Here is a 110,890-nt window from a genome sequence, read left to right as displayed (position 1 = left end):
CCCACTTCGACACCTTCGGCTGGACGATCACGAGGATCACGGCCAGCCCGACGAGCACCGGGACGACAGCTTCGAAGGCGTCCTTCGGCAGGGAGAGCAGCAGGATGGTGCCGCCGATGGCGCCGAGGAAGGAAGCGACGGCGAACTGGGCGACCCGCGGCCAGTAGCCCTTGAGCTCGTGCCGGTAGCCCCAGGCGCCGCTGAGCGTCCCGGGCGCGAGGCCGATCGCGTTGGACGTCGTCGCCGTCACCGGCGGATAGCCCAGCGCGACGAGCACGGGGAACGTCACCAGCGTTCCCGACCCGACGACGGCGTTGATGGTGCCCGCCCAGATGCCGGCGACCACGACGATCACCGCGTGCCACCACGTCATGAAGCATTCACGTGCGGAGCCTAAGCATCGTGGCGCGCTCCCGCGACGTGGATGTGTCTGGTCAGACACTCCGCCGAGCAGCTCGCGACCCTGGCGCGGGATCCGGGCCTGACCCTCTAGCCGGCGGCGCTCAGCCGGAATGTCATGAAGGGCACCCTCATGGCTTTTATGTCCATGAGGGTGCCCTTCATGACCGGGCTGGGAGGATGAGCCCGTGGACACCGAGCAGGTCTGGAGCGCGACCGTCGACCGGCTGCGGTCGCGGATCGACTCCGGCGACCTGCCGCCGGGCTCGCGGCTGCCCGCCGAACGCGTGCTCTGCGAAGAGCTCGGGATCAGCCGCGGCTCGCTTCGGCAGGCGCTGCGCGTGCTCGCCTCCATCGGATACGTGCAGATCCGCGCCGGCTCCGGTACCTACGTCCGTGAGCAGCAGGAACAGCCGCTGCGCTCCTGGTTCACCGAGCACGACCAGCTCGTCGAGAAGCTCTTCGACCTGCGTGCGACCGTCGAGCCGACGCTCGCCGAACGGCTGGCCCGGCACGCAGGAGCGAAAACCGTGAGCCGGCTCGAGGACAACGTCGCCGAGATGGCGCGGGCCGCCGAGGACGGGGACATGCTGCGCGTCATCGCCACCGACGCCGAGTTCCACTGGGTGATCGCGCAGAACGCCGGCAACGACGACGTCGCCGGGCTGCTGCGGTCCGTGCTCGCCCTCGTCGGCGAGGAGCGGCGGGCCGCGCTGCGGCTGCCCGGGCAGATCCGGAAGGCCGTCGACGACCACCGCGCCATCCTCGACGCCGTGCGCCGGTCCGACCCGGCCGCCGCCCGCGCGCTGACCCTCAAGCACCTGGTCGACGCCAAAACCTACGCCCACGACTTCGCCGCGCACCCCGAAGAGCGCTAGACTTTTCACAACATTGTGAAACTTCTGGGGGTTGTGATGGAGAAGGTCCACTTCACCGAAGAAAAGGCCACCAACCTGGCCACGCTGTACGGCCGCGCGCTCGACTACCGCAGTGCCCACCCGATCCTCGGCGACAAGGCCGCGGACGACGCCGTCCGCCGGATCGACTACGACTTCACCAAGATCGGCATCTCCCCCGACCGGGCGGTGTCGGTCGTCCTGCGGGCGAAGCCGATCGACGACTGGACCGCCGAGTACCTGCGCGAACACCCGGACGCGATCGTGCTGCACCTGGGCTGCGGCATGGACACGCGGTTCCAGCGCCTCGCGCCGCCGGAGACCGTCCACTGGTACGACGTCGACTACCCCGAAGTCATCGAGCTGCGCGAAAAGCTCTACGACCGGGCGCCGAACCAGACGCACATCGGCTCGTCGGTGACCGACTTCGGGTGGCTCGACCAGGTGCCGTCGGACCGGCCGGCGCTGATCGTCGCCGAAGGTCTCACGATGTACCTGAAACCCGAGACCGGCACCGAACTCTTCCGCCGGCTGGTCGAGAAGTTCCCGTCGGGCGGCCTGATCTGCGACCTCTTCAACCGGACCGCCATCAGGATCCAGAAGCTCAACGCGCCGGTGCGGAAGGCGGGCGCGACGCTGTACTGGGGCGTCGACGACCCGCGCGAGCTCGAGCGCTGCGGCCTCACCCTTGAGTCCTCATTGGACGCCGCCCACTGGGCGACACCGGAGGTGCTGGCCAGGCTGGGGCCCTTCACCCGGTTCCAGCTGCGCATGCTGAAGGTCTTCCCGGCCCTGGCCCGGACGGCGCACATCGTGCGGTACCGGTTCTAACGGGACTCCAGCACGCGTGCCACGAACTTGTGCAGCTTCTCCTCCATCCGCACGAGGCGGTCCGCCACGGTCAGCGTCTCGTGCGGCTGGGGCACGTCGGACTTCAGCTCACCGCGGACGTACTGGCAGCAGCCCAGGTTGCCGCAGGCGTAGGTGCCCAGCGTGTTGCCGTCGCGACCGGCCTTCCCGGCGCGCTTGCCGGAGAACAGCGTGATGTCGGCGAGCCCGTGGGTCGTCGTGCAGAAACCGCAGATGTTGCTGCGCAGCCGTGACTTCGGGGGCGCCGCCGCGCGCAGGGCGAGCCCGATCACCTCACCGCCGTAGGGCAGCACGAGATAGGCGCGCGCCGGCGCCTTCGGGTCACGCCAGCCGAGGAACTCCCGCCGGTCCCACGGGATTTCTTCGGGCCGGGCGGGCAGCGTCACGCCCTTGGCTTCGCCGCGGGTGCAGTTGACGAACGAGGCCCGGATTTCGTCCTGGCCGAGTGGCTCCATGATCGGCACGGTAACCACCGGCCACGGGCGGTGGCGACGCATTTTCGGCCGTACGATCAACGCCGTGCGCAGGATCGCCGTGGGGAACTTCCGGGTGGTGTTGCGCACCAGCCTGGGCTTCGCCGGGCTGGGCGTCGGCTCGAGCGTCGCCGGGTCCGGTGTGGTCGCCCTGCTGCTGGTGCTGCAGGGCCTGCCGAAGGACGTCGGCGACCACGGCTGGATGCTCGGGCTGACCGCGGCCGGCATCGTCGCCGCGGCCCTGCTCGCCGGGACACTGTGGACGGCGTGGCTGCAACGCCGCACCGCGATCTGGTTCGTGCTCGGCCGCCCGCCGTCGGAGAGCGAGGCGCGGCGCGCGCTGCGGCTGCCGGTCGACATGGCGGTGGTCAGCGGCACGCTCTGGCTGCTCGGCACCGTCGCCCTCAGCGTGCTCGCCGGGGTGCTGGGCTCGGCCGGCGACGCCCTCGGCCTGGTGACGGTGATCGGGCTGGGCGGCCTCACCACCGTCGGGCTCACCTACCTCGCCGCCGAGTGGGTGGCGCGGCCGGTGATGACGATCGCGCTGGACGTCCTGCCGCCGCGCCGTTCGCTGCCGGTCACCGTGCTCACCCGGCTGATCGTCACCTGGGCGCTGGCCAGCGGCGTCCCGTTCGTGGGCGTGCTGCTCATCGCCACGCCGCCGGACCTGGGCTCGGGCGACCACACCGCGACCCTGATCACGTTGTCGGTGACCGGCCTCGGCGTCGGCGCGATCGGGACGGCGCTACTGGCCAGAGCGGTCGCGGCGCCCCTGCACCGGCTGCGCGTGGCGCTCGACGAGATCGCCCGCGGCAACACCGAGGTCGCGGTCGACGTCGACGACTCCAGTGAGATCGGCCTGCTCCAGACGTCGGTGAACCAGCTCGCCGCCGGCCTGCGCGAGCAGGCGCGGATGCGGGACCTGTTCGGCAGGCACGTCGGTGCCGACGTCGCCCGGCACGCGCTGGAGTACGGCGCGTCGCTGTCGGGTGACGTCCGCGAGGTCACGGCGTTGTTCGTCGACGTCGTCGATTCGACCGCGCTGGCCTACCGGACGCCGCCCGAGGAGCTGGTCAGGAAGCTGAACCGGCTGTTCGCCGCGGTCGTCTCCGCGGTGAACGCCCGCGGCGGCCTGGTCAACAAGTTCCAGGGCGACGCCGCGTTGTGCATCTTCGGCGCCCCGACCCGGTTGGCGGACGCGCCGACCGCCGCACTGGCCGCGGCCCGCGCGATCCGGGACGCGGTCCGCGCGGACGGCGAGCTCGACCTCGGCGTCGGCGTCTCGAGCGGCCCGGTGTTCGCCGGGCAGCTCGGCGCCAGCAGCCGGCTCGAGTACACCGTGATCGGCGACGCGGTCAACGAGGCCGCGCGGCTGACCGAACTCGCCAAGACGGTCCCGTCACGGATTCTCGCCAGCGACGCCGTCGTCTCCGTGGCCCTGCCCGGCGAAGCCGCGCACTGGGAGAAGCACGGGGAGCTGGAGCTGCGCGGCCGCCAGGAGGCGACGCCGACCTGGACGACCGCCGCCGGACCTCAGGACGGCTGATCCAGGTCGGGCCAGCGCAACACCGTCGAGCCCCAGGTCAGGCCCGCCCCGAACGCGCTGAGCAGGACGCGGTGGCCGGGCACGAGGGTGCCGTCGGCGCGGGCGTCGGCCAGGGCGAGCGGGATGGACGCGGCGCTGGTGTTGCCGACCCGGTCGATGTTGGCGACGACGGCGTCGGCCGGCATGCCGAGCTGCTTCGCCGTCGCCTGGAGGATCCGGATGTTCGCCTGGTGCCCGACGAAGCGGTCGACGTCGCCGACCATCCAGCCCGCGCGCTCCAGGACCGTCCGCGACGACTCGGCCATCCGCGCGCAGGCGTGCCGGAAGACCGCGGTGCCCTGCATGGCGAGGAAGCGGTCGGCCGGGGTGTCCGAAAGCCGCTTCCGGGCGCCGCCGGCCTCGACCCACAGCAGTTCGGCGTGCTCCCCCTCGCTGTGCAGGTCGAACGGCCCCAACGCGCCCGGCTCGCCGGCGTCGCCCGCGCGCAGGACCACCGCGCCGGCGCCGTCGCCGAAGATCGGGACGGTGGTGCGGTCGGCGGGGTCGATGAGCGTCGTGAAGGTGTCGGCGCCGATCACGAGCACGCGCTCGGCCAGCCCGCCCGCGATGAAACCGGCGGCCGTGGCCAGCGCGTAGACGAACCCGCTGCACACGGCGTTGACGTCGAACGCGGCGGCCGTGCCGAGCCCGAGCCGGGCGGCGACCTGCGGGGCGCTGGCCGGACAGGGCTGGTCGGGGGTGGAGGTGGCGAGGACGACGGCGTCGGCGGAACCGCCCCCGAGGGCTTCGCGCCCGGCCCCGACCGCGAGGTCCACAGTGGACTCGCCGGGTCCGGCGACGCGGCGCTCGCGGATCCCGGTACGGGTCCGGATCCATTCGTCCGAGGTGTCGAGCCGGGCGGCGATTTCGTGGTTGTCCAGGACTTTCGTCGGCAACCACGAACCGAGGCCGGTCAGCACGGCGGCAGGTGCGAGCACGGGAGAGCCTCCCCACGCCGGCGGGTTGGCGGAGCGACCGGCTGGTCTTCCACTTCTATGGGCTACCCCCTGGTAGACCGGTCAGTTGTGTTCCAGCTCACTTAAAAAGTTGTTTCATCTTCATCCCGGACGGAGTAGTGAGCGCCGTCACGACCGGGGTGTGCCGGGAGTGATCACCAGCGGATTGCCGGGGGTCCCCGTTAGCCTGCTGAGGTGCAGACACCCGACCTCGACCAGCTCGACATCGCCATCCTCGCCTGCCTCCAAGCGGACGCCCGCACCATCGCCGAGACCATCGGCGCGAAGGTCGGGCTCTCGGCCGCGGCGGTGCAGCGGCGGATCAAGCGGCTGCGCGAAGCGGGCGTCATCGAACGCGAGGTGGCGGTGCTGTCGCCCGCCGCGCTCGGCCTGAGCATGACGTTCGTGGTCATGGTCGAGATGGAGCGGGAGAACCTCGAGGTCATCGACGGGTTCCGCCGCCAGGTCCTCGCCGACGACTGCGTGCAGCAGTGCTACTACGTCACCGGCAACGCGGACTTCGTGCTGATCGTGACGTGCCCGGACATGACGGTCTTCGAGGCGTTCACCCGGCGGATGTTCTTCGACAACCCGAACGTCCGGCACTTCACCACGAGCGTCGCGATGGATCGCGTAAAGGTGGGGCTGACCCTGCCGCTCGACCCGTAAGCTGGAGTGCTGCCCAACTGGGGGGAAGGCATGCTTCGGATCTTTCTGGCCGCAACGCTGATCGACGCGCTGGGGAGCGGGCTGTGGGTCCCGTTCGCCCTGTTGTTCCTGGTGCACGGGCAGGGCATGAGCCTGGTCGACGCGGGCGCGTCGCTGACCACCGGCGCCCTGCTGGCTCTCGTCACGGGCCCGGCCACCGGAGCGGCGATGGACCGCTTCGGCCCGCGCGCCCTGCTCATCGCGGGCAACCTGGTGCGGCTCGCCGCCTTCGCGGCCTACCCGCTGGCGCACACGAGCTGGCAGGTGGTCGTGGTGTCGGCGGTGGCCGGTTTCGGCGACCGGCTGTTCTGGACGTGCAACGCGCCGATGGTCGCCCGGCTGACCACCGGTGCCGACACGGATCGGGTCCTGGCGACCCAGACGACGGCCCGGTTCGCGGGGGCGGGCCTCGGGGCGGTGGCGATGGCCGTGCTGCCGACGATCACCAGCCCGTGGGCGTTCCACCTGCTGGCGTACGCCAACGCGGCGAGCTTCGCGGTGGCGGCGGTGCTGATCCGGCTGCTCCCGCCACTTTCACGTGAAAGCTACGTCCTCGCTCCAGGCCGAAGGCGCCACTTTCACGTGAAAGTGGCGCCCTCCGGGAGCTGGCGGGCCGTGCTCGGGGATCGGCCGTTCACCGGGTTCTGCGTCACCCACATGGCCTTCACCCTCGCCAGCGCCAGCAAGTTCTCCGTGCTGCCGATCGTCGTGCGGGACCTCCTGCATGGTCCACAGTGGATCGCCGGGACCGCGATCACGCTCGGCACGGTGGTCGTCGTCACCGCACAGCGCCCGATCGTCTCGCTGCTGGCGCGGCGCAGCAGGACGACGGGACTGATCGGCGCCGCGGCGCTGTTCGCGCTCTGCTTCGCGCTGCTGATCCCGCTGGCGGCCGTCTCGCTGCCGGTGGCCACGGTGGTGATCCTCTTGACCAGTCTCGGGTTCTCGGTCGCGGAGGCGATGTTCGGCCCGACGGCCACCGCGGCGGCGGCCGCGGCCGCTCCGCCCGGCGCCGAAGGCCGCGCCAGCGCGATCTTCCAGCTTTCCTGGGGCCTGCCCATCGCGCTCGCGCCGGGCCTGCTGGCCGTCCTGCTCAGCGCGAGCAACGCGCTGACCTGGTCGATCCTGGCGCTGACCTGCGCGTCCGCCGTCCCCGCGCTGCTCGTGCTGCGGAAGAAACTGCCGGCGGCCCTGCGGGAGCCGTCACCAGCTGTCGCCGCCTGAGCGCAAGGGGTATGTGCCCGGTGTTACACCACAATGGACGGATGCAACCGATCAAGTGAACGTGAGAGTTTCTCCGTCATGACCGAAGGCCCTGGTCATCTCCTTGCCGAACAGTTCGCGCCGCGCGAACCACCGCGAGACTCCAGGAGGGGCCGTGCACACCGACGCCGTACACCAGAGCCAGTTCGTGCTGCTGAACGAGAGCACCACGCCCGTCCTGTCGCGCCTGTCCTACCACTCCGACGAGCCCTTCGCGGTGACCGTGGCCTTCCGGACCGAGCGCGGCCGGTGGATCGAGTGGACCTTCGCGCGTGACCTCCTCGTGTCCGGCCTCGACGAGCCGGCCGGTCTCGGTGACGTCCGGATCCGCCCGGACCTGTCCGACGACGAAGACTTTCTCACCCTGGAAATCGAGTCACCGGACGGCTATGCGTCGTTCGAGCTGGAGATCGAGGACATCCGGACGTTCCTCGAGGCGTCCTACGAACTCGTGCCGCTCGGCGAAGAGAGCGCGCACTTCGACGTCGACGGGCTGATCGAGGAGATCAGCAACGTCTGACCCCTGAGCCTCCCATTCCCGCGGCGAGGAACGAAGGGCGGGTTTCGGACGCGCTGGAGGCGCCCGAAACCCGCCCTTCCGTCGTTTCAGTGTGAGTCAGCCGGAGCTCAGCTGGTCTTCAGCGTGGTGCCGGTGCCCGAAAGCGCGGCGCCGATCGGGAAGAAGTACGTCACGGACGTGTTGCCGCCGGACAGCAGGCCCTGCGCCGAGTTGCCGGCGATGAAGCCGCCGCCCGAGTCGCCCGCCGCCGAGCGGACGTTGGTCGCGGTCATCCCGTAGACCGTGCCCTCGGAGTAGCGGACGGTCTGGTTCTTGGCGCCGATGGTGCCGCAGGTCCAGCCGGTGGTCGAGCCGGCCTTGCAGACCGACGTGCCGGTCGCGGCGTTGGACGAGCCACGCACCGCGGTGCCGTTGTTCATCTGCGCGAGCGGGGTCCAGTTGCTGTTGGTCCGGACCGCCGAGTAGTCGTTGGTCGGGAAGCTGTACCGGCCCCACGAACCGAGCGAAGCGCCGTTCGACCCGGTCAGCGCGCCGGCGCCGGTCAGCGCCGCGCAGTGGCCGGCGCTGAGGAAGCCGGTGGTCGTGGAGAAGCCGACCGAGCAGCGGGCGTTCCCGCCGATGTAGTAGGCGTCGCCACCGCGGACGTTGGCGTACACGGACGGCTGGGCCGCCGTCTCGACGACCGTCACCGCCGATTTGTCCACACCGGACTTGCCGAGGAACGCGTCGGCGGCCCCGCGCTGGCCCTGCAGCACGGAAAGCGTGACGCGGTTGGTCGCGGAGTTCACGCCCCAGCCGGTGATCGCCGCGGGCGCGGCCTTCTCACTGGCGTTCAGGGCACCGACGGTGGAGTCGAGCTGGCGGGCGCTGAACTTCACGACCTCCGCTTCCGCGCCGGCTTCACGGATCTTGCCGGCGAGCGCGGCGTTCGTCGTCTCGACGTGCGCCTTGCCCGTGGCGGCGTTGTAGGTCGCGCCGCCGAACGCGTCGCCGAGCGCCGCGCCGAGGCCTTCGGCGACCTTGTTCGCGACGTCCTCGCTCTTCAGCCGCGTCAGCGCCTGGTCGTGGGTCAAACCGAGGTCCCGCTGCATGGCGGGCACCATGTCCGGGTTCAGCAGGTCCTGGCCCGACGCGGGGACGGCGGTCGCGGCGAGCGCGCCCGTCGCCATGACCGCGGTGGCAGCGGCACCGAGAAGTCTCGCGATCTTCATGCTTCTCCCTAGATGGTTACGCGCGGCTCCACACCGGCCACGCAGTGGTACTCCCCCGAGTGAGCGTCCCCGCAGTGGGCGTTACGGTGCAATCCGGGCGAGCGGCGAATGGGTATACGCATTCGCCGCGGACGAATCCCCTGCTCCAGCCGGACTCAGGCCGTGCTGTCACCCGGTCGGACAGGTCCGTAAGTAGGGTTTCTGTGAATTACTTTCAGTAGTCACGCAGAGCACACGGACGCGTTAAGCGACGTTCGATCGTGCGATCACCCGAAGTTTCGGACGCGGGGTCACCCTTCGCCGCCGGTTCCCGCGGCAACCCGGTGACGGCCGGTGAGCGGACGCGTGAGAACGGCATCGGCCACGTATTCGGTGAAAGGTTTACGGACGGATCGGCGCTGCTTAGGCTCCCGCGGACAAGTCCCGGTGCGTCGAGGAGGGTCAAATGTGGCTGACCGCCCCCCGCCCCACCTCGGTCTCCATCCGCTCCGGACCGGCGAAGCTCACGGGCCGCGACGCCGAGCTCGACGCGATCGTCGACGTGCTCCGGCGGCGGCCCGCCGCGGTGCTCGTCGAAGGCGAGGCGGGCATGGGCCGGACCCGCCTGCTCGCGGAGATCGGGCGGCGCAAGGAGTTCGACGGCGGCCGCGTGCTCACCGGCGCCTGTCAGCCACTGCGGGAACCCTTCCCGTACGGGCCCATCCTGGAAGCGCTTCGTTCGGTCGGCGACGCGCCGCTCGGCCCGCTCAGCCCGGTCGCCGGCGTGCTGCTCCCGTTGCTCCCGGAGCTTGCGGAAGCGCTTCCTCCGCGCCCGGATCCCCTCGCCGACCCGGTCGCCGAACGCCACCGCGTGTTCCGCGCGGTGCGGGAGCTGCTGCAGGCCTGCGGGCCGACGCTCGTGCTGATCGACGACCTCCAGTGGGCCGACGAGGACACCCGTGACCTCCTGCGGTTCCTCGCCGGCGCGATGCCGCCGGAACTGGCCGTGGTCGCCGCCTACCGCTCCACGGCCGAAGCCGGCTGCGCCACGCCGTTCAGGACCGCCCCGGCCGTCTGCTCGGCGCGCGTCGCGCTGGGCGCGCTCGACGTCTCCGCGGTGCGCGAGCTCGCGGTCGAAATCCTCGAACTTCCGCGCGTCACCGACGAATTCGCGGCGAAGCTGCACGAGTGCACGGCCGGGATCCCGTTCGTGGCCGAAGAAACCCTGCGGGCGCTGAAGGAAGCGGCCGAGCGGCTCCCGGTCGGCGAGGTCCTCTCCGACCGGCTGCTGGAGAACCTCGAAGTCCCCGCGTTGCTGCGGGACGCCGTCACCGAACGGCTTTCCGCGCTGCCCGAGCACGCCGTGCGCCTCGCCGGGGCGGCCGCGGTCCTCGGTGTCGGCGCCGAGGCCGCCGTCCTCGGCGAACTGGCCGGGCTGACCGGCGACGCCCTCCGCACCGCGCTGCTCGCGGCGTTGTCCGCCGGTGTGCTCGGCGAAGCCGGCGACGGCAAGTACGGCTTCCGGCACCCGCTGGCGCGCAAGGCGGTCTACGACACGGTGAGCGGGCCGGAACGCGCGTTGCTGCACGCGCAGGCGATCCGGGTGCTCGCCGCCCAGCCGTCACCGCCGCTCACGCTGCTGGCCCGGCACTCTCGTGCGGCCGGCCGCGTCGACCAGTGGCGGCACTACGCCGAAGCGGCCGCCGACGAGGCGATCACCCGCGGCGAGACGTCCCGCGCGATCGATCTCCTGCAGTCGGTGCTCGCCGAACCCGGTCCGTCGCAGCCGGACATCGGGCGCGTGGCCGGCAAGCTGAGCCAGGTCGCGCTGCGGGGGTTCCGCCCCGACGTCATCGGCACGCTGGAGCGCGTCCTCGAAGAGGTGACGCTGCCGCCGTCGGTCCGCGGCTCGATCCGGCTGAGCCTCGGCATGCTGCTGGTCCGGACCATCGGCGGGCTCGGCCGCGGCCGGCTGGAGGTCGAGCGCGCGGTCGGCGAGCTGACCGACCGCCCCGACCTCGCCGCGCGCGGGATCACGCTGCTCGCCCAGCCGATCGACGGGCTGACGCCGTTGTCGTGGCACGAATCCTGGCGTGCCCGCGCGGGCGAGGTGTACGAGCGGCTCGACGACCCCGAGCTGCGGCTCGCCCTGACCGCCGACCGCATCGCGGCCGCGTCGCACGTCGGCGACGGCTCGGCGTGGACGGAGTTCGAAGCGCTGTCGGACACCGTCGGCACGGTCGCCGAGCGCGTCCAGCTGGCCCGGCTGTGGTGCAACCTCGCCGACGGCCAGTCCTGGGCGGGCCACCTCGACCGGGCGGAGCGGCTGGTGACCGAGGGCGTCCGGCGCGCGACCGACGCCGGCGCGTTGTACGCGATCGGCCTGATCCAGGGCACCCGCGTCCGGCTGGACTGGGTGCGCGGCCGCTGGACCGGGCTCGCCGAAGCCGCCGAGCAGCTGCGGGACAGCTACCCGGAGCTCGGCCCGATCGTCATGGAGTCGTCGCTGGTCCTCGGCGGGCTCGCGGCCGTGCGCGGGGAGTTCGCCGCCGCGCGACGGCACCTGACCGCGGCGAGCGTGCACGCGCCGGACTGCGGTCCCATCCCGGTGGTGCTGTCGGCGGCCGGGGTCCTGATCTCCGTGCTGCTGGCGACCGACGACGTCGACGCCGCGTGCGCGGCGGCGGACACCGCGGTGGCCGCGGCCCGGCGCAAGGACGTCTGGATCTGGGCGGCCGCGCTCGTCCCGGCAGCGGCCCAGGCGTACGCCCGCGCCGGGCGCTGGCCGGAGGCCGACAGCGTGGTCGAGGCGTTCGCGCGCGGGATCGAGGGCCGTGACGCGCCGGTGGCCGCGGCCGCGGTGGTGGCCGGGCGGGCGGTGCTGCTGGAGGCCCGCGCGAAGCACCTGGCCGCGGCGACGCTGTTCGACGAAGCCGCGTCGGGGTACGCGGGCCTGCCGATGCCCTATCCGGCGACGGCGATGCGGGAGCGGGCCGCGATGTGCCGGCTCGCCGCGGGCAACCGCGAAGCCGTCGAAGAACTGACCGCGGCGGCCGAGGCGTACGAACGGCTCGGTGCCACCCGGGACGCCGGCCGGTGCCGTCACCAGCTGCGCGAGCACGGCGCGTGGGCACCTTCGCAACGCGGGCGGCGCGGGTACGGGAGCGAGCTGTCGCCGCGGGAACGCGAAGTGGCGCGGATGCTCGCGGAGGGAAGAACGAACCGGGAGATCGCGGACGGGCTGTTCCTCTCGCCGCGAACGGTGGAGCAGCACGTCGCGAAGGTGCTTCGCAAACTCGGAGCCCGCTCACGCACGGACGTCGCCCGCAAGCTCCCCGGCACGGTCACCACCGCCCCGGCCGGCTGACCGCCACGCCCCAAACGCCGTGAACGACTCTTTCCTGTCATCTGACGACAGGAAAGAGTCGTTCACGGCATCGGGCCGGGCGTGCGTTGGCGGGGTGAGCGGTGGCGACCTAACGTGAGCCGGTGACAGAAGAGGCTCTTCCCGCCTGGCGCCGGCGGACCACCGGCGAGACGCGCTGGCCCGCGATGGCTGTCGTGGTCGCCACCCTGGTGCTGCAGGTCGCCCTGCCCGAGGACATGGCGCTGCACCCGTGGTGGCTGCTGCCCGCCGTCTCGGGGCTGCTCGTCGTCGCGCTCCTGCTCGCCAACCCGGGCCGGATGACGCAGTTCAGTGCCGTCGAGCGGACCATCTCGCTGCTGCTGGTCGCCGCCGTGACCGCGGTGAACGGCGCGTCGGCGGGCCAGCTCGTCTACGGCATCGCCACCGGCTCGATCGGCGACCGCGCCGGCGCCGTCCTGGTCACCGGCGTGATCGTCTACTGGACGAACATCGTCGCCTTCTCGCTCTGGTACTGGGAGTTCGACCGCGGCGGCCCCGGCAAGCGGGCTGCAGGCCGGGCGCGGTACCCCGACCTGCAGTTCCCGCAGATGGCCGACCCGGGCCTGGCGGACCAGGACTGGGAACCGTCCTATTTGGACTACCTGTACTTCTCCTTCACCAACGCGGCCGCCTTCAGCCCCACCGACGTCATGCCCCTGCGGATCTGGGCGAAGATGACGATGATGCTGCAGGCCTTCGTCTCGCTGGTGCTGGCGGTGCTGGTGGTCGCCTGGGCGATCAACAACCTGAAGTAGCTCAGTGACGCGAAATGGTGAAGCTCTGGCCGTCCGAGCCGATGGCGCCCGGGATCCACGTGTTGGTGCCGCGGTCGTCGGCGTCGAGACCGGACGGGCTCGTCGAGGCCAGGTTCGTCCCGTTGAACTTGACGCCGGTGAACTTGACCCCGCCCGAAATGCTCGGGTAGGAGTCCGTCGGCGACTCGATGATCGCCTCGGCCGACGCGTGCTTCGACGTCAGCGACTTCGTGGTGGACTTCGACCAGCCCTTGGTGGTGTCGGACAGGTCCAGCCGGTAGGTGTTGGTGGCGGTGCGCGTCACCGTCGCGGTGATGTGGTCGCCCGCGCTGACCGACACGCTGTAGTACACCGGCGCGGCCGGGTACATCTCGTACCAGGCCGAGTACACCGCCCGCCCGCTGGAGCAGTCGGTCTCGACGCCGGTCTGTTCCACTGTGGACGATCCGTCGCCGTCGATGCCGACCCACGGCGCGAACAGGTCGTCGGTGGAGTTGCAGGTCACCGAGGGTTCGGTCCAGCTCGCCGTCGCCGTGGTGAAGCTGCCGAAACTGACGTAACCACCCCAGTTGCCACCCGCGAACTGGTGACCGTGGAAGTGAGCACCGTACTGGACCGCAGCGTGGGCCGTGCCCGAGACGGCGAGGCCGGCGGCGGCAGCCGCGGCCGCCGTGAGCACGCGGACAGTGCGCGACGAGAGGAATTTGGACATTCGGGGACTCCGTTCACCGAGGGGGACCGGGAAAGCCGTGTGTCCAAGTGTTGGATTCGCGCCGCCGGGAAGGTAGCTACTTTCGAAGGGTCTTCACATTCCGGGAAAGACTCACCATTTGCCGGATTTACGTCGTATTGAACGAAAAGACCCGTGAAGGCCTCCGCGGGGGAGAGACCTTCACGGGTCCATGTCGCTCACCTACCGCCCGGTCAGGTGAGCGGGGCTTCAGCCTTGTTTCGCGGCCGCGTCGACGAACTCCGTCGTGTAGGTCTTCGACAGGTCGATCGAGTCCTTCTTCGGCTTCACGTTCTTCGAGAAGCTCGAAAGCACCTCGAGCACGTTCTTCGCACCGTCGGCGTCCATCTTGCCGTCACCGTTGAACATCCCGATGCTGTCCTTGATGGACTTGACGTACAGCGCCTTGTCACCGCCGCTGTAGGACGGCGGCATCTTCGCCGCGATCTCCTCGGGGCTGTGCTGATCGATCCACTTCAGCGTGGCGACGAAGGCGTTGGCCAGCTTCTGCACCGCGTCCTTGTTCCGGTCGACGAAGTCACAGCTCATGTACAGCGACGACGCCGGGTACAGCCCGCCCAGCGCGGCCTTCGTGCCTTCGACCGTCCGCAGGTCGTAGAGCACCTTCGCCTTGCCGGTGTTGGTCAGCTGCGCGATGGTCGGGTCGGTGGTCATGCCGCCGTCGATGCCGCCGTTGTCCAGGCTCGCGATGAACGTCTGCCCGGCGCCGACCTTGACCGGCGTGTACTGGTCGGCCCCGACGCCCGCCTTGGCCGCCAGCGCCTTCGTGAGGAAGTCGGTGGACGACCCGAGCGACGTCACGCCCAGCTTCTTGCCCTTGAAGTCGGCCGAGCTCTTGATCTGATCGGCCTGCTTGGTGCCGACGACCTCGGCCTCACCGGGGATGTTGGCCAGCTGCACCACGCTCTTGATGCACTGGTCCTTGGCCTGCAGGTCGATCGTGTGGTCGTAGAACCCGACCACGCCCTGCACCTGACCGGCGACTAGCGCGGTCTCGGCGTTGGCGCCCGACTGCTCGCTCTGCAGCTCGACGTCGATGCCCTGGGCGGCGAAGTTCCCCAGCTGCTGGGTGAGCATGGCGGGCAGGTAGATGACCTTTTCCAGGCCGCCGACCATGATCGTGACCTTGGGCTTGCCGCCCTCCCCCGTCGCGGCGACGCGGGAGTCCTGGCAGGCGGTGGTCAGCGCCGCCACCACGGTCAGCGCGGTCACCGCGCCGGCGATTCGGCGAATCCTCATCGATTCGTTCCTTTCAGATGACGGTCTGGCTGGAGGCGGACATCGAGGGCCGCCACCGCAGCAGCCGGTTCTCGAGGTTCCCGATGCCCCACTCGGCGACGAGGGCGACGACGGTGATGATGATCATCGCGGCGTAGATGCCCGCGGAGTCGAACGTGCCTTGTGCGTTCGAAATCAGGAAGCCGATGCCCGCCTTGGACCCGGCGTACTCGCCGACGACCGCGCCGATCAGCGCGAAGCCGAACGCGGTGTGCAGCGAGGACAGGATCCACGACGTCGCGCTCGGCAGCACGATCGCCTTGATCACCTGCATCCGGCCCGCGCCGAGGATGCGCGCGTTGTCGATCAGGTTGCGGTCCACCTCGCGGGCGCCGGTGAAGGCGTTGAAGAACACGACGAAGAACACCAGCACGACGACCGTGGCGACCTTGGACGCCAGCCCCAGCCCGAACCAGATGACGAACAGCGACGCGAGCACGATGCGCGGCACCGCGTTGGCGGCCTTGATGAACGGCGCGAGCACGTCGGCCAGGTACTGGCTGCGGCCCAGGATCACGCCGAAGATGACGCCGGCCACCGCACCGATCGCGAAGCCGACCAGTGCCTCTTCGACGGTGACCCACAGCTGGTACCAGAGCGAGCCGAAGTCGGTGCCGCTGGTGATCCACTCGACCAGCCGCAGCCAGATGCGGGACGGCTTCGAGTAGAAGAACGGGTCGATCCAGTAGGTCGCGGTCAGTTCCCAGCTGCCGAGCCACACGACGACCAGTGCCAGCCGCAGCAGCCAGGTGTTGCGCTTGCGCCGCGACGACGCGCGCTTCGCCTTCGTGAGGATGTCCTGCTCGGTTTCCAGCACCGGCAGGGTGGTGGCCGGAGCCGCGGGGGTCTCAAGCGACATTGGTCGCTCCCTTCTGGCGGGCCTTGTCGACCTCGCTGCGCAGCGATTCCCAGATGTCGGCGTAGAGCTTGCGGAAGTCTTCGGTGAGCCGCAGGTCCTCCACCTTTCGCGGCCGCTCCAGGGGAATCTCGAAGACGTCCTTCACGGTGGCCGGCGACGAGGTCAGCACGACGACCTTGTCCGACAGCGCGATCGCCTCGTCGAGGTCGTGCGTCACGAAGATGACCGCGGCACCCGAACCGGACCACAGCCGCAGCAGCTCGTCCTGCATCAGCGCCCGCGTCTGGACGTCCAGTGCCGAGAACGGCTCGTCCATCAGCATGATCTTCGGCTTGGTGACCAGCGTCTGGGCCAGCGCGACGCGCTTGCGCATCCCGCCGGAGAGCTGGTGCGGGTAGTACTTCTCGAACCCGGCGAGCCCGACCCGGCCGATCCAGTCGACGGCCTGGGCGCGGGCCTCGGCCTTCGGCACGCCGCGGAAGCGCGGGCCGGAGGCGACGTTGTCGAGCACCGAACGCCACGGCATCACGGCGTCGGTCTGGAACATGTAGCCGACGCCGTCCGGAATGGACGTCACGTCCTCGCCGTTCACCCGCACCCGGCCGGCGGACGGCGGCTGCAGCCCGGAGACCAGCGAGAGCGTCGTCGACTTGCCGCAGCCCGTCGGGCCGACGACCGCGACGAACTCGCCGGGCTGGACGGTCATGGTCAGATCGCGGACGGCCGTGTGCACGGAACCGGACCCGCTCGGGAACCTTTTGGTGGCTCCGGTGAGTTCGATCAGTGGGGGAACCATGGGGAGGTGACTCCTTTGTCACGTGGTGGGGGTCACGTTGGGGAACGACGTTAAGTACGTGTGGCGCCCGCGTGAAGCTTGTCGACGTTCTGCGTCGCAGCTGCGCGTTCTGAATGTTTTGCACATTTAGCGCACGGCCTTGACCTGGGGGTATGGTTCCGAGCCATGCCAAAGTGGGCGCTCTTCCCGCGCATGCGGTTCAGCAGGCAGGTGCTGCTGCTGCAGATCGGCGTGGTGCTCCTCGTCGTCGGGATCGGCGTCGCGCTGGTCAGCGTGCTGCTGAGCCACACGCTCACCGACCAGTACGGCCGCCGCGCGCTGGCCATCGCGAAGTCCGTCGCCGCGGATCCGGTCGTCGTCGCGAACGCCGCCGCGAAGCTCCCCGGCGGGCCCCTCGAAGAACGCGTCCTCGCCGTCACGAAGGTCAACGAGGCCTTGTTCGTCGTGATCACCGACGACAAGGGCATCCGGCTGGCCCACCCGACGGAGAGCCTGATCGGCCAGCGGGTGAGCACCCCTCCGGACGTGGCCCTCGCCGGCGGCGACGAGGTCAGCGCGGTGCAGAGCGGGACACTCGGCCTGTCCGTGCGCAGCAAGACGCCGATCTGGCAGGGCCCGCGCGTGGTCGGCGAGGTCAGCGTCGGCTTCGAGGTCGGCGACCCGACCGGCGACTTCAACCGGCTGCTGACGATCACGCTGTTGTTCGCCGGCGGCGCGTTGCTGCTCGGTGCGGGCGCGTCGGCGCTGCTGAACCGGCGGCTGCGGCGCGTCACCCACGGCCTCGAACCGCACGAACTGACCGAGCTGCTCTACGAACGGGAAGCCGTGCTGCACGGGATCGGCGAAGGCGTGCTCGCCGTCGACGAGGCGAACCGCGTGTCGGTGCGCAACGACGAAGCCGAACGCCTGCTCGGTACCGAACTGCCGATCGGCGCGTCGATGGCCGAGCTCGAGCTCAGCCCGCGGCTGCACAAGGCCGTCGCCGAAGGACGTCCGGTCGACAACCTCCTCGCGGTGGCCGGGAACCGCGTGCTGGTGATCAATTCCCGTGCTGTGCGGCTCGACGACCGCCCGATCGGCACCGTGCTCACCTTCCGCGACCGCACCGACCTCGACACGCTCACCCGCGAGCTCGACGGCATCCGTGCGCTGTCCGACGGCCTGCGCGCCCAGCGGCACGAGTTCGCCAACCGCCTGCACACGCTCTACGGGCTGCTCCAGCTCGGCCACCACGGCGAGGCCGTCGAGTACCTGCAGACGCTGACGGACTCGTCGTCGGCGCGGCCGAGCGAGCTGGGCGACGCGGTCGCCGACCCGTACCTGCAGGCGCTGCTCGTCGCGAAAACCGAGCAGGCGCAGGAAAAAGGCCTCAGCCTGAAGCTCGCCGAGGACAGCTGGGTGCCGGCGACGGTGACCGACCCGATCGCCGCCAACACCGTGATCGGCAACCTCGTCGACAACGCCCTGCACGCCGCGCGGATGGGTCCGCGGCGGCCGGCGGCCGTCGAGATCGGCCTGTTCGCCGACGGCACCACCCTGCACGTGTCCGTTGTGGACAGTGGGCCGGGTGTGCCCGCGGACCTGCGGCGGACGTTGTTCGACGAAGGCGTCTCGACGAAGATCGCACCCGGCCACGGCCTCGGCCTCGCGCTCGCCCGGCAGGCCGCCCGCGCCCACGGCGGCGACGTCTGGCTGGCCGACCCCGCCGAAGACGAGACGGGGGCCCTGTTCGTCGCCAAACTGCCCGGAATGCTGACGGAGGACGGATGATCCGCACGCTGATCGTCGACGACGACTTCCGGGTCGCCGGCGTGCACGCCGGGTTCGTCGAGGAGGTCGAAGGCTTCGCGGTGGTCGGCACCGCGCACACCGCCGCCGAGGCGCGCGCCCGCGTCCGGGAGCTCTCGCCGGACCTGATCCTGCTCGACGTCTACCTGCCCGACGAGTCCGGTCTCGCCGTGCTCCCGGAACTGCAGACCGACACGATCGTGCTGTCCGCGGCGACCGACAGCGCGTCGGTGGCCGCGGCGATCCGGGCCGGCGCGCTGAACTACCTGATCAAGCCGTTCACCACGCGCCAGCTCGCTGAACGGCTGACGTCCTACGCGCGCTTCCGCGCCCTGCTCGCCGAAGAGCGGGCCCTGGCCCAGGACGACGTCGACCGCGCCTACCGCGTGCTGCACGACCAGGACCGCACGTCCGCGCCGAAGGGCCAGTCGACGGCGACGTCGCGGCTGGTTTCGGAGCAGCTGCGCAAGGCGGGCCGACCGCTGTCGGCCGCGGAGGTCGCCGGGGAACTCGGCATGGCGCGGGCGACGGCGCAGCGGTACCTCACCGCGCTCGCGGAGTCCGGGACGGTCCAGATGCGCCTGCGCTACGGCGCCACCGGCCGCCCCGAGCACGAATACCGCTGGACCGGCGCCTGACTCAGCGTCCGCCGTAGCGCCGCACCATGCTCTGGGCGACGTCGAACCACACCTGGACGGGGTCGGTGGCAGGCGGCGGCTTGGCCGACGACGCCGGCAGGTCGACCCGGGCCTCGTCCTCCGCCGGCGTCGTCTTCTTCGGCTGCGGTTTCGCTTGTGCCTGCACCTGTTTCGGCGCCTGCTTCGCGGGCGCCGGCACGTACACGGTCTTCGGCGGCGGCGTGACGACGACCGGCGCCTGCGGGGCCGCCGGCTCCGGGACGGCTGCCGTGGCCACGGCCGGGCGCGGATCCACCTGCGCCACGTCATCGGATGTCGCGGGCGTGAAGAGGCCGCCGGTGAACAGCCCGCCACCCAGCCAGCCGGCCGCGACGAGCAGCACCGCGGCACCACCGCCGAGCCAGCCGCGGGCCCGGCGCCGGATCACCACCGACTTCGGGCGCAGGTCCCGGTCGCACACCGGCGGCCGGGTGAAGATCGGCTCAGCCGCGGTGACCTCGTCGTCGGTGCGGCGGCGCCGGGGCAGGCTCGCCGCGACGATGCCGGTGCGATCCAGCAACTCCCCCGCGGTGCGGTCGCTGGACGGACGGGTCGCACTGCGTTGTGCGGTGCGAAGCATCGGGGACCTCCGGTACGGGGCTCGCGGACCCCCCGCATTCTGGACCATTTCGGACGGTCCTGTCAGAAACGCAACTCCATTGAGTGACAAGACAGCCGGAAAAAGGATTCAGTTTTCGGACTACTTGAGCCCGAGCCGCGCGAGCGCCGCCAGCGGCCGCTGGTAGGCCGAGCCGAGGACGCGCGGGATGGCGTCGATCACGTAGGCGTCCGGTCCGATGAGGATCCGCGCCGACTTGCGCTCGATCCCGCGCAGGATCGTCTGCGCCGCCTTCTCCGGTGTCGTGCGGGCGATCCGCTCGAAACCCTGCGCGGCCTTCTCCTGGTCGTCGGCGCCGCCGCGGGAGTTGCGCACGATGTTGGTCTTGATCCCGCCGGGGTGCACGCAGCTCACCGCGACCGGGCGGCGCGCGAGCAGCATTTCCTCGCGCAGCGCTTCGGTGAACCCGCGCACCGCGAACTTGGCCGCGTTGTACGCGCTCTGCGTCGGCACGCCGACGAAGCCGAACACGCTGGAAATGTTGACGACGTGCCCTTCGCCGGAAGCGATCAGGTGCGGCAGGAACGCTTTCGTCCCGTTCACGACCCCACCGAGGTTGACGCCCATCAGCCAGTCGTAGTCCTCGAACGTCATTTCCTCGACGGTCGCGCCGAGCGCCACCCCGGCGTTGTTCACGATGACGTTGACACCGCCGAACTCGTCGGCGACGTCTTCGGCGTGCGCGAGCACGGCACTGCGGTCGGAAACGTCCAGTGTGTACGCGCGGGCGTCGCCGCCGGCCAGCTTCGCCGTCTCCTCCGCGTTCGCGGTGTCGACGTCGGAAAGCGCGACCCGCGCGCCGCGCCGGGCGAACTCGCACGCCAGGGCGCGGCCGATGCCCGAACCCGCCCCGGTGACCACCACGACCTTGTCCGTGAACTGCTTCATCGGCACTCCCGCCCGTCAGGTGTTACTCGCGAGTTACGGATACTAGCGCCTGTGAGCTTGCTGTGGGTGTGCTGATTGTGTCGGTGCGTCGTCCTAAAGTGGTGGGGTCGACAGGTACCGGACCGGACGGACGAGGGAGGCGATGCACTGTGCGGCGGCCAGCCGTCCTGTTCATCCTGGCTGCGGTCGCCCTGCTCGGCGCGGCTCTCGTGGTGATCGCCCGCGGTCAGCCGTTCGCCGGCGCGTCACCGGACGTCGGCACGATCGAAGCGGCACCGGCGACCTCCCCCGCCCTGCCCGCGGTGTCGAGTCCCGCGGTCGGCGCGCTGTTCCAGGAGGGGTCGCACTACTGCACGGCCAGCGTCGTGCACAGCGAGCAGGGCAACGTGCTGCTGACGGCGGCCCACTGCCTCCACGAAGGCGAGGGCGGCGGCTACCTGACCAACGTCACGTTCGCGCCCGCTTTCCACGACGGCATCGCGCCGTTCGGCTACTGGGCGGTGTCCGACGAGCTCGTCGCGCCCGGCTGGAGCGCGTCGTCGGACCCGGATCTCGACGTCGGCTTCGCGACCGCGCACCAGGTCGGCACGACCAAGACGCTGGAGAGCCTCGTCGGCGCGAACGTCCTCGCCACCGGCACCGCGTTCGAACAGGCCATCACGCTCACCGGCTACCCGGACGACTCCGAGATCGCCGCCGTCTGCCAGAACACCACCAGCCAGCAGGACACTTTCCAGCTGAAAGTGAACTGCGCGGGCTTCCCGACCGGCACCAGCGGCGGGCCGTGGGTCACCGGGCAGAACCCGCGGACCCGGCTCGGCACGGTGATCGGCGTCATCGGCGGGTTCGAGTACGGCGGCGACGACCCCGACACGTCTTACTCGAGCTACTTCGACAAGGACGTCCTGGCGCTCTACCGGCAGACGACCGCCCGCACCTGAGGCGGCATGATGCGGGTATGAGCGACCCCGTCGACGTACCCATCACCGGCGAGCCGATCCGGCTCGGCCAGTTCCTCAAGCTGGCCGGCCTCGCCGAGGACGGCTCCCACGCCAAAGACCTGATCGACGCCGAGGAGGTCACGGTCAACGGCGAGGTGGAGACCCGCCGCGGCCGCCAGCTGACCGACGGCGACGTCGTGGCGGTCGGCCCCGACCGCGGCAAGGTCATCCTGGTCCACTAGCCGACGCTGGTCAGTGGTGGGAGGCCGATCGACGCGGCGAGCGCGTCCAGCTCACGGCGCACCGGCCCGGCCAGTGGCACGCCGAGGGCCCGGCACTGCTCCAGGTGCTGGGCCTCGCGGCAGCCGGGGTAGCGGATCGGCGTGCTGCCGTCCCAGCCGAGCATGCTGCCGAAGAGCGCGCTCGCGGCGCGGTAGAAGCCGTCGGCGCTGCGCAGCGTCGTCGGTGCGATCGCCAGCACCAGCAGGCCGGTGTCGTGTTCGTGGTCGGCGACGCCGGAAAGCACCCCGGCGAGGACTTCGACCAGCAGCGTCAGCCCGGCGGCTTCCGAGCCCGGCCGGTCCAGGTCGAAGACGAACTCGGGGTACGCGCCGCCCGGGGCGGCCATGCCCAGCGGGTTCAGCGGCTGGCCGGGTTCGCCGCCCGCGGCGAGCACCAGCCCGATCATCGCGTGCGGCAGGGCGCGCGCGGCGTGGTGCCCGGCCCGCCCGAACGGCCCGGCGCCCCGCATCGACACGAGCCCGACGCCGAAGCGGCCGGCCCGGGTCACCGCCCGGTCCATCGCGTCGCCCACGGCCCAGAGCCCGGGCCCGCGGCGGTAGTCGATCAACGCGGCGGCGCCGCGGTCGGCGATCATCAGCGGCTCGGCGTGCGGCACGACGAGCCCGTCCTTCAGCAGCGGCAGGTGGACGCGGGTCAGGTCGGCGACGCCGGTTTCCGGCGAGCCGGTCAGGTCGCCGTGGCAGAGCGCCTCGGCCGCCATGCGGGCCCGCGCTTCGGGGAGGCCGTGGGCGGCGAAGACGTGTGCCACGAGGGTGACCAGTTCGTCGGCCCGCACGCGCGGCCAGGCCTGTTCCGGGATCGGGGTGTCCGGCGTTTCTTCTTCGGCGATCACGGGTCCGGGGCGGGCGGAGCGGAAGGGACGCGGTCTGAGAGGCACTTACCCGACATTGCCCAGCGCGGGTACGGGCGTCAACGAGGTGGGGCCGGGCCTACCCGACCGTGTGATCGATGGGTCCGGAGAGTCGTACCCTGGGCGGCATGTGCCGAAACATCACCACCCTCCGGGGGCTCCAGCCGGCCGCGACGGGCGAGGAGATCGAGGCCGCGGCCCGCCAGTACGTCCGCAAGGTGACCGGCGTCCAGTCGCTTTCGGACGCCACGCGCGAGCCGTTCGAGGCCGCGGTGGCCGAAATCGCCGAGATCACCACCCGGCTGCTGGAGCAGCTGCCCGAACGCCGTCAGCCCCCGGCGACCGTGCCACCGCTGCGGCGCCCCGAGGTGCAGGCACGGATCGCCGCGAAAGCCCTGCAACAGCCGTGAGTCAGCGCACGGGCCGCGCGTAGCCCCGCTCGCCGGTGTGGTCGACGCCGTCGTCGTCCGGGAACTCGTGAGTGACCTCGAGCCCCAGCGCGCGCTCGTACCACTCGCGGCTGCGCGCCAGGTCGCGCACGGGGAACTTGACGTGGTGGAAACCCTCGATCTTCGCGGTCATCGCCGCCCCTCTCGCCGAGCAGGAGGGTAAATCCCGGCGGGGAGTTTTCCCAGTCCCGATAGGGTGATCACCTGGGCGGACAGGGCGCGGCATTCACTTTGACCTGGGCTTGAGCGGCCAGGTCGGCACCAGCAGGCCGGCGATCCCGAGCAGCAGCCCGCCGCCCGCGACCGCGAAGATCCAGTTGCCGGGCAGCCGGACTTCGCCGGCGGTGTCGGTCGCGTCCTCGGACTTGCCGGGCCAGTAGCGCACCTCGATGCGGCTGCCCCGGAGGTAACCGCGACCGGTCCGGATCCTGGTGTGCCGGTCGTAGCTCGTAGGGGTCCGCACGTCCATCGACCGGCCGGCGGGTCCGTCCACCCGCGCGACGACCCGGTCCAGGTCGAGCACCCGCTCCACGGTCGCCGGAGCCACCACCGAGCCGGCCCGGTCCCGGAGGGTGACCCCGAGGAACATCAGGCCGACGAAGGACACCAGCGCGATCGCCAGGCAAGCCATCGAGAACGGCGTCACCGGCGCGCCCGGGGCGTCCGGCTGCCATCCGGGGCCGTCCGGATCCCACCGCGTCTTCATGTGGTGAGCACGCCGGAGGCACGCCCCGGGTTGCCCGGGACCGTCGGCTACCCTCGTGGAGCGAGGTAGCGTGTCCGAGCGGCCGAAGGAACATGTCTTGAAAACATGCGAGGGGGCAACCTCTCCGTGGGTTCGAATCCCACCGCTACCGCTCTGAGAACCCGGGCGCGGCCGCGCCCGGGTTCAGCTTTTCGGCCTCCGACAGGTGGTCCAGCACGCGCTCGAACGCCGCGGCGATCGTCGCCTGCTCCTCGGGGCTCAACAGATCGATGAGGTGCTCGCGCACGCCTTCCACGTGGGTCGGCGCCGCCGTCGTCAGCAGCGTCTGCCCGTCGGCGGTCAGCTCCGTGATCACCCCGCGCTTGTCGTCGGAGTCGCGGGCCCGGCGGACCAGGCCCGCCGCCTCCAGCCGGCCGACCTGGTGCGAAAGCTTGCTCTTCGTCGATCCCATGTAGACCGCCAGCTCCGACATCCGCATCCGGTGGCCGGGCGAGCTTTCCAAGCAGACGAGCACTTCGTAATCGGTCAGCGACACTTCGTGGCGGTCGGACAGCTCGCGGTGCAGCCGCTGCCGCAGCAGGAGGGTCGCCACGATGTAGGAGCGCCACGCCGCCATCTCGGCTTCGTTCAACCACCGCACAGGTCGCTCCTCGGTCATAAGGCAGCGTAGAACGTTGATCAAGGGACCGCGCGGTCCGAGTCCGATCCGGGTGCCGGTGAAAACACCGTCGCAACATCGCCCGAAGGTGGGGTTACGAAAAGGTTGAGACTCGGCCGGGAAAGGCGCATTCTGCTTGTGGCGGACGGTCGGCCAGGGTAAACGGCGCGACGACGGCGACGTGCCGGCCCGGCTCCACGCCAGGAGAGGTCAGGTGGTTGTGTGACGGGTGATTCTCGCGGTTGACCGCCAGCTGCGTCCCCACGACCGGCACGGAAATCTACCGATTCGGTCGTGATTGCGAACAGCATCAGAGCGGGTTTCCATGCGTTCACGCATACGGCGTCGGTCGGGCCTGGATCCGGTCACGGCCTCGGAAGCCGTGACGACAGCGCCTGAACGCCGGCCCCGGAAGCGGCCAGCCGCTCAGCAAAGACATACCTCGGTACAAGCCTGGGTGCGCCCGTCAGCGCGACGGCCGCACCCAGGCTCGTTACGATTCCCGGGTGAGATTCGACGACGACGCCGGCCTGGACGCCTCCGAGGTCCAGGACCTGCGCGGAAGCGGTGGTGGCGGCGGGATCGGCGGCCGCGTGGCGCTCGGCGGCGGTGGACTCGGCGTCGTCGGGCTGATCATCTACTTCGTCCTCTCCCAGCTCGGCGGGGTCAGCGTGCCGGGCGGGAGCGGCCTGAGCGGCGGGCTCGGCAGCGTCGGGTCCGGTCAGCAGGTCGACAACTCCAAGCTCGCCAGTGAGTGCAAGACCGGCGCGGACGCCAACAAGAACCACGACTGCGCCATCGTCGCGATCGTCAACTCCGTCCAGGACTACTGGACGCAGCAGTTCGCGCGCTCCGGCACGACCTACCAGAAGGCGCCGACCAAGTTCTTCAACGGTGGCGTGCGCACCGGCTGCGGCAGCGCCACCTCCGACACCGGCCCGTTCTACTGCCCGGCCGACTCCGACGTCTACATCGACCTCTCCTTCTTCGACGAGCTGAAGACCCGCTTCGGCGCGCAGGGCGGTCTCTTCACCGAGGCGTACGTGCTCGCCCATGAGTACGGCCACCACGTGCAGAACCTCCTCGGCACGTCGAAGAAGGGCACCGGCACCGGTCCGACGTCCGGTTCGGTGCGCCTCGAGCTGCAGGCCGACTGCTACGCCGGCGTCTGGGCCAACCACGCCTCGACGACGCCGACCGAGAGCGGCAAGCCGCTGATCACCGACGTCACCCAGGACGACATCGCCTCCGCGCTGGACACCGCGTCCCGCATCGGCGACGACTACATCCAGGAGAAGCTCGGCGGCGGCCAGGTCGACCGCTCGAAGTTCACCCACGGCACGTCCGCGCAGCGCAAGAAGTGGTTCACCACCGGCTTCCAGACCGGCGAACCGCCCCGCTGCGACACCTTCGGCACGAACAACCTGGGCTAGACGCATGACGAAGGGGCCGTCCCGGCAGCGGGCCGGCCCCTTCGGTCTGTCATCAGGCAGTCAGCGCGTGCGGGTCACCGGCCACGGCGCGGGCGGAGAAGTTCCGCTGCGCACCGCGCTCGGCGGCCTTCTGCTTGGCCGCCTTGGCCTTGCCGGGCTGGACGCCGTTGACGCTCTCGGTACTCGTCGCGTAGACGCCGAGGGCCCAGGCGACGCCGTCCGCGTTGCGGTCCAGCGCGACCCGGTCGATGTTGCCCAGGTTGTCACAGGCCTGGTGGTAGCACGGGTCGAACGCGACGCCGGCCGTGCCGCCCCACTTCGCCGCCTGCGCCGGGGTCTTCAGCACCTCGGCGCCGGTGTCCAGGCCGCCGGCCGGGATGCCGACGGCGATGAACTCGCCGTAGTCCGAGCGCCCGGTGAAGTCGGTGCCCTCGAGGGACACGCCCCGCGCGGCCTGCATGAAGTCGACGAAGGTCTTCTCGATCTGCGCCGAGCCGTAGGGGCCGGCGCCCGCGCCGACACCGTCGGAGTTGTCGCCGTCGTAGGCGAAGTACCCGGCGTTGGGCGAGCCGATCATGTCGAAGTTCAGGTACAGCGCGATGTCGAGCTGCTGCTCGAAGGTCAGCTGGTCGACGTAGTGGGTCGAGCCGATCAGGCCGAACTCCTCCGCGCTCCAGAAGCCGAAGCGGACGCCGTTGTTGATCTTCGGGCTGCTCCCCAGCTGCAGCGCGGTCTCGAGCAGGGTCGCCGAGCCGGTGCCGTTGTCGTTGATGCCCGGGCCCGCCGGGACGCTGTCGAGGTGCGACCCGAGCATCACGACGTTGTCCTTGCGCCCGGTCTTGGTCTCGGCGATGACGTTGTAGCTGGTCCGCGCTTCCTGGAAGGCGCGCAGCTCGAGCGTCACGTTCTGCCCGCCGAGCGTGGCCAGCTGCGCCCCCGCGGCCGCCGTCACGCCCCCGGTCGGGATCTTCGCGTTCTCCGGGCCGCCGAGTGTCCCGTTCAGGGCGCCGTCGGCGTTGTTGTAGACGATCGCGCCGACCGCCCCCACGGCCGCGGCGGTCTGCTGCTTCTGCGCGAACGAGCAGCCGCCGCGCTTGATCAGCGCGATCTTGCCCGCGACGTCCGCGGTGTAGTCGGTGGCCTCGCAGCCGCTGGTGGCGTCGACGGCGACCACGGAGAGCGGCGCGGTGATGCCGCCGACCGGCGTCGAAACCGTGTACTCCATGGCGATGACCGGGACGTTCGCGCCGCCCGCGGTCAGCTTCTCGGCCAGGGTTTGCGAATAGGTGAACGGGAACTCTTGGCGCGTCACCTGGAAGCCGGCCGCCTCGAGCTTGGTCGCGATGTACTCGGCGGACTTCTTGTGGCCCTCGGTGCTCGCCGCCCGGGTGCCGCCGTTGGTGTCGGCGATGCGCTGGAGGGCGATCAGGTGCCGGTTGACACCGTTGACGTCGACCTTCTTGACGAGCTGCTTCGCCAGGGCGGGGACGGTCGTCGCGGCGGCGGCCGGGGTGAGGCCGAGCACCAGCGTCGCGCCGGCGGCCAGAGCCACCGGCGGGAGGAATCTCTTGCGGAAGAGTGACATGGTTGCTCACCTTTGTTCCGAATGAGAACTTCGTCAATGCGTCATTCGGCGGGAGATTCACTCACCGGTATACAGTCGACACATGTACGCGATCACCATCCGTGAACCAGGTGACCCGGACGTTCTCGAGTGGGCGGAAGTCGCGGACCCGCGTCCCGGCCCCGGCGAAGTGCTGCTGGACGTCGCGGCGAGCGCGGTGAACCGTGCGGATCTGCTGCAACGCCAGGGCCACTACCCGCCGCCGCCCGGAGCCAGCGAAACCCTCGGCCTGGAGTGTTCCGGCACGATCGCCGAACTCGGCGAGGGCTTGGAAGACACTGCAGGCTGGAAAGTCGGCGACGAAGTCTGCGCGCTGCTCTCCGGCGGTGGCTACGCGGAGAAGGCCGTTGTCCCGGCCGGGCAGCTGCTGCCGGTGCCGGCCGAGATCGACCTGCTCACCGCGGCCGCGCTGCCCGAGGTGGCCTGCACGGTGTGGGCGAACGTCGTGATGCACGCGAAGCTCGCCGAAGGCGAGGTGCTGCTGGTCCACGGCGGCGCCGGCGGGATCGGCACGCACGCCATCCAGGTCGGGAAGGCGCTCGGCGCCACCGTCGCCGTCACCGCGGGCTCGGCCGACCGGCTCGAGAGCTGCCGCCAGCTCGGCGCCGACGTCACGATCAACTACAAGGAAGACGACTTCGTCAAGGTGCTCCGCGAGGAGACCGGCGGCGCGAACGTCATCCTCGACAACATGGGCGCGTCCTACCTGGGCCGCAACGTCGACGCGCTGCAGCAGGACGGCCGGCTCGTCATCATCGGCATGCAGGGCGGGGTCAAGGGTGAGCTGAACGTCGGCACGCTGCTCGGCAAGCGGGCCAGCGTGTTCGCCGCGGGCCTGCGGTTCCGCCCGCCGGCCCAGAAGGCGGCGATCGTCGCCGACGTCCGCGAGCGCCTGTGGCCGCTGGTCGAGCAGGGCTCGGTCAAGCCGATCGTCGGCCAGGTCGTGCCGATGGCCGAAGCCGCGTCCGCGCACCGGATCCTGGAAGAGGGCAGTGTGTTCGGCAAGGTCCTGCTGGCGGCGAAGTCTTAGCGGAGTTCGTCGAGAACCCGCACGAGCTGGTTGATCTCGAAGACGTTGGAGTAGTGGGCGAGCCCGATCCGCACGGCGCCGCCCACTTCTCCGACACCCAGTGACGCGAAGACACCGCTCGTGCCGTCATCGGCGAAGGCGCACAGCCCTTGCGTCGCCAGGTACTCGGCGACCTCGGGCGCCTTCTTGCCGGCGACGGCGAAGGCCAGCGCGGGGATGCGGCGCATGGCGTTGCCGATGACCATGATGTGGCGCAGCGACAGCAGTTCCGTCGACAGCTGCGCGAGCAGCCCGGCGTGGTACGACTTCGCGGAGCCGAGCGAGGTGACCAGGCGTTCACGCCGCGAGCCGCTGGCGGCGTCGTCGAGGCCCGCGAGGTAGTCGATCGACGCGATCAGCCCGGCCAGCAGCGGGTAGGCGTGCGGGCCGAGCTCCAGACGCGCGGCACCACGGGCCATCGGGTCGAGCGACGCCGGCTGGATCCGCTCGATCAGCTCGGGGTCGCGGAAGACCAGGGCGCCCACCGAGGGACCGCCCCAGGCCTGCGCGGACACGACCATGACGTCGGCACCGAGGGCGTTGATGTCCAGCGGCAGGAACGGCGCGGCGTAGGTGGCGTCGACGACGACGAGCGCGCCGACCCGCTTGGCGAACTCGATGATCGTCGGCACGTCCGGCCGGGTCCCGACGGAACCGGACGCGAGCGTGACCGCGACGGCCTTGGTGCGCGCCGACACGAGCTGCTCGTACTGCCACGCGGGCAGCTCGCAGGTCTCGATGTCGATCTCGCCCCAGCGCACGACGGCGCCGACGCGCTTCGCGGCGCGCTGCCACGGCGCCAGGTTGGCCTGCTCGTCGAGCCTCGACACGACGAGCTCGTCGCCGATGGTCCAGCGCTCGGCGAGCGCGTCGACGAGCCGGCGCAGCATCACCGGCGCGCTCGGCCCGAGCACGACGGCAGCCGGGTCGGCCCCGACCAGGTCGGCCACGGCCCGGCGGGCCGCGGTCACGATGCTTTCCGCACGTTGTGAGGCCGGAAACGCTCCGCCCGGCCCGGACACCGGTGCGCGCATCGCCGTGGAAACGGCCGAAGCGACCTGTTCCGGTACCAGCATTCCGGGGAGGCCGTCGAAGTGAATCCAGCCGTCACCCAGCGCGGGAAAGAGCCCACGGATACGAGCGACGTCGAACGCCATGGGGACACCGTACGGACGTGCGGTTTCGCCGTGCGTCCGGGGTTGGGTGGAGAGCCACCGGGAACCCGCGAAGCCGCTACGCTCGGAGACGGACACCCCGTGGGTGTCGCGGAGCGTGTCGAACGCAAGCCAGGATGGAGCACATGACCGAGCCGAACTTCACAGCGGGTGACCCGGGCCAGGAATCTTCACCCCACGTGGTGGTCGTCGGACCGGACGGCACGCCGGTGGACGCGGCGCCGCTGCCCGCGGACGACCACCCCGAATCGGTCGGCGACCTCGTCGAGGAGCCGGCGAAGGTGATGCGGATCGGCACGATGATCAAGCAGCTCCTCGAGGAGGTCCGCGCGGCCCCGCTGGACGACGCGTCCCGCACGCGGGTGCGCGAGATCCACCAGACGTCGATCCGCGAGCTGGAGAAGGCACTGGCCCCGGAGCTGCAGGACGAGCTGGAGCGGCTGGTCCACCCGTTCACCGACGACTCGACGCCGTCGGACGCGGAGCTGCGGATCGCCCAGGCCCAGCTGGTGGGCTGGCTGGAGGGCCTGTTCAGCGGAATCCAGACGGCCCTGTTCGCCCAGCAGATGGCGGCCCGCGTCCAGCTCGAGCAGATGCGGCGGGGGCTGCCCGCCGGTTCTTCGGGTGTGGCCGGGCACGGGCATGACCACGGGCCGGGGATTTCGGGGACGGGCCAGTACCTCTGAGGTGCGCCGCGGGGTTGTCCACAGACTGAGGGACATGTGGACAACCCCTGTGGACAACTCGCTTTGCCGCGGGTTCCGTCCGGGGGCGCCGATAGACTGGACTTGGGGACGCCCCCCAGGGAGGGCGGGGGAAGTTTCGGGACGGGCGCCGCGTCGAGCGGCTGCAGGCGGTGGCGGCCCGCCCCAGGAAAGTCCCCCGCACCCCGCGAGGCCAGGCTGTTCTCAGCCCAGTGAGCTGAAGAACGCCCGGATGTCGCCGATCAGTGCGTCCGGTTCCTCCAGGGCCGGGAAATGGCCGCCGGTCGGGAACTCCGTCCAACGGACGATCTTGTCCGTTCGCTCCGCCAATGCCCGGATCGGCAGGCCGATGTCGTCCGGGAAGACCGCGACCGCCGTCGGCACCGTGTTCGGCGGGAGTGGCGCGCCCCAGCCGCCCGTGAAGGCCGTGTACGACCGCGCCGACGAGTTCGCCGTCTCCGTGAACCAGTAGATCGATACGTCCGCCAGGAGGTCGTCGCGGTCGATGAGGTCCTCCCCCGCGTTCGAGAACGACCTGAACTTCTCCGCGATCCAGGCCAGCTGGCCTGCCGGGGAGTCGTGGAGCCCGTACGCCAGCGTCTGCGGCTTCGTCGACTGGATCATCGCGTAGCCGATGCCCTCGCGAGAGAACTTCGTGCTCTTCTCCAGTGAGCGCCTTCCCTTGTCGATCTCTTCGAGACCCTCGAGGTCGGCTTCGCCCCGTACGACCGCCGACGGCAGCATCGTCACGTGGATGCCCAGCAGCCGCTCCGGGAACCGCACCGCCAGCTCGCGGGAGATGATCGCGCCCCAGTCGCCGCCGTGGGCGCCGAAACGGGGGTAGCCCAGGCGGGTCATCAGCTCCGCGAACGCGCGCGCGATGCGGTCCTGGTCCCAGTCCGGCTCCAGTGTCGGGCCCGAGAAGCCGTAGCCGGGGATCGACGGGACCACCACGTGCAGGGCGTCCGCCGGGTCGCCGCCATACGCGCGGGGGTCCGTCAGCGGACCGATGACGTCCAGGAACTCGACGATCGACCCCGGCCAGCCGTGCGTGAGCAGCACCGGCGTCGCTTCCGGCTCGGGTGAGGTCACGTGCAGGAAGTGCACGTTCGTGCCGTCGATCGTGATCGTGAACTGCGGGAACGCGTTGATTCGCTCCTCCTGCGCCCGCCAGTCGAAGCCCATCCGCCAGTACTCGGCCAGCTCACGTACGTAGTCGACCGGCGCGCCGAGCCGCCAGCCCGCGCCGGCGGGCTGGTCCGGCCAGCGGGTGTTCGCCAGCCGCGTGCGGAGGTCGTCGATTCCGGCCTGCGGGACGTCGATGCGGAACGGGGTGATTTCCGAAGTCATGTCCCGACGGTAGAACCCATCGCGGACAGGATCGGTCCTCGATCAGCCGAGAATTCGCCTCGACCAGCGCCGCCTCAGGGACTCCGGCCGTGGCTCGGGCGTCGCGTCGGGCTGCTGCCGGCGCTCGACGGGGGCGTAGACGGTCCGCGCCACGTCCACCTTCGCCTTCCGCAGCCGCTCGAGGACGTCGGGCGCATAGCCGCCGGCCGTGGGCCGGTCCGGCACCTGGCCGAGGTCTTCCAGCACCGTCCAGTTGGAGCCCAGCGCGGCCAGCGAGCGGTGCTTCGTCGCGTAGTAATCCGGGTTCACCGACACCGCGACCCCGGACGCTCCCGCGGCCGCGGCCAGCATGTGCACGTGGAACCGGGTGGAGATCCAGGTCTGCCGGGGGTTGGCCGGCAGGCCGTGCGCCCAGATGTGGGAGAACGGGTAGAACCGGGCACCGGGCAGCTCGCGCTCCAGCAAGGCGAACACCTCGCGGTCGACGCGCGGCACGCCCTCGACGACGCCGATGCGCTCCGGCGGCACCTTCCACGCTCGCAGCATCGACAGCACCGCGCCGGCCAGCTTGCCGATGCCGACCTCGACGAGGTCCGACTGCAGGCAGAGCATGACCTCGGGCTGGTCGTCGGCCGTCTCGTAGCGGTGCGGGCCGATGCCGAGGAACGCGTCGTCGATCCCGGGCTGCACGTCCACGAGCGCCGCCGAAGCTTCGTCCCGGACCTCGACGACCTCGAAGTGGTCGAGCACGCTCAGCAGGAGGGGGGCGACGTCGTCGCAGGCCGGCACGAGACCGTGCCCGGTCATCGCGGCCCGGCCACCCGACCTTTCCACCGCCGCGGCGGCCCCGGCGAAGAGACCGATCTGCTTGGGCCACAGCTTGTTGATGTAGCCGCCACCGACGACGTGCACGACGTCGGCCGTCGCGAGCAGCTCGATCCCGCCGTGCAGGCGAGGCATCATGCCGGGGTTGTGCACCGCTTCGCGCACCCAGGCCGCCGCCTGCCACGGATCCTCCGACGGCGCTTCCCAGCACAACCGCCACAGCGTGTCCGTGAACTTGGCCCGGGGGTGGATGCCGTCGAGCAGGACCGCCGCCGGCCCGGGGGAATGCGTGTCCACCCAGACGTCGGCGTCCGGCGCGGTTTCGGCCAGCTCGCGGAGCCAGCTCGCCGCGATGAGTTCGTCCCCGTAGTTGGGGTGCCCCACCGGAGCCACCACGTAGTACAGAGCACGCTGGGCCGACTTCGGCGTCGAAGTCTCACTGTGGGCAACCACCATGCGCGGAATCGTACGGCGTGACGGACTGTAACCCAGGTCACCTTGGCACTAACCGCGGCGACGGGTTGCGGGCGGGGTGGCCAGGCCGGTGGCAGGCACATCGGTACCCTCGTTCACGTGCATGCCACCAGCACGGTTCAGGCCGCGGAATCACCCGTAGCGACGTCGGCACCGCCGACGTCGGACAGCAAGACGTTCGCGCGTGCCTTCGCCGACATCAAGACCGGTTTCGGCGCCCGCGAGCTGTGGGGTCACCTCGGCTGGCAGGACATCAAGCAGCGCTACCGCCGCTCGGTGATCGGGCCCTTCTGGATCACGATCAGCCAGGCCGTCATCGCGCTCGGGCTCGGGCTGCTGTACTCGCAGCTGTTCAACACCCCGATCCAGGTGTTCCTGCCCTACCTGTCCACCGGCTTCATCCTGTGGGGTTTCATCAGCGGCTGCCTCGCCGAAGGCATGGAGACGTTCATCGCGAACGAGGGGCTGATCAAGCAGCTCCCGGCGCCACTGAGCGTGTACATGCTGCGCACGGTGTGGCGGCAGACGCTGCTGCTGGCGCACAACATGATCGTCTACGTCGCGGTGCTGGCGATCTTCTTCACCGCGTTGAACCACCAGTACTCACTGGGCAACCAGACCGGTCTTTGCGGCGGGCCCGCGTACTGCCACCCCGGCCTCAGCTGGACCATGTTGCTGGCCATCCCGGGCTTCGCGCTGCTCGCGCTGAACGCGGGCTGGGTGACCCTGCTGCTGGGCATCATCTCGACCCGGTTCCGCGACATCCCGCAGGTGATCAACTCGCTGATCCAGCTGCTGTTCTACGGCACGCCGATCGTCTGGCCGGTGGACCAGCTCCTCGCGGGCGGCGCCCGCGCGAACGCCTCCTGGGCCTTGCCGATCATCCAGCTGAACCCGCTGTACCACTTCATGCAGGTGGTCCGGGCGCCGCTGCTCGGGCAGTCGTTCACGCCCGGCAACTGGATCGTGGTCGGCTCCATCACCGTCATCGGCTGGGCACTCGCGCTCATCGCGATGCGCAACTACCGTGCCCGCGTCTCCTACTGGGTGTGACACAACATGGTCAGCATTGACGTCCACAACGCCTTCGTCGACTTCCCGATCTTCGACGCGAAGACCCGGTCGATGAAGAAGAAGGTCCTCGGCAAGGTCGGCGGAAAGATCGGCACCGACACCAAGGTCCCGATCATCGAAGCCCTGCACGACGTGACCCTCAACCTCCGCGAAGGTGACCGGGTCGGCCTCGTCGGCCACAACGGCGCCGGCAAGTCCACGCTGCTGCGGCTGCTCGCCGGCATCTACGAGCCCACCCGCGGCTCCGCGCGGATCGAAGGCAAGATCGCGCCGGTGTTCGACCTCGGCGTCGGCATGGACCCGGAGATCTCCGGGCAGGAGAACATCATCATCCGCGGCCTCTTCCTCGGCATGACCGCCAAGGAGATGGAGAAGCGCGTCGACGACATCGCGGAGTTCACCGAGCTCGGCGACTACCTGCAGATGCCGCTGCGGACGTACTCGACGGGTATGCGCGTGCGGCTGGCGCTGGGTGTCGTCACCTCGATCGACCCCGAGATCCTGATCCTCGACGAGGGCATCGGCGCGGTCGACGCGGCGTTCCTCAACAAGGCCCGCGACCGGCTCAAGGACCTGGTGAAGCGCTCCGGCATCCTGGTTTTCGCCAGCCACGCCGACGAGTTCCTGTTCGAGCTGTGCGACTCCGCCCTCTGGATGGACGAAGGCCACATCAAGCAACGAGGATCGCTGCGGGACGTCCTCACCGGATACAAGGGCCGCGACCCGTTCGCGGACATGAGCAAGGAAACGCTGCAGCGCCTCGGCATCGAGCCGGTGGCGACGACGAACGGCGGGGAATGATGTCCAGCGAGACCCGGCAGCTGCCCGACGGCGCGGTCGTCGGCGTGGTCGTCACGCGGCACCGGCGCGAGCTGCTCGCGGACTCGCTGAAGGTCATCGCGGCCCAGACCCGGCCGGTCGACCACCTGGTCGTGGTGGACAACGGGCCGGACGACTCGGCCCGCGAAGTCGTCGGGAACTACCCGCTGCCGCACACGTACCTGCCGTCGCACCGGAACCTCGGCGGCGCCGGCGGGTTCGCGCTGGGCATGCTGCACGCGCTGTCGCTGGGCGCGGACTGGGTCTGGCTGGCCGACGACGACGGGCGTCCGGCCGACGAGAACGTCCTCGCCATCCTGCTCGAGGAAGCGGAAAAGCGGGGCCTGGCGGAGATTTCGCCGGTGGTGTCCAACATCGACGCGCCCGACAAGCTGGCGTTCCCGCTGCGCCGCGGCCTGACCTGGAAGCGGTCGCAGTCCGAGCTGGGCGTGGACTTCCTGCCGGGCATCGCGTCCCTGATGAACGGCGCACTCTTCCGGGCGTCCACTTTGGACGTCGTCGGGGTGCCGGACCTGCGCCTGTTCTTCCGCGGCGACGAGGTCGAGCTGCACCGGCGGCTGGTCCGCTCGGGACTGCCGTTCGGCACGTCGCTGAAGACGAAGTACCTGCACCCGGACGGCTCGGACGAGTTCAAGCCCATGCTGGGCGGCAAGTTCCACGCGCAGGACCCGGAGAACGAGGTCAAGCGCTACTACACCTACCGCAACCGCGGCTACCTGCTGTCCCAGCCGGGCATGCGGAAGATCGGCGCGCTGGAGATCGTCCGCTTCGGACTGTACTTCGTGGGCGTGAAGCGGGACCCGAAGGCGTTCCTGCAGTGGCTGAAGCTGGTGCGCCAGGGCCGCGCGGAGAAGTTCTACCGCTACTAGGTTTCCCGCGAAAAGGGCCCCCGCACCGCGGGGGCCCTTTCTCGTCTTACTCGCCGATGACCGGCGGAGCGGTCCGCAGGTCGGTGCCGAAGACCTCGTCGGGGTCGCCCTCGACCAGGTACGTCGGACGCGAGTGCTCGGTGTCCTCGTCGCCTTCGCCCTTCTGGCCACGGGCCATGCCGCCGCCGGGGCCCATGCCACCGCGGCCACCCGCGCCACCGGAACCGAGGCCACCCATGCCGCGGCCGGCGGCAGATTCTGCCGCGCCGATGCCGCCCGGCCGGGCCGCGCCCGACGCGGCACCCGCGCCCGTGGCGTTGCCCGCGCCCGAGCCGCCGGGGCCGAAACCGCCGCCACCACCGCGGCCGCTGCCCCCGCCGACCTTGGAGTTGTAGGCCTCGTCGCCGCCGAAGTTGGTCATGCCGCCCATGGGCATCGGGCTCATCGGCGGCATGCCGCCGAGGGACTGGTTCGGGTTCGACGATCCCCCGCCCTGAATCGAGCCGGGCGTGAAACTGGACGGCGTGGTGCCGGACGGCACCAACCCCGCCCCGGTGGTCGAGCCGGGACCGGAGAAGTGCGCCGCGGCCCCCGAGCCGAGGGGGCCACCACCACCCTGCAGGAAGCCCTGGGTACTGGCACCCCCACCCGGGAGGTTCACCGAGGAGCCGGGGTTGTTCGCGCCGGACGGGAGGTTGATGCCGTTCTTGTCCCCGCCGCCGTTGGGATCGCCGGTGCCCCCACCGGTGCTGAAGCTCGGCGGCGGCGCGAAGGCGGGCTGCTTCGACGCGGCCTCATAGAGGCTCTTGTCGTAGGTCGACATGACGCTCGCGGCCTCGTCGTGCGCCGCCTGGCTGTCCTTCTGCTTCTGGAGGGACTTGTCGACGTTGTCGGCCAGGTTGAGCGGGTTCGACGTCACCCAGCCCTTGAACTCGTCGGTCCAGCTGAACGGGATCGGCGCCGGCATGGAGTTCTTCGCCGTGGACGCGGCCTGCCCCTGCTCGTAGATCGTCTCCGAGGCCAGCTTCGCGTTCTGGGCGTTCGCGTCCGACCACTTGCTCAGGCTGGTGAAGTACTGCTGCGCGTTCTCGGCCGCGCTGCCTTCCCACGTGCCCTTGGAGGAGTTGACCGCGGTGGTCATCGTCTTCGAGAACTTGTCGAAGACCTCGTGGACGCCGTGGTAGGCGCGCGAAACGTTGGAGACCTGGTCGACGCTCAGGTTGTTGTCCAGGAACGCCTTCAGCTGCGTGTGTTCGTTGCCCTTGTAGTCCGCGTTGGGCGCGTGCAGGCCTTGGACGTAGTCGACGTCGCGGCCCGTGGTGGCGGCCTTGACGTTCTTGTCGCCGATCTGCTGGTCCTGGTTCTCCGCGCCCCACCGCGCGAAGGCCTGCTTGATGTACCCGAACAGCCCGCTGTCGGGCCCGAAGCCCTCCTCGTTGGCCTTTCGCATGAGGTAGTCGTGGCGGTCCGGCGGCGACATGGCCTCGATTTTTTCCACCGGCAGGTCGGGAGTCGGCGGCAGCTTTCCCGGTGTGGTCATCAGAACTCCCCTTACCCCTTGGGCAGCTTCGGCTCGACGCTCTTGCCGGCCACGTCTCCGGCGAGCTGGCAGGCCTTGTCGACGGTGCTGACGGCGGTCACGGTCACATCCACCCGCGCCTTGTCCCCCACACCGAGAGCGACGACGCAGCCGGTCGGTGCCGGGCTCGGCGCAACCTTCGCCTTACGCCCGTTCACCTGCTTGTCCTGCACGCCGGCGCCGGTGTCGTTGGTCTGGTCGAGCCCGGCGTTGTCACGGATGACGACACTGACGACCAGGCCCTCTTCACTCGCCGTTTCGGTCTTCTTCTGATAGGTGCAGGTCCGCGCGTCCGAAGCGTTCTCCTCGATGGCGTCCTTGAAGGAACCGTAGCCACTGAGATCGGAAGCGGCGAGGACAGTGCAGGGTTGAAGCGAAGTGGTGGAGGCCTGTCCGGCGCCGGACGAACTCGACGTCTCCGGGGCGGACGACGGGGCGGACGACGGAGTTCCGGCAGGCGAAGCCATGCCGGTCTGGGTGCTCGTGCACCCGGCGAGCAGGAACCCGCCGGCGACGACAGGCAGGACAGCGCGCGCGAGAAGTTTCATCATTTCCTAGTGCTTGGCTTTCAGGTGGTCGAGAGCGGTGTTCTCGGACTCCGAGTACTTCGCCGCGGCCTCCCCGAGCGCTTTGTCCGCTTGCTGGGCCACCACCATGAGCTGGTTGAGCACCACGCCCGCGGACCCCTCGGCGTCCGCGGCACCCTTGTGGTCGTGCGCCGCGACGGTGTGGCCGTACGGGTGGTTCCCCAGCTTGGGCGCCTGGTTCAGGTTCGCGACCTTGTTGCTGAGGAGCCCAAGGTCGTCGATCAGTTCCTTCAGCGCCTTGCGGATCGGTTCGACGCCTTCCGGACTGATCCTGAAGCCACCGCTGCTCGCCGCGGCGACCAGCTTCTGCGTTTCCGCGGTGACGCTCTGCACCGCCTCTTTCATGGCTCCGGACGAGAGCGGGTTGACGATGTCCGACATCGATCCGCCACCGCCATCGGCAATCAGCATCGCTGTTCCACCCCGAATCACTTCACCCGTACGCGTGCACCCGGGAGTCTACTAGCCGGGCACCCTCCGCCACGGCCGTTCACCGATCTTCACCTGGGACGCAGCCCCGCCGCCGGTGGTTCCCGAGGCTCAGAACCGGCCTTCGAGCTGGGCGTACAGCTGCTGGGCCAGGCGCGCGTTGTCGGCCGGGGCGTAGGTGATCCAGCGCTGGCCGTCCGCGGCCGCCCGTGAGGACATCAGCCAGCGGCCGGACGGGGTGTCGAACCAGGCCAGCGGGGGGAACGCGCCGCCGCGGGTCTGGGCCGTGAACTGGCCGATGCGCTTCTTCGGCTCCTGGAAGACGCGCTCGATCATCCTCAGCTGAGGGCCGCCGGCCCCGCCGCTGTGCGAGCGCGGGCCGGTGACGCCGGCGAACGGGTCGTACGCGTCGTCGCGGCGCTGGTGGCGGGGCTGTTCCGCGGGGCGCGTGATGGTGACCGACTGGCCCGGCGCGGCCGGGGTGAGCGGGAGCAGGTCGACGATCGCCGGGACGATGCCGGTCGGGCGGACCTCCTCGAAGACGATCAGGTTGTCCTGCTGCCGGGCGAGCACCGCGAACTGGCCGTCGGAGGCGACCCGGGCGAACAGGTGCCGGTCGCCGAGCTCCGCGGCCGCGTTGATCGTCACACTGCCCCGGACGAAGGTGGCCAGCGCCAGCTCGGCGTCCGGGTCGAGGCGGCCGCGGCTCCACAGCCCGCGGCCGGTCAGGTCGCGGACGACGGCGTCGCGGATCATCGCGCGCTGCTCGACGGTCGTGCCGACGTGCGGGACCTCGAACGGCGTCGGCGCGCGGCCGAGCCCGAGCTGCTCGAGCAGGATGTCCACCGCCGCCAGTGACAGCGAGAACGAGTGCGGCATTCGCTTCCAACCCCCCGCGGATGAGTCCGGCCTTCGCCGAAAACGGTAGTCCACCCGGCCGCTGTGGCAACCGGGGCTCCGCCACCCGGAGCCCCCGAAAAACAGCTAGGCCCTCAGCGAACCCACTTGCCGGGCAAGATCGCCGCTGGTCCGATGGACGCATGGCTGACCCGAAACCCGCACTCGTGCTGCACCTGGCGACCGGCGGCGAGCCGCTGCTGTTCGCGCTGACCACCGAAGAATCCGGGAAGCTGGCGGGCAAGCTCGCCCAGCTCGTCAAGGCGGGCGCCGTCGAGACGGTGACCACCAAGGACCACTCCGAGGTCGCGATCAACTTCGCCCACGTCGCCGCCGCCTACCTCGACGACCTCACGCGGAAGACCACGGTGTTCGGCATGCACGGCTGACACGGCGAAGGCCGCCTCACGACGAATGTGAGACGGCCTTCGGCGAAGAAACCTCAGAGCTTGTACAGGCGCTTCCAGTTCTCGCGCGAGGTGAGCTCGGGCATGGCGCGCTTGTACTGCTCCTGCACCGCCGCGCCTTCCTTGCGCAGCCGCTGGATGACCCGCGCGCCCTGCTTGGCCAGCGCGAACATCTTCACCCGGTCGTACGACCGGACGCGGACGCCTTCCTGGCTGGCGTCGGTGACCACCGCGGTGTCGAACAGCGCGATGTGCCACCAGTTGGCCTCGTCGATCGGCACCGCGCCGAGCCCGAACCGGCTGCGGCCGAGCACCCGGTCGAGGACCCGCTTGATCAGCACCAGGCGCTGCATGCTGGGCCGCGGCGCGCTGTTGATGATGCCGATGTCGTTGGACGCGATGCCCGGGACGTCGGTGGCCTTGTGGCGCTTGGTCTCCGGGTAGGCGTCGCGGATGCGGCGGATCTCCTTCATCGCCTCGACGCCGCCGTCACGCAGGACCTCCGGGCCCTGCAGGAAGTCCTCGACGGCCTTGATCAGCGTCGCCGACAGCCCGTACTGCATGCCCAGCAGGTAGCGGATCAGCTGCGCGATCAGGACCCGCGAAAGCAGGTTGAGGTTGAACGGCGAGTGCAGCGCGGCGGTGATGATCGAGTTGCGCAGGTTGAAGTACCGGTGCCACTCGTCCCAGTCCTTCATGTGGAAGTCCGCGTGCCACACGCCGGCACCCGGCAGGGTGACGGTCGGGAAGCCGTGCGCGCGGGCCCGGTAGGAGTACTCGGCGTCGTCCCACTGGAAGAAGAACGGCAGCGGGTAGCCGGTGGCCTGGACGACCTCGTAGGGGATCAGGCAGGACCACCAGCCGTTGTAGCCGGCGTCGAGACGGCGCTCCTGGCGATTCGGCTTCAGCGTCTCCTCGTCCACGCCGAGCAGGTCGGCGGTGGACAGCGAGTGCTCGACCGGCTGACCGGGTTCCAGCGTGTTGAGCCGGGCGTACTCGGCGCCGACGTGCAGCTGGTTCGGGTGGAACAGGTTCAGCATCTGGCCGCCGACGATGATCGGGTTGGCGGCGCGGTTGGAGAACGCCGTCATCCGGATCACCAGGTCCGGCTCGAGCAGGACGTCGTCGTCCATGAACAGGACGTTCGCGTGCTCGGTCGCGGTGTGCCCGGCCACCTCGAAGAGGCCGCGGGTGAAGCCGCCGGCGCCGCCGAGGTTGGGCTGCTTGATGTAGTGCAGCTTGTCGGCGAGGTCCTTGGCGACCTGCTCGAAGCCTTCGCGGGACTCGACGAGGTCGGTGCCCTGGTCGGCGACGTAGATCGCGTCCAGGGTCTCCAGCGACGAGACGTCCGCGGCGAGGGCCTGCAGGTTCTTCAGGCAGTCGTCGGCGCGGTTCATCGTGCAGATGGTCACCGCGGTCGGGCGGATCTTCTCCGGAGCTTCGACCGTCCAGCGGACCTGCTCGACGCGCAGCGTCTGGCCGCCCTCGGTCTCGAGGTCGAGCCAGAGCGCGCCGCCGTCGTAGAACTTGTCCAGCTTGCCGGTCAGCGCCACCTTGACCTGCTTGGCGTCGGTGACCTGCTCGGCGGCGACGACGCGGGGCTCGCCCTCGACGTCCGAAGCGCCCATGGACAGCAGGCCGGTGCCGGTGACGACGGCCTCGACCGAGACTTCGGTCACCGTCGTCCACCGCTGCCAGTAGCTGGCCGGGAACCGGCCGAAGTACGTGTTGCCCGACACCTTGGAGGCCGGCTCGACGGTGATCGCCGCACGTTCCCGCACGGCCGAGCCCCACTCGAGCTCGGCGTACAGGTCCTTGCTGACGATCGGGGCCGGGCCGGCGTAGAGCCCGCGCTGCGCCGTCAGGCGACCCTGCGGAGTGTGCTCGGTGAACCGCGTCTCGGCGGCCGCGCCGGCTGTCTGGGTCGGCGCCGGGGTGGCTGTTTTACCGGGCATTGGTTCCTCAGTTCTCCTCAGTCGACGGTTCGCGGAAGACGACCCACTTCAGCATCACGAAATTGATCACGGTGGCGGTGGCCTGCGACACGGCCCAGCACAGCGTGTGCTGCCACGCCGACTCCGGCAGCACCTGCAGCATGAGCTGGTTCACCCCGACCGCGACGAAGAACGTCACGGTGTAGAGCAGGACGAACGAGCCGACCTGCGCCTTCCCGTCGCGGCGCCCGCCGGCGAAGGTGAACTTCCGGTTCAGGAAGAACGCCGTGGTCGTGCCCACGATGAAACTGATAGCGCGAGCGATGTCGACCCACGGTGAAGCGGCCATCCCGGCCAGCTGGGTCAGCAGCGTGTAGGTGCCCAGGTCGATCAGGGCGCAGAAGCCCCCGATCAGGGCGAAGCGGATGAGCTGGCCCACCAGTCCTGGAGTGGACTGAGCAGCCGCTGTGTCGGCTTGCGGATCGGTCGCCACCACTGCATTACCTCATTGCCTGAGTCATGGTCACCCGCGCGGGCGCTTGTGCCTTGATGCGCAAAGTGTAGAAGCGGGCACTTCAGGGTCACGTCTCGGGCGTCGTTCGGCGTGGCTACCCTGGTCGGGTGACCCATGCATCCGAGACACAGCGTCGCACGCTCACCGGCTGGGGACGCACCGCACCGACCGTCGCCGACGTCCTGTCCACCCCGGACGTCGAGGTCATCGCGCGGGCCGTCGCCCAGGCGGGTGCACGCGGCGTCATCGCGCGTGGCCTCGGCCGCTCCTACGGCGACCCGGCGCAGAACGCGGGCGGCCTGGTCGTGGACATGACCGCGCTGGACCGGATCCACTCGATCGACCCCGGCTCGGGCGTCGTCGACCTGGACGCCGGGGTCAGCCTCGACAAGCTGATGCGCGAGGCGCTGCCGTACGGCCTGTGGGTCCCGGTGCTGCCGGGCACCCGCCAGGTGACGATCGGCGGCGCGATCGCGAACGACATCCACGGCAAGAACCACCACAGCGCGGGCAGCTTCGGCAACCACGTCGTGTCGATGGATCTGCTGACCGCGGACGGCCAGGTGCGCACGCTGACGCCGGAGGGCCAGGACGCCGAGCTGTTCTGGGCGACCGTGGCCGGCATCGGGCTGACCGGGATCATCGTCCGGGCGAAGGTCCGGATGAAGAAGACCGAGACCGCGTACTTCATCGTGGACGCCGATCGCACGGCGAACCTGGACGAGACGCTCGGCCTGTTCACCGACGGCTCGGACCTGACCTACGACTACTCGATGTCGGTGCCGGACCTGATCTCGTCGGACCACCGGCTCGGCCGGGCGACGTTCTCGCGCGGCTCGCTCGCGAAGCTGGACGAGCTGCCGCCGAAGCTGCGGTCCGAGCCCCTGAAGTTCGACGCGCCGCAGCTGGCGACGCTGCCGGACGTCTTCCCGAACGGGCTGGGCAACAAGCTCACCTTCGGGCTGATCAACGAGCTGTGGCAGAAGACGGTGCCGAAGAGGGGCGCCCGGGGCAAGATCCAGAACCTGACGCAGTTCTACCACCCGCTCGACATGCTGAGCGAGTGGAACCGCGCCTACGGCTCCAAGGGCTTCCTGCAGTACCAGTTCTCCGTCCCGTTCGGCGCGGAGGACCAGCTCAAGGCGATCTGCCGGCGGATCGCGACGTCGGGCCACTACTCGTTCCTGAACGTGCTGAAGCGGATGGGCGAGGCCAACCCGGCGCCCATGTCGTGGCCGGCGCCGGGCTGGATGCTCAGCGTGGACTTCCCGGTCAAGCGCGGCTTGAGCCGGTTCTGCCTGGAGCTCGACGAGGCCGTGCTGGCCGCGGGCGGGCGGCTGTACACCGCGAAGGACTCGCGTACGTCGCCCGAGACGTTCGCGAAGATGTACCCGCGGCTCGAAGAATGGCGCAAGGTGCGCGCTTCCATCGACCCCGAAGGCGTTTTCGCCTCTGACATGAGCCGGAGGCTCGAACTGTGATCGACGCGGTGGGCAACCCCCAATCCCTTCTTCTGCTCGGCGGCACGTCCGACATCGCGTTGGCGATCGCCGAGAAGTACCTGGCCGAGAAGCCGCTGCGGGTCGTGCTGGCCGCCCGGCCGTCGCCGCGGCTCGACGCGGCCGCCCAGCGCCTGAAGGACAAGGGCGCCGAGGTGTCCACTGTGGACTTCGACGCCACGGACACGGCGTCGCACCCCGGTGTGCTGGCCAAGGCGTTCGAAGGCGGCGACATCGACGTCGCGGTCGTGGCGTTCGGCCTGCTCGGTGACCCGGAAGAGGTCTGGCAGGACCACGCGAAGGCCGTCGAGCTGGCGACCGTGAACTACACCGCCGCGGTGTCGGTGGGAGTCGCGCTGTCGGAGAAGCTCAAGGTGCAGGGCCACGGCACGGTGATCGCGCTGTCGTCGGTGGCCGGCGAGCGCGTCCGGCGGTCCAACTTCGTCTACGGCTCGACCAAGGCCGGTTTCGACGGCTTCTACCTGGGCCTCGGCGAGGCCCTCGCGCCGCACGGCGTGAAGGTGACCGTCGTCCGCCCGGGTCACGTCAAGACGAAGATGACCGCGGGCCTGAAGGACGCTCCGCTGGCGCAGACGGCCGAGCAGGTCGCGGAGATCGCCGTCACGGCCGCTCGCTCCGGCAAGGACCTGGTGTGGGCTCCGGCGCAGTTCCGCCTGGTGATGTCGGCGCTGCGGCACGTCCCGCGGCCGATCTTCCGCAAGCTCCCGATCTGAGTTTCAAGCTTCGCCGAAGGCCCGCACCGCGAGGGCCGGGTCTTCGGCGAAGAACTTCAGCACGCGGACCGTCTCCGTCCCGCCCAGCGCGTCCCTCAGCCGCCGGTGGCGTGGGCGGGCAGCAGGTACAGGTTCTGGCTGCCCATCCACGGCGAATCGATGTGCCAGCTCGCCAGTGCCGCCGGCGGCGGTGCGCGGCGGGTCGTCGCCAGGACCAGGTCCGGGCTGAGCGGCGTCACGCTGTGGTCGAAGTTGTGGAAGTTGGCTTCCAGCAGCGCGCGGCCGACCTCGCCGCTGCGGCGCTTCGTCTCCGTGATCGCCGGGTCGACCGCGCCGCGGTCGGAGAACTCGTCGACCAGCTCGCAGTCGCACGCGTACGCCAGCGCGCCCACCTCGCCCGCCGTCTCGACCTTGCGGCCGTGGGCGATCGCCGCCAGCTGACGGCCGATTTCGCGGTACTCCGTCGTCGACGCGTGGTTGCTGGTGATCGGCGCGAACTGGCGGGGGATGCCCGGCAGCGCGTACACCGCGACGCTCGCCGCCAGCGCCAGGCCGGCCAGCGTCCACGTCCCGCGCCGCACCCGCTCCGGCACTGCTGACGCGTACGCGGCGAGGAAGATCGTCGCGCCGATGATGCTCGGCGCGTAGTACCAGTGGTACGGCGGCACGCCCAGCCGGCTGTAGGCCAGGTAGTGCAGGGCACCCGCTACGGCGAGCGCCGCGAACGGCGTCAGGCGGCGGGCGGTCTCCGAGCCGAGGCGGTACTGGACGATCCACACCACTCCCGCCAGGCCGGCGAGCAGCAGCGGCAGGAACGACAGCGCCGCCGCGGCCGGAAAGTTGCGCCAGTACAGCAGCGGGCCGTTGGTGAAGCCGAACGGTCCCCAGGACTGCTGGCTGATCTTGATGACCAGCGTGTCCGGCACCGCCGAGCCGAGCACCACCCAGCTGAACGCGAACCACGGCAGCGTCACCGCGAGCGCCGCGAACGCCGTCCGCCAGATGCCGTCCCAGAATTCGCGGCGGGCCGCGAACAGGACCGCCGCGATCAGCAGCAGGTCGATCCGGATGAGCGCGAGCAGCCCGATCACGACGCCGAGGCGGCCCGGCCGGCGCTCCCCCGCGTAGACCAGCGTCCACACGACGCCGGTGGCCCCGAGCGCCACCTCGAGCCCGATCGAGGACAGCAGCAGCGGGTTGACCAGCAGCAACGCGAACGTCAGCGGCGCGAACGCCGCCGGCAGGCCGGTGCGCTCGCCCAGGCGGCGCAGGCCCAGCACGAGCAGCACCTGCGCGGCGACGAACACGATCCCGGCGGCCGGCAAGGCGTCCCGGACGACGAACGTGACCGCCGCGAGGGCCAGGACGTTCAGCGGGGACGTCGCGGTGTTCGCCGTCCCCTGTTCGATCAGGCCCCAGTGGGCGTGGAAGGCGAGGTTCTTCGCGTAGGACAGCGTGATGTACGTGTCATCGATGAGATGGTGGCTGACCAGGGCGAACACCAGCACGGAGGCCGCCGCGGCCGCCGACGGGAGGACCCACGATCGGGCGACGGGCAGGGCCGCCGGCAGCGCACCGGCGGCCTTGGGGAGTTCTGCGGAGGCGCTTCGCATCCGAGCCACCGTACCCCGCTCGTGATGCTTCTGTGATCTGAGCGGGGTACGGGTGGCTCAGGACACATTCGGTCGGATGCCGGTCAGATGCCGTCGCCGGAATCGGAGTTGCCCGAGTTACCCGAACTGCCCGAGTGGCCGCCCCGGAAGCCCGGGCCGTGGCCGTTGAAACCCTGGTTGCCCTGGTTGCCGTTCGGGCCGTCGTACTGCCGGTGGATGGCCGGCCGGCCGCCGCGGTGGTCGGTGGCCGCCGCGATCCCGCCGACGATGCCCCCGCCGATCAGGACACCCAGCACGCCGACGCCGACCAGCTGGGTGGCGCGGTGCCCGGCGAACCGCCGGAACCCGCCGGGCTGCCGCCGAGCGGCCGGAGGCGAGCCCCAGGCGCCGTAGGCCTGGCCGGGGCCGGGCTGGGAGAGCTGCGGGGTGGGTGGCGGCTGCCGGCCGTGAGCAGCCGTCTGGTCCGCCGTAGAGGGCCCGTCGGCCGGGGAGGCGGGCCCGGCGGTCTCCGGCGCGTGTGGGGCAGCTGAGGCCTGGTCGGCGGCGGGAGCCGGAGTGGCAGCCGCCTCGGCCGTGGGCTGCACAGTCGTGGGCTGCTCGACGGTCGGTTGGTCGGTCCCCTCCGGGACCTTCTCCTCGCGCGGCTGGTCGTTCATGGTCGCTCCTGTGGTCACGGGGACGGGCGCACTGCCCGCCCCCACCACCTCAGGATGCGCCGCTCAGCTGTGGAAGACCTGAAGCGGACCTGTCGATCCGCCATGAGTCACAGGTAGAACGACAGGAACAGCGTGACGACCCAGGTCGCGCCCAGCACCTGCAGGATGCGGTCCTTGAGCGCGATCTCCTCCGGCTCGCCCGCGATGCCGCCGTCGACGTCCACCGCGTAGCGCAGCACCGCCACCAGGAACGGCACCATCGAGATGAGCGCCCACACCGAGTTGTGCTCGGTCTGGCGGATCTCGAACGCCCACAGGCAGTACGACATGATCAGGATCGCCGCCGACGTCGCCCAGACGAACCGCAGGTAGCTGGCCGAATACTTCTTCAGCGACGACCGGATCTTCGCGCCGGTGCGCTCGAACAGCATGATCTCCGCGTAGCGCTTCCCGGCCACCATGAACAGCGAGCCGAACGCCGTGACCAGCAGGAACCACTGCGAAAGCGCGATGCCGCCCGCGACACCGCCGGCGATGGACCGCATCAGGAAGCCCGAGCCGACGATGGCCAGGTCGACCACCGGCTGGTGCTTCAGGCCGAAGCAGTAGCCGAGCTGGACGGCCTCGTAGACGCCCAGCACCACGGCGAGCTGCCAGCTCGCCGCGAACGACACGCCGAGACCGGCCAGGAAGAACACGACCGCGGCGACGTACGCGACGGGGACCGGCACGATCCCGGCCGCGATCGGCCGGTTCCGCTTGGTCGGGTGGGCCCGGTCGGCCTCGACGTCGATGGCGTCGTTGATGAGGTAGACCGAGCTCGCCGTCAGCGAGAAAGCCACGAAGGCGATGATCGCGTCGATCAGGAGACCGGTGCGGTCGGTCGACTTCGAGAACGCGAAGAACGGGGCCGCGAAGACCAGGACGTTCTTCACCCACTGCCGCGGCCGCGCCGTCTTGATGACGCCGGCGACCAGGCCGAACGGGCTGCGTGCCGCTGTCTCCGGGGTCCCTGGTGTCTCGGGAGCCTCAGGAGTCACGGCCGTTTCATCACTGGGGCGCTGCTCGGTCGTTTCGCTCATGGGTTTCTCTTCAGCTTCCGTCGTATCAGTCCACCGACGAGCCCCCCGAGGGCCGCACCGGCCAGGACGTCTGTCGGATAGTGAACGCCGAGCACGAGCCGCGAGGCGAGCATCGGCGGTACCAGGGCGGGCACCAGGTTACGCCCGGTCAATCCGGAGTAGAGCACCGCCGCCGCCGTCGTGGACGTCGCGTGCGACGACGGGAAGCTCAGCTTGCTCGGCGTGCCGACCAGTACCTCCACGCTCGGGTGGTCCGGTCGGGGCCGCCTGACCACGCGTTTCACCGCGATCGACGCGGCGTGCGCACCCACGACACCGGCCGACGCGACCAGCCAGTCCTTGCGCCGCTTCTTGTCGACCACGGCACCGAGAAGGCCCAGGCCGAACCAGCCGATCGCGTGCTCACCGAAGTGGGACATGCCGCGAGCAGCCTTCACCGAAGCTTCACTCTTCAGAAACCCCTGGGCCTTCGCCAGGACCGCGACCTCGCCCGTCGGGCTGCCCTTCTCAAGCATCGAGGGACCCGTCGAGCGGCGCGCCGTCGGTCAGGTGCGGGGCGATCTTGTTGTCGAACGCCGAGAGCGCCGAGCCGATGGCCATGTGCATGTCGAGGTACTTGTACGTGCCGAGCCGGCCGCCGAACAGGACGTTCTTCTCGCGCGCCTCGGTCTTGGCCAGCTCGCGGTAGGCCTCGAGCTTCTCGCGGTTCTCCGGGGTGTTGATCGGGTAGTACGGCTCGTCGTCCTCGCCCGCGAAGCGGGAGTACTCGCGGAAGATGACCGTCTTGTCCTTGGGGTAGTCCCGCTCCGGGTGGAAGTGGCGGAACTCGATGATGCGGGTGAAGGGGACTTCCTGGTCGTTGTAGTTGACGACCGAGGTGCCCTGGAAGTCACCGGTCTCCGCGACCTCGGACTCGAAGTCCACGGTGCGCCAGGTGAACTTGCCCGCCGAGTAGCCGAAGTAGCGGTCCAGCGGCCCGGTGTAGACGGTCGGGGTGCCCGCCGGGATGTGCTCGCGCACGTCGAAGTAGTCGACGTTCAGCCGGATCTCGATGTTCTCGTGCTCGGCCATCTTCTCGAGCCACGCGGTGTACCCGTTGACGGGCAGGCCCTCGTAGGTGTCGTTGAAGTACCGGTTGTCGAAGTTGTACCGGACCGGCAGGCGCGTGATGATGTTCTCGCCCAGGTTCTTGGGGTCGTTCTCCCACTGCTTCGCGGTGTACCCGCGGATGAACGCCTCGTAGAGGGGCCGGCCGACCAGCGAGATCGCCTTCTCCTCGAGGTTCTGCGCGGCGCTGGTCTCGAACTCGGAGGACTGCTTCGCGATGAGCTCGCGGGCCTCGTCCGGGGTGTGCGACTTGCCGAAGAACTGGTTGATCAGCGCCAGGTTCATCGGGAACGAGTAGACCTGGTCCTTGACCCGCGCGAACACCCGGTGCTGGTAGTTGGTGAACTCGGTGAAGCGGTTCACGTACTCCCAGACGCGCTTGTTCGAGGTGTGGAACAGGTGCGCGCCGTACTTGTGCACCTCGATCCCGGTCTCCGGGTCGGGCTCCGAGTACGCGTTGCCGCCGAGGTGGCTGCGCCGCTCGAGGACGAGGACCTTCTTGCCCAGCTCGGTCGCGGCCCGTTCGGCGACGGTCAGGCCGAAGAAACCGGACCCGACGACGACGAGGTCGTAACCTGCGAAATCGTCTTCAGTAATCTGTGCGGGGTTCGTGTGCGCGCTCACGGGCGTCGAGGGTACGCAGGTCGGTCGCACGGCCTGCACCCGACTATCACATTTCGGCCTACGACACACCTGGAAAGCAGTGCCTGCACCCGAGGACTTCTGGAGTTACTTCGCCGCGGTGGCCACCTACCTGGCCGTGCTGGCGGTCCCCGGCGGGCTCGTCGGGTGGGCCGCCGGCCTGCGCGGCTGGGCGCTCGCCGGGCTCGCGCCGCTGCTCAGCTACGCCGTGACCGGCCTGGCCGGCCCCTGGCTGGCGATCGCGCACGTGCCGTACGGCTCGCTGAGCGTCGCCGCGTGCACCCTGCTGCTCGCCGGGGTGCTGTTCGGCCTGCGCCGGCTCGCGACCGCCCGAGGCTGGTCGACGCCGGGTGCGGAGGAGCCGCCGCTGCCGTGGACGCGGCGGGCGCACCTGGCCGTCGGTGCCTGCGTCGCGATCGCCGTCGCGGTGTCGATCGTCGTCGTGGTGTCCGGCCGCGGCGGGACGACCGCGGTGTTCCAGCGCTGGGACACCGTCTTCCACGCGAACGGCATCCGCTACATCGCCGAAACCGGTGACGGCTCCCTGACCGGCATGGGCACCATCAACTGGTACCCGGCCGGCTCCTTCTACCCGAACGGCTACCACCTGGTCGGCGCCCTGGTCTATCAGCTGTCCGGGACGTCGATCCCGGTCACGCTGAACGCGGTCACGATGCCGATCGCCGGGCTGTTCGCGCTGGCCATGGCCACGGTGGTGCGCCAGCTGAGCGGCCGCGCGGTGTTCGCGGGCAGCGCCGCGCTGGTCGCGGGCGGCGCGACGACCGGGGCGTACGAGTCGGTGTCGAGCGGGCTGCTGCCCTTCGCGCTCGGCATCGTGCTGACGCCGCTGGCGGTGGTCGCGCTGCAGCGGTTCGTCGTGCGGCCGGGCGCCGACACCGGCGCGGTGCTGGCGCTGAGCGCGACCGGCCTGCTCGCCGCGCACTCGAGCGCCCTGTTCGGGGCGATCCTCTTCGCGTTCCCGCTGGTGGTGCAGCGGTGGTACCGGGCGCTGCGGGGCAAGCGCGTCGACGGCGTCCCCGAGGGCAAGCGCGCCTGGCGGGTCGTCGGCGGCGACGTCCTGCGGATGGTGCCGGTGATGGTCGTCGCCGGGGTGCTGGCCGCGCCGATGATCCTCGGCGCGATCGGCTTCACGTCCGGGTCGTACCCGTACTACGCGTGGGGCTCGCACATGCCGGTGGGGAAGGCGCTGCTGATGCTGGCGACCTTCAAGCAGGTGCTGCCGGTGCCGCAGCTCTGGCTGACGGTGTTCCTCGCGATCGGCGTGCTCACGGCCCTCGCGCTGCGGCGGATGCGCTGGCTGCTGCTCTCGGCGGCCGGGCTGTCCGCGCTGTTCGTGGTCGTCGCGTGCTTCGGCGGCGAACACTGGGTGATCAGCTTGTCACGGCCCTGGTGGAACGACCGGTTCCGGCTGATGGCGCTGGCGGCGATCCCGATGTGCCTGCTCGCCGCGCACGGGATGAGCGAGACGCAGCGGTGGCTGACGAAGGCCGCCCGCGGGCGCGCTTGGGTGCGGGCGCGGCCGTGGCTGACCGGCCGGGCCGGGCTCGCGTCGGCGGTGCTGCTCGTCGTGGCGATGGGCGTGCTGACCGGCGGGTTCTACCGCGCGGCCAACGCCAAGACGGTGTCGCTGCTGTACTACAACGGCCTGCCCGGCGAGGTCGTCCCGCCGGTGAGCGCCGACGAGATCGAAGCGATGGAGAAGCTCGGCACGCTCGGCATCCCGGCCGGCCAGAAGGTGCTCAACGACCGGCTCGACGGCACGGCCTGGATGTACGCGCTGACCGGCGTGCACCCGGTGGCCGGCCACTACGACGCGGGCGTCGCGCCGCCGGACGCGACCTACCTGGCCCAGCACTTCGGCGACTACGACAGCGACCCCGAAGTCCGCGCGGCGGTTCACCGGCTGAACATCCACTACGTGCTGGTCGGCAGCGGCACCATCCGCCGCGACACCCCGATCGCGCCGGGCCTGCGGCACCTCGACGGCCACGACTTCGTCCAGGTCGTCTACCGGAACCCGGGTGCGGTGATCTACCGGATCGTGAAGTGAAGCAGCCCTCGTGGCCGCGGCCCCCAGCCGCGGCCACGAGGGCTTCCGTACCCCCGGGGCCGATCTCTCGTCCCTCCATGAACCCTGACGCCGGCGGGACGTGAATCGGTTTCCCGATCAGCCGGATGTCACTCGTTCGGCCTAACGATCCCCCCGTTGGCCAAAGTCCGGTCAGCCGGCGCGGAGTTCCGGCAGGACGTCGCTCGCGACCTGCTCCAGGACGGCTTCGCGGCCCTCGTACGGCGACGACGACCGCGGCCAGTGCGAGATCACGTCGGTGAAGCCCAGCTCCCCCGCGCGGCCCACCGCGTCGCGGAACGCCTCCACGCTGCTCAGTGAGAACACCGGCGACGAGTCCAGGCTGAGGTGCCGCTGGATGCTCGCCCGGTCCCGGCCCGCCGCGTCCAGCCGCCGGTCGAAGACCTCGGTGAGTTCCTTGATCCCGTGCCACCACTCGTCGGCGGTCGCGCCGCCCTTGCCCGTCGTCACCCAGCCGGCGCCGAAGCGCGCCGCCAGGGTCATCGTGCGCGGGCCGTTCGCCGCGACGACGAACGGCAGCCGCGGCCGCTGGACCGGGCCGGGCAGGTTGCGGGCTTCGCGGGCCCGGTAATACTCGCCCTCGAAGTCGAACTTGTCGGTCATCAGCAGCCCGTCGAGGGCCTCGACGAACTCCGTGAACCGGTCCACGCGCTGCTTCGGCGTCAACTCGGGCGCGTCGACCACCGCGCCGTCGTAGTGCAGGTGGTCGACGCCCGCGCCGACGCCGAGGACGAACCGTCCGTCCGAGACGTCGTCGAGGGTGTTCAGCTCGCGCATGAACGACACCGGGTGCCGGGCTACCGGGGAGGCCACGAACGTGCCCAGCCGGATGCGCGACGTCACCATCGCCGCCGCGGTCAGGGTCGGGATCGCGGAGAACCACGGGCCGTCGACCAGGTTTCTCCACCCCAGGTGGTCATACGTCCAGGCGTGGTCGAAGCCGTACTCCTCGGCTGCACGCCACTTCGGCTCGGCCGCCCACCAACGATCTTCCGGAAGAATGACGATGCCTGCTCGCACAATGCCGGACGCTATCGGCAACCACCGGCAATCGCGCGGACGGGGCGGACCTCACCCGAACGTGTCAGGGACAATGGCGGGGTGGAGAGACCCCAGTTGATCGCGTCCGATGTCGACGGCACCCTGCTCGGCCCCTCCGAATCCCTGACCGGCCGCACGATCGCGACCGTCCGCCGGGCGATCGAGGCGGGTGTCCCGTTCGTGCTGGCCACCGGACGGCCGCCGCGCTGGATCGCACCCGTGGCCAAGCCCCTCGAGCTGACCGGGTACGCGGTGTGCGCGAACGGCGCCGTCCTGTACGACTGCGGCCGCGAGGAGGTCGTCGCGGTGCACGGCCTGCTGTCGCCCGAGCTGCTCCACGACATTGCGCACGCGCTGGACAAGGCCCTGCCCGGCTGCCGGCTGGCCACCGAGCGCGTCGGCACCGACGCCGACCACGAGATGCGCAACTTCGTGATCGAGCCGGACTACCACAACCCGTGGGGCGACGGCGAAGGCCGCACCGCGCCGCGCGCCGAGGTGCTCGGGCACCCGGCGATCAAGCTGCTGGTCAGCCACCTCGGGATGTCGTCGGAAGAGATGGCGGACGGGGTGAACGCACTGTTCGACCGGGAGGTCGACGTCACCTACTCGTCGTCGGGCGGCCTGGTCGAGCTGTCCGCGCACGGCATCACCAAGGCGACCGGCCTCGCCGACGTCGCGGAGCGGCTCGGCATCGGGCCGGAGCGGGTCATCGCCTTCGGCGACATGCCCAACGACGTCGAAATGCTCCGCTGGGCCGGCCACGGCGTCGCGATGGAGAACGGGCACCCGCAGGCCCAGTCCGTGGCCGACGAGATCACCGGTCCGGCGGGCGAGGACGGCGTCGCGCAGGTCCTCGAGCGCTGGTTCTAGTGTTGCGCGTCCGAGGTTCGTTGACAGCCCGGCGGCGAGGGCGAGCGTCTTGAATGACTCATTCAGGGCTTCGGAGGTCCTGGCTCGTAAATCGAGGTGACCGTGGGCGCGCGGCAGCGCCCCCGGCGTAGCGCAGCGGAGCCGGGGCCCGGGGTGACACGCGTTAGGCGGCGTGGGGTTGCAGGGTGACGTGTTGGCCGGTGAGGAGTTCGAGGTCGCGGATGAGGGTGCGGCGGCGCCGCACGGTGGTATGCCGGGACAGGTAGTGGTCCTCGCCGAGGTCCTGGTAACGGGCGTCGGGGTCCGACAGCACATGCCAGACGATCTTGAGGACGGAGTTGCCGACCGCGACGATGGCGCGTTTCTTGCCGCGGCGGCGCGCCAGGCGCCGGTAGCGTTCACCGAGGAAGGTGTGGGTGCGCGACACCCCAGCGACGACCTCGCCGAGGGTCCCGGCCAGCCAGGGATTGCCTTTGCCGGTGGAACCGTTGCGGGTGACAGCGGCGGACTGGTGCACGATCGGGGCGAACTTGGCCCACGACACCAGATGCCCGGGGGTGGGGAACCGGGTCATGTCCACCCCGATCTCGGCGATCAGCTCCTGGGCGGAGCGGATCCCGATCCCGGTGATCTCATCCAGCCGCCGCGCTTCAGCGCGAAAGGGGGCCATCGCCTCCTCGATCGCAGCGTTGACCTTCTCGACATCGGCACCGACCTGGTCGATGCGGTCGATCATCGTGCGGGTCAGGAACGCATGATGATCGGTGAAGTGCCCGGTCAACGCCTCCTCCAGGACACCGATCTTGGTGCGCATCCGGGTCCGGGCCAGCTGCGCCAGCACCCGCGGGTTCCGGTTGCCCGCGATCATGGCCTCCAGCATCTCCCGGCCGGAGACACCGAGGATGTCGCTGATCACGCTGGAGAGTTTGATCTGGGCGTCTTCCAGCAGTTTCTCCAGCCTCTGCCGTTCCCGGGTGCGGTCACGGATCAAGGTGCGCCGATACCGGGTCAGGTCCCGTAGCGCCCGGATCGGGGCCGGGTGGACCAGGCTGGGCCGGCACATCCCGCGTTCGGTGACTTTGGCCAGCCAGACCGCGTCGAGGGTGTCGGTCTTCGGGCGGCCGGGCAGGTGCTTGACGTGTCTGGGGTTGAGCAGCCAGCACTCGAACCCTTCGGCTTCCAGCAGGTAGAACACCGGTTTCCAGTAGGAACTGGTGGCTTCCATCGCCACCCGGGTCACTCGCTCGGCCCGCAACCAGTCCGCCAGCTCCAGCAACGACCGGGAGAACGTGTCGTAGGAGCGGACCTCTTGCTGACGCCGGCCCGGCCGGTCTGAGGGCACCCGCACACACGCGACCAGGCCGGTCTTGCCCAGATCCAGGCCGGCCACCCGGTCGACGATCTGGTCGAGTTCATCCACCTCTTCCATGATCACCTCGCTTCGGTTCACACCACCGACAGGTGGTCGCCTGGGGAGTCAGGGGATGCAAGCCAAGCCGGGCTCGCGTGCTCGAAGCAACAATGCAGGACCCTCAACAACTCCCAGCGTCAGACTGAATGACGGCCTCGACCCAGCGCCAAGGACACACGACGTCACACAGGCGACCAGACACGATTTTCACCCCCAGCACGGACGTCCCGCCAGGGACACCGACGACTGAATGAGTCATTCAAGACCTTTGGGCCGGGCTAGCGAGCGCTGGTTCTAGCCGTCTTGCGGGGCCCCCGGATGTCACAGCCGGTCGAGCTCGGCGGCTTCGGCCGGGGTCGGCGCCGTCCCGCCCAGGTGGGCGGGCAGCCACCAGCGGTCCTCGTCGGGCGCGGGCTGGTCCGGGTACTCGGCCTGGGCGCGGTCGAGCAGCGCGCTCATCCGGGTGCGCAGCTCCTTCGTGACGACGTCCCAGTCGTCGCCCTTCGCCGGGTGCATCGGCTCGCCGACGAGGATCGAGACCGGCACGTGCCGCCGGGTCAGGTCCTTCGGCCGGCCCTTCGTCCAGAGCCGTTGCGTGCCCCACAGCGCCATCGGCACGACCGGGACGTTGGCCGCGGCGGCCATCCGGACCGCGCCCGACTTGATCTCCTTGACGGTGAACGACCGGCTGATCGTGGCTTCGGGGAAGACCCCCACGACCTCGCCGGCCTGCAGCTTCTCCAGAGCCTCGCGGTAGGAGGCCAGCCCGGCGGAGCGGTCGACGGAGATGTGGTGCATCCCGCGCATCAGCGGGCCGGCGATGCGGTTGTCGAAGATCTCCTTCTTCGCCATGAACCGCGTCAGCCGCTTGGCCGGGCGCGCGCCGAGGCCGCAGAAGATGAAGTCGAGGTAGCTGATGTGGTTGCACGCGATGACCGCGCCGCCGCGGCGCGGGATGTGCTCCGCGCCCTCGATCCGGATGCGGTTGTCGAGTACCCGGAACATGGTCCGGGCCGCCGCGATCACGGGCGGGTACACGAGGTCAGCCATCAGGCAAGGTTACGCGACCGTAGGTTCGGAACGCCGGTTCAGCGGGGAAGAACACAACACAAGGGCGAGCAGGATCGTGAACAGGGCGACGGACTGGTGCTTGATGCCCTCGATGCCGTCGCCGAGGGCCGCGGTGCCGAACTGCGTCACCGAGACGGCGAACAGGAAGGCCAGCACGACCCCCAGCGCGGTCCGGCGCTGAAACCAGGCCCTGACCAGAACAAACAGCCAGATCGGGACCAGCGCGAACAGCCCGAGCGGGGCGATCAGGCCGGTCAGCCACGACACCACCGGCACCCGGTACTCCTGCGCGTGGGGCGGGAAACCGGCCTCCTGGTCGAAGCTGCCGAGGTAGCCGGGACGCGCGGTGAGCTGGTCGGTCGCGGCGCGGTCGAGGACTTCGAGGGTCCGGCCGGGGTGGGTCGCGAAGTACGTCACGACGTTCCGGCGGCTGATCCGGTCGCGGTACCGCAGGTACAGCGGGTCCATCGTCGCCGGGTGCGGGTGCCACCAGCCATTGCCCGCGTACTGGGCGAACGACGGCGGCAGCCCGAGCTCGGCCAGGTCGGCCCGCGTGTCGTGCCTGCCGTCGACGATGTTCAGGAAGATCGAGTTGAAGACGTTGATCTCGCGCGAGTCGTCGCCCGGGAACTCGGTGTACGTGCCGTCGGGCGCTCGCGCGGGCTCGACGCTCTGCTGCGCGGAGAGCGTGACAGCGCCGATCGCGCCGATGACCAGCACCGCCGACGCCCACCGCCGGACGCCGCGCAGCGTGCCCGGCCGGACGAACAGGACCGCGAGCGCGAGCACCGGCAGGATGATCAGCGTCTGGACCTTGGCGTTGACCGCCAGGACGCCACCCGCGAACGTCACGGCCATGCCCGCGTAGCTCCACCAGCCCTCGCGCGCGGTCAGCAGCAGCCCGCCGACGGCGAGCAGCAGGCCGAGGAAGGCCGCGCCTTCGCCGAGGATCGCGGCGAAGTACCCGAAGAACGCCGAGTCGGCGACGACCAGCAGGAGCCCGGCCGCCACGAAGAGCCGGGCGCGGCGCCGGTACGGCAGGCCGAGCACGATCGCGCTGATCGCCGCCGCGGCGATCACGCTGCTCAGCAGGCCCAGCACGACCAGGCTCAGCGTCCGGGGGAAGCCCGCGGCCCCGGCGATCCGGACGGCCAGGTCCGCGAGCCAGCTCTGCGTCAGCAGGTACGTCGGCCGGCACGGCGGCGTTCCCGGCGCGGCCGTGTAGGCGAGGTGGACGAACGGTTCCGGCAGGCCCGTCCAGGTGATCCCGGCGCCGCACAGCACGCGGCCGCCGTCGCCGTTGTTCGACATCGCGACCGGGCGCGGCACCAGGAACCGCACCACGAACAGGGCCAACGCCGTCCCGAACACCCCGAGCCCGAGCCGGGCTTCGGCGCCCAGCCGGCGTTTCGGGACGTCGAGCTTCACGACGGACAGGGTACGTACCGGAAGTCCGGGCCCTTGTCGAGGTCGGCGACCAGGGACTTCGCCTGTTCCGCCCGCGGGTACACCGAGACCCAGTACGGCGTGCCGACCCGGCGGAACGTCGCGACCTCGTACTTGCCCGCGTACACCGGGTCGATCGCGCAGTGCTGGCGTTCGGCGTAGCCGCCGTCGGCGGGCACGGCGACGGTCGGGCGGCGGTCGTTGACGACGTAGTCGTAGTCGGTCGAGATCCCGCCTTCGTGCCGTCCGTCGCGGGCGATGTGGTCGTCGGTGCGGCCGAAGACGTCGATGATGAGCAGCTGCCCGCCGTGGGTGGCGAGCGCGCCGGGCGCGGCGGCGCTGACCACCGACCCGGGCGGCAGGTACTCGCCGAGCCAGCCGCCGATTTCGGCGAGCTCGGTGCCGTGGGCGCGCCAGTCGCGCACGCGGCCGAGCATCTCGGGGCTGAACACCGAGACGAGCACCGCGATCCCGGCCAGCCCGCAGGCGATCACCGGGACCAGCCGCGCCGGGGACGACCTCGGCCGCGGCGACGGCTTCCCCTCGACGTCCGCGGTCAGCACGCCGAACACCGCCGCGGACGCGACCGCGAGCAGCGGCGGCACCGGCGCCAGCAGCCGCCACGACGGGCCCGGGTCGCCACCGACCAGCACCGCCGCCGCGGCCAGCCCGGCAGCCGTCACGAACAGCAGCCAGATCAGCGCGCGGGCTTCGACGGCTACGACAGCCGGGGCCTCCGCCACCCGGAGCCCTCGAAGCGCGGCTGGGACAACCGGGGCTTCGCCCCGGGCTGGGAGCTCCGCCACCCGGAGCCCCCGAAACGCAGGTTCGGTGCGCCGCAGCAGCAACGCGACTGCGGCGACCACTCCGAGCAGCAGGAAACCCTGGTGCGCCAAGGCGAATCCCGACAGGTACGGCCAGCCGGCGGCGAGCTGCGAGCCGAGCGGCCCGCCGAGCTTCGCGGCCAGCGGCGCGGGCAGGAAGTGCTGGTAGAACGTCGCACGCCAGGCCAGCCGGGGAATCAGGAAGACCAGCGCGCCCAGCACGTAGCCCACGGGCGCCCACCAGCTGCGCTTCTCCTTGAGCGCGGCACCCACGAGCCACAGGCCGGCCAGCACGCCGACCACCAGCCCTTCGGGACTGGTCATCACGGCGAAGGCGACCAGCACCCCGGCGACGACCGGGCGGCGCGCCGCGAGCGCGTAGCCGACGGCGAGGACGAGGAGCACGAACAGCGGGACCTCGGAGCCGGACGGCCCGTAGACGGCGAGGCCGCCGGCACTCGCCGTGAGCACCGCGGCGGCGACGCCGAGGGCGGGACGCGGCTCGGTGCCGGGCGGCGTGGCCGAGGCGACGATCCGGTTGACGAGGAAACAGGAAACCAGCACGCAGCCGAGCGCGGAGAGGACACCGAACACGACCGCGGCGGTCTCCACGTCGGCGCCGAACGCGGCGCGCGGCAGGGCGATCAGCACCAGCCAGAGGAAGTTCGTGTACCCCTCGACGCGTTCGCCGGGGTTGAAGACCGGGCCGTTGCCGTCGGCGATGTTCTGCGCGTAGCGGAACGTGATGAACGCGTCTTCGGTGACGGTCGCGAACAGCAGCTGGTGGAGCAGGGAAAGCCCGAGGGTGAGGGCGAGGACGAACCCGCGCCAGCCGCGATCGGTGTCGAGCCGGCCCCAGGTCAGCACCACGATCGCGGCGAGGACCAGCCACGCCACCACGACCGCGTAGCCCACCCGGCCCCCTCAGCTCGTCAGCGCGCCTGCCGGTCCGGCGGGCCTCTCGCCAGGCTATCGATCACCGGCGGCCAGGCGTTTCCCGTGGGCCGATCACTTGCCCGAATGGGCGAAGATCAGTCCGCCAGGCGCCAGTCGGACCAGGAAATTCACCCTCAGAATAACCCGATCGGGTGGTGCGTCTGACGGCCGAAGTGACGTCCCGAAAGGGTTCCGATCGGCGTATCACCCCAGCTCATTCGGGCGATCGTTGCCGGCTTAGTCTCGACCGTGCTTTCCGTCAGCATCGCGATTGTCGTCATCGCCGTTCCCGGTCTCGTGACCGGTCTCGCCGCGGGTTTGCGTGGCTGGGTCCTGGCCGGAATGGCGCCGCTGCTGAGCTACGCCATCGGCGGGCTCACCGGGCCGTGGACGGCGGCGATGGGGGTGTCGTTCAACGCCGTCACGTACGCCGTGTCGACCGTCGTGTTCGCCGCGGTCGCTTTCGGCGTCCGGAAGCTGACGGTGCGTCGCAGGCCGCCGGAGCCGGAGCCCGGGCTGTGGGCGCGTCGCGGGCACCTGGCGGTGCTGGCGTGCCTGCTGTTCGCGGCGGTGGCCGGCGGCTACGCGACGCTGCGCGGCATGGGCCGGATCGGCGTGCTGCCGCAGGGCTTCGACGCCGTCTACCACGGGAACGCGGTCCGCTACATCGCCGCCACCGGCGACGGGAGCCTGTTCGGCACGGGCAGCGTGAACTGGTACGGCGACGCGGCACCGGTGTTCTACCCGAACGGGTACCACCTGCTGGCGGCGGTGACGTACTCACTCAGCGGCGCGTCGATCCCCGCGACGCTGGACGCGAACACCGTGCTGCTGCCCGGGTTGCTGGCGTTGTCCCTGGTGACGCTGGTGCGGGAGTTCCGCGGCCGGGCGGTGCTGGCGGGCGCGGTGGCGCTGACGGCGGTGGCACCGGTGATGGGCGTCTACGAATCGATGGACCGCGGGCCGCTGCTGCCGTTCGCACTGGGCGTGACGCTGACACCGCCGGCCGCGGTCGCGCTGCGGCGATACCTGGAGCGGGTCGCGCCGGACACCGGGCTGGTGCTGGTGCTGGCCGCGGTGGGCCTGCTGTGCATCCACTCCTCGACGTTGTTCGGCGGGATCCTGTTCGCCGGGCCGCTGCTGGTGCAGCGCTGGCTGGAGTCGTGGCGGCGGATCGGCCGCGACCTGCTCGCGCTGGCGCCGATCGCCGTCGTGTCGCTGCTGGTGGCGTGGCTGCAGCTGTTCGGCGCGTTGGGGCTGGCCGAGAGCGCGTTGCCGTACTACGGCTGGCCCAGCGAGTACCGCGCGACGACGGCGCTGGGCGCGTTGCTGGGGTTCCAGCACTTCGAGCCGCACCCGCAGGTGTGGCTGTCGGTGGCGTTGTTCCTGGGGATCGTGTTCTTCACGCGGGCGGGCGCGCTGCGCTGGATCGGCCTGACGGCGGCGGTGACCGGCCTGGCGTACCTCGCGGTGGCGTCGTCGAACGCGTCGATCGTGATGGCCCTGTCCCGGCCGTGGTGGGACGACCCGTACCGGTTCTTCTCGATGGCGGCGATCCCGCTGACCGTCCTGGCGGCCCACGGCCTGGCCTCGACGCAGGCATGGCTGCGAGATCGGCTGGGCCATCGGCTGCGCGTTCCCGCCGTCGCCGTCGCGGTGGTGGTGCTCGCGGGGTTCGTGGTGCTCTCGAACGGGCTGTACGTCCGCTCCAACGGCGACCGGGTCTACACGGGCTACCAGGCGGCCGACCCCTCGACGCTCCGCGTGACGCCCGGCGAGCAGTCGGCGATGGCGGAACTCGGGAAACTCGCCAAACCGGGCGAGTGGGCGATGAACGACCGCTTCGACGGAACAGCGTGGACTTACGCCTTGACGGGAATTCGGACGGTGGCCGCGCATTTCGACGAAACTTCACCACCGGCGGACGCGGTGGTGCTGGCGAACCGCTTTCGCGACTATTCGACGGACCCCGCGGTGCGGGCCGCGGTACGGCGGTTGAACATCCACTGGGTCATTCTGGGAAAGCCGTCGGCCGAACCCGGCAAGCCTTACCAGCCGGGGTTGATCGGGCTGGCCGGTGCGCCGTTCCTGCGGGAGGCCTACCGCAACCCGGACGCGGTGATCTACCGGCTGACGGCCTGAGTTGTCCACATGTGCGTAAGCCCTGTGGACAACCTGTGGGCAACTCGCCTCAGGCGGAGGCGGCCACCAGGCGGGCCGAGCGGGCGGCCACCGCGGCCAGGCCCGCCGTCAGGAGGTCGGCCACCGTGAACATCACCCGGGAGGCCACCGCGAACGCCGTGGCCTGGCCGACCGTCAGGCCGCTGGCCGTCAGGACCGCCACCTGGGCCACCTCGCGGACGCCGACCCCGCTCGGGAGGACGAACGCGAACGTGCCCACCGTCATCGCCACGGCCATCGCGCCCACGCACAACATGAAGCCGCTGAGGCCCGGAGTGCCGACCGAGTTGGCCAGGAGCCACAGGTGGACGCCCTGCAGGCACCACGCCGCCGTCGAAGCGGCGAAGACCTTGCCCACCACGCGCCAGCCCAGCGGGTGCGCGAGCGGGGGGCGGCGGAGGATCCGCAGCACCAGCGACGTGCCCCAGGTCAGGATCTTCGGGTGCAGCATCGCCAGGCCGAGCGGGATGAGCACGAACAGCCACAGCGCGCGCGGGCTGTTGCTGAACACCGCCGGCGCCGCCAGGAGCGAGACCACCAGCGCCGACACCACGCCGACGCCGAGCTGGATGAGCGAGCCCGTGAAGATCCGCGCACGGGCCAGGCCCGCCTTGCGGCCCAGCTCCATCTGCAGCAGGTACGCCCAGACCGAGCCCGGCACGTACTTGCCGAGCGAGCCGACCAGGCAGATCTGCGCGCCGCGGGCGTAGCCGATCGGCTCGCCCAGGTCGTCGACCATCATCTGCCAGCCCCAGGTCGACACCAGGATCGCCGCGACCAGGGCGGCCAGGCTCAGCAGCGACGACTCCCAGGCGACGTCACGCAGGGTGTGCCAGAACTCGCCCCAGTTCGACGTCAGCTGCTTGGCCGCGAAGCCGATGACCAGCAGGATGGCGACCCAGCGGACGACGTCGAGGATCTTCGCCTTCGTCGACTTCGGCGGTTTGCCGGCAGCCGGCAGGTCCTCAACGGTCGTCATCGACGCATCTCCTCAGGCCTGCACCGTGACCAGGCGGCTGAACTCGGAGAGCAGATCGTAGCCGTCCCACACCGCCGAGAACGTCAGCGCGCTGCCGAAGGGCACGATCCGGTCGACGCCCCGGCCCGCCAGTTCGTGCGCGAACGCCGTGAGCTCCTCGGCGGTGAAGCCGAACTGGCTGACCGTCTGGTCCTTGCGCAGGACGATCGGCACCAGATCGGACAGCGAGGACACTCGCGCGTTCGCGAACGTGCCCGCGCCGAGCCACTCGCGCGGCAGCACGGCCGGGTCGGCCAGCTCCAGCGTCGCCAGGCCGTTGCCCTGGAAGTCGATCTGCTTGACCAGCCCGTCGACCGCCGCGCCGTACGCCGAGACGCGCTTCTGGACCGCCATCGCCGGTTCCGTGACGTGCTGTTTGGTCTCCAGGACCGCCGCCAGCAGCGTGCGGAACTCGCTGCCCGCCGCCCGGGCACCGGATTCGTCGCCCACCCAGAACACCGCGCGCGGGGACGAGCAGGCGGCCTGGTCGAACCAGTACGAGTCGTTGTAGAAGCCCTCGGCGGCCGCGCGACGCTCTTCGGAGGACGCTCGCTGCCAGCCCGCCACCGACGCGACGGCGAACGAGGAGCGGTCCGGGAACGTCAGGTCACGCGCGTGCGGCGCGAGGGGGTACTTGCGCAGGGCCGCGACCGAGCCGTCGCCGCCCCAGATGACGCGCAGGTCGGCGGCCAGCGACAGGGCGCCGCTCACCTCGTCACTGCGGTCGTAGGTCACCATCCGCTGGGTCGCCGTGATCGCGGCGGCCGTGTCGGAGTCCACTTCGGACAGTGCCGCGTTCAGGGCCTCCAGCACCGCCTCGGCGGCCCCGGCCGAGCGCGACGACACCCGCACGACGTTGTGGTTGCCCGCCAGCGCGGACAGCGCCCACGAGTAGACGAAGATCGTGTCGACGTTCGCCGGCGGCACGTGGAACACCAGCCCGCGCGGGAACCGCAGGGCGTTCCCCGAAGTGTCCAGTGTAGACAGTGCCTTGGCGATCTCGCCCTTGCGCAGGAAGAAGCCGAGCGAAGCCAACTCCGGGAATCGGCGCGCGGTGGCCGGGGCCAGCAGCTTGCGGGCGAACTTCGTGACGAACTCGATGATCCGCGGGTCGCCGACGCGCAACCGGCCGCCCGGCGGTTCAGCGCGCAACTGGGAGACCAGCTCGCCGGCCTCGAGCGGATCAGCGGCGGGGAACCGCTGAGTCAGAGAAGTCATGCTGCCGCTCCCGAGAACGTGTCCGAGCACCCGCGGGCTTCGGCCTTGGGCAGCCGCCCGAGCACGGAGAAGTGCTTGCCCGGCCAGTCGCCGTCGTCGATGCCGTTGCAGACGCCGAGGTCTTCGGTCAGCAGGACGTGCCCCGGGTAGGACCGCGGCAGCGTCGAGACGACCTCGATCACGCCCGGCTCCCCGACCGGCTGCTCCGCCCACGTCTCCGGGTTGCGGATGACGACGTCGGCGAAGTCCGGGCAGTACAGCGAGTTCCCGGACGGGCCTTCGAGGAACACGGTGCCGATCTGCTCGATCATCCCGTAGTAGTTGTGGATCCGGGTGAGCCCGGTGTCCTCTTTGAACCGCCGCCGGAACTCGGTGTTGTCCACCGCGCGATCGATCAGCTTCTTCCAGCCACCGGAGTGGATGAGGGTGCCGTTCGACAGGTCGAGACCGTGGTCCCGCGCGACCTCGTACAGGTACTGCCACACCATGAAGGTGAAGCCGAAGATCAGGAAGGGTTTGTCGCCGTACTCGGCCAGGAACTTCTTGACCGCCTCGACGTCCGGCTGGTCGTTCTCGTCGAGCACGTAGGTGTGCTTGCGGCCGAAGTTCGCCATGCCGAGCACGCCCGCACCGCGCGCGGAGAACGAGCGGCGGTTCTTGATGATGCCGATCGTGTCGACCATCAGCATCGGCAGCCGCTCGCCGCCGAGGACCTCCTGCAGCGTCGCGCCCAGCTGCTTGGTCTGCGCGCCCGCCGCCTCCTTGTCCAGGTAGATCCGGGACGCGCCGGCGCCGGTGGTGCCCGACGACGTCAGCGTCTTGAAGACCTCGCTGTCCGGGACCGACTTGAGGTCGTGCGTCTTGAACATCCGCACCGGCAGCCACGGCAGGTCCGCGATCGAGCCGAACGACGCGGAAGGCTCGATCCCCAGCGACGCCAGGATCCGTTCGTAGCCCTCGGAGTTCGCCCGGTGGTGGGCCGTCAGATCGGCGAGTTCGGGCAGCAGCAAGGCTTCCCGGTCGGCCCGGGACCGCGTGAACACACTCATGCGCCGACCTCGCTGACGCTCAGTTCGGCCTGAGCGGCGAACGCTGTGTTGAATGATTCACTCGCAAGCTCGCTCATAGCCGCCCCTCCAAGGTCCGGTAGTCGATCTTGCCGCTGGCCAGCAGCGGCACGGTTTCGATCGGGCGCACGTCGAACCCGCTGACGTGCAGGTGCAGCCGCTCGGACAGCGCCCGCGACGCGTCCTTGCAGATGTCCTTGTCGGCCCCTTCGGCGAACAGCACGACCTTGTCACCGGCGGCCACGGCCGCCACCACGTCGATCCCGACCGCCGCCACGCGCACGGCCTGCTCGAGGTCGTCGAGGCTGACGCGGTTGCCGAACACCTTGCCGATGCGCTTGAGCCGCCCGGTGATGAACAGGTACCCCTCTTCGTCGACGTACCCGAGGTCACCGGTGGCCAGCACGCCGCCGTACTCGTCACCCTTGGCCAGGCCGGACTCGTCGTCCGCATAGCCCATCATCACGTTGGGCCCACGGTAGACGACCTCACCGACAATTTTCGGGTGCGTGGTCTCCGAGCCGTTGTCCCGGCGGACCGCGAACTTCCCGCCCGGCAGCGCCGGCCCGGCGGAACCGAGCTTTTCGGCCAGCCGCTCGGCGGGCACCGTCGTCATCCGCGGCGACGCCTCGGTCTGGCCGTACATGACGTACATCCGGCCGCCGACGGCGAGCATCTTGTCGTTGAACTCGGCGATCAGCTCGTCGCGCAGCTTCCCACCCGCCTGCGTCAACGTCCGCAGCGTCGGGTACTTCGCGGGGTCGAACTTGAGCCGCCGCAGCATTTCGTAGTGGTACGGGACGCCCGAGAGGGACGTGACGCCGTAGGTGTTCACGGCGTCCCAGAAGCCGCGGCCGAGCACGCCGGACGGCTCGATCACCACGGTCGCGTCCCGCACCAGGTGCGAGTTCAGCACCGACAGGCCGTAGCTGTAGTGCAGCGGCAGGCAGGTGGGCGCTACCTCGTCGGCGTCGATGTCCAGCACCTGCGCGATGGCTTCGGCGTTGGCCAGGATCGCGTGGCGCGAGAGCCGGACGAGCTTCGGGTTGCCGGTGGATCCGCTGGTCGGGAGCAGGACGGCGAGATCAGGGTGCGGTACGACACCGTCGGCCGAAGAGCGGACCCAGTCGTCACCCCGGACGAAGTACCCCTCCGGCGCGTCGCCGGAAGCCGACAGCACGGCCGCCGGCCGGAACCGCGAGACCAGCCCGGCCAGCACGTCGGCGTCCAACGCCGGGTCGATCAGCGCGATCGCCCGGCCGGACTCGAACGCGCCCAGGTAGGTCAGCACGCTCGGCAGGTCGACCGACATCCGCGCGAACACGACGCCGGTCGGCAGCGCGCTCAGCGCCTCCATCGAGCGGCCGACCTCGGCCGCCAGTTCCGCGCCGGCCAGCGTGCGGCCCCCGGCCACGTCCACCAGCCGAGCTCCCGCACCCAGCAACGTCACAGCACCAAGCCTCCGTCGATTCCCAGCACCTGGCCGGTGATGAACGAAGCTTCGTCACTCACCAGGAACCGGATCGCGTTCGCCACTTCTTCGGGCCGGCCCAGCCGCCCGAGCGGCGTCCGGCTCGAGTTTTCCGCCTTCGCGTCCTCGCTCAGGCCTGCGGTCAGGTCGGTCTCGATCACGCCCGGAGCGACCGCGTTGACCCGGATGCCGGAGCGGCCGAGCTCCTTCGCCGCCGAACGCGCGATGTTCGCCACCGCCGCCTTCGACGCCGCATACACCGTCTGACCAGCGCTTCCGTACTCGCCGACGATCGAGGCGAGCACCACGATCGCGCCGGACTTCTTCCGCAACATCGCCCGGGCCGCGGCCTGCACGGTGTGCAGCGTGCCGGCGACGTTCGTGCTCAGCGTCATGTCGACGAGCTCCTCGCGGATCATCCCGAGGAGCGCGTCCTCCATGATCCCCGCGTTGGCGACCACGATGTCGAGCTTTCCGTGCTCCTTGGCGACGCTCCTGACCAGCGAAGACACCGCCTTCGCGTCCGTGACGTCGAGGGCGAGCCCTGCTGCCGCGCCGGCCGCCGAAGCAGCCTCCTTGGCGCGAGCCTCGTCACGTCCGGTCAGCACGACCGTCGCACCCGCCTCGGCGAGCGCGCGGGCGGTGGCCAGGCCGATCCCCCGCGTCCCGCCGGTGACGAGCGCGACACGACCCGACAAATCAGTCATTCTTCGACTGCAGCTCGGTGACCATGTCCACGGCGACCTTGAAGCTCGACATGTCGATCACCTGGTCGGTGTCGAACTCGACGTCGAACTCGTCCTCGATGGCCGCGACCAGCGCCATGTGGCCGACCGAGTCCCACGCCTCGATGTCGCGGTACTTCAGGTTCTCGACGTCCACGTCGCCGTCGAGGTCCAGCGCCTCGACGAAGACCTCACGCAGCTTGGGGGCAACCGACATAGCCATGACTCCTAGTGCTCTTCGCGCGGGCGGGCGTCCCACGCCTTTACCAAGGTAGAGAGGTCTTCGGGCAGCGTGACGTCCGGGAGACCTTCCTTGCCCTTCAGCCACGGCCCGAGAGCCTCGATCGTCTCCTCGTCGAGACCGCGACGGGACAGGCCCACGACGTTGATGCCGGTGACGCGAGCCGGGTTGCCGACGGCGATGGTGAACGCGCCGATCTCGCGCCGCACCGCCGAGCCCATCCCGATCATCGAGCCGGGGCCGATCACGACCTTCTGGTGCAGGATCGCGCCCATGCCGAGGTTCGCGCCGTCCCAGATGTGGCAGTGGCCACCCGTGACGGCGTTGGAGGCGATCGTCACGCCGTCGCCGACCAGGCAGTCGTGCGCGATGTGGGAGTTGCGGAGGTAGTAGCCGTCGCTGCCGACGGTCGTTGTCCGCCAGGTTCCTTGGTGAACACTCACGTACTCCCGGATGCGGTTGCGGCTGCCGATGACGACACCGTGGCCGTCGTGATCCGGGTCACCGGTCAGAGCGTCTTCCCAGGAGGCGGGATGGGGACGGTTACGATCCTCGCCGGGTGTGCCGATCGTCACGTGCGGGCCGATCCAGTTGCCGTCGCCGATCCTGGCCGGCCCGGCGATCACGGTGAACGGGCCGACGACGTTGTCCTCGCCGAGTTCGACGCCTTCGCCGATGACGGCGGTCGGGTGGATGCGGTTGGCCACGGGCGGGTATCCGTTCGTCGGCGGCTGGGTACTGGGCGTGCTACCGCGCCCGGTAACGTGTGGCCCGCGTTGATGCAGGGCGGCCGGGCGCAGAACCGGCGGCTCACTGTACCGGACGCGCCGAAATCGCCTGCCGAGAGAGACAGCCCATGATCCCCATCACTGTGGTCGACGTCCGCGACGCGGAGGACCTCGTCGTCGAGGTGCTGCGCTCCGGCGCCATCGCACAGGGACCGATGGTCAAGCGCTTCGAAGACGCCTTCGCGGCGGTCTCCGGGACGAAGCACGCGATCGCGGTCAACAACGGGACGACCGCGCTGGTCGCCGCGCTCCAGGTGCTCGACCTGAAGCCGGGTGACGAGGTCATCACCTCGCCGTTCACCTTCGTCGCGACGCTCAACGCGATCCTCGAGGCCGGCGCGACCGTCCGGTTCGCCGACATCCGGCGCGACGACTTCGCGATCGACCCGGACGCCGTCGCCAAGGCGGTGACGGACCGCACGAAGGTGCTCATGCCCGTGCACCTCTACGGCCAGACGGCGGACATGGGCAAGCTCGCACCGCTGGCGGCCGAGCACGGCCTGAAGGTCATCGAGGACTCCGCGCAGGCCGTCGGCGCGTCGTTCGAGGGCAAGCAGGCCGGCTCGTTCGGCATCGGCTGCTTCTCGCTGTACGCGACGAAGAACATCACCACCGCCGAGGGCGGCGTCATCACCACCGACGACGACGCGCTGGCCGACAAGCTGCGCGTGCTGCGCAACCAGGGCATGCGTGCTCGCTACCAGTACGAGGTCGCCGGGCACAACTACCGGATGACCGACCTGCACGCCGCCGTCGGCATCCCGCAGCTGACGAAGCTCGACCAGCTGACCGCCGCCCGCCAGGCGAACGCGAAGCGGCTCTCGGAGGGTCTCGCGGGCACGCCGGGCCTCGAGGTGCCGAAGGTGCTGCCGGGCCGCGAGCACGTGTGGCACCAGTACACCGTGCTGGTCGGGCCGCACGCGTTCCTCTCGCGCGACGAGCTGGCCGCGGCGCTCACCGAGCGCGGCATCGGCAACGGCATCTACTACCCGAAGATCGTCTTCGACTACGACTGCTACGCGGGTCACGACCTGATCCCCGGCGCGCGCGTCGAGGACTTCCCGGTGGCGCAGTCGGTCGCCGAGCAGGCGCTTTCGCTGCCGGTGCACCCGCATCTGACCGAGTCCGACCTGGACACCATCATCGAAACCGTTCGCGAGGTACTGGGCGCATGACGCATCGGATCGCTGTTGTCGGCACGGGGAACATGGGTTCCCTCCACGCCCGCGTGCTCGCCGGCAACGAACGCGTGGAGCTGGTGCGCGTGATCGATCCGCGCGAGGAAGCGGGCAAGGCCGTCGCGGAGCGGTACGAGACGCAGTGGACGCCCGAGCTCGGCTCACTGTCCGATGTGGACGCCGTGGTGCTGGCGTCGGCCACCGAGGCGCACTACGGCCTGGCGCAGGAGATCCTCGGCCAGGACAAGCCGCTGCTGGTGGAAAAGCCGGTCTGCAACAGCTTCGAGCTGTCGCAGGAGATCGTCGCGTTGTCGGCGAAGAAGAACATCCCGCTGATGTGCGGGCTGCTGGAGCGCTACAACCCGGCGGTCATGACCGCGCGGGCGCTGGTGCAGGAGCCGATCCACCTGATGGCGCGCCGGCACGGCCCATACGCGCCGCGGATCAAGACCGGCGTCGCGTGGGACCTGCTGGTGCACGACGTCGACCTGGCGATCCAGTTCTTCGGCGGGGCGACGCCGTCGCGCGTGACGTCCGGCGCCGGCTACTTCCACCCGCAGTCGGTCGAAGGCGCCGAGGACACCATCGAGACGGTGCTGTCGTTCCCGACCGGCCTGGCCACGGTGTCGGCGTCCCGGCTGGGCCAGAAGAAGGTCCGGTCACTGGTCGTGTCCGAGCTCGACCGGCTGATCGAGATCGACCTGCTGCGCCGCGACGTCACGATCTACCGGCACGTCTCGCACGACTCCGTCACCCTCGACGGCCTCGGCTACCGGCAGCAGACGGTCATCGAGATCCCGGAGCTCGTCACTGCGCGGGAGCCCCTCGCGACCCAGCTGGACCGCTTCTGCGACCTCCTCGAAGGCAAGATCGACGCCGACACCGAGCGCGACCTGATCCTGCCGTCGCACCACGTCGTCGAGCAGGTCCTGACGCAGGCGGCGGCCTAGCTCACCGGCACCGGGAACGCGGCCGGGCTCCGGCGTCCGTCGGAGCCCACCGCCCGGACGCCGAAGAAGACGTTGTCCTTCGACAGGTCGATCTTCGCCGTCAGCGCCGGGCCGACGTCGATGGTGTGCGTCCAGTCGGGGGCCGTCGTCTCGCGCCAGAGGACTTCGTAGCTCGTGGCGCCGGGCGTGGCGGTCCAGAGCAGCTCGGAGTCGTTCGTCAGCGCCGCTGTGCGGATCTTCACGCCCTTCGGCGTGCCCGGTGCGGTGGCGAGCGACCACAGCGCGGCGCCGTTCACCCGGGCGACCCGGGCGATGAACGGGAAGTCGCAGAACTCCGGCAGGTCGCCGTACTGGACGCCGTTCTCGACGCGGACGTCCTGGTGCTGGTGCGCGAAGTCCTCGTTCGGCTCGGTGAACCGCGCCGCCGGGTAGCCCTGTTCGAGGAAGCCGATGTGGTCGCCGCCGCGCAGGTAGCGGTCGCGCCGGTAGATCACCCGCACGCTCATGCCGGTGGCGTCGTTCTCCGCCACGAACTTGACGAACCGGGCCAGCTGCCGCGGCGGGGAGTCGTTCTCGCCGCCGATGCTGCGGCGCAGGGTGGCCTCGGCCGGGGTTTCCGCCGTCGGGACGCCCTCGGCGAAGAGACGGATCGTGAACGGGTCGCGCGTGCCGTCGTCGGCGCGGCTGGCGCCGACGATGTCGTCGGTGAACATCGCCTGGACGTCGGTGCCGGCCGCCTTGAACTGCTGCGCCATGAACCGTGAGCCGTACAGGCCCTGTTCTTCGCCCGCGACGGCGGCGAAGACGATCGTCGCGGCCGGCTGCCGCGTCGAGAGCACCCGGGCCAGCTCCAGTGAGACCGCGACGCCCGAAGCGTCGTCGTCCGCGCCGGGCGCGTCCTTGGTGAAGTCCATGACGTCGGAACATCGGGAGTCGTAGTGCCCCGAGACGACGTACACGCGGCCGGAATCGGTGGACCCGCGCAGCGTCGCAACGACGTTGGTGATCTTCGTCGGCACCGGGATCCGGTCGGCGGGCGGCTGGACGTACGACTGCAGCTCGACGGTCAGCCGTCCCCCGGAAGCGGCCGCGACCTGCTGGAACTGCGCGAAGAGCCAGTCACGCGCGGCGCCGATGCCGCGGGAGCTGTCGTCCTGGGCGGACAGCGTGTGCCGGGTGCCGAACGCGGCCAGCCGCCGGACGGTCGCTTCGATCCGCCGTTCGTCGACCTGGCGCAGCAAGGCACGCAGCTCCGGATCCGGGCGCTGCGGGCGGACCGGGCCACCGGGCCCGCGGTCCCCGGGTTCGGCGGCGCCGGCCGGGACGGCGGCCGTCATTCCGATAACGGCCGACGCGGTGAGGAATGCTCGTCGAGAGGTCACGGTGGGGTTCTTACGCCCACCGGGCGTTGCCGTGTACCGCCTATTTGGTGAGGCGCTTGCCGTTGCCGTCGTACGCGACGAGCGGCGTCAGCGACGCCGAGTCCGGGACCCCTGCAGGGTCGAACCAGAAGAAGACCACATTCGGGTCGGCGGTCCACTTCGCCAGCTTGGCTTCCACCGTGGCGCCGTGGACCGTGGTGGTGATTCTGGCCGCCGGCCCGGCGAAGTAGCCGAAGACCGGGACGAGCTGGTCGCCGATGATCTCGCCGCCGTCGGTGGCGTGGAAGCCGAACGACCGGTCGGAGCCCCGGACCTCGTTCGTGACCAGCGCGGACTGCAGCGAGGTCCCGGACCGGAAGCCGGCCACCAGGCCGAAGCGGACGCCCGGCAGCTGCGGCAGGTCGATGGCCCGCGCGTAGAAGACGAGCTCGCCGGCCTGGGTCCGGATCCCGGTGCCGACGACGTCTCCGACCGGCTGCTCCACGGGCGGCGCCGGGGACGCCGTCGACAAGGCCGGTGGGGGCGACGGCGGCTGCGCGACCGGCGCCGGCGCGGGCTGCCGCAGCTGGACGGCGAACACCACCACGAGCACGACGGCGGCCGCGGCGGCGATCCCGGCGGCGCCGGTCAGCACGCGGCGGCGACGGCGGAGCCGCGTGCCATCGGCCATGATCCTGGCCAGGTCCGGCTCGGCGAACGGCTCGTCGGGCGGCTGCCGGAGCGCGGCGCGGAAGTCGTCGAGATCGTTCATCGCCCGCTCCCTCCGATCAGCGTGTCCTCCGGGCCTACTTCGACCCGCAGCTTGGCCAGAGCCCGCGAATTCGTGCTCTTCACGGTACCCAGCGAAACGCCGAGTTCACGCGCCACGTCGGCTTCGGGCAGGTCGAAGAAGTGGCGCAGCACGACGACGGAGCGTTCGCGGTCGGTCAGCTTCTTCAGCACCGCGGTGAGCCACGCGCGCTGGGTGACGGCCTTGTCGACGTCGAGGCGGTCCGGCCGCTCGGGCATGGCTTCGGTGGCGTACTCGCGGATGGGGCGCCGCCAGCCGTCGATGACGTGGTTGACCAGGACCGTGCGGGCGTAGCCGTAGGCGTCCTTGTGCCGGACGCGCGACCAGGCCGCGTACGTGCGCGTGAAGGCGGTCTGGGCGGCGTCCTCCGCCTGGTGGCGGTCGCCGGTGAGCAGGTACGCGGCGTGGGTGAGCCGGGCCGACGAAACGCGGACGAACTCCGCGAACTCCTCGTCGCCGCGCGCCATGCCCACCTCTTTTCGTCCCTTTTCACTGACGGCCGGGCCACGGAAAGGTTGCTCTCAACCTTTTCGAGCGTACCCGCGTACTGAGGTGTGGACGATCTTGCTCCCCGGCGCGGCCGGGGAGCCGACTGAGGGAGAAAGCCCATGAGGAAACGCCTTTTCGTGGCCGGCGCGGTCGCCGCCGCGTGCGGCGCGCTGGTGGTGTCCGGCGTCCTGACCACCGCGAACGCCGCCTCCACGCCCGCCGCACCCACCGCGCCCGCCGCACCGGCCGCCGTGGCCGCCCCGGTTTCGCCCCCGCCCACGCGCGTCGCGGCGTCCGAGCACGAGGTGCTGGGCGACGTCATCCCGTCGGGCCTCGGTGACCTGGTCTTCTACGGCGTGAAGCTGCAGCAACCGCGGCTCCCGGAGACGACGTTCGGCGTCATGGCCGGCGCGCGCGACGCGGCGGGCGGGCTGACGGACCTGATCGTCACCAACGAGACGGCCGGCTCCGACAAGGCGCCGGGCTTCCACGCGGTGTCCGGCGGCCTGAACGTCAACGGCCACGACGTGCCGACCTTCGGCTACTACGCCGGCCCGGCCGCGAAGATCTCGGCCTCGACGGGGGTGGCGCACCAGGCGCGCTGGAGCGCGGACCCGAACGTGGTCGTGTTCTGGTTCGACCCGGGCGTAGCCGAGCCGGCGGACCTCAAGGCCTACGACGCGGCGGGCAACGAACTCCCGGCGGGCAACACGGGCGTCGGCCACGGCTGAAACGTTGTGTAACCGCAATCCCACGCGACGTGACTGAGAGCTAGATTGTCCTCCGGACGTAACTCGGGGGCAGTCTTCGCCGCCGCATGCCTGCTGACCTGAGTCACAGCGTGTCGGGGCGGCTCCGCGACGGCGGCGTCGGCGATCACGTCGGCGCCGCCGTCATCCACGTCGGAGAGCGCTATGGCTGCTGAGCGTGCCGGGTGGTGAGGGCGTTCAGGTCGATGGTGAGACGAGCGCCGGCGAATTCGAGTTCGGCGAGCCCGGAGAACTCGCCGAAGTTCTCGTAGTCCTCGTCGATGAGCCGGTAGGTGGTCATGCTGACCGGCGAGTCGAGGTCGACGATCCAGTAATGCTCGATACCGGCCTCGGCGTACTCGGAGAACTTCATGACCCGATCGGTCCGCTTGCTCCCCTCGGACAGGACTTCGACGGCCAGTCGCACCTCACCGACAGCCAACCGGGCCGGATTCGTCTCCACGAGGGCGGTCGGTACCACCATCACATCGGGCACCCGGACGGTGAGCGGCACCTCGGCGACCACCATCTCGGTCTCGTGCAGTGCAGTGAACTCGCCCGGGATCTGCTCGTCGAGCCAATACGTCAGCCGCGCGACGGCACGTTGATGGAGAGACAACGGGCGCGGTGACACGAGAAGGACCCCTTCGACCACTTCGACATGGAACTCCCGTGTTGCCGGGAGTTCCATCCAGTCGTCGAGGGACAGCAGATGGTGAGGCCATTCCATGACACTCATCCGCCTTCTCCTGTCTTCGGTCACTGGACGTCATCTTCTCACGCAGTCTGCCGTATTGCCACTGCTCTGAGTAGTCGCCCAATGGGGCTCTACCAGCGCAAACTGTCACAAAGGCCGAACAGCGAGCCGCGACTACTCCGAGAAATCCCCGGACGGCGCGCCCCAGCCGGGAGCCTGGCCGCGTTCCTCCGCGATCGCCCGGCGACGGGCGTTCTCCGCGCGGACCCGGTCCACTTCGGACTGGATGTACTCCTCGTCGTACCGCTGGAACACGCGGGCCGGGTTACCCGCCACGAGCGTCCGCGGCGGGACGTCCTTCGCCACCACCGAGTTCGGCTGCACCGTCGCGAAGTCGCCGATCGTCACGCCCGCCATGATCACCACCAGGCCGCCGATGAAACAGCCCTTGCCGATCTTCACCGGCTTGCGCTCGATCAGGTCGCTGCCCGAGTGGTTCTGCAGCGTCATGTTCGCGAGCCAGCTGGAGTGCGTGAAGATCAGCGTGTTCAGCCCGATGCTCGTGTGCTCGCCGATCTCCAGGCCACCGCTCGCGTCGAGCGCCGCGCCCTCGCCGATCCAGCAGTGCTCGCCCATCTTCAGGTTCTCGGGGCTGACGATCTTCACGCGCTCGCGCACCCGGCACGTCGACGGCAGCCCGTAGAACGCCGCCCGCTCGGCGTCGTTCATGTACTGCGAGACGAGCTCGGTCAGGATCTGCGGGCGCAGCCGGTGGCTGCGCTCGTCATCGAAGAACATCGGCTTCCGACACCAGCTTCTCGAAGGTCCTCAAATGCTCTTCCGCGACGACGTCGAGGCCGAAGTTCGACCGCACCATCTCGCTCTCGCGCTGCGCGATCAGCGCCCGCTTCCGCGGGTCGTCGAGCAGCTCGATCACCGTGCGCGCCACGGCTTCCGAGTCGTCCGGGCGGACCAGCAGCACGTTTTCGCCGTTGCGCAGCTCGATGCCGGGGTAGTTGTCCTCGGTCACCGACGCGATCGTCGCCGTGCCGGACAGCATCGCCTCCAGCGACGCCGTGCCGCAACCGCCGTTGAGGTCGTGCGTGACGATGTCCGCCGCCGCGAAGTACGCCGGGACGTCCTCCTTCGGCACCGGGCCGGTGACGACCAGCGCGTCCGAGACACCCAGCTCGGCGGCCCGCTTCAGGAACGCGTCGTGGTAGACGCGGCCGACCACGACCACCCGGACCCCCGGGTGTTTGTCCAAAATGGACGGCAGGGCCTCGATCAGCGGCAGCCGGTTGCGCAGCGGGATCACGTGCCCGAGGGAGACGATCAGCGGCCCGTCGCCGATCCCGTGCTCGGCGCGGACGTCCTTCGTCACCGGCTTCGCGAAGTGGCCGGTGTCGACGGCGATCGGGAAGTACTCCGAGTTCGCGTCGCTGGTGCCGTAGCGCTCCACGCAGTAGTCGACGCCGAGCTTGTCGAGGAGGACGTACCGCGGCCGCAGGTACGCCAGGATCGGCCGCACGAGCACCGCGTCGAGTAGCCGGAACACCCCACCGTACAGCTTGTTGTCGCTGATCAGCAGGGTGTGGATGGTCAGCAGCGCCGGCACGCCGTGCCGCCGCGCCCAGATCCCGGCCAGCCACGACAGGTCGAAGAACTGGCCGTGCAGGTGGATCGCGTCCGGCTTGAACTCGTCCAGCAGCTTCCACAGCCGCCGCCAGTTCCCCGGCCGCAGCGACGCGAAGCTCATGTCGAAGTCGATCGACAGGCCGATCTGCGGCATCTTGACCGCCGGGAGGCGCACGACACGGTAGCCGTCGCGCTCTTCCTCCGCCGGGGCCTCGTCGTAGGCGGCGGTGATCGCCAGCACCTCGTGCCCGGCCTCGGCGAACTGCGCCGCCAGCGACGCCGCCATGTGCGCGCTGCCGCCGACCCGCGGCGGGAAGAAGTTGTTCACCACCGCGATGCGCATCGCACGTCCTCGGGCGGGCCCCGCGGTGGCGTTCATTCCGTTTCCTTGACCAGGTCCCGCATCCCGTCTTCGACGGTGATCAGCGGCTCCCAGCCCAGCACGTCACGGGCGCGGCTGATGTCGGCGGCGCGCCGCGAGACCAGCACGTCACGCTCGTTGAACAGCGGCTCGACGTCGACGCCGACGGCCTCGATGAGGATCTTGGCCAGCGCCGCGATCGACGTGTCGATGCCGGTGCCGATGTTGATCGGCACGTTCGCCTTCTCCGACTCCAGGGCCGCCACGACGGCCCGCGCGAGGTCGGTGACGTGCACGAAGTCCATCGACTGGTCGCCGCGGCCGTCGATGATCGGCGGCTGGCCGGCGCGCAGGCGCTGGATGAAGTGGTTGATCACCGACGTGTAGTAGGCCTCGATCTTCTGACCGGGGCCGTACACGTTGAAGAACCGCAGCGCGTTCCAGGACAGGCCCTTCTGGCGCTCGTAGAAGCCGAGCATGTCCTCGCCCGCGCGCTTCGAGATGCAGTACGGCGTGAGCGGGCGCAGCTCGTCGTCCTCGTGCATCGGCAGCCGCTTCGGGTCGCCGTAGACCGACGCCGTCGAAGCGAACACCAGCCGCTCGACGCCCTCGTCCGCCGCCGCGGCGAACACGTTGTGGTTGCCGACCATGTTGATGTCGATCGACTCGTGCGGGTCGGCGATCGACTTGTTGATCGACACCGTCGCGAAGTGGACGACGTGCGTGCAGCCGCGCATCGCCTCGCGCACCGCGCCGCCGTACCGGACGTCCTTCTCGACGAGCTCCACCTTGCCGGTGGCCACGAATTCGTTCACCCGGCCGCGGTCGCCGCGGGTCATGTTGTCGAAGATCCGGACGGTGTAGCCACTCTCGAGCAGAAGCGGGATGACGTGCGCGGCGATGAAGCCACCGCCCCCGGTGAAGAGCACCTTCTTGTCGGACACCAATTTCTCCTCGGTCGGTGGCTTCAGGACAGGGACTGCACGGCTTCGCGCACGACCTCGGCGACGCGGGTGACCTCGGCGTCGGTCAGGTTGGCGTGCATCGGGACGGCGAGCTGACGCGCGAACGCGTCCGCCGAAACGGGCAGCGGGGCCTGAGGCCCGTAGATCGGCTGCAGGTGCGAGGCGTAGGTGCCGAAGTTGCACTGGACGCCCTGTTCGCGGATCCGCAGCGCCAGCGTGTCGCGGCTGATTTCCGGGGCGACCGTGAGGAGGTAGGCCTGCCAGGGGTGCTCCCGGTCGGGCAGTTCGACCGGGACGGTCAGCGCGCCGACATCCGCGAAAGCCTCGTGGTAGCGCTTCGCGACCGAACGGCGGGCCGCGAGGAGGTCCGGCAGCCGGTCGAGCTGGACGTTCATGATCGCGGCCTGGACGTCCGACATCCGGAAGTTGTAGCCGAGCTCGTGGAACTCCGGGATGGGCAGGGTGTTCGAGCCTTCGCGGCTGATCGCCGGCTCGATGCCGTAGGTGTGCAGCTTGCGGGCGTGCGCGATGAGGTCTTCGCGGTCGGAGACGAGCGCGCCGCCCTCGCCGGCGGTGATGCCCTTGCGGCCGTGGAAGGAGAACGCGGCGAGGTCGGCGAGGCTGCCGGCCGGGCGCGTCTTGTACGTCGCGCCCGCGGCGCACGCGGCGTCCTCGAAGAGCCAGAGCCCGTGCTTGCCGGCGATCGCGCGGTACTCGTCGAAGTCGCCGGGCTGGCCCGCGACGTCGACCGCGAGTATCCCGACCGTCCGGGGCGTGACCAGGGCTTCGACGTGCGCCGGGTCGGCACTGAAGACGTCCGGGCGGATGTCGGCGAACACCGGCGTCGCGCCGGCCTGCACGACGGCGTGGCCGGTCGCCGGGAAGGTGTAGTCGCCGACGATCACCTCGTCACCCGGCCGCACGCCGAGGACCTTGAGCCCGAGGAAGAGCGCGGAGCCGCAGTTCGCGGTCGTCAACGCGTGCGCCGTGCCGGTGACCTTGGCGAACCGCTCCTCGAAGCGACGGCACGCCGGTCCGGCACCGGCCAGCCACCCGGACCGGAAGACCTCGGCGACAGCGGCGAGCTCCTCTTCGCCCACGGTGGGTTGACCTAGGGCAATGCTCTCGGACGACATACCTCTCCCATTGCGTGGGGACCCGGCGAAGTGTATAGACGCACGCTCAGGTGATTCACAGGCCCACGCCGAAGTCGACTTTCGAATGGCGCCCACCACGCGCCGAAGGACGTCCTACGCTGGGCCCATGCGATTCGGGGTGCTGGGGGCCGTCGCCGCGTGGGGCGCGGACGGCGCCCAGGTCGCGATCGGCGGCCCGCGGTCGCGGACGCTGCTGGCGTTGCTCGCCCTGGAGGCCGGGCGGTTCGTGCCCGCCGAACGGCTGATCGACGGCATGTACGGCGAGCACCCGCCGGACGGCGCGGCGAACGCGCTCCAGTCCCAGGTCTCGCGCCTGCGGACGGCGTTGAAGGAACTGGCGCCGGTCGAGTTCACCGCAGCCGGGTACCGGCTCGCCGTCGAACCGGACGAAGTGGACGTTCTCGCGTTCGAACGTCTTGCGCGCGAAGGCCGGGCGTTGCTGAAGAACGGCGAGCACGCGCGAGCCGCGGGAGTGCTCGGCGAGGCGCTGGCGTTGTGGCGCGGGACGGCGTTCAGCGACCTGGCGGACGCGCCGTTCGCCGCGGGCCAGGCCACCCGGCTCGAGGAGCTGCGGGCGGACGCGGCCGACGACCACGTCGAGGCCCGGCTCGCGCTGGGGCAGGCCGAAGACGTCCTCGCCGGGCTACGGGAATCCGTCGCCGCGCAGCCGTTGCGCGAACGGCCGCGTGCCCAGCTGGTGCGGGCGCTGGCGGCCGCGGGCCGGCCGGCCGGCGCGCTCGCCGCGTTCGAAGACGCCCGCCGCACCCTGGCCGACGAGCTCGGCGCCGACCCCGGCCCGGAACTCGCCGAAGCCCACCTCGCGGTGCTTCGCGGCGAAACCGAACAGCCGGTGATCCCGGCGCTGCCCGCGCAGCTGACCAGCTTCGTCGGCCGCGGCGACGAGCTGCGGCAGGGGGCGGAACTGCTGGCGCGCACCCGGCTCGTGACGCTGACCGGGCCGGGCGGCACCGGCAAGACCCGGCTGGCCATCGAGATCGCCGCGGCCGAAGCCGGGACAGTGGCGTTCGTCGAGCTCGCGCCGCACGAGAGCGCCGACGTCGTCCGCGCGGTGCTGAGCGCGCTCGGCCTGCGTGACGCGCCAACTGCCGCACTGGCCGCGGCCCGCGGTGGCGCCCAGGATCCCGTCGAGCGGCTGCTGTCGGCGTTGCGCGACCGCTCGACGCTGCTGGTGCTCGACAACTGCGAGCACGTCGTCGACGTCGCGGCCCGGCTGGCCGCGCGGCTGCTCGCCGCGTGCCCGGGCCTGCGAGTGCTCGCGACCAGCCGCGAGCCGCTCGGCATCACCGGCGAGCAGCTGGCGCCGGTGCCGCGGCTGGCCGTCCCGCCGCCCGGGACGCCCGCCGCGCGGGCCCGTGAGTTCCCGGCGATCCGGCTCTTCGCCGATCGCGCGGCCGCGAGTGACCCCACGTTCGCGGTCGACGAATCGACGATCGGCGACGTCCAGCACATCTGCGCGGCCCTCGACGGCCTGCCGCTGGCCCTGGAGCTGGCCGCGGCGCGCGTCCGGACCCTGGCGCTCGGCGAGATCGCCACCCGGCTCGACGACCGCTTCCGGCTCCTCGCCCGCGGCAGCCGGACGGCGCAGGCGCGGCACCGCTCGCTGCGCGGCGTCGTCGAATGGAGCTGGGACCTCCTCGGCGACGACGAGCGCGAGCTGGCCCGGCGGCTCACGGTGTTTTCCGGCGGCGCGACCGCCGCGTCCGCCGCCGAAGTGTGCGGGGCCGACGACGGCCTGCTGCTCGAACTGGCCGACAAGTCGCTGGTGGAGGCCGTCGGCGGGCGGTTCCGGATGCTGGAGACGATCCGCGCGTTCGGCGCGGAGAAGCTCGCCGAAGCGGGCGAGACCACGACGTTCCACCGCGTGCACGCCGAGTACTTCCTGCGCTTCGCCGAAGAAGCGGACCCGATGCTGCGGACCGCGGCCCAGCTGGAGTGGCTGGCGCGGATCGACGCCGAGTACGACAACCTCCTGGCCGCCCTGCGCTGGGCGACCGAGCACGACGTCGTGCTCGCCCTGCGGCTCGTGCCGTCGCTGGCGATGTACTGGTGGATGCGCGGGCGGCGGTTCGAGGGCGCCGGGCTGTCGCAGGCGGTCGTCTCGCGGTGCCCGCCGGACCTGCGCGAGGAGTACGTCGAGGAGTTCCTGGTGTGCGTTCTCGGTGCGCTGTCGGGACATCCGGACGAGTCACTGGAGCAGTACCTGCCGATGGTCCACCGGTACGCGACGAGCGTGGACTGGGCGCCCCGGAACCCGATCCTGGTGATGCTGCTGGGCGTGGTCGCCGGTCCGCCGGATGACGACGAGCAGCTGCTCGGCCGCGGCGAAGCGCTGCTGGCCCAAGGCGACCCGTGGACCTGGGCGCTGCTGCCGACGGGGATGGGCCTGCGGGGGATGATGACGGGCGACCTGGCCGCGGCCGAGGAAGGGTTGCGCGAAGGGGCCGCGCAGTTCCGGGCGCTGGGCGAGCGGTGGGGCCTGTCGATGGCGCTCGACCACCTGTCGCAGCTGCTGACCTGGCGTGGCGAGCACGACGCCGCCCTGCCGCTGATGAACGAGGCACTGGGCCTGATGCACGAGATCGGCGCGACGGACGACGCCGCGGATCTCATCGTCCGCCGCGCCTGGACGCGGCTGCTGTCCGGCGACTTCGGCGGTGCCCGCCGGGACTACGAACTGGCGGCGGCGATGGCCCGTCGCACCGGAATGCCCGAATCGCGCGCGTCGGCGTACATCGGGCTGGCGAACCTGTCCCGCTACGAAGGCGATCCGGCGACGGCGCGGGAGTGGTGCGAGCGCGCGTTGACGGAGTGCACGGGCGGCTCGTTCTCGGCGGAGACGGTCCGGGCGGCGGCGATGATCTCGCTGGGCTGGCTCGCGCTCGCGGAGGGCCGGGCTTCCGAAGCGGCCACGTGGCACCAAGACGCGTTGGTGCTGGGCCGGCACTGGCACGCGAGTGACGTCGTGGCGTCCGCGTTGGAGGGCATGGCGGGAGCCGCGGCCCAGCCGGCGCAGGCGGCGGTGCTGCTGGGCGCGGCGGCGGGGATGCGCGGGACGCCGATCGCCGGCGACCTGGACACCTCGGCGGTGCGGGCCCGGGTGCGCGAGTCGCTGGGGGCGGCCGGGTTCGAGCGCGCCTACGGCGCCGGCTTGGGGATGAGTGCCCAGAAAGCGCTGACCACGGCCGGTCTGGCGGAGCTGACCGGCTCAGCCGCTGATCCTTCCCCTTCCCCGCTCGCGTAGCCTGGTCGATCGTGCGCAACGTCGTAGTCGTCGGGGGCGGGATCGTCGGTCTGGCCGTGGCCTGGGAGCTGACCAGGCGCGGGCTGGACGTCACCGTGCTGGAAAAGGAGTCCCGCTGGGCGGCGCACCAGACCGGGCACAACTCGAACGTCGTCCACGCCGGGCTCTACTACAAGCCGGGCTCCTTCAAGGCGCGGATGTCGGTCGCCGGGAACCGGTCCATCGTGGACTTCGCGCGCCAGTACGGCGTGCCCGTCGAGGTGTGCGGGAAGCTCGTCGTCGCCACCGACGAGAAGGAGATCCCCGCCCTCGAGATCCTCGCCGAACGGGCCGAGGCCAACGGCGTCCCGGCGAAGAAGATCTCCCCCGCCGAAGCTCGTGAGTACGAGCCCGAGGTGGCCTGCGTCGCCGCGCTGCGGGTCGAGTCGACCGGAATCATCGACTTCCCCGGTGTCTGCGAAGCGCTCGTCCGGCTGCTCGACGAGGCCGGCGTCGACCTCCGGCTGAACAGTCCCGCGGTGGCCATCCGCGCCGGGAGCAACGGCGGCGTCGAGGTCGCCACCGGCAGCGACGTCGTCGTCGCCGACGGGCTCGTCAACTGCGCCGGCCTGCACTCCGACCGCGTCGCGCGGCTGGCCGGGCTGACGCCGTCCGCGCGGATCGTGCCGTTCCGCGGGGAGTACTACGAGCTCAAGCCGGACCGGCGGCACCTGGTCAAGGGCCTGATCTACCCGGTGCCGGACCCGACGCTGCCGTTCCTCGGCGTGCACCTCACACGCATGCTCGACGGCAGTGTCCACGCCGGCCCGAACGCCGTGCTCGCGCTGCGCCGCGAGGGCTACCGCTGGGCCGACTTCTCCGCGAAGGACGTCGCCGAGGTCGCGGCCTTCCCCGGGATCTGGCGGCTCGCGCGCAAGTACGCGTTCCCGACCGGGCTCGACGAGGTCCGCCGGTCGTTCTCGAAGAAGCGCTTCGCCGCGAGCCTCGCCCGGCTCGTCCCGGCCGTCACCGAAGCCGACATCGTCCGCCACGGCTCCGGCGTGCGGGCCCAGGCGATGCGCCGCGACGGCTCGCTCGTCGACGACTTCCTCATCGAAACCGCCCGCGACCAGGTGCACGTCCTGAACGCGCCGTCGCCGGCCGCGACGAGCGCGCTCGAGATCGCGCGTCACATCGCCGACCAGGTGTCGAAGGACTAACCCGGCAGGTTCGCGGTCACCAGCGGCAGACCCTGCTTCACGAGGTCACAGGTCTTGGTGTCGTCGCCGATGAACCCGCTGACCACCTGCACCGACGACGTCTCGGTGATCGCCAGGGTCGCGCCGCAGGTGACCCGCAGGCCGCCCATGTTCGGGAACACGCCCCACTTCTTGCCGCCGACGTCGACGGTTTCGGTCGGCGGGACACCCTTCGCGCCCGGCCATTCCCCGGCCGGCGTGCTCGGCCCGAGCCAGACCTCGAACGCCTTCTGGCCGTCGTCGCCGTCGGTGTCGTCCCACAGGCAGAAGGTCGCGTTCGGGACCGTGGACGAGCTGTCTTTCTTGCCTTCGGGCGAGATGCCCTTGAGCTGCGCCACCTGGTCGGGCTTCAGCATCGTGCACGGGTCGGCCGACAGCAGCGGCCCGCCCGGCTCCGGGTTCGCCGTCCGGGAGGGGGTGATCGGCGGCGCGGGCGTGCCGCCGGGCAGGTTCGCCGCGGCCTGCGGGATCACGGCCTTCGCCAGCTCGCACGACTTCTCGAGCTTGCCCGCCGAGACGCCGACGTACGCGAAGGACTTGGTCCCCAACACGGTGTAGTACGTGCAGTCGTCGGGCAGGATCGACCCGTACTGCGTCCAGCTGAACCCGCCGATCCGCTGCGGCGAGGACTTCGCCACGGCCCCGGAGAGGTACTCGTCGAAGTTCATGTCCGTCGCCAGGCCGACGTCGAGCACGGCCGACGGGTCGGCGTCGTCCTTCGAGCTCCAGAGGCACATCGGCGGCTGGAGCCGCTGCTTGTTCTCCTTCACCGCGCGACCGGGGTTCTGGTAGCCGAGGGCGTCGACCTGGTCCCGGCTCAGCAGCGAGCAGACGTCGGCGGCCTTGGCCACCGGGCCCTGGCCCGGCACCGGCGACGCCGAACCGCCGACGGTGACCGTGCAGCCGGTCACCACGATCATGGCCGTGGTGACCGCCACGACCTGCCACTTGATCCGCATGGGTCCTCCCGTTCGGCCCGGACACTACTGGGACGAACGGAGCAGCACCGCGGATCCACCGGATTCAGCGAGGGGTGAGGACTTCCTTGCCACCGACGAACGGGCGCAGCGCCTCGGGCACGCGGACGGACCCGTCCTCCTGCTGGTGGTTCTCGACGATCGCGACGATCCACCGGGTGGTGGCCAGGGTGCCGTTGAGCGTCGCGGCGATCTGGGGCTTGCCGTTCTCGTCGCGGTAGCGGACCGAGAGGCGGCGGGCCTGGAACGTCGTGCAGTTCGACGTCGAGGTCAGCTCGCGGTAGGTCTCCTGCGTCGGGATCCACGCCTCGCAGTCGAACTTGCGGTGCGCGGACGTGCCGAGGTCGCCGGTCGCGGTGTCGATCACCCGGTAGGGCACCTCGATCTTCGCCAGCATCTGCTCTTCCCAGCCGAGCAGCCGCTCGTGCTCGGCCTCGGCGTCGTCCGGCTTGGTGTAGACGAACATCTCCACCTTGTCGAACTGGTGGACGCGGATGATGCCGCGGGTGTCCTTGCCGTACGAGCCTGCCTCGCGGCGGTAGCAGGACGACCAGCCCGCGTAGCGGTTCGGCCCGTCCTTCAGGTCGAGGATCTCGTCGGCGTGGAAGCCGGCGAGCGGCACCTCCGACGTGCCGACGAGGTAGAGGTCGTCGTCCTCGAGGTGGTAGATCTCGCTCGAGTGCTGGCCGAGGAAGCCGGTGCCGGCCATGATCTCGGGGCGAACCAGCGACGGCGTGATCATCGGCGTGAAGCCGTTTTCGAGCGCCTGCGCGATGGCCATGTTGAGCAGGCCGAGCTGCAGCTGCGCGCCGACGCCGGTGAGGAAGTAGAACCGCGAGCCCGACACTTTCGCGCCGCGTTCCATGTCGACGCCGCCGAGCGCTTCGAGCAGCTCGAGGTGGTCCTTCGGGGTGAAGCCGAGCTTCGTCGGCTCGCCGACGTGCTTGAGCACGGTGAAGTCGTCTTCGCCGCCGACCGGCGCGTCCGGGTGGACGAGGTTCGGCAAGGTGCGGAAGAGCTGGTCGAACTCCTCCGACGCGGTGTTCTGCTCGACTTCGGCGGCCTTGACCTGCGCGGCGAGCTCCTTGGCCGTGGCCAGCAGCCGCTGCTTCTCCTCGGGCGGCGCCTTCGGGATCTGCTTGCCCAGCAGCTTCTGCTCGTTGCGCAGCTTGTCGGCGGCCGCGATCGAAGACCGGCGCCGGGTGTCGAGGGAGAGCAGTTTGTCGACCACTCCTTCGTCCTCGCCACGGGCGCGCTGCGACGCGCGCACGGCTTCCGGGTCATCGCGCAGAGTCCTGGGGTCAATCACGAGGACAGAGGGTAGTCCGTACAGACTGTGCGGCCCTACCGGGTTATCCCGACAGTCTGATCGTTGAAGCGCTGTTCACGGCATCCCCATACTCCTTGGAGACTCGCAGAGGAGGCGTCCGAATGACCGACGAGCTGCTGGCCCGCCACCGCGCCGTGATGCCGAGCTGGATGTCCTTGCTCTACGAAGAGCCGATCGAGATCGTGCACGCGCACGACCGCCGGATGACGGACGCGCAGGGCCGCACCTACCTGGACTTCTTCGCTGGGGTGCTGACCAACTCGATGGGCTACGACGTCGCCGAGATCGGCGACGCGGTCCGCAAGCAGCTCGACACGGGCATCCTGCACACCTCGACGCTGTACCTGATCCGGTCGCAGGTCGAGCTGGCGGAGCGGATCGCGAAGCTGTCCGGCATCCCGGACGCGAAGGTGTTCTTCACGAACTCCGGCAGCGAAGCCAACGACACGGCGCTGATGCTCGCGACGCAGTTCCGGCGCAGCAACCAGGTGCTGGCGATGCGGAACTCCTACCACGGCCGTTCGTTCGGGACGGTCGCGATCACCGGCAACCGCGGCTGGTCGGCGTCGGCACTGAGCCCGGTCAAGGTCAGCTACGTCCACGGTGGCTACCGGTATCGCAGCCCGTTCCGGGACATGTCGGACGCGGACTACATCGACGCCTGTGTCGCGGACCTGGTCGACGTGCTGGCCACGGCCACCGCGGGCGACGTGGCGTGCCTGATCGCCGAGCCGATCCAGGGCGTCGGCGGGTTCAGCCTCCCGCCGGACGGCCTGTTCCGGGCCATGAAGGAGGTGCTCGACGAGTACGGGGTGCTGTTCATCTCGGACGAGGTCCAGACCGGCTGGGGCCGCACGGGCGAGCACTTCTGGGGCATCGAGGCCCACGGCGTGACGCCGGACATGATGACGTTCGCGAAGGGCCTGGGCAACGGCCTCGCGGTCGGTGGCGTCGTGGCGCGCGGAGACGTGCTGGACTGTTTCCAGGCGCAGTCGTTCTCGACGTTCGGCGGCAACCCGGTGTCGATGGCGGGCGCGACGGCGGTGCTGGACTACATCAAGGACCACGACCTGCAGGCGAACTGCGCGGCCCGGGGCGCGCAACTGCTGTCGGGACTGCGTGCTTTCGACTGCCCGCTGGTCGCCGAGGTGCGCGGCAAGGGGCTGATGATCGGGGTGGAGCTGATCAAGCCGGGGACAACCACGCCGAATGTCGCGGCGGCGGCGCGGATGCTGGAGGAGACGAAGAAGCGCGGGCTGCTGATCGGCAAGGGCGGGTTGCACGGCAACGTGCTGCGCCTGGGCCCGCCGATGACGCTCACCGCGGACGAAGCCCAGGAGGGCCTGGACATCCTGGTGGACTCCCTGACGGCGACGCACGCGGCTTTGTCCTGAGCAGCCCCCGATTCCACGCTGGCGAGGGGTACCGACAGTCCTGAACTGCGAAAAGCCGTGAATGGCACATTGAGGGACTTAGAGTCCCTCAATGTGCCATTCACGGCTTTGGCGGGCAAAACTGTCGGTGCCCTCCGCCAGCGTGGAAAACGGGGGCAGCTCAGCCCCGCACGAACCGCGCCACGTGCTCGGCCAGCTCCTCGCCCGCGTCCTCCTGCAGGAAGTGGCCGGCTCCCGCGATCACCGGGTGCTCCAGTCCCTGCGCCCCGCGCATCGCGCGCTTCAGCACCGGCGCCATTCCGCCCGTGATCGGGTCGCTGTCGGAGAACGCCACCAGGAACGGCAGGTCCAGCTCGGTCAACGTCTTCCACGCGGCTCGGTTGGCCGACGACGCCGGGTCGTCCGGCCGGTACGGCACCAGCGAAGGCATCGACCGCGGGCCGGCTTTGTACATCTCGTTCGGGAACGGCGCGTCGTACGCGGCGCGCTCGGCGTCCGACAGCGAAGAGGCGCAGCCCGACTGGACGAACCGTCCGATGTCCAGCACCGGCGCCTTCTTCACCGCCTCACGGAACGCGTGCCACGCCGCGGGCATGTCGACGTCGCCGGTCGGCAGGCCCGTGTTCGCCGCGACCACGCGCGAGAACCGGGACGGCTCCGCGGCGACCATGCGCAGCCCGATCAGGCCGCCCCAGTCCTGGCCGACCAGCGTCACGTCCCGCAGGTCCAAGGCGTCGAACGCGAAGCCGCGCATCCATTCGACGTGCCGGGCGTAGGTGTGGTCCGCCAGGTCGCCCGGCTTGTCCGACCGGCCGAAGCCGACCAGGTCCGGCGCGATCGCGCGCAGCCCCGCCGAGGCCAGCACCGGCAGCATCTTCCGGTACAGGAACGACCAGCTGGGTTCGCCGTGCAGCAGGAGCACCGGTGGCCCGTCGGACGGCCCGGCCTCCACGTATCCCACTCTGATCACGCCGCCGTGGGGGTCGGCGAGTTCGGCGTACCGAGGCTCGAAGGGGAAGTCGGGCAGGTCCGTGAACCGGTCGTCCGGTGTCCTCAGCAGGCGCACGGAACCCACGCTAGTGCGAACGGATGAGCGGGGCCACGCTCAGGAAATGCCGACCGCCACCACGAGGCCCAGGCCGAGGTGCGCCGCCGCGACGACGACGCTCACCGGCGCGAATTCCTCGCTCTCGATGGTCGAGGCGACGTCGATGCGGGTCGCCCACTCCAGCAGCCGCACCGCGACGACCTGGACGACGATCCCGATCAGGCCGTAGACGAGCGACGTGATCAGGCCCTCGGTGAGGTCGCTCGCCGAGTTGAAGATCGCCACGACGACGATGAACGCCATCGAGAGCATCCCGGACGCGGTCACGATCACCGCGTTCGGCAGGCCCGCGTGCACCAGCTTCGACAGCTTGCCGGGCGTGGTCCAGTCGATCGCGTAGAACCCGGCGAACATCAGCAGCAGTCCGACGACGCCGTACAGCAGGATCGCGCCGATCCCCCGTACGAGGTCGGAGCCGAACGTGTCGGACAGCGCAAGGGTCGAGGTCACGAGTTTCTCCCAGGTGGAAAGAGCTGATCAGCGCAGGTGTTGTATCACGCTTCGGGGATGCGATGGGGGACGAAAGCGGCACCGTCGTCGGTGACCAGGCCGCCGGTCTCGCGGATGCCCAGCCCCGCCGCGCTGTCGCCGACGATCCACGCGCCGAGCGCCGGCCGGTAGCCGTCGAACTCGGGCAGCGGGTCGAACGCCTGGTAGACGAACCCTTCGGCGCCGTAGACGCCGTCGGTCTGGGTCTCGTACCCGGTCGCGACGATCTGCACGTTCGCGCCCTCGCGGCCCAGCTTCGGCTTGCGGACGTACTCCGTCAGCAGGCCAGGGTCGTCGGCGAAGGCGGGCAGCAGGTTCGGGTGGCCCGGGTAGTTCTCCCACAGGATCGCCAGCAGCGTCTTGTTGGAGAGGATCATCTTCCACAGCGGCTCGATCCACAGCGTCCGCGGCAGCGACTCGACGGCGTTGCGGCCGAACTCCTCGTCGACCACCCATTCCCACGGGTACAGCTTCAGCACGGTCGCCATCTGCGCCTCTTCGAGGTCGACGAACCGCTTGAGCACCGGGTCCCAGCCGATCTCCTCGATCGCCAGCCCGACCGTGTCGAGGCCGGCCTCGGCCGCGGTCTCCTGCAGGTACGCCGTGGTGACGTTGTCCTCGCCGGACGGATCCGCCGCCGACCAGGTGAAGTGCAGCTCGTTGGACGGCAGCTTGTCCCGCAGGAAAGACCACCGTTCGACGAGCTTTTCGTGGATCGAGTTCCACTGGTCGTCGTCCGGGAAGACGTCGGTCTTCCAGTGCCACTGCAGCAGCGACGCCTCCAGCAGCGTGGTCGGCGTGTCCGCGTTGTACTCCAGCAGCTTCGCCGGCGACTTGCCGTCGTAGCGCAGGTCGAACCGGCCGTAGACGTGCGGGTCCTGCCGCTTCCACGACTCGGCGATGTGCGGCCAGACCCACTCGGGGATGCCGAACCGCTGGTAGCCCTCGGTCGTCACGACGTTGTCGACGGCTTCGAGGCACATCGAGTGGAGCAGTTCGACGTCGGCCTCGAGCGAGAGGACCTCGTCCATGTCGAAGACGTAGTGCACCGACTCGTCCCAGTACGGCCGCACCCGGCCGCTGCTGTCGCGGGCCGGCGTGCCGTAGACGAGTCCCTGCTCTTCGACGGTCCGCTGCCAGTCACGCCGCGGCTCACGCCGGTCCCGGTACACCTACGATCCCCCGCTCTTGCCGCTGCCGCCGGTGCCCCCGGTGCCGCTGCTCTTGCCGCTGATGCCGAACCCGCCGCGCTGGACGGACTTGCCGGACTTCGTGTTGACGTTGCTGCGCGACGACGGCGGATCGTAGGAACCACCCGAGACGTGCTGCCCGATCGTGCCGCTGCCGCCGTAGTTGTAGCGGTAGCTGTTGAACCCGCCGCCCACGATCGGCAGGAACAGGAAGCCGCCGCTGACGTGGCCGCCGTGGGTCGTCACGTAGTTCTCGTCGCAGTTGTCGTCGTTCTGGACGACCCCGCTCGCGTCGGTGCAGACCGCCGTGACTTCGGTCGGCTTCGCGACCGAGTAGTACGTCGCGACCAGGCCGACGAGCCCGACCGTGACGCCGCTGCCGATCAGGATCTTGCGCCGCGTGGCCGCCTTGGCGTCGGCCTGGCGGGCCAGCTCCTCGTCGCGTTCCTCCTGGACGAGCGCCTGCCGGCGCGCGCGCTGCTCGGCGAGCGAGGGCTCGCGGGGTTGGGTGTTGGAGTCCTGGAACCTCATCGAACCGCGCTTCGGCGGCTCGGGGGGCGGCTGGTCCCCAGCGTTGTTGTCCTGCGTCATGTGCGCTCCGTAATCACCGGCCACCGCGAAACCGTGACCACCCTAACCACCCGGACCGCGCACGTCATGCGCGGCGCGGGCATCATGGACTGCGATGTCTCCCAGCGCCGATCGGTTCCCCGCCGCCACGCAGACCCTGCGCACCCGCGTCGTGATGGGCGGGATCTTCGCGGGCGCGCTCATCGCGCTCGCGCTCAGCGTCGTGTTCTCCTGGAGCGGCGGCATCACCGGCGGGGCCGGTGGTGGCGCCGGCCGGCTGTCGGCGGCCGCCCAAGAAGCGTTCCACTCGCCGCCCGGCAGCTGCCTGACCTGGGACAACCCGGACGCGAGCGACGCGCGCAAGGTCACCTGCACCCAGCCGCACCTGTTCGAGGTGACCACGCTGGTGGACATCGGCGCCCAGTTCCCCGAGGGCGCGCCGGTGCCGGCGCTGGACCAGTGGCAGCAGATCGCGCAGCAGAAGTGCACCGCGGACGTGAAGCCGTACCTCGGGCACCGGCTCGACCCGTACGGGAAGCTCACGACGAACCTGCTCCGCCCGACGCCATCGCAGTGGGACGACGGCGACCGCCAGCTGCGCTGCGGCCTGCAGTGGGCGGGCCCCGGCGGCAAGCTGCTGCCGACGACCGGGCCGGCGAAGGACCAGGACCAGTCGCTGGTCTTCGGGCCGGGCACCTGCCTGGCGCTGCTCGGCAAGGGCGTCGGCGACCCGATCGACTGCGCGAAACCGCACTCGTACGAGATCATCGCGACCCTCGACCTCAAGTCGAACTTCAAAGAGGGCTACCCGTCGCAGGACGACCAGAAGAAGTGGCTCGACACCGAGTGCACCAAGGCGGCCTCGGACTACACCGGCGGCGCCGACCTCGACGCGAAGCACCTGATCCTGACCTGGGACCTGCGCGAGCAGGAAAGCTGGGACGTCGGCTCGGCCAAGGTCAACTGCAAGGTGGCGGCGGCGCTGCCCGACAAGAGCGGCCTGCAGGCGGTGACCGGCAGCCTCAAGGCCGCGCCGGCGGGCACCGACGGCGGTCAGCCGCAGGACGGCGGCCCGCCTTCGGACGGGGGCGGCGGCCCGGCCTCGCCGAGCGCCACTCCACCGTCGACGAAGAAGAACGGCTGATGCCCGTCGAGATGAGCCGGGAGCGGTTCGAGGAACTGGTCTCGGAAGCCCTGGACGAGGTGCCGCCCGAGTTCGCGCGCGCGATGGACAACGTCGTCGTGCTCGTCGAGGAGTTCAACGACGAGGCGCCGGACATCCTCGGGCTCTACCACGGGATCGCGCTGACCGAGCGGACGTCGTCGTACGGCGGGGTGCTGCCGGACCGGATTTCGATCTACCGGCAGCCGATCCTGGCCATGTGCGAGGACGAAGACGAGGTCGTCGAGGAGGTCCTGATCACCGTCGTGCACGAGCTGGGCCACCACTTCGGCATCGACGACGCCCGGCTCCACGAGCTCGGCTGGGGCTGAACCGGCGCGGATCCCCCGCGGCCGCGGCGGTGCCCGCTCGGTGACAAATCGGACTCAGCCGCGGCGCTGAGGCACCACGATCCGGGATTGTGAGCTGAAATAGCTCCTCACCCAGGTGGTGAGGAGGCGGCTATGCGTAGCACCACGGGCACCGACACCGGTCCCGGCTTCGACGAGTCTCCGGCCGGCTCCGGCGAGGCCGTGACCAGGGCCCCGGCGCCGTCACGCCGGATGCTGGTGGTGGCCACGGTCGCCGGGTTCGTGCTGGGCACCGGCGTACTCGGCCTGCTCTGGGGACTGTCCGGGGTGCACGCCGGAGCGCTCGAAGACGCCGTCGCGGCGTGCCAGGCGCTCGACCGCGTCGGCGAGCTGCCCGACACGAGCCGCGACGCGCAGCCGTCGCTGACACCCAGCCTGACGTCGGAGCGGCTGCACCGGATGATGGCGGCGCGCGAGCTGTCCTCGGCCGCCGCCCAGGTCAACCCGAACTACCAGGAGCTGGCCGACCACATCGACGGTGTCAGCCGGATGGTGCTCAGCTTGCACTTCAACGACGTCTCCGGCCAGCGGCACCTCGTAAAGGCCAAGGAAATCTGCGCCCGCATTTAGGCGGGATGGACCGTCTTCACCGCGAGCTGGTTGCCCGGGATCTTCGTGCTCGCGCAGCCCGTGCCGTCGGACGCCACGAAGTTCGACGCGGTCTCCTGCGGCAGGTAGATCCGCAGGCCCTTCACCGGCGTCGGCTGGCAGGTGCCCGGGTCGAAGTTCTGCACGTTGACGAACTGGATGTCGGCGGCCGCGGTCTGGCCGGGGTTCAGCTTGACGGCGTTGCCCTTGGTGCCTTCGCGGAAGGCGTCCTTGCCGACCTGGTGCCCGTCCGCGCCTGCCACGTAGGACACCCCGGGGAACCCCTGCACGACGCAGGGCTTGGCGCTGGCGTTCTTGATGAGCAGCGGCCGGTAGACCGAGCCGGCACCGGCGTCACCCTGACCGAGCGAAAGCTGGACGTCTCCGGCCTTGCAGAGCCCGTTGTCCACGGGCTGGGCGACCGGCGGCGCGGCCGGCGGTGAGCTGCTCGGGCTCGACGTGGCCGTGGTGACCGTGGTGGCGGCCGGCGACTCCGAGGATGACGGCGCCGAGCTGTTCGCCGCGGGCGCGGTGCCCCCGCTGCCGCAGGCGGAAAGCGCGAGAACGCCCGCCGAGGCCGCGACGACCGGGAACAACCGTGAAAGCTTCGTCCGAACCATGACAATCGCCTCCCTGGTGTGGTGCTAATGGGTAGACGTACCGATCGCGGGCAGGTTGGTCAGCTTCGTAAATTCCCCACCAAACGTGTTCTAAACGTGACGAGATCACACTTTCGCGGGAGGTCAGAGCGGGGTGTCGACCCAGGTGAGGCAGCGCCACTGCCCGTCCGGGCGAGCGTGGAGCTCCACGAGCCCGGTGTTCGGGATCAGCGCCGCGTTGGCGACGTCCGCGTGGACGTTCGGGGCCAGCCATTCGGCGCTCAGCCGGATCGCGCCACCGTGGCTGACCAGGGCGATCACGCCGTCGGGGTCGGCCTGCTCGTGCTTGGCGCGCAGCCGGCCGACCGCGTCCAGCATCCGGGTGCGCACGCTCGTGCCGCTCTCGCCGCCGGGCAGCGACACCGTCAGCTCGCCGAGCGTCCAGCGCCGGACCGTGTCCATGTACGTCCGGATCGACGCGTGGTCGGTCGCCCCCTCCAGATCACCCGCGACGACCTCGTGCACCCCGTCGACGACCTGCACGTCCAGCGAGAACCGGGCCGCCAGCGGCGCCGCGGTCTGCTGGGCACGCGTCGCCTGCGACGCGTAGACCGCGACCACCGGCTCCTCCGCCAGCCGCGCCGCGAGGGTGTCGGCCTGCCGACGGCCGAGGTCGGTCAGCGGCGGACCGGGCAAGGCGGTGTCGAGCGCGCCACGGACGTTCCCGTCGGTCTGCCCGTGGCGGATGAGCAGCAGCCTCACGCCACGTCCCCCTTGCGGACCGCGTCCGCCCAGCCGGCCGCGTCGACGAAGTTCTCGTTGCCGAAACCGGGCTCGATCGTGGTCTGCGTCCCGTCGGCCCGCGGGTGCGAACCGAGGAACCGCAGGTTGCGGCAGTGCCGGCGCAACGCCGTCAGCGCGTCGAGGACCCGCGGCTCGGCCACGTGCCCCTCGAAGTCGATGAAGAAGCGGTACTCGCCGAAGTTGTTCCGCGTCGGCCGGGCGTCGAGCCGGGTCAGGTTGATCCCGCGGGTGGCCAGCTCGGTGAGCAGCTCGGCGAGCGTGCCGGTGCGGTTCGCGGCCGCGGCGACCACGGACGTCCGGTCGGCGCCGGTCGGCGCCGGCAGCTCGCCCGGCCGGCGGACCAGCAGGAACCGCGTCGCCGCGTCGGAGACGTCGGCGACCTCGGTGGCCAGGACCTCCAGGTCATAGTGCTCGACCGCGACCGGCGCGCAGACCGCGGCGTCGAAGTCGCCTTCGAGCACGCCGACCGCGGCGGCCGACGTCGACGACGACGCGACCGGGTGCGCGTGCGGCAGGTTCGCCTCGAGCCAGTCGCGGACCTGGGCGAGCGCGTGCGGGTGGCTGGCGACGGTCCGGATCTCCCCGCCGCCCCGCCGGGTCAGCACGCTGAAGTGGACCGGCAGGATCGCTTCGGCGACGGCCACCAGCGGGGTCGACTCGCTGAGCCCGTCGAGCGTGGCGGGCACCACGCCCTCGACCGAGTTTTCGATCGGGACGCACGCGGCGTCCGCCTCGCCCTTGCGGACGGCGGTCATCGCCAGCCGGACGGTCTCGACCGGAAGCAGTTCTTCGCCGGGGGCGAGCACCCGCGCGGCCTGTTCGGTGAAGGTCCCTCGGGGGCCGAAGTATGCGATCCGTGACACAGCACCCAGGCTACGGGGCCGCATCGTGGCGACTTTCACTCGGACAGCCGGTACTCGAACCGGTTACGCCGGGTGGCGTTTTTTGCGATGCTGGGTGCGTGACCGCCGATTCGGGCACACACACCGGTCGTGAAGGCGCCGGGACGTCCGGGCTCTCCCCGCGCACCCCGGAACTGGTGCTGTGCGCCGTCGATGAACCCCTCGCCGCCGCCTGGACGACCGCCGCGGAGTCGGTGCCCGGCCGGGTCCGCGTGCACCGCGGATCGGTCCTCGACATCGCCGCCCAGGCCGTGGTCAGCCCGGCCAACTCCTACGGCTGGATGCGCGGCGGCATCGACGCCGTCTACGCGCGGGCCTTCCCGGGTATCGAGCAGAGCGTCCGCAGCGCGGTCCTGGCCTTTCACGGCGGGGAGCTGCCGATCGGCCAGGCCGTGCTCGTCCCGACCGGCGAAGTGCAGCCGGCGTGGCTGATCAGCGCGCCGACCATGCGCGAGCCCGGTGAGGTGCTGCCCGCCGGCACCGTGCACCCCTACCTCGCCGCCCGCGCGGTCTTCCTGCAGTGGCGCGACGGACGGCTCGACCAGGGACCGGTGCGGGAGTTCGTCGACACGATTGCGATGCCGGGCCTGGGCACCGGGATCGGCGGGGTCGAACCCGCGACGTGCGCGCGACAGGTCGCGGCGGCCTGGGACGAGGTTTTTCGTCACTCTCGGTGATTTCCCGCGAATTTGGCGTGGACTACATCACAGCGCGTTCACCGGCCGTAAGCCCTACCGTTAATCACGCAGGTGAATCGTCCGCCAGTGCAGGCGACGGCCGGAGGAGTGTGCGATGACCCGGGTCCGCGAACTCAGCCCGTATGTCGAGCTGCACCGGGAACAATGGAAAGAACTACGCAGTTCGACGCCGCTGCCGCTGACCGCGGCCGAGCTGCTGCGGCTGCGCGGTCTCGGCGAGCAGGTCGACCTGGCCGAGGTCGCCGACGTCTACCTGCCGCTCTCCCGCCTGATCAACCTGCAGGTCGCCGCGCGCCAGCGCCTCTACGAAGCGACGACGACGTTCCTCGGCGACGACTCCCGCGGCACGAAGGTCCCGTTCGTGATCGGCATCGCCGGCAGCGTCGCGGTCGGCAAGTCGACCACCGCCCGCATCCTGCGCACCCTGCTCGCCCGCTGGCCGGACCACCCCCGCGTCGACCTGGTCACCACCGACGGCTTCCTGTACCCGCGCGCCGAGCTGATGCGACGCGGGATCATGCACCGCAAGGGCTTCCCGGAGAGCTACGACCGGCGCGCGCTGCTGCGGTTCGTCACGGAGGTCAAGTCGGGCGCCGAGCGCGTCGCCGCGCCGGTGTACTCGCACCTGGCCTACGACATCCTGCCCGGCCAGGAGCAGGTGGTGCAGCAGCCGGACATCCTCATCGTCGAGGGCCTGAACGTGCTCCAGCCGGGGCCGCGGCTGATGGTGTCCGACCTCTTCGACTTCTCGATCTACGTCGACGCGCACACCGACGACATCCAGCGCTGGTACGTCGAGCGGTTCCTGGAGCTGCGGCACACGGCGTTCGCGGATCCGGCGTCGCACTTCCACCACTTCGCCGGCCTGCCCGACGACGAGGCCCGCGCCGAAGCCCGGCACCTGTGGCGCTCGATCAACGAGCCGAACCTGATGGAGAACATCAAGCCGACCCGGCCGCGGGCGACGCTGGTGCTGCGCAAGGACTGCGACCACGCCATCAACCGGGTCCGCCTGCGCAAGCTCTGACCTGCTGGGCTGGTCACGCGGTCTGTCACCCACATGCCGCGCGTTCCCACGCTGAGCGAACGCGCGACCACGATTCGTCGAGGACTCGCGACTCTCCGCGCCGGAATCCGGCCGTTCGGCCGAGGCGCGGCGTTCAGGCGTAACCGGTTGGCCGATACCGGTGAGTGGGTGCGAAAGCGACCCTGAAGGAGTCAGGAAAACGGCTCTGAGCTGGGGAGGAGGCCCACGATGTTCACGATGATCCTCACGTGGGTCGGTGCGGTGCTCGGTTTGGCCTTGCTGATCGCGATGGCCGCCGGAACGTTCGTCGTCGACTTCGACGACCGGCTGCAGGAGCGCCGTCGCAAGGCTGTGACAAGCGGGGCTTCGCCCGCCGAACCGGCGGGCCCCCTCCCGTAAGCGTCAGAGCTCGGCCAGTGCCTCGACGTAGGCGTCGGCGTCGTATTCCAGCGTTTCCGCGTCCAGCAGGCTGTTTTCCAGCGCGTCGATCAGCTGCTCGAAGATCTCGTCGCGGTCCAGCTCGCCCTCCCGCAGGCGCTCGGCGGCCTGCCAGGCGTCGGCGGGCTCGTTGTCCCACAGCTGGTCGACGATCGTCGCGCGCAGGATCAGCCGCTGCTCGTCCTCGTCCTCGTCGGCCTCGGCGATGACCAGCGCGCGGCGCTGCTCGGGGTCGGTCGGGTCGAGGTCGACCTCTTCCTCGTCGATTTCCGTGGTCAGCGACGGCACGGCGAACATCCGGCGCTCCAGCGCGTCGGCCAGTTCGGTCGGCGACAGGTCGCCGACGTCGCCGAAGTAGCGCTCCAGCGGCGAGTCGTCTTCGTCGGTGTACTCGCTGAGGTAGTCGGCGACGGCCTCGTCGAGCGCGTCGACCGCGGTCTCGGACAGCCCGGCGCGCTCCGCCGTCCACTGCACCCAGGCCAGCACGACCGGCTCGACGGCGTCCTCGTGGTCGGCGTCGAGCTCGTACTCCTCGCCGAGCAGGCCCTCGAGGAACCGCGCGACCTTCTCCGGGCCGACGCGCAGCGGGTTCGCCGGGTCGGTGCGCACGCCGTGTTCGAGCAGCAGGGCACCGATCGCGCGGGCGGCATCGGCGTCCTCGCCGCTCGCCGCGCCTGCCGCAACGAACTGCTCGACAACGGCGGCCCGTTCGGTCTCGGACCACTCGGCCACCTCGGGCACGAGCGCGGGTTCCGGCAGCGCGCGGCACCAGGTGAGCGCGACGGCGTGGAAGCGCGCGTAGTCCTCGCTGACGTCGGCTTCGTCGAGGTGGTCGGTGGCGGCGAGGCCGTCCGCGATCAGGCGGTGCGCCTCGGCCGGGTCGACCGCCTCGAAGACGACCAGCTCCGGGTCCGCGTCGGCCTGCTCGCGCATCTCGGCTATGACATCTGCCGCCCCGTCGATCACGACGAGGTCCCGCACCCGGCCGCCCTCGGTGAAGTCGAGCAGCGCGAGCAGGCCGTACGCCTGGTCGCCGTGGGAGAAGACGCAGAGCAGGGACGACTCGTCGCCGTAGACGTCACCGGTCCGCAGGCACTCGCCGGCGGTGGCCCGGCCCAGGCCGTCCGCCCAGGACGGCTCCGGGATGCCGCGGCCGAGGACGACCTGCAGGCCGGCTTCGGCGGCCTTGCGTTCGACGTCGGTCTCCGCGACGACCTTCAGCGCGGCCAGCAGCGCGGCGGCGCCGGGCGTGATCTTGCGCTGCGCGAAGGCGATGAGTTCGAGGCTCAGCGGCTCGTCGCCGTCCTCGACGGGCAGCTCGCGGAACTGGCCGAGCACCTCGGAAGCGAGCAGCTCGACGTCGACCGGCGAGGGGTCCGCGCCCAGCGTCGAGAAGTCGTTCAGGACGTCCTTGAACAGGCCGGTCACGCTGTGGGTGACGGGCTGCGGAGGCTTCTTGCGGGCGCGACTGACCGGGCTCATGGCTTCATGTTTTCACCTCACCAACTTCTTGCGGGGGTCCGGGTGGCGAAGCCCCCGGCCCGGGGCGAAGCCCCGGTTGTCACCGGCCGGTCGCGGTGGCCCTGGCGCGAGGTCCCGCCGCGGGCTCGACGGGGAGGCGCCGAGCCGGACGACGGAACAGGGCCACCGCGACGTCGCTGGCCAGAGCGGCGTCACCGCCTCGCCGTGCTCACGGTGTCCCGGTGCACGTGTAACACCGGTCCACCTTCGTCAACGAGGGGCGCGGTGCGAGGTTACGGCTTTCGGCATGGCGATCCGCGCGGTCCGGATTTCCGTGATCAAGCGGGTTTTCCGGCGGTGGGTTTCCACCAGCGCGGCGAGGTACGCGGCGAATTCCTCCGGGGTTTCGGCACGCTTGTGCAAGGTGCGCAACAGCTTCAGCCGCCGGGCGGCCTCCTGGTAGGCCTGCGGGTCCTTGCGTTCGATGAGTTCGTCGACGTGCTCGCGGAAGACCGGGATCGTCTCGGCCGGGTGCTCGGCCGCACGCTGCTCGGCCAGCTCCAGCTTGAGTTCCGGGGACGCCCCGAACCGGACACAGGCGCGCCAAGCTTCGTCGGGACGGCCGTCGTCGAGCAGGACGCGAGCCAGCTCGTCGGCCTGTTCCGGGCGGTCGGCGGCCAGTTCTCGCAGCCGGGTCAGGGCAGCCCGGCGCTGCGCCGTCCACTTCCCGTCGGCCGTCGCGGCCTCGCGCAGCGCGGCATACGTCTCACGGCCCGGCTTGGCGTCGAAGTCCTTGCGACGGCGAGACGTCTCGTCGCTGTAACTACCGGGGTTTCGCCCCGGGCCGGGGGCTCCGCCACCCGGACCCCCGAAAGACTTGAGTGGTTCCGGTGCCGGCGGCTGCTTGTCGTGCGTGAGCGCGCGGGCGGCGTGCGCGATCGCCTCGCTGTGCCGCCCCGCGGCCCGCAGCACCCGGACGATCTTGAGGCTGACGTCCACCCGCGGCGGCTTGGCCGAGAGGATCGCGACGAGCTCGTCGACGTCGCCGACCACCTCGGCCAGCTGCTCCCGCAGCCGTTCGGCCACGTCATGGCGGTGCCCGGGCCCGCTCGCCGCCAGCACGTCGTCCACAGTGGACTTGATCCGCTTGAGCCCCGGTTCGCCCAGCGCCGTCGCGAACTCGGCGAGGTCGATGACCGGACGGCCGGGACCGTCGAACTCGACCTCGAGGATCCAGTCGGCCAGCTTCTCGGGGTCCGGCGGCCGGGCGGCGCACGCGCGGGCGTACAGCTCCACCGCGCGATCCAGCCGGTCGCCGAGGTCGCCGACGTGGTCACCGGACTGCTCCAGCACCTCGCTGATGTCGTCGACCGTGCGCCGGGCCAGCGGCGCCAGGTCGGCGCGGCTGCCGGCGTCGAGCATCCGCTGCAGCGTGTCGAGGACCGCGCCGACCTTCGCGGTGTACTCGACGTTCCCGTCGGTGACCGCGGCGTCCAGCAGCCGGTGCGCCTCGCTGACGTCACCGGATTGGGTGGCGGCGCGCAGTTCGAGCGAATGCCGCAACTCAGGGTCACGTTCGGCCTGGGCGTGCAGCAGGTCCGCCAGCGTCTCCGCGTCCAAGGTGCGCAGGTAGGGGCGAAGATCCGAGGGGGGACTCACGCGCACCAGTCTGCCCGAGGCCGTCCAGCACGCGTGTGGGCCAACCGCGTGCTCTTTTCGGAGTAGTCCGTGACGCTTCGTAGGCAGCTCATCGGCGGCGCAAGTCGTCGAGCACGGCTTTCAGCGGCCACGGGTCCGGCAGATGCGGTCGTCGTGACCGTGCGTGGCGAGGACGCGGGATGGCCGCGTGGACGGTCGGCACCATGATCGGGACGACCGGCACCGGCACGCGGGCCACGAGCCTCCGCACGACCACCAGGAGGAGCAGCGCGGACAGCAGGAGCGCGGAGCCGGCGGCGAGGGCGCCGCCGAGGGTGCGGCGCCCGTCGTCGAGGGTCAGCTGCACGGCGTACTGGCTCTGCTGCGCGTACAGCCGGCCGAGCTCACCGGAAACGGTGTAAGCGGCGCTACGCCACGTGGACTCGGCCACCGGCAGCGGTTCGGCGGCGGTGATCGCGTCCTCGGCGGCGGCCAGCCTGCTCCAGTCGGCGCTGCGCGTGAGCGACTCGTACGCCGTCCGGCCACTCTCGGTGAGCTGCGGCGCCACCCGGGCCAGTTCGGCCCGGTAGGCGGCGACGGCGGAGATGTACGAGCGCCGCGTCACGCTGTCCAGCCCGGTCAGGGCGAGGGAATCGGAGCGATCCATCCCTTCGGCGACGGAAAGCAGCTCGACGGCGATCGTCTGCTGGTAGGCGGATTCGGCGTTCGGCGCGCGGCGCGCGTAGTCGCGCAGGCCGGCGATGGCGGTGTCGATCCGCTGGGTGAAATTCGCGTACGCGGCGGACTGCCGGTCGGGCACGGCCATCGCCGCGCTCCGCTGGGCCTGCAACGCGACCACAGCCCGGGCGGTCCGATCGGCGGCGGCCGCCGTTTCCAGGGCGAGGTCACGCGTCCGAACCGCCTGGTGGACCAGGAAAACCGCGATCACGGCGGCCACGACGACGAGCGCGCCGCCGGGGATGAACGCGATGCCCAGCATGCGGCCGCGGACGGATCGCAGGTACTTCAAGACGTTCCCTTCCCAGCCTTGGGCCCCGCAAGCATCCCCGACGAAGTTAAACCTATTGAGTGAGAGATTTACCGGTCAACGCCAATCCGCCATACGGCGGATAGCGCAGGGTGACGACCGGGGACAATCAAGCCGTGACCTTCGACGACGTGACCCAGCGCCTCCGCGGCTTCGCGGCGGCCCGCGCCTGGGAGCCGTACCACACCCCGAAGAACCTCGTGATGGCGTTGTCCGGCGAAGTGGGCGAGCTGACCTCGCTGTTCCAGTGGCTCACACCGGAGGAGTCCGACGCGTGGCGCGAAGACCCGTCACTGGAGGCGAAGGTGCTCGACGAGATCGCGGACGTCACGTTGTACCTCCTGCAGCTGGCGGACCGCCTCGGCATCGACCTGCCCGCGGCCGCGCACGCGAAGATCGACCGCAACGAGCACCGCTTCCCACCGCCGGCCTAACCCCAGAAGACGCCGTTCGGGTTCCGGTCGATCTCGGCGAGCAAAGCCGGCGGCGTGCTCGCGACGGGCGCGTCCGGGTAGGACAGCCACCGCCCGTTCCGGTCGGCCCAGAGCACCGACCAGATCCCGAACTCGTCGAGCCGCAGCTGCGCGATCTTCTGTTCGGACCACTCGGGCCCCACCTCCGGCGACCACGGCGCCCGCCGTTCGACGATGGTGACCGCGCGGCCCCGGGTCCGGCACTCGACCCGGATCCGATCCTGAAGGTGCGCGGGGACGCGCTGCGCGCACCACCGTTCGATCTGCCGCAGCGCGAGCTCCGGAATTGCCGCCATACCGCCCAGTGAACCCGGTCCGCCTCAGCCGGGCCGCACGGGGTCGCCACCGAGCGCCACGAGCACGGCTTCGCAGGTCGCCTCGGGCATGACCACGTCGTGCCCGGTCCGCAGGCGAGTCTCCGCCATGGCGAGGGTGAGCGGCTGCGCTGTCTCGAACGTCTCGAAGAAGATGTCCCGCCAGCCGCCGCTCAGGCAGACGACCCGGTCGGTGTCGAGGTCGAGCACCCCGGGACGCCGTTCAGGTGGATCAGTCGTGGCACCGCACCGAAGGTACCGATACCCCGCTCACGACGGCGACGGCGTGGCGATCCACCAGCCGCCGAGCAGCGCACCGACGCCGAGCACGGCGAGGAAGATCCCGGCGGCCAGGGGCGTCCCGCCGAACATGGCCAGGACAACGACAAGCATCAGCAGCAGCCCGGCGCCCATCAGGATCCGCCCGCCGACGAGCCGTGCCCGGCGCTCGACCGGTGCCGGCTCGGCGGGCGGTCGTTCGAAGCCGAGCGCGACTGGCGCGACCCGGACGTCGAGCACGGCCGCGCCCAGTTCGGCGGCCCGGGCCAGCCGCGGCTCGTTCGCGGGCACGGACGCGTCGCTCACGAGGTGGGTGACGCTCGCGGTCAGCTTCTTGGCCAGCTGAACGCCTTCCACGAGGACACGTGCCCGCAGCTGGTCCGCTGCCGCCGTGGTGCCGAGCACCAGCACACGAGTGGGTTTCGCGCCGTCGGTGGGGTGCAGCTCACCGGCGTCGGCGACGCCGAGCGCGGTCGCCACCTGCCGCAGCTCACGCGCTTCCGCGGCGGTCACCACGCCGTCCCGTTCCGCGAGGGCGCGCAGAGCCGTCACGAGCTGCTCATGCGTCGACCGCACCTGCCCTTCGGACAACCCGGCCTCGCTCGCCGACGCGGCCAGGACCGCCACCTCGTCGTGAGACAGGTGCTGATCGGCGATGACCCCGGCGAGCAGGTCCAGGTAGGCGTCCGCGCCGCGGCCGGCGCCGATCCGCTCGACGGCCTCTGCCATCCACCCCGGCTCGGCCGGCCACGGCTCGGCGCGCGGGAGCAGCCTGCCTGCGGCGAACCGCGGCAGGCTGGGCAGCACCGGAGGCGCGGCGAACGTGAAGCCGTATCGCCCGAACATGCCGGTCACCAGCTGAGCGACGGTCCTCGCCCCGGACAACGCCGACTGCCCGGGCCGGGCGGGCAGTCCGAGGGCGTGGGCGACAGTGGCCAGGCGATAGTTGGGCAGCCGGACCACCGACTGCGCCGCCGTCAACGTCGAGACGCCTGGCAGCACGGGCATCCTGACGCCGAAGAGCCCGATCTCGTGGCCGAGGAAGGCCGCGGCGAAAGCCGGATCGTGCGCTGCGAGCACACTGCCGGCGCACAGGTCGAGCAGCGGTCCGAGCACGGCGTCGAACGACGGCGCGTCGTCGAGTTCGTCGCGCGTGATGCCGTGGACGAGGGCGGGACCGGCCGGCACCCCGGCCCCGGGGTTCACCAGCGTCGTCAGCTCACCGGCGATCGAGCCGTCGGCGTGGACCCGCACCGCGGCGAGCTCGACGACGCGCCCGGGGCGCAACCCGGTGGTCCGGATTTCCACGGCGGTGAAATCGATGCCGTGCGCAGGATGGCCGCCGGCGCCGAGCAGCGGGAGGGATTCGATCACGTCCGCAGGTCGTTTCCCCGCCAGGAGTCGTGACAGCTTTTCGTCGTGAACCGGTGGTTCGTGACGTGATCGTGACGGCAACATTCCGCCGGATAACGACTGATGGTCGATCACGCGCCGGCGCGTAACAACGGCGGGAGTTTTCCCGAGTACCCCCTCGGCACGTCGTGTTCGAGGGAACGGGGAATCCCGGTATGAAACGCTTTCCGAACTGGCTGAGGATCGTCTTGGCCGCGTTCGCGGTCCTGTTCGTGCTCGGCGCGATCTTCGGGAAGGCCCCGGATCCGAAGCCCGTCGACGCCGCGGCTCCGGCGTCCACCACACCCCCGTCCACCAGCACGACACCGCCCCCGGCTCCGACGCCTGCGGTCGTCACTTACACCGTCGGCAGCGTGACCGACGGTGCCACGTTCGTCGTCGCCGGCAGTGACGGCACCAGCAAGACCGTCCACGTCCTCGGCGTCGTCGCACCCCTCGTGAACAGCGGCTGCTACTGGCCGGAATCGCTGGGCTGGGCCACCACCACGCTTTCCGGCAAAGCGGTGAAACTCGGCGCGGAAACCGCGCAGGGCATCGCGGTCACACTGGCCGATGGTCAGGACTACGCGACTCTCGCGCTCCAAAAGGGTTATCTCAAGTACGCGGCACCTGCCGAGTTGCCCGGACTCGCGGCCGCCGAAACGGCAGGCAAGCAAACCGCCGGCGGGCTGTGGGGACCTCCCTGCAACGGCACCATCGACTCACCGGCGCCCACCCCGGTCCCGGCGCCGCCGACCACCAAAGCCGCCCCGCCGACCACCAAAGCGGTCCCGCCGCCGCCCCCGGTCGAGACCACAGAGGAAGCGCCGGCCCCGGAACCGGACCACAGCGCCTACTACGCGAACTGCTCCGCCGCGAAGGCCGCCGGCGCCGCACCGCTGTACCGCGGCGAACCGGGCTACCGTCCCGCGCTCGATCGTGATGGCGACGGCGTGGCCTGCGAGCGGTGATCTAATCTGGGCCGATGACCACCGCCGACGAACTGCTCGGCAGGCTCACCCGCCTGGACCGCGAAGGACTTGCGAAGATCCTCGCCCACCGTCCGGACGTGCTCGAGGAGCCGTGGCCGCGCCGGTTGGACGTCGTCGCCGCGCGGCTGGCCTCGCCCGAGTCCGTCAACGAAGCTCTGCTCCAGCTGCCCATGCCGCTGGTGCAGGTCCTGCGCGCCGTCCAGCTCTGTTACGCGCTGGGGCGGCGGCCGGCTCCCCTCGGCGAAGTCGCCCGGCTGCTCGGGACCACGACCGTTGAGTCCTTTGTAGACGAGCTCGCCGAGCGCGCCTTACTGTGGCGCGATGGCGACGACGTCGTCCTGCCGGAGTTGCTGCACCGCAACAGTTTCCAGCCCGAAGGTCTCGGGCAGCCGGTCGCGGACCTGCTCGGGGAGATCGGCACGCCCCGGCTGGCGAAGCTGTCGCGGACGCTCGGCCTGCCCGACGCGACCCGGAAGCCGGAGCTGCTGCTCGGGCTCGTGCGGTTCTTCCGCGACGGTGACCGCGTCCGGGAGCTCTTCGCCACCGCGTCCGAGGACACGCGCAAGCTGCTGCGGGACATGGCCGGCGGCGTTCCCGAGGTCGACGGCGTCGCCCCGGCTGGCTGGGCGTTCGACCACGGTTTCCTGTTCGAGACCTACTACGGCAGCGTCGCCATGCCGATCGAGGTGGCGCTCGCGCTGCGCGGCCCGGACCACCAGCTGCCGTTCACGCCCGAGGAACCCGCGTACACCGTCACGCACATCGGAACGGAAGCCGCCGAAGCCGCGTCGTCGGCCGCCGCGCTGCGGCTGCTCGATCGGGTGTCGGCGATCGTCGATCTGGCCACGGCGGAACCGTTTCCGCTGCTCAAGGACGGCACGATCGGAGTGCGGCTGGTCAAGAAGCTCGCCAAGGAGACCGGGGGCACGCCCGCGGAGATCGAGCTGGCGATCGACCTCGCGGCGCAGGCCGGGCTCCTGCTGGCCGACGAACCCGAACCGCCGCGCCGCGGCCGGAAGGCGGCACCGCCCACGCTCGGGCCGGACCCGGACCTCGCCCGGCCCGCTCCGGCGCTGCTGTACCGCCTGCTGCTGACGACGTGGTGGGACCCCGAGCCGCTGGAGTACGAAACCGACGTCGACGCGCTGGTGCGGCGGGCGGTCGTGCGGCTGCTGGCACGGCTCGATCCCGGCGACGCGATCACCGACGCCGACGCGCTGACCCGGCTCCTCGAGTGGCACGCGCCGATGCTGCCGACCGGCGACTTCGCCGGGCACCTGCGGGTCGCGCTCGCCGAGGCCGAACTGCTCGGCGTCATCGCGCACGGCGCGGTCACGGCGGCCGGGCGCGCGCTGCTCGTCCCGGACAAGCTCGTGGAAGTCAGCGACGAGCTCGTCTCCCGCGCGCGGACGACGGCGTTGTTCGGCACCGACCTGACGGCGATCGTCCCCGGCTCGCCCGACACCCGGCTCACCGCGCTGCTGGACCGCGTCGCCGACCGGGAGGCCCAGGGAACCGCGACGAGCTGGCGGTTCTCCCCGGCGTCCGTGCGGCGGGCGTTCGACCAGGGCGCCACCGCCGCCGAGCTGCTCGACGACCTGGGCGCGATCGCCGCGGGCGAGCTGCCGCAACCGCTGGTGTACCTGGTGAACGACGTCGCGCGGCGGCACGGTGAGGCGCAGGTGCTCGACGTCGCGAGCGTCGTCGTCGGCGAGCCCGCCCTGCTCGCCGAGCTCGCCGCGCACCGCAAGCTCGCCAAACTCGGCCTGCGCGCGGTGGCCCCGACCGTACTGACGTCCACAGTGGACGCTTCCGGCACGATGGAAGCGTTGCGCGGAGCGGGTTACGCGCCGACTCACCACGCCGCCGACGGCACCGTCGTGCTGCCCGCCCGTGACCAGGCCGCGCCGGCGACGACCGTCTACGACCCCGAACCCGGGGAACTGGCGGCCGATCCCGCCGAGCATGCCGCGCGGCTGCTCGCGGCCCCGGCGAGCGGGCCTGCCCTGCTGCGCGGCCAGCTCGCGCGGGCGATGAGCGATCGCTACGCGGGCCGCCTCACGCCGAAGCAGCAGCAGCTCTGCTGGCAGCTCGAAGCCGGGATCCCGGTCGACGTCGTGTACCACGAGGACGACGGCGAGCCCGTCCGGCTGGTGATCGCGTACCCCGAGCTCGACGGCGACGTCCTGGACGTCTGGTCGCTCGAAGACCGCGCCTACCGCAGGCTCGAGCTGGCGCGCATCGACCTGGCTCAGGCCTCGACCGCGGTCAGCCTCGCGTAGACGACGACGTTGTCGAGGTAGTTGCCGCTCGCCCGGTCGAACGCGCCGCCGCAGGTGATGAGCCGCAGTTCGGGATCCGGCGTGTCGCCGTACACCTGGTCCGTCGGGAACGTGGCCTTCGCGTAGCGGTCGACGCGGTAGACGGTGAAGACCGCGATCCGGCCGTCGGCGCGGCCGACCTTGGCCTGCTCGCCGGGCTGGAGCTCCTTCAGCCGGGAGAAGGCGCCGGGCACGTGCTTGTAGTCGACGTGCGCGGCCAGCACCGCCGGGCCGGCCTCGCCGGGCGACGGCGCGCCGGTGAACCAGCCGACCGTCGTGGCGTCGCCCGGGACCTCCAGCGCGCCGCCCGGCGTCAGCCCCAGGTCCTTGATCCCGTCGGCCCGGACGCCGATCGCCGGGATGGTCAGGGACGCCGGTTTCGCCGCGGGGAGGCCGGGGGCGGTCTCCTCCGCGGTGCCCGCGACGCTCGCGATGCCCTGGGTGCTCGGGGCGGCCGGGCTGGGCGGGGCGAGCGGCGCCGTCGCCGTCGGTGACAGGACGAGGACGAGTGCCACGGCCAGGACGACGCCGAGCGCGGCGGCGACCGCCGCGACCGCCGGCCACAGGCGCGGGTGCCTCAACTCGGGCGCCGGCGCAGGTAGAGCACCATGCCACCGGACGCCGCCGCGGCGAGCAGCGTTCCGCTGAGCACCAGGAAGCCGGGCACCTCGGGGTCCGGCTCACCGCCGCCGGTGGCCACGCCGCCGACCGGCTTCACCTTCACCTGGCCGCCCGTCGCGGGCTTCTTGGTGGTCGTCTTCGGCGCGGTGTGCGTTGTGGTGGCGGGCTTCTCGGACGTCGGCGTGGTCGTGCTCTGCTGCGGGCGGTGCGGGAGTTTTTCGCAGACAATGCCGTCCTTGTCGTTCCCGTCCAGGTGGTTGGGGTCGGACGGATCCCGGTCGTAAACGGCCTGTGCGTCTTCCTGGTACTTGAAGTCCGAGCAGTTCAGGTCGCCGACGAGGGGCGTCGCGAGCTGCGCCGAAGCGTGGGAAACGGGACCGAGGAAAGCGAACCCGGCCACGGCGGCGGCCGTGATCAGGGCACGACGGAACAAGGACAACGGAATTCCTTCCGAGCGGAATCGGGGCGATTGCGTGGTTACTATCGCGACCTCGGCGGGGTCGTTACGAACCATTCCGAAATTCCGGAAATGCCAGCGCTCCACCAAGAACGCCGCGTCCCGTGATTCTCTCCCGTTTCTGCGGTGACCTGCGGATTCGCCTGCCAGGAATGCGCGGCGGGCGAAATGTTACGGGGTTCGCGGTCACACCTTTGAGGTAATTCACGTGTGACGGTGACGACCGGCCGCCACCACGGGCTCCGCGCACCCCGTAACCTCGGGGTATGCCGATCCAGGTACTGCTCGTCGACGACCACGAACTGGTCCGCCGCGGGCTCCGCGACCTGCTCGGCGACGAGCCCGACATCGAGGTCGTCGCCGAGGCGAGCAGCGTCGAAGAGGCACTGGCGGTGGCGATGCACGTCGAGCCGGAGGTCGCGGTGGTCGACGTCCGCCTCGGCGACGGCGACGGCATCACGCTCTGCCGCGAGCTGCGGTCGAAGCCGAACCCGCCGGCCTGCCTGATGCTGACCGCGTTCGACGACGAGGAGGCGATGGTCGGCGCGATCATGGCCGGCGCCGCGGGCTACCTGCTGAAGCAGGTGCGGGGACAGGACGTGGTGAACGCGGTCCGCGAGGTCGCGGCGGGCCGGTCACTGCTGGACCCGGTGAGCACCGCGCGGGTGCTGGACAAGATGCGGCACCCGCCGACGGACGAGCTGGCGGCGCTCACCGAGCGCGAACGCGACGTGCTCGAACTGATCGGCCAGGGCCTGTCCAACCGCGAGATCGCCGAGCGGCTGTTCCTCGCCGAGAAGACGGTCAAGAACTACGTCACTTCCGTGCTGGCGAAGCTCGGCATGCAACGCCGGACGCAGGCGGCCGCCTGGATCGCGCGGCGCGAGAAGTAACCGCGCGGCCGGCCCGTCGCAATCCGCCGTTCGCTGCGTCCTGTTCCGCTTTCCGTCACGGTCCGCCACGTCGATCAGGGCTTTTTCCGGCAGAGATTCACTCGAACGTGAGTCGAATATATGTTCGATGAGCCGGTACGATCATGACGAGGGCGTGGAAGGGAGGCTGGATGACCCGAGAAGGTTAGGACGCGCAGGCTGGATCCGATCAGGAACAGCGGTCAGTCAAGAGGCAGGTCGAACGCGACGAGTGTGCCGAGGCTGGGTGAGGAGTTCAGGAAGAACTTCCCGCCCGCGGCGTCCGCGCGTTCGGCGAGATGACGCAGACCACGGGTGGCGACGCCTTGGGGAACGCCGGAACCGTTGTCCCGGACGCGGAGTTTCACGCCGCCGGAGTCCCTGGTCAGCGTCACACGGGTTTCGCTGGCGCCGGAGTGTCTGACCACATTGGACAGTGCTTCGCGCAGAGCGGCCCGGATGTGGTCGGCACGTTCCGCGGGGATGTCGGCGAACTCACCGGACAGCTCCAGGGTCGGCGGGTAGCCGAGTAGCTCGCCGGCGATGCGGACCTCGCCGCGCGCCGACTCGGCGAGGTCGGTGGTCGTGCCGGTGTCGTGGCGAGGCTCCGGTGACCGCAGCGCGCGCACGGTGCCGCGGATTTCCTCGATGGTCTGGTCGAGCTGGTCGATCGCGTCGGACAGCCGGACACCATCGGCTTGGGCGAACCGCTTGCGCATGTTGCGCCGGACCCGGTCGAGCTGCATACCGGCGCCGTAGAGCCGCTGGACGATGACGTCGTGGAGCTCACGCGCGATGCGCTCTCGCTCTTCGTAGAGAGCGACCCGGTGCCGGGCGTTGGCGCCCTCGGCAAGCGCGAGCACCACCCCGGCCTGCGCGGCAAAGGCGACGAGCATCTCGACGGTGCCGGCGGAGAAGGGCTCACGCCCCCGCTTCCGGTAGACGGTCAGCGCCCCGAGAACCCGCCCCCCGGACCCGAACGGCGCGGCGGCGAAGGGCCCATAGCCGTGAAGTTCGGCGGGAACGTAGGGCGCGGTGCGCGGATCGACGGTGAAGTCGTCACTGGCCACGGGCTCGCCACCCCGGGCAACCCGCCCGGCGGCGGAGTCCGAGGGAAGCGCGAGCCCCCGCAGCGTCTCACCGCTCCCACCTGCCGACACCGCGGCCGCAGAGTCGACCGGCTTCTCGCCGGCGGGGTCGTCACTGCTTGGATTGTCACTGCTTGGATCGTCACTGCTGGCTGCGGCTGAATAAGCCGTGGCGTAATGGGCGGCTTCGACCACCACGCGCCCGTCCTCGGCGCTCACCATCGCCAGCCCCAGGTCGGCGTCGGCGAGCTCGGCCGCCCTGGCGACGACCGTGTCCAGCACCGCGCCCGGGTCGTCGCCGGACAAGGCGGTGCTCGTGATCTCGGTGGCGGCGGACAGCGCCCGCGCGGCAAGCGTCGGATCCATGAGTTCCGTCATTATCGCGCGGCGCGGTGGCGGCGCGGCAAGGACGCTGGGGGAAAGAACACCGCGGGAATCGATCACGGCACCGGCACCCGGGCGACGACCCGGCCGTCGCGGACTTCGAGCACCACGTCCGCGCCGTCGGCTTCTTCGGCGCGGTGGGTCACGTGCACCACCGTCCGGCCCGCCAGCGCCTCCCGCAGGTGCGCGCGCACCGCCTGCGCCGTCGGCTCGTCGAGGTGCGCGGTCGGCTCGTCCAGCAGCACGAGACCCGCCGACGGCGCCCCGAGCAGCGCCCGGGCCACCGCGACCCGCTGCGCCTGTCCGCCGGACAGCCCGCTGCCGCCGCTGCCGAGCACCGTCTCCAGCGAGACGTCGGTGAGCGCGGCCTGCCGCAACGCCTCGCGCAACTCGTCGTCGGTCGCCGTCGGGCAGGCCAACCTGAGGTTCTCGGCGACCGTCGTCGCCGCGAGCATCGGCTCTTGCGGTGCCCACGCCACTCCGTCCGGAACGGCGACCACACCCTGCCGGGGAGCCACGAACCCGAGCAGGGCGGCGACGAGCGTCGATTTGCCCGCGCCACTGACGCCCACGACCGCGGCATATGTCCCGGGGGCGAGTTCGAAGCCGACGTCGTGCAGCACAGCCGGGCCTCCTGGCCAGCCGAGGTCCGCTCCCCGCAGCGCGACCGCCGTTCCCGGCACTGGCGAGGGTGACTCCGGAACGTCCGCCAAACGGCGACGCGCGCGCTGCAGCGTGTCCCAGTGCTGCGCCACCGGCGGCAGCAGCGCGAGAACCTCCGCCAGGGCGAGCGGGACCAACGCCGGCAGCGGCGCCAGGACCGGGTCGAGCCGTCCGGCCGCGACGGCCTGGGCGGCGAGCGCCGTGCTGACGATCGCAGCGGCGC

At 70.7% G+C, this 110,890-nt stretch carries 109 protein-coding genes and 1 tRNA gene (2 of these 110 only partly in view); 42 read left to right on the top strand and 68 right to left on the bottom strand.

From position 1 onward, the window contains the following. Positions 1-373: the 5' end (the start) of a sulfite exporter TauE/SafE family protein gene (locus A3CE_RS0124950; protein WP_020642845.1), read on the bottom strand. The gene continues 398 nt to the left of window position 1, outside the view; only the first 373 of its 771 coding nucleotides appear in the window; it begins with the start codon at positions 371-373; its stop codon lies off the left edge, out of view. Between the two features lie 214 nt (positions 374-587). Between A3CE_RS0124950 and A3CE_RS0124945 the strand changes: the two genes are divergently transcribed. Both A3CE_RS0124945 and A3CE_RS0124940 read left to right on the top strand, forming a co-directional pair. Beyond that, entirely contained in the window at positions 588-1,277 is a 690-nt protein-coding gene (locus A3CE_RS0124945) for a FadR/GntR family transcriptional regulator (RefSeq protein WP_020642844.1), read from the top strand. A gap of 36 nt (positions 1,278-1,313) precedes the next feature. Beyond that, the gene (locus A3CE_RS0124940) at positions 1,314-2,126 is read left to right on the top strand and encodes a class I SAM-dependent methyltransferase (protein ID WP_020642843.1); all 813 of its coding nucleotides are present in this window, start codon (positions 1,314-1,316) and stop codon (positions 2,124-2,126) included. On the opposite strand, the gene A3CE_RS0124935 is transcribed toward A3CE_RS0124940, so the two are convergent. Further along, a complete protein-coding gene (locus A3CE_RS0124935; protein ID WP_020642842.1) occupies positions 2,123-2,620 on the bottom strand; it encodes an FBP domain-containing protein in 498 nt (165 codons plus the stop codon). The two genes, A3CE_RS0124940 and A3CE_RS0124935, sit on opposite strands and share 4 nt — an antisense overlap. Before the next feature lie 64 nt (positions 2,621-2,684). Here A3CE_RS0124935 and A3CE_RS0124930 point away from each other — a divergent pair, with 64 nt between their 5' ends. Further along, a complete protein-coding gene (locus A3CE_RS0124930; RefSeq protein WP_026468828.1) occupies positions 2,685-4,184 on the top strand; it encodes an adenylate/guanylate cyclase domain-containing protein in 1,500 nt (499 codons plus the stop codon). Here A3CE_RS0124930 and A3CE_RS0124925 read toward each other — a convergent pair. Next, positions 4,172-5,161, bottom strand: a complete 990-nt coding sequence (locus tag A3CE_RS0124925) for a beta-ketoacyl-ACP synthase III (RefSeq protein ID WP_020642840.1) — start codon at positions 5,159-5,161, stop codon at positions 4,172-4,174. The two genes, A3CE_RS0124930 and A3CE_RS0124925, sit on opposite strands and share 13 nt — an antisense overlap. A 213-nt stretch (positions 5,162-5,374) precedes the next feature. Between A3CE_RS0124925 and A3CE_RS0124920 the strand changes: the two genes are divergently transcribed. From A3CE_RS0124920 to A3CE_RS0124910, 3 genes are all read left to right on the top strand, one after another. Further along, positions 5,375-5,848: an Lrp/AsnC family transcriptional regulator gene (locus tag A3CE_RS0124920; RefSeq protein ID WP_020642839.1), complete on the top strand. Its 474-nt coding sequence runs from the start codon at positions 5,375-5,377 to the stop codon at positions 5,846-5,848. A 30-nt stretch (positions 5,849-5,878) separates the two neighbouring features. After that, positions 5,879-7,111, top strand: coding sequence for an MFS transporter (locus A3CE_RS0124915; RefSeq protein WP_020642838.1), 1,233 nt, complete (start codon positions 5,879-5,881; stop codon positions 7,109-7,111). Positions 7,112-7,265: 154 nt separating this feature from the next. Next, the gene (locus A3CE_RS0124910) at positions 7,266-7,670 is read left to right on the top strand and encodes an SsgA family sporulation/cell division regulator (protein WP_020642837.1); all 405 of its coding nucleotides are present in this window, start codon (positions 7,266-7,268) and stop codon (positions 7,668-7,670) included. 107 nt (positions 7,671-7,777) lie between these two features. Here the strand turns inward: A3CE_RS0124910 and A3CE_RS0124905 are convergent, their stop codons facing one another. Continuing rightward, positions 7,778-8,881 (bottom strand): S1 family peptidase, encoded by a 1,104-nt coding sequence (locus A3CE_RS0124905; protein WP_020642836.1) that lies wholly within the window; start codon positions 8,879-8,881, stop codon positions 7,778-7,780. 445 nt (positions 8,882-9,326) lie between these two features. Between A3CE_RS0124905 and A3CE_RS0124900 the strand changes: the two genes are divergently transcribed. Next, positions 9,327-12,227, top strand: a complete 2,901-nt coding sequence (locus tag A3CE_RS0124900; protein ID WP_020642835.1) for an ATP-binding protein — start codon at positions 9,327-9,329, stop codon at positions 12,225-12,227. Between the two features lie 185 nt (positions 12,228-12,412). Further along, a complete protein-coding gene (locus A3CE_RS0124895; protein WP_020642834.1) occupies positions 12,413-13,021 on the top strand; it encodes a DUF1345 domain-containing protein in 609 nt (202 codons plus the stop codon). 1 nt (position 13,022) lies between these two features. Here the strand turns inward: A3CE_RS0124895 and A3CE_RS0124890 are convergent, their stop codons facing one another. From A3CE_RS0124890 to A3CE_RS0124875, 4 genes are all read right to left on the bottom strand, one after another. Continuing rightward, on the bottom strand, positions 13,023-13,733 hold the full coding sequence (locus A3CE_RS0124890) for a G1 family glutamic endopeptidase (protein ID WP_020642833.1): 711 nt from the start codon (positions 13,731-13,733) through the stop codon (positions 13,023-13,025). Between the two features lie 228 nt (positions 13,734-13,961). Further along, on the bottom strand, positions 13,962-15,011 hold the full coding sequence (locus A3CE_RS0124885) for an ABC transporter substrate-binding protein (RefSeq protein WP_026468827.1): 1,050 nt from the start codon (positions 15,009-15,011) through the stop codon (positions 13,962-13,964). 13 nt (positions 15,012-15,024) lie between these two features. After that, a complete protein-coding gene (locus tag A3CE_RS0124880; RefSeq protein ID WP_020642831.1) occupies positions 15,025-15,909 on the bottom strand; it encodes an ABC transporter permease in 885 nt (294 codons plus the stop codon). Beyond that, positions 15,899-16,705 (bottom strand): ABC transporter ATP-binding protein, encoded by an 807-nt coding sequence (locus A3CE_RS0124875; protein ID WP_020642830.1) that lies wholly within the window; start codon positions 16,703-16,705, stop codon positions 15,899-15,901. Before A3CE_RS0124875 ends, A3CE_RS0124880 begins: the two co-directional genes overlap by 11 nt. A 192-nt stretch (positions 16,706-16,897) precedes the next feature. Between A3CE_RS0124875 and A3CE_RS0124870 the strand changes: the two genes are divergently transcribed. Together A3CE_RS0124870 and A3CE_RS0124865 are read left to right on the top strand one after the other, a co-directional pair. Then, a complete protein-coding gene (locus tag A3CE_RS0124870) occupies positions 16,898-18,475 on the top strand; it encodes a sensor histidine kinase (RefSeq protein ID WP_020642829.1) in 1,578 nt (525 codons plus the stop codon). After that, complete coding sequence (locus A3CE_RS0124865) at positions 18,472-19,131, top strand: response regulator (protein ID WP_020642828.1); 660 nt, start codon at positions 18,472-18,474, stop codon at positions 19,129-19,131. Before A3CE_RS0124870 ends, A3CE_RS0124865 begins: the two co-directional genes overlap by 4 nt. 1 nt (position 19,132) lies before the next feature. Here A3CE_RS0124865 and A3CE_RS0124860 read toward each other — a convergent pair whose 3' ends face one another. After that, positions 19,133-19,750 carry a hypothetical protein gene (locus tag A3CE_RS0124860; protein ID WP_020642827.1) on the bottom strand — a complete coding sequence of 206 codons (618 nt, stop codon included), beginning with the start codon at positions 19,748-19,750 and terminating at the stop codon, positions 19,133-19,135. 120 nt (positions 19,751-19,870) lie between these two features. Then, positions 19,871-20,677, bottom strand: coding sequence for an SDR family NAD(P)-dependent oxidoreductase (locus tag A3CE_RS0124855; protein ID WP_020642826.1), 807 nt, complete (start codon positions 20,675-20,677; stop codon positions 19,871-19,873). A gap of 149 nt (positions 20,678-20,826) precedes the next feature. Between A3CE_RS0124855 and A3CE_RS0124850 the strand changes: the two genes are divergently transcribed. Together A3CE_RS0124850 and A3CE_RS0124845 are read left to right on the top strand one after the other, a co-directional pair. Further along, positions 20,827-21,618 carry a trypsin-like serine peptidase gene (locus A3CE_RS0124850; RefSeq protein WP_020642825.1) on the top strand — a complete coding sequence of 264 codons (792 nt, stop codon included), beginning with the start codon at positions 20,827-20,829 and terminating at the stop codon, positions 21,616-21,618. A gap of 17 nt (positions 21,619-21,635) precedes the next feature. Next, positions 21,636-21,860 carry an RNA-binding S4 domain-containing protein gene (locus A3CE_RS0124845; protein ID WP_020642824.1) on the top strand — a complete coding sequence of 75 codons (225 nt, stop codon included), beginning with the start codon at positions 21,636-21,638 and terminating at the stop codon, positions 21,858-21,860. On the opposite strand, the gene A3CE_RS0124840 is transcribed toward A3CE_RS0124845, so the two are convergent. Then, on the bottom strand, positions 21,857-22,753 hold the full coding sequence (locus tag A3CE_RS0124840; protein ID WP_020642823.1) for an Ldh family oxidoreductase: 897 nt from the start codon (positions 22,751-22,753) through the stop codon (positions 21,857-21,859). The genes A3CE_RS0124845 and A3CE_RS0124840 overlap by 4 nt on opposite strands. Positions 22,754-22,899: 146 nt before the next feature. Between A3CE_RS0124840 and A3CE_RS0124835 the strand changes: the two genes are divergently transcribed. After that, positions 22,900-23,181 (top strand): DUF2277 domain-containing protein, encoded by a 282-nt coding sequence (locus A3CE_RS0124835; RefSeq protein ID WP_020642822.1) that lies wholly within the window; start codon positions 22,900-22,902, stop codon positions 23,179-23,181. 1 nt (position 23,182) lies between these two features. Here the strand turns inward: A3CE_RS0124835 and A3CE_RS55355 are convergent, their stop codons facing one another. Next, on the bottom strand, positions 23,183-23,353 hold the full coding sequence (locus A3CE_RS55355) for a VOC family protein (protein WP_020642821.1): 171 nt from the start codon (positions 23,351-23,353) through the stop codon (positions 23,183-23,185). A 93-nt stretch (positions 23,354-23,446) separates the two neighbouring features. Beyond that, positions 23,447-23,926, bottom strand: a complete 480-nt coding sequence (locus tag A3CE_RS0124825; protein ID WP_020642820.1) for a hypothetical protein — start codon at positions 23,924-23,926, stop codon at positions 23,447-23,449. A gap of 64 nt (positions 23,927-23,990) precedes the next feature. On the opposite strand from A3CE_RS0124825, the gene A3CE_RS0124820 reads away from it, so the two are divergent. Next, a tRNA-Ser gene (locus tag A3CE_RS0124820) sits at positions 23,991-24,077 on the top strand. On the opposite strand, the gene A3CE_RS0124815 is transcribed toward A3CE_RS0124820, so the two are convergent. After that, entirely contained in the window at positions 24,072-24,584 is a 513-nt protein-coding gene (locus tag A3CE_RS0124815; protein WP_043792561.1) for a MarR family winged helix-turn-helix transcriptional regulator, read from the bottom strand. The genes A3CE_RS0124820 and A3CE_RS0124815 overlap by 6 nt on opposite strands. A 506-nt stretch (positions 24,585-25,090) precedes the next feature. On the opposite strand from A3CE_RS0124815, the gene ypfJ reads away from it, so the two are divergent. Then, the gene (gene ypfJ, locus A3CE_RS0124810) at positions 25,091-26,017 is read left to right on the top strand and encodes a KPN_02809 family neutral zinc metallopeptidase (protein WP_020642819.1); all 927 of its coding nucleotides are present in this window, start codon (positions 25,091-25,093) and stop codon (positions 26,015-26,017) included. A 52-nt stretch (positions 26,018-26,069) separates the two neighbouring features. Here ypfJ and A3CE_RS0124805 read toward each other — a convergent pair whose 3' ends face one another. Next, the gene (locus tag A3CE_RS0124805; RefSeq protein ID WP_020642818.1) at positions 26,070-27,602 is read right to left on the bottom strand and encodes a M28 family metallopeptidase; all 1,533 of its coding nucleotides are present in this window, start codon (positions 27,600-27,602) and stop codon (positions 26,070-26,072) included. Positions 27,603-27,684: 82 nt separating this feature from the next. Here A3CE_RS0124805 and A3CE_RS0124800 point away from each other — a divergent pair, with 82 nt between their 5' ends. After that, entirely contained in the window at positions 27,685-28,671 is a 987-nt protein-coding gene (locus A3CE_RS0124800) for an NAD(P)H-quinone oxidoreductase (protein ID WP_020642817.1), read from the top strand. Here A3CE_RS0124800 and A3CE_RS0124795 read toward each other — a convergent pair. Continuing rightward, entirely contained in the window at positions 28,668-29,867 is a 1,200-nt protein-coding gene (locus A3CE_RS0124795; protein ID WP_020642816.1) for a cysteine desulfurase-like protein, read from the bottom strand. The two genes, A3CE_RS0124800 and A3CE_RS0124795, sit on opposite strands and share 4 nt — an antisense overlap. A gap of 134 nt (positions 29,868-30,001) precedes the next feature. Between A3CE_RS0124795 and A3CE_RS0124790 the strand changes: the two genes are divergently transcribed. Further along, positions 30,002-30,571: a bacterial proteasome activator family protein gene (locus A3CE_RS0124790; protein WP_020642815.1), complete on the top strand. Its 570-nt coding sequence runs from the start codon at positions 30,002-30,004 to the stop codon at positions 30,569-30,571. 222 nt (positions 30,572-30,793) lie between these two features. Here A3CE_RS0124790 and A3CE_RS0124785 read toward each other — a convergent pair whose 3' ends face one another. Beyond that, positions 30,794-31,939: an epoxide hydrolase family protein gene (locus tag A3CE_RS0124785; protein WP_020642814.1), complete on the bottom strand. Its 1,146-nt coding sequence runs from the start codon at positions 31,937-31,939 to the stop codon at positions 30,794-30,796. Between the two features lie 42 nt (positions 31,940-31,981). After that, complete coding sequence (locus A3CE_RS0124780; RefSeq protein ID WP_020642813.1) at positions 31,982-33,220, bottom strand: polysaccharide pyruvyl transferase family protein; 1,239 nt, start codon at positions 33,218-33,220, stop codon at positions 31,982-31,984. 117 nt (positions 33,221-33,337) lie between these two features. On the opposite strand from A3CE_RS0124780, the gene wzm reads away from it, so the two are divergent. The 3 genes from wzm to glfT1 are packed head-to-tail and all read left to right on the top strand — an operon-like array spanning position 33,338 to position 36,021. Continuing rightward, complete coding sequence (gene wzm / locus A3CE_RS0124775) at positions 33,338-34,291, top strand: galactan export ABC transporter permease subunit Wzm/RfbD (protein ID WP_020642812.1); 954 nt, start codon at positions 33,338-33,340, stop codon at positions 34,289-34,291. Positions 34,292-34,297: 6 nt separating this feature from the next. After that, positions 34,298-35,113, top strand: a complete 816-nt coding sequence (gene wzt / locus A3CE_RS0124770; RefSeq protein ID WP_020642811.1) for a galactan export ABC transporter ATP-binding subunit Wzt/RfbE — start codon at positions 34,298-34,300, stop codon at positions 35,111-35,113. Then, entirely contained in the window at positions 35,113-36,021 is a 909-nt protein-coding gene (gene glfT1 / locus A3CE_RS0124765; protein ID WP_020642810.1) for a galactofuranosyltransferase GlfT1, read from the top strand. The genes wzt and glfT1 overlap by 1 nt, the downstream gene beginning before the upstream one ends. A 46-nt stretch (positions 36,022-36,067) precedes the next feature. Here the strand turns inward: glfT1 and A3CE_RS0124760 are convergent, their stop codons facing one another. From A3CE_RS0124760 to A3CE_RS0124745, 4 genes are all read right to left on the bottom strand, one after another. Continuing rightward, entirely contained in the window at positions 36,068-37,561 is a 1,494-nt protein-coding gene (locus A3CE_RS0124760) for a hypothetical protein (RefSeq protein ID WP_020642809.1), read from the bottom strand. Between the two features lie 11 nt (positions 37,562-37,572). Then, positions 37,573-38,151 carry a DUF3558 family protein gene (locus A3CE_RS0124755; RefSeq protein ID WP_020642808.1) on the bottom strand — a complete coding sequence of 193 codons (579 nt, stop codon included), beginning with the start codon at positions 38,149-38,151 and terminating at the stop codon, positions 37,573-37,575. 3 nt (positions 38,152-38,154) lie between these two features. Then, positions 38,155-38,598 (bottom strand): hypothetical protein, encoded by a 444-nt coding sequence (locus tag A3CE_RS0124750; protein WP_020642807.1) that lies wholly within the window; start codon positions 38,596-38,598, stop codon positions 38,155-38,157. A gap of 129 nt (positions 38,599-38,727) precedes the next feature. After that, complete coding sequence (locus tag A3CE_RS0124745; protein ID WP_020642806.1) at positions 38,728-39,495, bottom strand: ESX secretion-associated protein EspG; 768 nt, start codon at positions 39,493-39,495, stop codon at positions 38,728-38,730. 161 nt (positions 39,496-39,656) lie between these two features. On the opposite strand from A3CE_RS0124745, the gene A3CE_RS0124740 reads away from it, so the two are divergent. After that, positions 39,657-39,902, top strand: coding sequence for a hypothetical protein (locus A3CE_RS0124740; protein ID WP_020642805.1), 246 nt, complete (start codon positions 39,657-39,659; stop codon positions 39,900-39,902). A gap of 53 nt (positions 39,903-39,955) precedes the next feature. On the opposite strand, the gene A3CE_RS0124735 is transcribed toward A3CE_RS0124740, so the two are convergent. Together A3CE_RS0124735 and A3CE_RS0124730 are read right to left on the bottom strand one after the other, a co-directional pair. After that, the gene (locus A3CE_RS0124735; RefSeq protein ID WP_020642804.1) at positions 39,956-41,875 is read right to left on the bottom strand and encodes a glycosyltransferase; all 1,920 of its coding nucleotides are present in this window, start codon (positions 41,873-41,875) and stop codon (positions 39,956-39,958) included. A gap of 7 nt (positions 41,876-41,882) precedes the next feature. Beyond that, positions 41,883-42,350: a GtrA family protein gene (locus tag A3CE_RS0124730; protein WP_026468822.1), complete on the bottom strand. Its 468-nt coding sequence runs from the start codon at positions 42,348-42,350 to the stop codon at positions 41,883-41,885. Between the two features lie 125 nt (positions 42,351-42,475). Here A3CE_RS0124730 and dprE1 point away from each other — a divergent pair, with 125 nt between their 5' ends. Both dprE1 and dprE2 read left to right on the top strand, forming a co-directional pair. After that, a complete protein-coding gene (dprE1, locus tag A3CE_RS0124725) occupies positions 42,476-43,849 on the top strand; it encodes a decaprenylphosphoryl-beta-D-ribose oxidase (RefSeq protein WP_020642802.1) in 1,374 nt (457 codons plus the stop codon). After that, the gene (gene dprE2, locus A3CE_RS0124720; protein WP_020642801.1) at positions 43,846-44,601 is read left to right on the top strand and encodes a decaprenylphospho-beta-D-erythro-pentofuranosid-2-ulose 2-reductase; all 756 of its coding nucleotides are present in this window, start codon (positions 43,846-43,848) and stop codon (positions 44,599-44,601) included. Before dprE1 ends, dprE2 begins: the two co-directional genes overlap by 4 nt. 95 nt (positions 44,602-44,696) lie before the next feature. Here the strand turns inward: dprE2 and A3CE_RS0124715 are convergent, their stop codons facing one another. The 5 genes from A3CE_RS0124715 to glf all read right to left on the bottom strand — a co-directional run bounded on the left by A3CE_RS0124715 (position 44,697) and on the right by glf (position 49,683). Continuing rightward, on the bottom strand, positions 44,697-46,214 hold the full coding sequence (locus A3CE_RS0124715; protein ID WP_020642800.1) for a hypothetical protein: 1,518 nt from the start codon (positions 46,212-46,214) through the stop codon (positions 44,697-44,699). An 83-nt stretch (positions 46,215-46,297) separates the two neighbouring features. Further along, complete coding sequence (locus tag A3CE_RS0124710; RefSeq protein WP_026468821.1) at positions 46,298-46,870, bottom strand: hypothetical protein; 573 nt, start codon at positions 46,868-46,870, stop codon at positions 46,298-46,300. Positions 46,871-46,977: 107 nt separating this feature from the next. Then, on the bottom strand, positions 46,978-47,952 hold the full coding sequence (locus A3CE_RS0124705) for a decaprenyl-phosphate phosphoribosyltransferase (RefSeq protein ID WP_020642799.1): 975 nt from the start codon (positions 47,950-47,952) through the stop codon (positions 46,978-46,980). Further along, a complete protein-coding gene (locus tag A3CE_RS0124700; protein ID WP_020642798.1) occupies positions 47,949-48,467 on the bottom strand; it encodes a phosphatase PAP2 family protein in 519 nt (172 codons plus the stop codon). Before A3CE_RS0124700 ends, A3CE_RS0124705 begins: the two co-directional genes overlap by 4 nt. After that, positions 48,460-49,683: a UDP-galactopyranose mutase gene (gene glf / locus A3CE_RS0124695; RefSeq protein ID WP_020642797.1), complete on the bottom strand. Its 1,224-nt coding sequence runs from the start codon at positions 49,681-49,683 to the stop codon at positions 48,460-48,462. Before glf ends, A3CE_RS0124700 begins: the two co-directional genes overlap by 8 nt. Positions 49,684-49,762: 79 nt before the next feature. Here glf and A3CE_RS0124690 point away from each other — a divergent pair, with 79 nt between their 5' ends. Then, positions 49,763-51,772, top strand: a complete 2,010-nt coding sequence (locus A3CE_RS0124690; RefSeq protein ID WP_020642796.1) for a DUF6541 family protein — start codon at positions 49,763-49,765, stop codon at positions 51,770-51,772. Between the two features lie 171 nt (positions 51,773-51,943). Here A3CE_RS0124690 and A3CE_RS0124685 read toward each other — a convergent pair whose 3' ends face one another. Beyond that, entirely contained in the window at positions 51,944-52,831 is an 888-nt protein-coding gene (locus A3CE_RS0124685) for an LLM class flavin-dependent oxidoreductase (protein ID WP_020642795.1), read from the bottom strand. Positions 52,832-52,927: 96 nt separating this feature from the next. On the opposite strand from A3CE_RS0124685, the gene A3CE_RS0124680 reads away from it, so the two are divergent. Beyond that, complete coding sequence (locus A3CE_RS0124680) at positions 52,928-53,725, top strand: HAD family hydrolase (RefSeq protein ID WP_020642794.1); 798 nt, start codon at positions 52,928-52,930, stop codon at positions 53,723-53,725. A 163-nt stretch (positions 53,726-53,888) separates the two neighbouring features. On the opposite strand, the gene A3CE_RS0124675 is transcribed toward A3CE_RS0124680, so the two are convergent. The 4 genes from A3CE_RS0124675 to A3CE_RS0124660 all read right to left on the bottom strand — a co-directional run bounded on the left by A3CE_RS0124675 (position 53,889) and on the right by A3CE_RS0124660 (position 59,392). Next, entirely contained in the window at positions 53,889-55,154 is a 1,266-nt protein-coding gene (locus A3CE_RS0124675) for an IS110 family RNA-guided transposase (RefSeq protein WP_043792556.1), read from the bottom strand. Between the two features lie 303 nt (positions 55,155-55,457). Then, positions 55,458-56,186, bottom strand: a complete 729-nt coding sequence (locus tag A3CE_RS0124670) for a lysophospholipid acyltransferase family protein (protein ID WP_020642792.1) — start codon at positions 56,184-56,186, stop codon at positions 55,458-55,460. A gap of 9 nt (positions 56,187-56,195) precedes the next feature. Next, complete coding sequence (wsfD, locus tag A3CE_RS0124665) at positions 56,196-57,635, bottom strand: glycan biosynthesis hexose transferase WsfD (RefSeq protein ID WP_020642791.1); 1,440 nt, start codon at positions 57,633-57,635, stop codon at positions 56,196-56,198. Further along, complete coding sequence (locus A3CE_RS0124660) at positions 57,632-59,392, bottom strand: hypothetical protein (protein ID WP_020642790.1); 1,761 nt, start codon at positions 59,390-59,392, stop codon at positions 57,632-57,634. The genes wsfD and A3CE_RS0124660 overlap by 4 nt, the downstream gene beginning before the upstream one ends. Positions 59,393-59,662: 270 nt before the next feature. On the opposite strand from A3CE_RS0124660, the gene A3CE_RS56690 reads away from it, so the two are divergent. Then, the gene (locus tag A3CE_RS56690) at positions 59,663-61,555 is read left to right on the top strand and encodes a DUF6541 family protein (RefSeq protein ID WP_020642789.1); all 1,893 of its coding nucleotides are present in this window, start codon (positions 59,663-59,665) and stop codon (positions 61,553-61,555) included. Positions 61,556-61,604: 49 nt separating this feature from the next. Here the strand turns inward: A3CE_RS56690 and A3CE_RS0124650 are convergent, their stop codons facing one another. From A3CE_RS0124650 to A3CE_RS0124620, 7 genes are all read right to left on the bottom strand, one after another. After that, entirely contained in the window at positions 61,605-62,573 is a 969-nt protein-coding gene (locus tag A3CE_RS0124650) for a lysylphosphatidylglycerol synthase transmembrane domain-containing protein (RefSeq protein WP_020642788.1), read from the bottom strand. A 12-nt stretch (positions 62,574-62,585) separates the two neighbouring features. Next, entirely contained in the window at positions 62,586-63,830 is a 1,245-nt protein-coding gene (locus A3CE_RS0124645) for an acyl-CoA reductase (protein WP_020642787.1), read from the bottom strand. After that, on the bottom strand, positions 63,827-64,879 hold the full coding sequence (locus A3CE_RS0124640; protein WP_020642786.1) for a LuxE/PaaK family acyltransferase: 1,053 nt from the start codon (positions 64,877-64,879) through the stop codon (positions 63,827-63,829). The genes A3CE_RS0124645 and A3CE_RS0124640 overlap by 4 nt, the downstream gene beginning before the upstream one ends. Before the next feature lie 73 nt (positions 64,880-64,952). Continuing rightward, a complete protein-coding gene (locus tag A3CE_RS0124635; protein ID WP_020642785.1) occupies positions 64,953-66,347 on the bottom strand; it encodes an AMP-binding protein in 1,395 nt (464 codons plus the stop codon). Continuing rightward, positions 66,344-67,075, bottom strand: coding sequence for an SDR family NAD(P)-dependent oxidoreductase (locus tag A3CE_RS0124630; RefSeq protein ID WP_026468820.1), 732 nt, complete (start codon positions 67,073-67,075; stop codon positions 66,344-66,346). Before A3CE_RS0124630 ends, A3CE_RS0124635 begins: the two co-directional genes overlap by 4 nt. Beyond that, the gene (locus A3CE_RS0124625) at positions 67,068-67,310 is read right to left on the bottom strand and encodes an acyl carrier protein (protein ID WP_020642783.1); all 243 of its coding nucleotides are present in this window, start codon (positions 67,308-67,310) and stop codon (positions 67,068-67,070) included. Before A3CE_RS0124625 ends, A3CE_RS0124630 begins: the two co-directional genes overlap by 8 nt. Before the next feature lie 11 nt (positions 67,311-67,321). Beyond that, positions 67,322-68,041 carry an acyl-ACP--UDP-N-acetylglucosamine O-acyltransferase family protein gene (locus A3CE_RS0124620; RefSeq protein WP_020642782.1) on the bottom strand — a complete coding sequence of 240 codons (720 nt, stop codon included), beginning with the start codon at positions 68,039-68,041 and terminating at the stop codon, positions 67,322-67,324. A 149-nt stretch (positions 68,042-68,190) separates the two neighbouring features. Between A3CE_RS0124620 and A3CE_RS0124615 the strand changes: the two genes are divergently transcribed. Both A3CE_RS0124615 and A3CE_RS0124610 read left to right on the top strand, forming a co-directional pair. Further along, a complete protein-coding gene (locus tag A3CE_RS0124615; protein WP_020642781.1) occupies positions 68,191-69,297 on the top strand; it encodes a DegT/DnrJ/EryC1/StrS family aminotransferase in 1,107 nt (368 codons plus the stop codon). Beyond that, a complete protein-coding gene (locus A3CE_RS0124610) occupies positions 69,294-70,250 on the top strand; it encodes a Gfo/Idh/MocA family protein (protein ID WP_026468819.1) in 957 nt (318 codons plus the stop codon). Before A3CE_RS0124615 ends, A3CE_RS0124610 begins: the two co-directional genes overlap by 4 nt. On the opposite strand, the gene A3CE_RS0124605 is transcribed toward A3CE_RS0124610, so the two are convergent. The 3 genes from A3CE_RS0124605 to A3CE_RS0124595 all read right to left on the bottom strand — a co-directional run bounded on the left by A3CE_RS0124605 (position 70,247) and on the right by A3CE_RS0124595 (position 72,889). Continuing rightward, entirely contained in the window at positions 70,247-71,587 is a 1,341-nt protein-coding gene (locus tag A3CE_RS0124605) for a M20/M25/M40 family metallo-hydrolase (RefSeq protein WP_020642779.1), read from the bottom strand. The genes A3CE_RS0124610 and A3CE_RS0124605 overlap by 4 nt on opposite strands. Before the next feature lie 85 nt (positions 71,588-71,672). Beyond that, positions 71,673-72,383 (bottom strand): hypothetical protein, encoded by a 711-nt coding sequence (locus tag A3CE_RS0124600; protein WP_020642778.1) that lies wholly within the window; start codon positions 72,381-72,383, stop codon positions 71,673-71,675. Continuing rightward, positions 72,380-72,889, bottom strand: a complete 510-nt coding sequence (locus A3CE_RS0124595; protein ID WP_020642777.1) for a SigE family RNA polymerase sigma factor — start codon at positions 72,887-72,889, stop codon at positions 72,380-72,382. The genes A3CE_RS0124600 and A3CE_RS0124595 overlap by 4 nt, the downstream gene beginning before the upstream one ends. 141 nt (positions 72,890-73,030) lie before the next feature. Here A3CE_RS0124595 and A3CE_RS51610 point away from each other — a divergent pair, with 141 nt between their 5' ends. Continuing rightward, entirely contained in the window at positions 73,031-73,642 is a 612-nt protein-coding gene (locus A3CE_RS51610; RefSeq protein ID WP_125592125.1) for a hypothetical protein, read from the top strand. Between the two features lie 181 nt (positions 73,643-73,823). Here the strand turns inward: A3CE_RS51610 and A3CE_RS0124585 are convergent, their stop codons facing one another. The 5 genes from A3CE_RS0124585 to A3CE_RS0124565 all read right to left on the bottom strand — a co-directional run bounded on the left by A3CE_RS0124585 (position 73,824) and on the right by A3CE_RS0124565 (position 78,457). Next, entirely contained in the window at positions 73,824-74,423 is a 600-nt protein-coding gene (locus tag A3CE_RS0124585) for a Uma2 family endonuclease (RefSeq protein WP_245589583.1), read from the bottom strand. A 108-nt stretch (positions 74,424-74,531) separates the two neighbouring features. Continuing rightward, the gene (locus A3CE_RS0124580; protein WP_020642774.1) at positions 74,532-75,155 is read right to left on the bottom strand and encodes an acyltransferase; all 624 of its coding nucleotides are present in this window, start codon (positions 75,153-75,155) and stop codon (positions 74,532-74,534) included. Further along, complete coding sequence (locus A3CE_RS0124575; protein ID WP_020642773.1) at positions 75,142-76,338, bottom strand: glycosyltransferase family 4 protein; 1,197 nt, start codon at positions 76,336-76,338, stop codon at positions 75,142-75,144. Before A3CE_RS0124575 ends, A3CE_RS0124580 begins: the two co-directional genes overlap by 14 nt. Before the next feature lie 32 nt (positions 76,339-76,370). Next, entirely contained in the window at positions 76,371-77,300 is a 930-nt protein-coding gene (locus A3CE_RS0124570; RefSeq protein WP_020642772.1) for an NAD-dependent epimerase/dehydratase family protein, read from the bottom strand. A gap of 23 nt (positions 77,301-77,323) precedes the next feature. Further along, positions 77,324-78,457, bottom strand: coding sequence for a DegT/DnrJ/EryC1/StrS family aminotransferase (locus A3CE_RS0124565; RefSeq protein ID WP_051183787.1), 1,134 nt, complete (start codon positions 78,455-78,457; stop codon positions 77,324-77,326). Between the two features lie 127 nt (positions 78,458-78,584). Between A3CE_RS0124565 and A3CE_RS0124560 the strand changes: the two genes are divergently transcribed. Further along, a complete protein-coding gene (locus A3CE_RS0124560; RefSeq protein WP_020642770.1) occupies positions 78,585-81,740 on the top strand; it encodes an AfsR/SARP family transcriptional regulator in 3,156 nt (1,051 codons plus the stop codon). 11 nt (positions 81,741-81,751) lie between these two features. Further along, entirely contained in the window at positions 81,752-82,939 is a 1,188-nt protein-coding gene (lhgO, locus tag A3CE_RS0124555) for an L-2-hydroxyglutarate oxidase (protein WP_020642769.1), read from the top strand. Here lhgO and A3CE_RS0124550 read toward each other — a convergent pair. Together A3CE_RS0124550 and serS are read right to left on the bottom strand one after the other, a co-directional pair. Beyond that, positions 82,936-83,937, bottom strand: coding sequence for a DUF3558 family protein (locus tag A3CE_RS0124550; RefSeq protein ID WP_020642768.1), 1,002 nt, complete (start codon positions 83,935-83,937; stop codon positions 82,936-82,938). The genes lhgO and A3CE_RS0124550 overlap by 4 nt on opposite strands. Positions 83,938-84,001: 64 nt before the next feature. Further along, positions 84,002-85,264 (bottom strand): serine--tRNA ligase, encoded by a 1,263-nt coding sequence (serS, locus tag A3CE_RS0124545; RefSeq protein WP_084641767.1) that lies wholly within the window; start codon positions 85,262-85,264, stop codon positions 84,002-84,004. Between the two features lie 122 nt (positions 85,265-85,386). On the opposite strand from serS, the gene A3CE_RS0124540 reads away from it, so the two are divergent. Further along, positions 85,387-86,679, top strand: coding sequence for an aspartate aminotransferase family protein (locus A3CE_RS0124540; RefSeq protein ID WP_020642766.1), 1,293 nt, complete (start codon positions 85,387-85,389; stop codon positions 86,677-86,679). 160 nt (positions 86,680-86,839) lie between these two features. Here the strand turns inward: A3CE_RS0124540 and A3CE_RS0124535 are convergent, their stop codons facing one another. The 4 genes from A3CE_RS0124535 to A3CE_RS0124520 are packed head-to-tail and all read right to left on the bottom strand — an operon-like array spanning position 86,840 to position 90,057. Further along, positions 86,840-87,745: a haloalkane dehalogenase gene (locus tag A3CE_RS0124535; protein WP_185839852.1), complete on the bottom strand. Its 906-nt coding sequence runs from the start codon at positions 87,743-87,745 to the stop codon at positions 86,840-86,842. Between the two features lie 39 nt (positions 87,746-87,784). Then, positions 87,785-88,237 carry a DUF350 domain-containing protein gene (locus A3CE_RS0124530; protein ID WP_020642764.1) on the bottom strand — a complete coding sequence of 151 codons (453 nt, stop codon included), beginning with the start codon at positions 88,235-88,237 and terminating at the stop codon, positions 87,785-87,787. A gap of 44 nt (positions 88,238-88,281) precedes the next feature. Continuing rightward, positions 88,282-89,448, bottom strand: a complete 1,167-nt coding sequence (locus A3CE_RS0124525; protein WP_020642763.1) for a glutathionylspermidine synthase family protein — start codon at positions 89,446-89,448, stop codon at positions 88,282-88,284. Beyond that, the gene (locus A3CE_RS0124520) at positions 89,449-90,057 is read right to left on the bottom strand and encodes a hypothetical protein (protein ID WP_020642762.1); all 609 of its coding nucleotides are present in this window, start codon (positions 90,055-90,057) and stop codon (positions 89,449-89,451) included. A gap of 94 nt (positions 90,058-90,151) precedes the next feature. Between A3CE_RS0124520 and A3CE_RS0124515 the strand changes: the two genes are divergently transcribed. The 3 genes from A3CE_RS0124515 (at position 90,152) to A3CE_RS0124505 (ending at position 92,139) form a co-directional block, all read left to right on the top strand. Continuing rightward, the gene (locus A3CE_RS0124515; protein WP_020642761.1) at positions 90,152-91,180 is read left to right on the top strand and encodes a septum formation family protein; all 1,029 of its coding nucleotides are present in this window, start codon (positions 90,152-90,154) and stop codon (positions 91,178-91,180) included. Continuing rightward, positions 91,180-91,530: a metallopeptidase family protein gene (locus A3CE_RS0124510; RefSeq protein WP_020642760.1), complete on the top strand. Its 351-nt coding sequence runs from the start codon at positions 91,180-91,182 to the stop codon at positions 91,528-91,530. The genes A3CE_RS0124515 and A3CE_RS0124510 overlap by 1 nt, the downstream gene beginning before the upstream one ends. Positions 91,531-91,662: 132 nt before the next feature. Beyond that, a complete protein-coding gene (locus tag A3CE_RS0124505; protein ID WP_020642759.1) occupies positions 91,663-92,139 on the top strand; it encodes a hypothetical protein in 477 nt (158 codons plus the stop codon). Here A3CE_RS0124505 and A3CE_RS0124500 read toward each other — a convergent pair. The 3 genes from A3CE_RS0124500 to pheA form a co-directional block, all read right to left on the bottom strand. Next, positions 92,136-92,777 carry a DUF4232 domain-containing protein gene (locus A3CE_RS0124500; RefSeq protein WP_043791042.1) on the bottom strand — a complete coding sequence of 214 codons (642 nt, stop codon included), beginning with the start codon at positions 92,775-92,777 and terminating at the stop codon, positions 92,136-92,138. The genes A3CE_RS0124505 and A3CE_RS0124500 overlap by 4 nt on opposite strands. Before the next feature lie 123 nt (positions 92,778-92,900). Then, positions 92,901-93,518 carry a histidine phosphatase family protein gene (locus A3CE_RS0124495; RefSeq protein WP_020642756.1) on the bottom strand — a complete coding sequence of 206 codons (618 nt, stop codon included), beginning with the start codon at positions 93,516-93,518 and terminating at the stop codon, positions 92,901-92,903. Continuing rightward, entirely contained in the window at positions 93,515-94,423 is a 909-nt protein-coding gene (pheA, locus tag A3CE_RS0124490) for a prephenate dehydratase (RefSeq protein ID WP_020642755.1), read from the bottom strand. The genes A3CE_RS0124495 and pheA overlap by 4 nt, the downstream gene beginning before the upstream one ends. Before the next feature lie 98 nt (positions 94,424-94,521). Here pheA and A3CE_RS0124485 point away from each other — a divergent pair, with 98 nt between their 5' ends. From A3CE_RS0124485 to A3CE_RS57455, 3 genes are all read left to right on the top strand, one after another. Beyond that, positions 94,522-95,139 carry a macro domain-containing protein gene (locus A3CE_RS0124485; protein WP_020642754.1) on the top strand — a complete coding sequence of 206 codons (618 nt, stop codon included), beginning with the start codon at positions 94,522-94,524 and terminating at the stop codon, positions 95,137-95,139. Positions 95,140-95,254: 115 nt separating this feature from the next. Next, complete coding sequence (coaA, locus tag A3CE_RS0124480) at positions 95,255-96,187, top strand: type I pantothenate kinase (protein ID WP_020642753.1); 933 nt, start codon at positions 95,255-95,257, stop codon at positions 96,185-96,187. A 228-nt stretch (positions 96,188-96,415) separates the two neighbouring features. Then, on the top strand, positions 96,416-96,586 hold the full coding sequence (locus tag A3CE_RS57455) for a hypothetical protein (RefSeq protein ID WP_020642752.1): 171 nt from the start codon (positions 96,416-96,418) through the stop codon (positions 96,584-96,586). Between the two features lie 3 nt (positions 96,587-96,589). On the opposite strand, the gene A3CE_RS0124470 is transcribed toward A3CE_RS57455, so the two are convergent. The 3 genes from A3CE_RS0124470 to A3CE_RS0124460 all read right to left on the bottom strand — a co-directional run bounded on the left by A3CE_RS0124470 (position 96,590) and on the right by A3CE_RS0124460 (position 100,754). Beyond that, on the bottom strand, positions 96,590-98,107 hold the full coding sequence (locus A3CE_RS0124470; RefSeq protein ID WP_020642751.1) for a hypothetical protein: 1,518 nt from the start codon (positions 98,105-98,107) through the stop codon (positions 96,590-96,592). Positions 98,108-98,356: 249 nt separating this feature from the next. Then, positions 98,357-99,745, bottom strand: a complete 1,389-nt coding sequence (locus A3CE_RS0124465; protein ID WP_342668231.1) for a DUF6880 family protein — start codon at positions 99,743-99,745, stop codon at positions 98,357-98,359. 88 nt (positions 99,746-99,833) lie between these two features. Beyond that, positions 99,834-100,754, bottom strand: coding sequence for a nitrate- and nitrite sensing domain-containing protein (locus A3CE_RS0124460; RefSeq protein ID WP_020642749.1), 921 nt, complete (start codon positions 100,752-100,754; stop codon positions 99,834-99,836). 134 nt (positions 100,755-100,888) lie between these two features. On the opposite strand from A3CE_RS0124460, the gene A3CE_RS0124455 reads away from it, so the two are divergent. Further along, positions 100,889-101,206 (top strand): nucleotide pyrophosphohydrolase, encoded by a 318-nt coding sequence (locus A3CE_RS0124455; protein WP_026468812.1) that lies wholly within the window; start codon positions 100,889-100,891, stop codon positions 101,204-101,206. On the opposite strand, the gene A3CE_RS0124450 is transcribed toward A3CE_RS0124455, so the two are convergent. The 3 genes from A3CE_RS0124450 to A3CE_RS0124440 are packed head-to-tail and all read right to left on the bottom strand — an operon-like array spanning position 101,203 to position 103,212. Continuing rightward, a complete protein-coding gene (locus A3CE_RS0124450; RefSeq protein WP_020642747.1) occupies positions 101,203-101,541 on the bottom strand; it encodes a DUF3024 domain-containing protein in 339 nt (112 codons plus the stop codon). The two genes, A3CE_RS0124455 and A3CE_RS0124450, sit on opposite strands and share 4 nt — an antisense overlap. A gap of 24 nt (positions 101,542-101,565) precedes the next feature. Continuing rightward, positions 101,566-101,769, bottom strand: coding sequence for a hypothetical protein (locus A3CE_RS0124445; RefSeq protein ID WP_020642746.1), 204 nt, complete (start codon positions 101,767-101,769; stop codon positions 101,566-101,568). A gap of 60 nt (positions 101,770-101,829) precedes the next feature. Further along, the gene (locus A3CE_RS0124440; RefSeq protein WP_020642745.1) at positions 101,830-103,212 is read right to left on the bottom strand and encodes an exonuclease domain-containing protein; all 1,383 of its coding nucleotides are present in this window, start codon (positions 103,210-103,212) and stop codon (positions 101,830-101,832) included. 194 nt (positions 103,213-103,406) lie between these two features. Here A3CE_RS0124440 and A3CE_RS0124435 point away from each other — a divergent pair, with 194 nt between their 5' ends. Both A3CE_RS0124435 and A3CE_RS0124430 read left to right on the top strand, forming a co-directional pair. Beyond that, positions 103,407-104,201, top strand: a complete 795-nt coding sequence (locus A3CE_RS0124435) for an excalibur calcium-binding domain-containing protein (protein WP_020642744.1) — start codon at positions 103,407-103,409, stop codon at positions 104,199-104,201. A 14-nt stretch (positions 104,202-104,215) separates the two neighbouring features. Then, positions 104,216-106,504: a helicase-associated domain-containing protein gene (locus A3CE_RS0124430; RefSeq protein WP_020642743.1), complete on the top strand. Its 2,289-nt coding sequence runs from the start codon at positions 104,216-104,218 to the stop codon at positions 106,502-106,504. Here the strand turns inward: A3CE_RS0124430 and A3CE_RS0124425 are convergent. Together A3CE_RS0124425 and A3CE_RS0124420 are read right to left on the bottom strand one after the other, a co-directional pair. Then, positions 106,474-107,124: a class F sortase gene (locus A3CE_RS0124425; RefSeq protein WP_020642742.1), complete on the bottom strand. Its 651-nt coding sequence runs from the start codon at positions 107,122-107,124 to the stop codon at positions 106,474-106,476. The two genes, A3CE_RS0124430 and A3CE_RS0124425, sit on opposite strands and share 31 nt — an antisense overlap. Then, positions 107,121-107,603: an excalibur calcium-binding domain-containing protein gene (locus A3CE_RS0124420; protein ID WP_020642741.1), complete on the bottom strand. Its 483-nt coding sequence runs from the start codon at positions 107,601-107,603 to the stop codon at positions 107,121-107,123. Before A3CE_RS0124420 ends, A3CE_RS0124425 begins: the two co-directional genes overlap by 4 nt. Positions 107,604-107,887: 284 nt before the next feature. On the opposite strand from A3CE_RS0124420, the gene A3CE_RS0124415 reads away from it, so the two are divergent. After that, positions 107,888-108,514, top strand: coding sequence for a response regulator (locus A3CE_RS0124415; RefSeq protein ID WP_020642740.1), 627 nt, complete (start codon positions 107,888-107,890; stop codon positions 108,512-108,514). Between the two features lie 221 nt (positions 108,515-108,735). Here A3CE_RS0124415 and A3CE_RS51605 read toward each other — a convergent pair whose 3' ends face one another. After that, a complete protein-coding gene (locus A3CE_RS51605) occupies positions 108,736-109,986 on the bottom strand; it encodes a GAF domain-containing sensor histidine kinase (RefSeq protein WP_020642739.1) in 1,251 nt (416 codons plus the stop codon). A 74-nt stretch (positions 109,987-110,060) separates the two neighbouring features. After that, a protein-coding gene (cydD, locus tag A3CE_RS0124405) for a thiol reductant ABC exporter subunit CydD (RefSeq protein WP_020642738.1) crosses the window boundary here: on the bottom strand, positions 110,061-110,890 show its final stretch. The gene runs 2,338 nt beyond the window's last position; the window shows 830 of its 3,168 coding nt (coding positions 2,339-3,168); the start codon falls outside the window, past its right edge; its stop codon occupies positions 110,061-110,063.

Source organism: Amycolatopsis balhimycina FH 1894 (assembly GCF_000384295.1).
Lineage (GTDB): Bacteria > Actinomycetota > Actinomycetes > Mycobacteriales > Pseudonocardiaceae > Amycolatopsis > Amycolatopsis balhimycina.
This window is presented reverse-complemented; position numbering and strand designations above follow the sequence as displayed.

Bases quoted from the DNA above. Each gene is read 5' to 3' on its own strand.
- A3CE_RS0124500 (WP_043791042.1), bottom strand. From the start codon at position 92,777: ATGGTTCGGACGAAGCTTTCACGGTTGTTCCCGGTCGTCGCGGCCTCG.
- A3CE_RS0124640 (WP_020642786.1), bottom strand. From the start codon at position 64,879: ATGAGTGTGTTCACGCGGTCCCGGGCCGACCGGGAAGCCTTGCTGCTG.
- A3CE_RS0124575 (WP_020642773.1), bottom strand. From the start codon at position 76,338: ATGCGCATCGCGGTGGTGAACAACTTCTTCCCGCCGCGGGTCGGCGGC.
- A3CE_RS0124890 (WP_020642833.1), bottom strand. From the start codon at position 13,733: ATGTCCAAATTCCTCTCGTCGCGCACTGTCCGCGTGCTCACGGCGGCC.
- A3CE_RS0124435 (WP_020642744.1), top strand. From the start codon at position 103,407: ATGAAACGCTTTCCGAACTGGCTGAGGATCGTCTTGGCCGCGTTCGCG.
- A3CE_RS0124565 (WP_051183787.1), bottom strand. From the start codon at position 78,457: ATGTCGTCCGAGAGCATTGCCCTAGGTCAACCCACCGTGGGCGAAGAG.
- A3CE_RS0124415 (WP_020642740.1), top strand. From the start codon at position 107,888: ATGCCGATCCAGGTACTGCTCGTCGACGACCACGAACTGGTCCGCCGC.
- A3CE_RS0124505 (WP_020642759.1), top strand. From the start codon at position 91,663: ATGCGTAGCACCACGGGCACCGACACCGGTCCCGGCTTCGACGAGTCT.
- A3CE_RS0124650 (WP_020642788.1), bottom strand. From the start codon at position 62,573: ATGACGACCGTTGAGGACCTGCCGGCTGCCGGCAAACCGCCGAAGTCG.
- A3CE_RS0124510 (WP_020642760.1), top strand. From the start codon at position 91,180: ATGCCCGTCGAGATGAGCCGGGAGCGGTTCGAGGAACTGGTCTCGGAA.
- A3CE_RS0124675 (WP_043792556.1), bottom strand. From the start codon at position 55,154: ATGGAAGAGGTGGATGAACTCGACCAGATCGTCGACCGGGTGGCCGGC.
- A3CE_RS0124860 (WP_020642827.1), bottom strand. From the start codon at position 19,750: ATGCTTCGCACCGCACAACGCAGTGCGACCCGTCCGTCCAGCGACCGC.
- A3CE_RS0124625 (WP_020642783.1), bottom strand. From the start codon at position 67,310: ATGTCGGTTGCCCCCAAGCTGCGTGAGGTCTTCGTCGAGGCGCTGGAC.
- A3CE_RS55355 (WP_020642821.1), bottom strand. From the start codon at position 23,353: ATGACCGCGAAGATCGAGGGTTTCCACCACGTCAAGTTCCCCGTGCGC.
- A3CE_RS0124885 (WP_026468827.1), bottom strand. From the start codon at position 15,011: ATGAGGATTCGCCGAATCGCCGGCGCGGTGACCGCGCTGACCGTGGTG.
- A3CE_RS0124905 (WP_020642836.1), bottom strand. From the start codon at position 8,881: ATGAAGATCGCGAGACTTCTCGGTGCCGCTGCCACCGCGGTCATGGCG.
- A3CE_RS0124470 (WP_020642751.1), bottom strand. From the start codon at position 98,107: ATGAGCCCGGTCAGTCGCGCCCGCAAGAAGCCTCCGCAGCCCGTCACC.
- A3CE_RS0124450 (WP_020642747.1), bottom strand. From the start codon at position 101,541: ATGGCGGCAATTCCGGAGCTCGCGCTGCGGCAGATCGAACGGTGGTGC.
- A3CE_RS0124550 (WP_020642768.1), bottom strand. From the start codon at position 83,937: ATGCGGATCAAGTGGCAGGTCGTGGCGGTCACCACGGCCATGATCGTG.
- A3CE_RS0124855 (WP_020642826.1), bottom strand. From the start codon at position 20,677: ATGAAGCAGTTCACGGACAAGGTCGTGGTGGTCACCGGGGCGGGTTCG.
- A3CE_RS0124540 (WP_020642766.1), top strand. From the start codon at position 85,387: ATGACCGACGAGCTGCTGGCCCGCCACCGCGCCGTGATGCCGAGCTGG.
- A3CE_RS0124935 (WP_020642842.1), bottom strand. From the start codon at position 2,620: ATGGAGCCACTCGGCCAGGACGAAATCCGGGCCTCGTTCGTCAACTGC.
- A3CE_RS0124865 (WP_020642828.1), top strand. From the start codon at position 18,472: ATGATCCGCACGCTGATCGTCGACGACGACTTCCGGGTCGCCGGCGTG.
- A3CE_RS0124790 (WP_020642815.1), top strand. From the start codon at position 30,002: ATGGAGCACATGACCGAGCCGAACTTCACAGCGGGTGACCCGGGCCAG.
- A3CE_RS0124895 (WP_020642834.1), top strand. From the start codon at position 12,413: ATGGCTGTCGTGGTCGCCACCCTGGTGCTGCAGGTCGCCCTGCCCGAG.
- A3CE_RS0124605 (WP_020642779.1), bottom strand. From the start codon at position 71,587: ATGACGGCCGCCGTCCCGGCCGGCGCCGCCGAACCCGGGGACCGCGGG.
- coaA (WP_020642753.1), top strand. From the start codon at position 95,255: ATGACCCGGGTCCGCGAACTCAGCCCGTATGTCGAGCTGCACCGGGAA.
- A3CE_RS0124740 (WP_020642805.1), top strand. From the start codon at position 39,657: ATGGCTGACCCGAAACCCGCACTCGTGCTGCACCTGGCGACCGGCGGC.
- A3CE_RS0124800 (WP_020642817.1), top strand. From the start codon at position 27,685: ATGTACGCGATCACCATCCGTGAACCAGGTGACCCGGACGTTCTCGAG.
- A3CE_RS51605 (WP_020642739.1), bottom strand. From the start codon at position 109,986: ATGGATCCGACGCTTGCCGCGCGGGCGCTGTCCGCCGCCACCGAGATC.
- A3CE_RS0124515 (WP_020642761.1), top strand. From the start codon at position 90,152: ATGTCTCCCAGCGCCGATCGGTTCCCCGCCGCCACGCAGACCCTGCGC.
- A3CE_RS0124600 (WP_020642778.1), bottom strand. From the start codon at position 72,383: ATGAACGATCTCGACGACTTCCGCGCCGCGCTCCGGCAGCCGCCCGAC.
- A3CE_RS0124780 (WP_020642813.1), bottom strand. From the start codon at position 33,220: ATGGTGGTTGCCCACAGTGAGACTTCGACGCCGAAGTCGGCCCAGCGT.
- A3CE_RS0124520 (WP_020642762.1), bottom strand. From the start codon at position 90,057: ATGACGCAGGACAACAACGCTGGGGACCAGCCGCCCCCCGAGCCGCCG.
- A3CE_RS0124710 (WP_026468821.1), bottom strand. From the start codon at position 46,870: ATGAACGACCAGCCGCGCGAGGAGAAGGTCCCGGAGGGGACCGACCAA.
- A3CE_RS0124785 (WP_020642814.1), bottom strand. From the start codon at position 31,939: ATGACTTCGGAAATCACCCCGTTCCGCATCGACGTCCCGCAGGCCGGA.
- A3CE_RS0124940 (WP_020642843.1), top strand. From the start codon at position 1,314: ATGGAGAAGGTCCACTTCACCGAAGAAAAGGCCACCAACCTGGCCACG.
- A3CE_RS0124560 (WP_020642770.1), top strand. From the start codon at position 78,585: ATGCGATTCGGGGTGCTGGGGGCCGTCGCCGCGTGGGGCGCGGACGGC.
- A3CE_RS0124705 (WP_020642799.1), bottom strand. From the start codon at position 47,952: ATGAGCGAAACGACCGAGCAGCGCCCCAGTGATGAAACGGCCGTGACT.
- A3CE_RS0124915 (WP_020642838.1), top strand. From the start codon at position 5,879: ATGCTTCGGATCTTTCTGGCCGCAACGCTGATCGACGCGCTGGGGAGC.
- A3CE_RS0124835 (WP_020642822.1), top strand. From the start codon at position 22,900: ATGTGCCGAAACATCACCACCCTCCGGGGGCTCCAGCCGGCCGCGACG.
- A3CE_RS0124645 (WP_020642787.1), bottom strand. From the start codon at position 63,830: ATGACTTCTCTGACTCAGCGGTTCCCCGCCGCTGATCCGCTCGAGGCC.
- A3CE_RS0124755 (WP_020642808.1), bottom strand. From the start codon at position 38,151: ATGATGAAACTTCTCGCGCGCGCTGTCCTGCCTGTCGTCGCCGGCGGG.
- A3CE_RS0124795 (WP_020642816.1), bottom strand. From the start codon at position 29,867: ATGGCGTTCGACGTCGCTCGTATCCGTGGGCTCTTTCCCGCGCTGGGT.
- glfT1 (WP_020642810.1), top strand. From the start codon at position 35,113: ATGTCCAGCGAGACCCGGCAGCTGCCCGACGGCGCGGTCGTCGGCGTG.
- A3CE_RS0124870 (WP_020642829.1), top strand. From the start codon at position 16,898: ATGCGGTTCAGCAGGCAGGTGCTGCTGCTGCAGATCGGCGTGGTGCTC.
- A3CE_RS0124610 (WP_026468819.1), top strand. From the start codon at position 69,294: ATGACGCATCGGATCGCTGTTGTCGGCACGGGGAACATGGGTTCCCTC.
- A3CE_RS0124825 (WP_020642820.1), bottom strand. From the start codon at position 23,926: ATGAAGACGCGGTGGGATCCGGACGGCCCCGGATGGCAGCCGGACGCC.
- A3CE_RS0124845 (WP_020642824.1), top strand. From the start codon at position 21,636: ATGAGCGACCCCGTCGACGTACCCATCACCGGCGAGCCGATCCGGCTC.
- A3CE_RS0124715 (WP_020642800.1), bottom strand. From the start codon at position 46,214: ATGCGAAGCGCCTCCGCAGAACTCCCCAAGGCCGCCGGTGCGCTGCCG.
- A3CE_RS0124670 (WP_020642792.1), bottom strand. From the start codon at position 56,186: ATGGCTGACCTCGTGTACCCGCCCGTGATCGCGGCGGCCCGGACCATG.
- A3CE_RS0124595 (WP_020642777.1), bottom strand. From the start codon at position 72,889: ATGGCGCGCGGCGACGAGGAGTTCGCGGAGTTCGTCCGCGTTTCGTCG.
- A3CE_RS0124745 (WP_020642806.1), bottom strand. From the start codon at position 39,495: ATGCCGCACTCGTTCTCGCTGTCACTGGCGGCGGTGGACATCCTGCTC.
- A3CE_RS0124750 (WP_020642807.1), bottom strand. From the start codon at position 38,598: ATGCTGATTGCCGATGGCGGTGGCGGATCGATGTCGGACATCGTCAAC.
- A3CE_RS0124815 (WP_043792561.1), bottom strand. From the start codon at position 24,584: ATGACCGAGGAGCGACCTGTGCGGTGGTTGAACGAAGCCGAGATGGCG.
- A3CE_RS0124875 (WP_020642830.1), bottom strand. From the start codon at position 16,705: ATGGTTCCCCCACTGATCGAACTCACCGGAGCCACCAAAAGGTTCCCG.
- wzt (WP_020642811.1), top strand. From the start codon at position 34,298: ATGGTCAGCATTGACGTCCACAACGCCTTCGTCGACTTCCCGATCTTC.
- A3CE_RS0124735 (WP_020642804.1), bottom strand. From the start codon at position 41,875: ATGCCCGGTAAAACAGCCACCCCGGCGCCGACCCAGACAGCCGGCGCG.
- A3CE_RS0124760 (WP_020642809.1), bottom strand. From the start codon at position 37,561: ATGACCACACCGGGAAAGCTGCCGCCGACTCCCGACCTGCCGGTGGAA.
- A3CE_RS0124700 (WP_020642798.1), bottom strand. From the start codon at position 48,467: ATGCTTGAGAAGGGCAGCCCGACGGGCGAGGTCGCGGTCCTGGCGAAG.
- A3CE_RS0124805 (WP_020642818.1), bottom strand. From the start codon at position 27,602: ATGTCACTCTTCCGCAAGAGATTCCTCCCGCCGGTGGCTCTGGCCGCC.
- A3CE_RS57455 (WP_020642752.1), top strand. From the start codon at position 96,416: ATGTTCACGATGATCCTCACGTGGGTCGGTGCGGTGCTCGGTTTGGCC.
- A3CE_RS0124900 (WP_020642835.1), top strand. From the start codon at position 9,327: ATGTGGCTGACCGCCCCCCGCCCCACCTCGGTCTCCATCCGCTCCGGA.
- A3CE_RS0124430 (WP_020642743.1), top strand. From the start codon at position 104,216: ATGACCACCGCCGACGAACTGCTCGGCAGGCTCACCCGCCTGGACCGC.
- A3CE_RS0124630 (WP_026468820.1), bottom strand. From the start codon at position 67,075: ATGACTGATTTGTCGGGTCGTGTCGCGCTCGTCACCGGCGGGACGCGG.
- A3CE_RS0124615 (WP_020642781.1), top strand. From the start codon at position 68,191: ATGATCCCCATCACTGTGGTCGACGTCCGCGACGCGGAGGACCTCGTC.
- A3CE_RS0124880 (WP_020642831.1), bottom strand. From the start codon at position 15,909: ATGTCGCTTGAGACCCCCGCGGCTCCGGCCACCACCCTGCCGGTGCTG.
- A3CE_RS51610 (WP_125592125.1), top strand. From the start codon at position 73,031: ATGAGGAAACGCCTTTTCGTGGCCGGCGCGGTCGCCGCCGCGTGCGGC.
- A3CE_RS0124580 (WP_020642774.1), bottom strand. From the start codon at position 75,155: ATGTTCTTCGATGACGAGCGCAGCCACCGGCTGCGCCCGCAGATCCTG.